Source organism: Palleronia abyssalis (genome assembly GCF_900302445.1).
In the GTDB taxonomy this organism is placed as follows: domain Bacteria; phylum Pseudomonadota; class Alphaproteobacteria; order Rhodobacterales; family Rhodobacteraceae; genus Palleronia; species Palleronia abyssalis.
This window is the reverse complement of sequence record NZ_ONZF01000004.1, coordinates 109498-218142: the sequence shown is the minus strand read 5'-3', so window position 1 is coordinate 218142 and position 108645 is coordinate 109498. Positions and strand designations below refer to the sequence as shown.

The window sequence follows — 108645 nt, the reverse complement described above, 5'->3', positions numbered from 1 at the left end:
CCGGCACCGGTGACAGCCCAGCCCCACATGTCGGCCATGAACATCCCCCAGGCGACATTCGCGCCGAACGGACCACCCATGTGGGTGGCGCGGGGGCCCGTCATGATCTGGCGGTAGGCGTCCCAGTCGGCGGTCTGCGGCGGGCGCAGGACCAGACGCGGGGTCGAGAGCGTGGGCGCCGCGCCGGGGCGGCCGATGCGGGGGAACGGCAAGCTCATCGCGGCGCCTCGGGGGTGGGGTGGACCCAGATCTCGCAAACCGGATTATGCGCGGCGCGGGTGCCGTCCGTTGTGGCGCCAAGGCGCCGGGCCACGGCCTGGCTGGGCCCGTTTGCCGGGTCGATATAGCTGACCAGGCGCGCGGGCGGCAAGGTGTCCCGGCCCCAGTCGCGGGCGGCGCGGGCCGCTTCGGTCACGAAGCCCTGACCGCGGTCGGTGAAGAGGGTCCAGCCGATCTCGCGATCCGCGTGGACGGGCGGGTGATGCAGACCGGTCATGCCGATGACGCGGCCGGTGTCGCGCCGTTCGATCATGAACCAGCCATAGCCCATCAGCGCCCAGTGACCGGACAGCGCGGCGAAGACGCGCCATGTTTCCTTGCCCGTGAAAGGGCCACCAACAGAGGCCGAGTCGTCGCTGGCGTAGAACGCCGCGTGCGCGTCGCGATCCGCCATCCGGGGCGGGCGCAGCGTCAGGCGGTCGGTCGTCAGGACCGGGCCGTCGATGGGGGCGCGCAGGGCGGTCATGCGGCCTCCGGCGCGGGGTGGCGCATGATCGTCAGAACCTCGTCCTCGAACGGGAAGGACCCGTCGGGGGTGCAGCCCATGCGGTTTGCCAGCGCCATGGAGCGGGCATTGTCGGGCGCAACGGCGCTGATGACGGTGCGCCAGCCGAGACGGTCGTAGGCATAGGCGCGGGCGGCCTGCGCGGCGGCGAAGGCGATGCCGCGCCCTTCGGCATGAGCATAGACTGTCCAGCCGATCTCGGGCTCGGGCCAGTCATCGGGGTGATGCAGGCCGACGAGGCCCAGCGGTGCGTCCGTCGTGCGGTCGGCCACGATCCAGCGGCCATAGCCGCGCAGGACCCATTGGCCCGCCGCGCTGCACAGATGCAGCCAGGCCGAGGCGCGGTCCTGCCACGGGCCGCCGACGGCGCGCGAGCGGTCCGACGCGCGGAACGCGGCATGCGCATCGAGGTCGGTGGCCTGCGGCGCGCGCAGGACAAGATCGCCGGTCTCGATCCGGGGTATGACGGTCGTGTCGTTCACTTCTTCTTGCCGAAGCCCGAAAGACCGGGGGGCAGGCCGCCGCCACCGCCGAAGGGATTGCCGCCGCCGAAGCCGCCGCCGGGCATGCCCGGCATGCCGCCCTTCTGCATCTGGGCCTGTGCAGCGGCCATGTCGGCCTCGGACGGGCCGCCCTTGCCGAACATCCCGGCCATGGCCTTCTTCAGCATCCCGCCCTTGCCCATCTTCTTCATCATGTCCGCCATCTGGCGGTGCATCTTCAGCAGCTTGTTCAGATCGGACACTTCCATCCCGGCACCCTTGGCGATGCGCTTCTTGCGGCTGGCCTGAAGCAAGGCGGGATTGGCGCGTTCCTTCTTGGTCATGGACTGGATCAGGGCGATCTGGCGGGTCAGGACGCTATCGTCCATGCCGGATTGTTCGACCTGCTTGGCCATCTTGCCCATGCCGGGCATCATGCCCATCATCCCTTCCATGCCGCCCATCTTGATCATCTGCTCAAGCTGCATGCGCAGGTCGTTCATGTTGAACTGACCCTTCTGGAAGCGCTTCATCATACGCTCGGCCTGCTCGGCCTCGATGGTCTGCTGGGCTTTCTCGACCAGGGCCACGATGTCGCCCATCCCGAGGATGCGGCCGGCGATGCGCTCGGGCTCGAAGGTTTCCAGCGCGTCCATTTTCTCGCCCAGACCGACGAACTTGATCGGCTTGCCGGTGACAGCGCGCATCGACAGGGCCGCACCGCCGCGGCCGTCGCCGTCCATCCGGGTCAGCACGACGCCGGTGACGCCGATCTTGTCGTCGAACTCGGTCGCGACGTTGACCGCGTCCTGGCCCGTCAGGCCGTCGACGACCAGCAGCGTCTCGCGCGGGTTGGCGATGTCGCGCACCTCGGCCGCCTGGGCGATCAGCTCTTCGTCGATGTGAAGGCGGCCGGCGGTGTCGAGCATGTAGACGTCGTAGCCACCCAAGCTGGCCTGCGTCTTGGCGCGGCGGGCGATCTGGACGGGCGTTTCGCCCTTGACGATGGGCAGGGTGTCGACGCCGATCTGGACACCCAGGATCTGCAATTGCTCCATCGCGGCGGGGCGGTTGGTGTCGAGGGATGCCATCAGGACGCGCTTGCGGTCGCGGTTCTTCAAGCGCAGGGCCAGCTTGGCCGTGGTCGTCGTCTTGCCCGAGCCCTGGAGGCCCACCATCAGGATCGGGGCGGGGGCGTCGTTGATGCGAAGCTGGCCGGGTTCGGCGTCGTCGCCGCCCAAGACGTGGACCAGTTCGTCATGGACGATCTTAACGACCTGCTGGCCGGGGGTGACCGACTTGGTGACGGACTGGCCGGTGGCCTTGTCCTGCACCGCCTTGACGAAATCGCGCGCCACGGGAAGGGAGACGTCGGCTTCCAGAAGGGCGACGCGGACCTCGCGCAGGGCGGTCTTGACGTCCTCGTCCGAGAGGGCGCCTTGCTTGGTCAGGCGGTCGAAGACGCCGGAAAGGCGGTCTGACAGGTTCTCGAACATGGGCGTCCCCTTGTTACATACGGCAAGCGCCCCCGCGGGCGAAACTCGCTGGCGGGGGGCGATCCCGACGGCATGCCGGGACCGAGAGCGCGGGACTCTCGGAATCGAGGGCGGAGGTAAGGCCTGCGGGCGGCGCTGTCAAGCGCGGCGGGTGCGGGCGCGGACGTCCATAAGCAGCAGGATCAGGGTCAGCACCCCCAGGATCGCAATGTGCAAAACCGGTGGGCCGACCAGCAGGGTCTTGGCGGTGAAGCCGACGACCATAGTAGCGATCAGGACAGCCGCTGCGGGCAGGGCAAATGGCGTCCAGAGGGCCAGCGCCCCCAGCGTTTCAACGGTGCCGGTCACATAGCGCGGCCATTGCCCGAAGCCGAGCGCGTCGTAAAGCGCGACGGCCGCGGGCAGGCCCAGCAGCTTTTCCAGCCCGAAATAGAGGAACGCGAGCGTGAGCGCACCCCTCAGGATCGGGCGGAGACGATCAGTCATCCTTGTGCGCAGCGGCGACCACGGTGTCGAAATTGTCCTCGCGGTGCTTTTCGATATCCGCGGACAGGCTGTCGAGGCGTTCGGACACGCGCGTCAGCTCGTCGGCGACTTCCTCGTCGCTCCAGTAGTTGGTCACGGCATCGCGGGCCTCGCGCAGCTTGTGGGGTGCGAAGATGGCCGTCAGCGCTGCGGGGATCAGCAGTGCCGCCGCGATGCCGCCGCCGATCATCGCCATAGGCGAAGGGGTGGATGGCATCGAGGGCATGGACGGCATGTGCGAGGTCCATGACGACTGATGGCGGGGCAGCTGCGCCTCAAGGCGATGGGTCAGCTCTTCCAGGCGATGCGCGATGCGACGGGTGCGGGTGTCCACGTCGGCGGTGGTGTCGTCGAACAGGCTGTGGACGCGGTCGCCGATCTCGTGGCCGATCCGGCGGGTCCGTTCAGGATAGGCCGCGGCCGCAGCAGCGGCGAGCGCGGCGGGGATCAACGTGGCGGCGGCGGCGATGGCGGTGTTGCGGGTGGCGGGTGTCATGTCTCGCTCCAGTTATGTGTGCGACCAATACGCGGGAATGGGGGAGGGTTCCGTTCCCATCGCGGCACGATTGCGCTACCGGGTCGATGGCGGGGCTGCGCGGAAGGAAGAGACGATGGCGATCAACACGTGGGACGAGGTGCGAACGGCGTTTCAGGTCGCGCGGATCGGGACGGTCAGCGGTGCGGCCGAGGTTCTGGGCGTGCACCATGCGACGGTCATCCGTCACATCGACGCGCTGGAGGGGCAACTGGGCGTCAAGCTGTTCCAGCGCCATGCGCGCGGCTATACCCCGACCGAGGCCGGACGCGACCTGTTGCAGGTGGCGCAGGCGACCGACGACCAGTTCGCGCAACTGGCCGGACGGCTGAAGGGACAGGGCGAGGGGGTGACGGGCGAACTGGTGGTCACCTCGCTGGAGCAGTTGTCGCCCCTTCTGACCCCGGTGCTGGTCGCGTTCCGAGCCGAGCATCCTGACCTGAAGGTCCATGTCTTGCCGGGCGAACGGGTGTTCCGCCTGGAATACGGCGAGGCCCACGTGGCGATCCGCGCCGGCGCGGCGCCGCAGGATCCCGACAACGTGGTCCAGCCGTTCGGCAAGCTGGAATTCGCGATGTGCGCCTCGAAAGGGTATATTGACCGGATGGGGATGCCCGAGGGCGAGGCGGATCTGGCCCGCCATGTCTTCGTCGGCCCCGAGGACCCGGCGTCACGCGCGCCGTTCTATCGCTGGTTGGCGGGGGCGGTGCCGGCCGACCGGATCGTGTTCCGCACCACGGCCGGGAGGGCGGCACTGGACGCGGTGACGTTCGGCGCGGGGATCGGCTTTGCCACCCGCGCGGCGGTGGAGGCGAGCCCGGACCTGGTCGAGGTCTTCCCCCCGCGCGATGACTGGTCCGTGCCCTTGTGGATCGTGACCCACGTGGACCTGCACCGCAGTGCGAAGGTGCAGACGTTCCTGACCTTCCTCAAGGCACATGCGAAGGACTGGTCGGGGATCAGCGTCTGAGATTTCCGAGGCGTTTGTCGCCCCGTGGCGCGTTTCGGGGTCGTCGCGCCGGACCTGGGCCGGCGGGATCTGGGTATTTTGCCAAGGGTGAAGGAAAGGCGCCGCGCGCCGCGTCAGGCGGGGTCGCTGGGCGGGCTTTCGGACTTTGCGTCGCCCTCGGGCGTGGGGGAGAGGTCCTCGGACGCGAGGAAACGCTCGAACGCGTCGAGCTCGATAGGGTCGAACTGGCCGAAGCCCTGCATCCAGACCGACGCGGCCCGGAGTGCGCCCGGATCGAGCTTGCACCAGACCAGCCGCCCGCGGCGTTCCTGGGTGATGAGGCCTGCGCGGGTCAGGATCGCGAGGTGTTTCGACACCGCTGCCAGCGAGATCGGCAATGGCTCGGCCACGTCGGTCACGGCCATGTCGTCCTCGAGCAGCATGGCGAGGATGCGGCGGCGCGTGGGATCGGCCAGCGCCTGGAACACGAGGTCGAGCGGGTCGGGCATGGCCGCCTTGATCGCCCGCGCGGATCGACTTGGCAAGGGCGCGCCGGGCGTCGTTCAACCGGTTCGTTGAATATGGGGGTGGCGGGGCGAGATAGGCAAGCCATTGATTTTGCTTGCCTCAGGGCGTCTTGACGCGTCAGGCCCCCCGCCATAGTGTCCGCCGCGACTGTCGAGGGGATGTTCCGCCCATGGTGGACGAGGACACGCGGGCCCGCATGGCGGCGCTGGAAAAGCGCCTGGCCGAGCGTAAGCGCCGTGATGCGCCACCCCCGAAGACAACGGGACAGGGCTATTCGGGGGCGGAGGTCGCCTATCGGATGGTCATCGAGCTTGTGACCGGGTTGGTCATGGGCCTGGGCATCGGGTACGGGTTGGATAGCCTTTTCGGCACAATGCCGATCTTCCTGGTGCTGTTCGTGTTCGTGGGCCTCGCGGCCGGCATCAACGTGATGATGCGCACCGCGAAAGATGTGAAGCTGGGCGAGACGCCGCCCGATGAGACGAGGGACGACGATGGCGCAGAGCGAAGCCGCGACGATAGTTGAGACCGGCGCCGAGGCCGCGGCCCATGGTGGCGGATCGGGGTTCAACATCCATCCGATGGACCAGTTCGTCGTGCAGCCCCTGTTTTCAGACGGGGCAGTCAGTATTTTCACCGTCACCAATGCGACGCTTTGGATGGCGATCGTGGTGCTTGCCACAGCGCTGATGCTGATCGTCGGCACCCGCGGGCGCAACGTGATCCCCAGCCGCGCGCAGTCGCTGGCCGAGCTGTCCTATGGCTTCATCTACAAGATGGTCGAGGACGTGACCGGCCGGGACGCGGTCAAGTACTTCCCCTATATCATGACGCTGTTCATGTTCATCGTGCTGGCGAATTTCCTGGCGCTGATCCCGGGCAGCTTCTCACCCACCTCGCATATCGCCGTTACGGCCGTGCTGGCGCTGCTAGTGTTCTTCGGCGTCACGATCCTGGGCTTCGTGCTGAATGGGGCGTCGTTCCTGCGGCTGTTCTGGGTGTCCTCTGCGCCGCTGGCGCTGCGCCCGATCCTCGCGGTGATCGAGCTTGTGTCCTACTTCGTGCGGCCGGTCAGTCACTCCATCCGTCTTGCCGGCAACATCATGGCGGGCCACGCTGTGCTGAAAGTGTTCGCGGGCTTTGCCGGTGCGCTGGGCGTCTTCGCGGTCGTGCCGGTCCTCGCGATCACGGCGATCTATGCGCTGGAGGTTCTGGTGGCGTTTATCCAGGCCTACGTGTTCACCATCCTTACCTGCGTGTACCTCAAGGACGCGCTTCATCCCCATCACTGATCCCGGGGCGGTGGGTTGTACCCACCCTACGGGACCTTGAAACGTTTGCTTCCAATCCAAGGAGAGAGTTCAATGGAAGGCGATATTTCGACCCTCGGTCAGTTCATCGGTGCGGGCCTTGCGGGCCTGGGTTCCGGCATCGCGGCGCTCGGCGTCGGCAACGTTGCGGCGAACTTCCTGAACGGCGCGCTGCGCAACCCGTCGGCTGCCGCGTCGCAGACCGCCACTCTGTTTATCGGCATCGCCTTTGCAGAAGCCTTGGGGATCTTTTCGTTCCTCGTGGCACTTCTGCTGATGTTCGCCGTCTAAGACGGGCCTGACCTCTCCGACGCCGGGGGCTTTCGGGCCCTCGGTCGACCTTTATCCGGGAGACGCCGATGGCAACCGATCCGAGAGAGTCCGTGCTGGGCGAAGGCGACGCTGTCGCCAGCGGGATGCCGCAGCTCGACCCGTCCTCTTACCCCAACCAGATCTTCTGGCTGTTTATCGCGCTGATCGCGATCTACTTCATTCTGTCCCGCGTGGCGCTGCCGCGCATCGGGGCCGTCCTGGCCGAACGTCAGGGCACCATTACCAACGACATCGCCGCCGCCGAAGAGCTGAAGCTGAAGGCGTCCGAGGCCGAGAAGACCTATGAGAAGGCGCTGGCCGACGCACGGTCCGAAGCGAATCGTATCGCCGAGGAAAACCGTGCCGAGATGCAGGCGGAACTGGACGAGGCGCTGAAGCGCGCCGATTCCGAGATCGCCGCGCAGCAGGCCGAAAGTGAACGTCGCATCGCCGAGATCCGCGACAGCGCCGCCGAGAACGTCGAAGCCATCGCGCGCGAGACCGCACTGGCGCTGGTGGATGCTCTGGGCGGTCAGCCCGACAGCAGCCGCGTCGACGCGGCCGTCAACGACAAGATGGGAGGGACCGCGTGATGCGCATCCTCGCGACTTTGCTTGCCCTGGTGCCGGTTCCGGCACTTGCGGCCACGGGGCCCTTCTTCTCGCTGCAGAACACCAATTTCGTGGTGACGCTGGGCTTCATCGTCTTCATCGGGATCCTGCTCTATTACCGGGTGCCGTCGACGCTGATCTCGATGCTCGACAAGCGGGCGGAAGGGATCAAGGCCGACCTCGCCGAAGCGCGCGGTCTGCGCGAAGAGGCGCAGACTCTGCTGGCCTCGTACGAGCGCAAGCAGAAGGAAGTGCAGCAGCAGGCCGACCGCATCGTCGCCTCGGCCCGGGAAGAGGCGCAGGCCCAGTCCGAGCAGGCGAAGGCGGATCTGCAGCGATCGGTCGACCGGCGGCTGGCCGCGGCCAAGGACCAGATCGCCCAGGCCGAGGAAGACGCCAAGCGCAACGTCCGCAACCGCGCGGTCGAAGTGGCCGTGGCGGCCGCGCGCGACGTCCTGAAGGAACAGATGGACGGCGAACGGGCCAACAAGCTGATTGATGATTCGATCAAGACGGTCGGTGCCAAGCTGCACTGATCTCGTTTACAGACGAATGATAAGGCCCGGGGCGCAAGCTGCGGGCCTTTTTCTTGTGCGTTGGGCATCCGGCTTTGGCGGACGGCGACTCGCGGGATCCCGATCCCGCGCATTGCTGAAAGGTCGTGGTGAGACGAGGATCGCATTGGCCGCGATCACGGCCCGGACATCGGCCGCGTGGGGTCGACACCGCGCCGAACCTTGGAGCTGGACAGGCGGGCGACGGTTGGGCCGCCCGAAACAAAAAGGCCCCGCCGCGGGATGCGACGAGGCCTTTTCGTAGAATAAGGGCCGGATCAGTTCGTCGGGCGGATGACGACCGACACGCGGCGGTTCTGCTGGCGGCCGGCGGCCGTGTCGTTCGTCGCGATGGGCTGGCTTTCGCCGTAGCCCACAGCGCGGAGACGCGCGGGGGAGACGCCGTTCTGGACAAGGATCGAGCTGACGGCTTGGGCGCGGCGCTGCGACAGATTCTGGTTGTAGGCGTCCGATCCGGTCGAATCGGTGTGGCCCTGAATTTCGACGACGGAGGCGTCGTACTTGTTCAGGCTGTTGGCCAGAAGCTGCAGGTCGCCGCGCAGGCCGGGCTGAACCGCGGCGCTGTCCGTGGCGAACAGGATGTCCTGCGGCAGGCGCACGATCAGCTCGTTGCCGGTGTTCTGGATCACGATGCCGGTGCCCAGCTGCTGGCGCAGCTCGCGCTCTTGCGCATCGAGGAAGGCACCGCCGACGGCACCTGCGCCGCCGCCCACGACGGCGCCGATGGCCGCGTTGCGCAGGCGGTCGTTGCCGTCATCGGCATCCAGCGCCGCGCCGGCCAGCGCACCGCCGACCGAGCCGATCAGCGCGCCCTGGCGGGTCCGGTTCGGGTCGTTGGGGCCCTGCGAGGTGACGCAGGCCGTCAGACCCAGAACAGCGGTCGAGGCCAGGATAAGGGGGGTCTTGAAGGAAATCATGAGTGTCCTCTGGAATTTGGCGAGACGCACATCTCGGCGCAGATACATAGGCGGATCCGCGCCAGTGAACAGCAGAAAAGTCACAGGAAGCGTTTTTTCGCCGGTCAGAATCCCGTGCGCGCCGCCTCGTCTGCCAGAAGGGCGCGCTTGACCGGTAGCCCCCAGTGATAGCCCCCCAACTCGCCCGACTGGCGCAGCGCGCGGTGGCAAGGGATCAGCCATGAGATCGGGTTGCGCCCCACGGCGGTGCCCACGGCGCGGTGGGCCTTGGGGTGACCTATGGCGCGCGCGATCTCGGAATAGGTGGTGACGTGGCCGTCGGGGATTCGCAGCAGCGCCTCCCATACCTTGATCTGGAAGGGCCCGCCCATGAGGTGCAGGCGCGGCTCGCCCCCCTGATCCAGCGCCGCGAAATGGGGCGCCAGCGCGGACGCGTCGTGGACATATTCGGCCATGGGCCACCGCGTGCGAAGGTCCTCGAAGGCGGTGGAATCGCCGATTTCCCCGCAAAAGCCCAGCCCGGCCAGACCGCGATCCGTCGCCATCGCCAGCATCCGCCCGAACGGCCCGTCCGCATAGGCGTAGCGGATCGTCAGTCCCGCGCCCTTCTTCGCGTAGTCGCCTGGGCTCATCGCTTCCCATCTCAGGAACAGGTCATGCAGGCGCGAGGTGCCGGACAACCCGACCTCGTCCGCCGTGTCCAGAAGCGTGGCGCGTGCCGCCAGCATCCGCTTGGCGTGGCCGAGAGTCAGGTATTGCTGGAACCGCTTGGGCGAGACGCCTGCCCAGCGTGAGAAGATGCGCTGGAAATGCGCGGGGCTAAGGCCGATCTCCTCGGCGATCTGGTCCAGCGTCAGGTCCCGCCCCGCGTCCAGCCGCTCGATGGCCCGGCGCATGAGCTGCCAGTGATAGCGGGTTTCGATGTCATCCAGCGTGTCCATGCCGCGATACTAGGCAAGGGCAGGGGACTGCGCGACCCGGTTCTTGCGGGATCGCCTTGTCACCGGCCCCGGTTTGCGGGCAGAAGACATGCGATGCCGAAGCCCCTACCATACAGCACCCAGCGTGAAATCTTCACGCGGTTCCGCGAGGCCGAGTCTGAGCCGAAGGGCGAGTTGGAGCATGTGAATGCCTATACCCTGGTCGTGGCGGTCGCCCTTTCGGCGCAGGCCACGGATGCGGGCGTGAACAAGGCCACGCGTGCGCTCTTCGCCACCGTCGACACGCCGCAGAAGATGCTGGATCTGGGCGAAGAGGGGCTGGTCGAGCACATCAAGTCCATCGGCCTATATCGCAACAAGGCGAAGAACGTCATGAAGCTCAGCCGGATTCTGGTCGATGAGTATGACGGCGAAGTGCCGTCGTCCCGTTCCGCGCTGGAAGGACTGCCCGGCGTGGGCCGCAAGACGGCGAACGTGGTGCTGAACATGTGGTTCGGCTATCCCGCGCAGGCTGTCGACACACATATCTTCCGCGTCGGAAATCGCACCCAGATCGCGCCCGGCAAGGACGTGGTCGCGGTCGAGCGCGCGATCGAGGACAACGTTCCCGCCGAATTCGCGCTGCACGCCCACCACTGGCTGATCCTGCACGGCCGCTACACCTGCATCGCGCGCAAGCCGAAATGCCCGGCCTGCCTTATCAGAGACCTCTGCCCCTATCCGGAGAAGACCGAATGAGCACCCCCCACGTGATCGGCATCGGCAACGCCATTGTCGACGTCATCGCCCGCGCCGACGACCACTTCCTCGAGCATATGGGCATCGAGAAAAGCATCATGCAACTGGTCGAGCGCGAGCGGGCCGAGCTGCTGTACGCCGCGATGAGCGAACGCACCGAAACGCCGGGCGGATCGGTGGCCAACACCATCGCCGGGATCGGCAAGCTTGGGCTGCAGGCGTCGTTCGTCGGCAAGGTGAAGGGCGACGGCCTGGGCCGAGGCTATGCCGAGGGGATGGAGGCCGATGGCATCGCCTTCCCGAACCCGCCGGTGGCCGATGCGGCCCTTCCCACCTCGCGCTGCATGATCTTCGTCAGCCCGGATGGAGAGCGGTCGATGAACACCTATCTGGGCGCGGGCGCGGATCTGGGCGCCGCCGACGTGCCTGAACAGCCCTTCGCCGAGGGCGGGTTCGTGTTCCTCGAAGGGTATCTGTTCGACAAGGACGAGGGGAAGACCGCCTTCCGCCGCGCCGCCGAACTGATGCACGACGCCGGCGGCAAGGCCGGCATCACCCTGTCCGACCCGTTCTGCACCGAACGCCACCGCGGCGACTTCAAGGCGCTGATCGCAAACGAGATGGACGTGACCATCGGCAACGAGGCCGAGTGGACGACGCTGTACGAGACCGATCTCGACACCGCCCTGACCGAGGCCGCGAAGGTGTGCCGCACGGTGGTCTGCACCCGGTCGGGCAATCCGGTCGTGATCATCACCGACGGCACCCGGATCGAGGTCCCGGTCGAGCGTGTCGTGCCCGTCGACGCCACCGGTGCCGGCGACCAGTTCGCGGCCGGGTTCCTGTATGGCTATGTCACCGGCAAGGACCCCGAGACTTGCGGCAAGATGGGCGTGGCGGCCGCAGCCGAAGTGATCGGCCATATCGGACCCCGCCCCGAGATCGACATGATGGATCGTTTCCGCGAGCTGGGCCTGATCTAAGGCGCCCCGCGCGTTCGCCACGCGCGGATCAGTGCAGGGACGATGCACAGGCCCGACAACAGGGCGAGGGGCGCAAAGCCCCCCGCCTCGAACACCGGGCGGTAGACCAGCGTCACCACGAAGACCGCCCCGTAGGTCGTAGCGGAATACAGCCCCAGGATCGCCCCGCGTCGGTCCGGGGCCAGCCGCGTCAGTCCGCCCACGATCAACGTCAGCCCCAGGTGATTGGCCACGCCCCACAAGAAGCACACGGGCAGCAGAAGCCACAGCGTACCCGCCACCCCGGCAAGCCCCGCATAGATGCAGACCAGCGCCCCGAAGAGGATCGGCGCGATCCGCCCCGTCCCGATCCGGTCGACCACGCGGTCAAGCGGCATGGCAGCCGCAAACCCCACCCCATAGACCAGCGCTCCGGTGCCCGCGACGGTCGTGGACTGGCCCAGGCGTTCGGTCATATGCGCCCCCAGAAAGGCGTAAAGCCCGTAGAACGCTGCCATGAAGCTGGCCACGTTGGCCAGCGCGGGAAGCACGCCGGGACGCTTCAGCAACTGCGCACCGGCGCGCCCCGGCCGCGGACGGTTCGCCAGCCCGCGCGCGGCAACGCACAGCACCGCCGCCAGCCCAGCCATGATCCCATAGACCAGACGCCAGTTCACCGCGTCGGCCAGAACGGCCGAGGCCGCGACCCCGAAGACCAGCGACAGGACCCATCCGGTCAGAACCCGCCCCATGGTCTGCGCTTCCTGCCCCGCGGGCGACAGTTCTGCCGCCAGCCCATAGGTGGCCGGCAAGCAGATCCCCGCCGCCAGTCCGGCCACCGCTTGCGCCAGGCTCAGCCCGGCCACCCCGGGTGCCGCGGCCGACGCGGCCAGCGACAGGGCCAGAAGCCCCAGCGCCAGGTGCAGCGCCCGCGCCAGACCCAGCCGATCGGCCAACGGTGCCAGGAATAACGCCGAGATCGCGGTGCCCGCGCCATAAGTCGCGATCGCGGTTAGAACGTCCGCCGCCGTGGTCGCCGCGCCGAACCCGGCGGCGACCGTTCCGGCCAACGGGCTCAGGACCAGGGAATTGGCGCCGACGATGCCGACGGCAGCGGCAAGAAGCAAAACAGGTGGCATGCCCGCCCTGATACCCGCACGGTGTTCACGTACAAGCTCGCCCATGGCGCGCCGCCCCCCTCAATTCACCCTTGGAAAAATACCCGTATCCCGCCGACCTGAAACCGCGCGAAGGCCTAAAGCGGCGCGATTACCACCCCATCCGCCTCCAGCCGGGCACGCAACACGCGCGCGGCTGCGACGGCCGAAGGCTCGTCCCCGTGCAGGCAGACCGTGTCGATCCGGGTCTCGATCCGGCGCCCTCCGGCGGTGAGGATGGCGCCATCGCGGACCATATCGCTGATGCGCGCGGCGGCGACCTCGGAGTCGGTGATCATCGCGCCGGGCTGGCCACGGGGGATCAGGGTCCCGTCCTCGGCATAACCGCGATCGGCGAAGATCTCGGCGGCATAGCTGGCCCCCAGCGCCTTCGCGGCATCCTCCATCGGGGTTGCGGCCAGCACCATCAGCACGAGGTCGGGGTCGACCTCCAGCGCGGCGGCATAGGCGGCGCGGGCTAGTTCCCCGTCGGCCGAGGCCATGTTCGACAGCGCCCCGTGCAGCTTGAGGTGCCGCACATGGCCGCCCGCCGCGCGCGCCATCGCCTGCGCCGCCCCCAGCTGATACTGCACCAGCCGCCCGACGCTTGCAGGGTCCATCTTCATCTGCCGTCGCCCGAAGCCCTGCAGGTCGGGAAAGCCCGGATGCGCGCCGATCCCTACGCCGCGGTCGACCGCGCGGGCCATGGTGGCGGCCATGGTGTCCCAGTCGCCCGCGTGGAAGCCGCAGGCGATATTGGCCGAGGTCACGACCTCCAGCAGAGCCGCGTCGTCGCCCATGGTCCAAGGCCCGAAGCTTTCGCCCATGTCTGCGTTCAGGTCGATGCGGGTCATGGGGCCTCTCCGGTCGTGACGCCGCTGATCAGCTGATAGGCGGCAAGGTTTCGAATGTCGCGCGGATCGCGGGTCAGGGGCCGGACGTGGCGTTTCAGGTCGGTCAGCCGGGCGTCGTCGGACAGCCAGTCGCGCAGCGCCTCGTCCCTGTCGACAAACCGAAAGCGAAAGGTGGCCCCCGGTGGGGCTTGCATGGCGCGGGGCAGGTCCTGCGGCACGATCGCCCCGATCCGGGGATAGCCGCCGGTCGTCTGGCATTCGGGGCCAAGGATATAGGGCTGCCCCTCACCCGTCATCTGGATGTCGCCCGGCCGTGCGATTTCCGAAATCAGCGACAACTGCCCCTCGGTTGCAAAGGGAGCGCCGTCATGGGTCAGGCGGATCCCCTGCCGGTTGGCGCGGGCGTCGCGGGTGAACGTGGTCCCGTCGAACCGGTCGCGGTCGGCTTGGGAAAACAGGGCGGTATGCGCACTGGGCAGCAGGCGAAGGGGACGGTCGGTGCCGCGGTCGACCGGGTCGATCACGAGGTCGGTCTGCGTGCCCTGATCCTCGCCCAAAGGCAGCGTGTCGCCCTCCTGAAGCGCGCGCCCCAGACCGGCCGCCAAGTGTGCGGATCGCGCCCCCATGGCAAGGGGCGTGTCGATCCCGCCGCCGAAGGTGACATAGCCGTAACCGCCGCCGAGGGGCGACAGGTTCAGCTTCTGGCCGGCGGCGATCCGATGGCTGGCGTTCCAGGCGATGGGCTGGTCGTCGATGGCGGCGCGCATCGCCGATCCGGTCAGCGCGATCCGGGTCGGTCCGTCCACCGACAGCGACAGGGCCACGGGCGGCAGCTCCAGCCCGGCAGCGGGCGGCTGGCCCAGCAGCGCCGCGGCTTCCAGCACCGCCAATCGGTCCGCGGCCCCGCCGCGCGACAGGCCCTGCGCGATGAACCCGGGGCGGCCCATGTCCTGCACGGTGACGCCTGGCCCGGCGCGGAGGATCGTGACTTCGGTCATGCGATCACCTCGACGGTCGCGCCGCCCTCGGGCGGGGTCAGGCCCGCGAACGTGTCCGCATCGACAGCGCGCAGCTGCACCTCGTCCCCGGGGGCCAGCGCGATCGCATCGTCCCCCGCATCGGGGCGGAAGCCTTGGAAGCGGGTCATGGCAACCTGTCGCCAGCCGGTCGGGCTGGAGGTGGCGAAGACGATCATCTGGCGCACGGCGACGACGACGGCGCCCATCTCGACCTTCGGGGTCAGGCCGGTCTGGCGATCGATGTTCCAGTGCTCGGGCAGCTCGCCAAGATAGGCCTGCCCCGGCGCGAATCCCAGCGCCATCGCGCGCAGGGGGTGGGCGCAGAGTTCGGCGATGGCCTCCTCGCGCGAAAGCCCGGCCTGTTCTGCCGCATCGTCCAGCTGGGGGGCGTGGTCGCCCCCGAAACAGGCGGGGATGGTGAAGCGACGGCGTCCCCCCGGCAGGTCGGCGGCGTACCAGTCGTGGGCGTCGATCATCTCGTGCAGCTTCCGGTCCAGCGCGTCCCGGTCGGTGCGGCCCGGATCGAAGGCAACGAACGCCGAGACGAGGGAGCTTGCGGTCTCGGTCACGCCGTCGATCCCTTCGGCCTCGACCGCGGCGCGGAAGGCCAGCGCGGCGCGGTTGGCACGGTCCTGCAGCCGGTCCGCGAAGCTCACAAGCAGACCGTCGAGGCCAAGCGGCACGAGGCGCGGGAAGGGGTCGGGTGCGGTCACGGGCGATCTCGGGCTTGGGGTCTGCCCCGGCACGATAGCGTTCGGCGCGGCGGGTTCGACCGGAAAATTCACCTGCCGGGTATTCGATGCCGAGACGCTTGCAAGGACCTGCGAAACCGGGCACGCAAAGCGGCATGAAACAGCCCCTGATCTTCGATGGTCATAACGACCTGCTGACCCGCCTTCTGTCCCGCGGTGGCGCGGACGGCTTCGCCTCGCCCGGACACGGCGCAATCGATCCCGAGGCCGCAGCGGAAGGCGGCTTCGGCGGCGGCTTCTTCGCGATCTGGGTGCCGTCGAACGTCGATTCCTCGGCCAAGATGGCGGCGATGCAGGGCGAAAGCTATGACATGCCGCTGCCCGAGATGATCGCGCGGGGCGATGCCTCGGACGCGGTCGAGGCCGAGCTCGCGATCCTCGAAGGGCTGGAGCGGCTGGGCCACCTGACCGTGGTGCGCGACATCGACAGCCTGCGCGCCGCCTTCGGATCGGACCGTCTCGCCGCGATCTGCCACATCGAGGGCGCCGAGGCCATCGGCCCCGATCTGGCCGAGCTCGACGACCTTTACGCCCGCGGTCTGCGGTCTCTCGGCCCGGTCTGGAGCCGGGAGACCATCTTCGGCCACGGAGTTCCGTTCCGCTATCCCTCGACCGGCGATATCGGCCCGGGTTTGACCGACGCAGGCAAGCGGCTGGTCGCACGTTGCGACGAGATGGGGATCATGCTGGACCTCAGCCACCTGAACGAGGCCGGGTTCTGGGACGTCGCGCGGCTGTCGTCGCGGCCCCTGGTGGCGACCCATTCCAACGCTTATGCGGTCTCGCCCCATGCGCGCAACCTGACGGACAAGCAGCTGGATGCCATTGCTGAATCGGACGGAATGGTGGGGCTGAACTTCGCCAGCGCCTTCCTGCGACCCGACGGCAAGATGCGCGATGACGTGGGGATGGACGTTCTGATGCGCCATCTGGATCACCTGATCGGACGGCTGGGCGAGGATCGCGTCGGGCTGGGGTCCGATTACGACGGCGCGTTGGTGCCGCAGGGTCTGAAGACCGTGGGCGACCTGCCGAACTTGCGTCGTGCGATGCGCGACCACGGGTTCGGCGATGCGCTGATCGCCAAGCTGTGCCACGAGAACTGGTTCCGCGTGCTTGGGAAAAGCTGGGCCTAGAACACCTTCACAGGCAGGCCCGGCCTTGAAGGTCAGGCCCGGGCCTAAAAGGCCTTGAAGGTCAGGATCGTGTGGCTGCGCTCGATCCCCTCGATGTCGATCAGCTGTTCGTTGATGAAATGGCCGATATCCTGATCGTCGGGGATGTAGAGCTTGACCAGCAGGTCCCAGTCGCCGGAGGTCGAGTAGAGTTCGGAGTGGATTTCGCGCAAGGCCACCCGTTCGGCGACCTTGTAGGCGGTCCCGGGGCGGCAGCGGATCTGGACGAAAACGGGGGTCATTGGGGGGTCCTCAAGCGGTCGTTCAGCCGTTCCAGCATGGTGATGCACTGCGCCATCTGGTCCAGCGATACGTATTCGTCGGCCTTGTGCGCCTGCTCGATCGAGCCCGGGCCGCACACGACCGCCGCGCAGCCAAGCGACTGGAAAAGCCCGGCCTCGGTCCCGAAGGACACAGTGGCCGCGCCGTTCTCGCCGGTCAGGTGGGCGACGATCTCTCGCGCCTCGTTGTCGGTCACAGGTTCCAGCCCCGCGACGTCGCCCACGGTCAAAGTTTCAATTTCCGCGCTTTTGTGGACGGTTCGCATCGCGGGGAGTAGCACATCGTTGCAGTAATCGCGCATCGTGCGGGTGGCGTGGTCCTTGTCGGCGGCGTTGATCGGGCGCAGTTCCCAGTCGACATGGGCAAGGCCCGCGATGACGTTGCGCGCGACGCCGCCTTCGAACCGGCCGACCTGGACGGTGGAATGGGGCGGATCGAAGGGGCTGGAAGCGGGCGCGCGGTCCTTGAGCTCGGCGCGCAGGTCCAGAAGGCGGGTCATGAAGCGCACGGCGTATTCGGTGGCCGACACGCCCTTGTCCGGGTCCGATCCGTGGCCTTCCAGCCCGTGGAAGGTGGTGGTGTATTCGCAGCACCCCTTGTGGCCATCGATGATCTTCATCGAGGTCGGCTCCCCGATGATGGCGACTGCCGGGCGCAGGCCCTCGGTGCGCAGCACCTCGACCAGGGATTGCGCGCCGAGGCAGCCGACCTCCTCGTCATGGGTCAGCGCGAAATGCAGCGGGCGGGAAAGGGCGCCTTGCGCGTACAGGGGGGCGACGGCCAGCGCGCAGGCCAGGAACCCCTTCATGTCGCACGTCCCGCGGGCATAGAGAAGCTCGTCCGCCTCGCGCAGCGTGAAGGGATCCGACGACCAGCCCGCCTCTTCGGCGGGGACGACATCGGTATGGCCCGACAGCATGATCCCGCCATCCCCCTCGGGGCCGAAGGTCGCGAAAAGGTTGGCCTTCGTACCACCGTCCCCCTCGATCACCCGGATCCGCGCGCCAAGTTCGGACAGCCGGTCGGCATACCAGTCGATCAGATCGCGGTTGGGCCGGTCCGAGACGGTGGGAAACGCCACGAGGTTCGACAAGTGCTGTTTTGCGACGTCAATCGTCATGGTTTGACCACCAGTTTGCGCGGATAGTCACAAAGGCATTCGGCGGGGCCGTCCTCGGTGATCAGGATCGTTTCGGTTATTTCCAGTCCCCAGTCCTCCATCCAGAGGGCGGGCATGAAGTGAAAGGTCATGCCGGGGCGCAGGAACGTATGGTCCGTCTCCCGGATGGAGACGGTGTGTTCCCCCCAATCGGGCGGGTAGGACAGGCCCACGGAATAGCCCACCCGACCTTGCCGGTCGATCCCGTGCTTGGCCAGCGTCGATTTCAGCGCGATGGCGATATCCATGGCCCGGTTCCCCGCCCGCGCGGCGTCGAGACCAGCCTCGATCGCCTCGACCAGCGCGGCCTCGGTCCGGCGGACAAGGTCCGACGGCTCCCCCAGGAAGACGGTCCGGCAGAAGGGCGCATGATAGCGGCGGTGACAGCCGGCCAGTTCAAAAAAGGTTGCCTCGCCTTTCTGGAAGGGCCGGCCGTCCCAGGTCAGGTGCGCGGCACTGGCATCGGGCCCTGAGGGCAGCAGGGGCACGATGGCGGGATAGTCCCCCCAGGCGTCGTCGGTGCCAAGGATCGCGTCGCGATAGATTTCGGCGACCAGTTCGTTCTTGGCCATGCCGGGTTCGACCCGTTCCATGATGCCGTGCACCATCTTCGACGAGATCGCGGCCGCCTTGCGCATCACGCCCAGTTCCTCGGGCGACTTGACGATGCGCTGCCAGTTCACCGTGTTGGTCGCATCCACGAACACGGCCTCGGGCATTTCCTCGACCAGCACCTCGTGGGCGCGGGCGGTGTAGTAGTAGTTTTCCTTCTCGACCCCGATCCGGGCGCGCTCCAACCCCTTTTCGCGCAGGATGGGGGCCAGGGTCTGCATCGGGTGGCGTTCGTCGGACTGGATATAGTCGTCCGTATAGTCCCAGATATGCGTGGGCTGCATCCAGACGGTGCGCCGCGCGCCGTAGCCGTCCATGCGCCGGCCCCACCAGATCGGGGCGTCGTCGGGGGTGATCAGGACACCCTGATGGACGTAGAAGGACCAGCCGTCATAGCCTGTCAGCCAGTTCATGTTGGACGGGTTCGTCACGAACAGTGCGTCCAGCCCTTCTGCCTCCATCGCGGTGCGGGTCAGGGTCAGACGGCGGTTGAATTCATGCTGGCTGAAACGGTCTGCCATCGGGCCCTCCTTGGTCGCACCGGTGAGGGGAAGGGCAATTTCCCCGGTGCGTCAAGGGGCGGGGGTTCCTTCACCCCGGGTCGCGGCGTAAGGCAGGCGAAAGGCAGACGACGAAAGGACACCGCGATGGACGAGCAACTCGTGAACGATCAGCTGAGCCAGTGGGACCGCGATCACTTCATGCACCCCTCGACCCACCTTGCGCAGCACGCGCGGGGCGAGGCGCAGGGCCGCGTGATCCGCACCGGCAAGGGCGCCCATATCGAGGATCGCGACGGCCAGCGTTGGCTGGATGGGTTCGCCGGCCTCTATTGCGTGAACGTGGGCTATGGCCGGACCGAGATCGCGGACGCCATCGCCAAGCAGGCGCATGAGCTGGCCTATTACCATGCCTATGTGGGCCACGGGACCGAGGCGTCGATCACGTTGGCCCAGATGGTGATGCAGCGTGCGCCCGATCACATGAGCAAGGTCTATTTCGGCCTGTCGGGGTCGGACGCGAACGAGACGAACCTGAAGCTGATCTGGTACTACAACAACATCCGCGGGCTGCCGCAGAAGAAAAAGATCATTTCGCGCTGGCGCGGCTATCACGGGTCGGGGCTGATGACGGGCTCGCTGACCGGGTTGCCGCTGTTTCACAACAAATTCGACCTGCCGCTGGACCCGATCCTGCACACCACCGCGCCCTACTATTTCCGCCGCGATGACCTGGGCCAGAGCGAGGCGCAGTTCGTCGCCCAATGCGCCGCCGACCTGGAGGAGATGATCGCGCGCGAGGGCGCCGACACCATCGCCGCCTTCTGGGCCGAGCCGCTGCTGGGCACCGGCGGCATCGTCCCCCCGCCGAAAGGCTACTGGGAGGCGATCCAGCCGATCTTGCAAAAGCACGACATCCTGTTGGTCGCCGACGAAGTTGTGACCGGGTTCGGCCGCCTGGGGACCATGTTCGGATCCGCGCACTACGCGCTGAAACCTGATTTCATCACCATCGCGAAAGGCCTGACCAGCGCCTATGCGCCGCTGTCGGGGTCCATCGTCAGCGACAAGGTCTGGAAGGTGCTCGAGCAAGGCACGGACGAGAACGGCCCGATCGGACATGGCTGGACCTACTCGGCCCATCCGATCGGGGCGGCCGCGGGCGTGGCGAACCTGAAACTGATCGACGATCTGACTCTCGTCGAGAACGCCGGGACGATCGGCGCCTACCTGAACGCGCAGATGACGGACGCGCTGGGCGATCACCCGAACGTGGGCGAGGTCCGGGGCGAGGGGATGCTGTGCGCAATCGAGTTCGTCGAGGACAAGGACAGCCGCACGTTCTTCGATCCGGCGCGCAAGATGGGCGCCCAGGTGGTGGCAGAGCTGGCAACCTCGCACGTGATCGGACGGGCCATGCCCGGGGGCGACATCCTGGGCTTCGCGCCGCCCCTCAGCCTGACGAAGGACGAGGCCGACCAGATCGTCGCGGCGACCGTGAAGGCGGTGAAGGCGACGTTCTAACGTCCGAAGCCCCGGATTTTCGACCCGAAAATCTAGCGCTGCGTCATCCGTTTGCGCCCGAGGAACACAACGGCGCAGACGGCCATCAGCAACATCGACACGAAGAAGGGCGCGCCGGGCATGTAGAACGGCGTCGTCTCGGCGGTGGCGAGCCAGAAGACCTGGCTCATCACCAGGGGCGAGACGATCATGGCCAGCGCGCCCGCGCTGGTCAGAAGTCCCTGCAACCCCCCTTGCGCATTGTCGGGGATCGCGCGGCTCATCATCGCTTGAAGGGCGGGGATGACCACACCGCCCAAGGCGGCCAATGGCGTCAGGATCAGCGCCAGCATGCCCGAATCCGCCAATCCCAGCGCCAGGAACGCAAAAGCGTTGAACACGATGCCGTAAAGGACGGTCCCCCGATCGCCCAGCACCCTTAGCACCCAACGGATCAGGCCGCCCTGCACTATGGCCAGCGACACGCCGAACAGGCCGATGGACACGCCGATGGTGGACGGCCCCCAGCCGAACCGCTCCTCGGCGTAGTACGCCCAAATCGCGGGATAGACGAAGAATGCCGTCTGATAGAGGAAGAACAGGAAGGTCAGGCGGCCGACACGCTCTTGCCGGCCCAGGTCCAGAAGCGCGCCCAGCGGGTTCGCGCGCTTCCAGGCGAAGGGGCGTTTCATCTTCGCGGTGACCGTCTCGGGCAGGACGAACAGGCCCAGAAGCATGTTCGCCAGCGCCAGCCCCGCGGCGGCCCAGAACGGTGCGCGGGTGCCGAATTCGGCCAGCGTACCGCCCAGCAGCGGCCCCATGACGAATCCCACCCCGAAGGCGGCGCCGACCAGGCCGAACCGTGCGGCCTTCTGGTCAGAGGTCGAGATGTCGGCGATGAAGGCGGTCGCCACAGACCGGGTCGAGGCGGCGATCCCGCCGATCACCCGCGCGCACAAAAGCAGCCAGACACTGCCAGCAAGGGCCACCACGACATAATCCAGCGCCATGACCGACAGCGTGACCAGAAGCACGGGACGTCGTCCGAACCGGTCCGACAGAGTGCCCAGAAGCGGGCCGCATAGGAACTGCATCGCCGCATAGACGGTCGAGAATACGCCCCCCCACAGCGCCGCCTTGGCCACCGTGCCGCCCTCGATCTCCATGATCAGGCGCGGCATCACGGGGATCACCAGACCGATGCCCATGGCATCGATTACCAGCGTGATCAGGATGAATACTAGGGGAAGGCGCGTGCGCATCAGGTCTCCGGTCGTCGCGCGGGTATGGACGCGGGGTGGCGTGGCGTCAACGCGCGACCTCGCGTTCTGTACGCATACCCCCGGTCCTTATGCCGCACGGGCGATGGATGCCAGCCTTTCGGCCAAAGCCTTCGGCGCGGCGAAGAACGGCGAATGCCCTGTTGGCAGTTCAGAGACATGGCCCGGCGGCAGATCGCGGGCCATGTGGGCTTGGTAGGCCGGCGGGATAACGCGGTCCTCGGTACACAGGATCGCGTGGCGCGGCACCTTCGGGATGCCGGGCAACGCCGTATCGTTGGGGGCCAGCGGCTGCGGCGTCAGGTGCGCCCGGGCGAAATTCAGAGTGCCTTCGGGGCAGTCGTGGTAGAACAGCGGGTCGTGCGACTCGTCTCGGAAGACGAAGGCATGGGGGCCGGTCTTCTCGATGGCGCCGGCCAGGGGTTGTTCGGGCCAGTCGAAGCGCATCTGGGCAAGGCTGCGGCCGGACGCGGGGATATAGGCCGCCACATGGACCAGCGCCGCGATTTTTTCGGGCGCCTCCAAGGCCGCGGCGGTGATCGGGAAGCCGCCCATGGAATGGCCGACCAGGACGACAGGTGTGTCGATCGCGTCCAGGATCGCGCGCGCATAGCCGTCGAGCGTGACGTCGCTTGCCGGGGTCGGATCGGCGCCGTGTCCCGGCAAGTCGATGGCGCGGGCGGGCTGGTCCATGGCCTGGAGCTCGGCCAGGACGTCTCGCCAGCACCACGCGCCGTGGCAGGACCCGTGGATCAGAAGAATCTCAGGCATGGCCAGTCCTTTCCAGAAACGTCGTGATGTACGCGGCGGTGTCCCGGGCTGCATCGAGGGGGGCAAGATGCCCCGCGCGCGGGATCAGCGCAAACTCGGACCCGGGGATCAGTGCGGCCGTTTCGCACACCAAGTCGGGTGGCACCGCCTGCGCCTCCCGCCCGGCCAGCGCCAGCGCGGGCAGGCGCAGGGTCGCGGTCGCCGCCAGAAGGTCGGTTCCGGCCATGGCCGCGCAGACCCCGCGATACCCGTTGGGCGCGCAGTCCAGAAGCCGCTTCGCGATGGGGGCCGGGTCGCCACCGCGCGGCGCCCATTTGGCGGCCAGATCGTCCGCCACCGCCGCCATGCCGCCCCGGGCCACGGCTTGCGCGTGATCCTCCCATCCCACACGGGTGCCGATCTTGGCCGCGGAATTGATCAGGATGATCCCCCGCACCAGATCCAGCCGCTTCACCGCCAGCGCCTGTGCGATCATTCCGCCCAGCGACAGGCCGACGATCACGGCGCCGGTCAGGCCGCGCGCCTCCATCATGCGTTCGACGTCGCCGACCAGCGCGCCCATGGCATAGGGTGGATCGACGACGTCCGAACGGCCATGCCCCCGAAGGTCGGGGGCCGCCACCCGACCGGGCAGCGCCGCCGCGACTTCGGCCCAGATCGACGCATCGACCCCTTCGGCATGCAAAAGGACGACCGGCGCGCCCGCTCCCCGGTCCAGCGGGACGGCAAGCTGCGTCACGCCAGCGCCCGGGCCAGCACCCCAGGATCCACGTTCCCGCCCGAGACGATGACCGTGACGGCGTCGCCCTCGATCTCGGAGGCGTGGAACAGCGCGGCGGCCATTGCGACGGCGCCGCCCGGTTCGGCCACCAGTTTCAGGCGGATCGCGGCGGCGGCCATGGCGCGCAGCGCGTCGTCGTCGCTGACGGCGATCCCGGGGCCGGACAGGCGGTTCAGGATGGGGAAGGTCAGCTCGCCGGGGCTGGGCGTCACGATGGCATCGCAGATCGACCCCGATGCCCGGTCGTTCGCCATCCGCGTGCCTGCCGCCAACGAGCGTTTCACGTCGTCGAAGCCCTCGGGCTCGACCGGGCGGACCCGAAGGCCGGGCCGCCGTGCCTCCAAAGCCAGCGCGATGCCCGATGTCAGCCCGCCGCCGCCACAGCAGACCAGAACATCGCCGGTCACATCGGCAGGCAGTTGATCGGCCAATTCCAGCCCGACGGTCCCTTGGCCTGCGATTACCTGCGGTTCGTCATAGGGTCTCACCAAGGTCAGGCCACGTTCCTTGGCCAGATCCGCGCCGACCGCCTCGCGGCTGACGCCCCCCGCACGGTCGTAAAGCACGACCTCCGCCCCCAGGGCGCGGGTGTTGGCGATCTTCAGATCGGGCGCATCCTCGGGCATCACGATCACGGCCGGAAGGCCAAGCATCGAGGCGGCCAGCGCCACCCCCTGCGCGTGGTTGCCCGACGAATAGGCCAGAACCCCCGGGGTTCCTTCGGGCAGGGCCGACAGGGCGGACAACGCGCCGCGGAACTTGAAGCTGCCTGTGCGCTGCAAGGGTTCGGCCTTCACGAACACGCGGCGGCCCGCGATCTCGTCAAGGAAGGGAGAGGTCAGGATCGGCGTCACCACGGCCTGTCCCGCGATGCGGTCCGCAGCGGCCTGAATCATTTCGATGTTCAAAGGCGTTCTCTCCATCGGGCGATCGCGTCCAGCGATTCCGGTTCATCAAGGAATGGCACGTGGCCGCGGCCCGGTACCTCGGCCACGATCATGTCGGGGCGGCGGGCCTGCATTTCGGCGACCGTCTCAGCGCTCAGCAGATCCGAGTTCGCGCCCCGGATACAAGCCAGCGGCAGCCCCTCCATCGCGTCGAAAAGGGGCCACAGATCGGGCGCCGCCGCGCCCTCGGTCATGGTTTGCGCCAACGCGGGATCGTAGTTGATGCGCAGCCCGTCCGGCGTTTCCTCATAGTGTTTCTCGACCTCCGCACGCCAGCGGTCCTCGGGCACGTTCTGGAACCCCGCAAGAAGGGTGGCGCGGGCCGCAACGGCCTCGGCATGGGTCTTTTGCGGCGGATTGCGACCGATATAGGACCGGATGACGGCCAGCCCGGCCTCGGTGATCGTGGGGCCGATGTCGTTCAGGCACACGCCCGCCAGCCGGTCCTTCGCGGTCGCGGCCAGGAACATCGCGATGATCCCGCCGCGCGAGGTGCCGATCACCGGCACCCGGTCCAGGCCCAGGTGATCCAGAAGCTCGACCGCGTCGCGGGCCTCGACCGGGACGGTATAGGTCGACGGGTCGGCCCAGTCCGATTGCCCCCGGCCGCGGTAGTCCAGCGCGATCATCCGCGCATCCGACAAATGCGGCGCGAGGTAGTCGAAATCGGTGGAGTTCCGCGTCAGCCCCGACAGGCACAGGATCGGCGGGCCGTCGCCGCGATCCTCGTAATGCAGGCGCAGCCCGTCCGAGGTGGTGAAGTCAGGCATTCGCGATCTCCGGTATCTGGGTCAGGTCGTTCAGGATGCGGCGGGGCAGGGCGGGCAGGCGGTCGACGGGCCCACCCGCGCGGTTCACCCAGGCCGTGTCGAACCCGTAGGCCGCGCCCGCCGCAGCGTCCCAGCCGTTGGACGACACGAACAGCACCTCGGCCGGGGCGCATCCGAACCTTGCCCCCACCATGTCGTAGACCGCGCGGGCCGGTTTGAAGACGCCCACATCCTCGACCGACAGCACCGCGTCCAGATACCCCCCGATCCCGGCCGAGGTCACCGCCCCGGTCAGCATGTCGGGCGACCCGTTCGACAGGATCGCTACGGTCTGCCCGGACTCGGCCAACCGCGCCAGCATCGCGGGCACCTCGGCGAAGGCCTCCAGCTCGAAATACAGGGCCAGCAGCCGGTGGCGCAGCTCGCGGTCGTCGTCCAGCCCGTGCCGCTCCAGCGCCCAGTCCAGACCGTCCTGAGTCACGCCCCAGAAATCGCGATGTTCGCCCATCGCGGCGCGCAGCCAGGAATACTCCAGCTGTTTGGTCCGCCAGTCGGTGGCCAGGCGGTCCCACACCGCGGCGAGAGCCGCACGACCCGGCTCGGCCGCAAGCGTCCGGGCAGCGGCAGAGACGTCGAACAGCGTCCCGTAGGCATCGAAGACGCAGGTCGTGATCGGCATGGCTGTCCCCTTTCGCGCGGACCGTCGCATGGCGCGACTTTGCGTACAAGCAGCGTAGAATTGCGGTTTTCGCCCGAAAATCCCGGAAATTACCGTCCCTCGGGTTTAAATGCACGCCGTCGGCCCCACCTTTAGCCCGTATCACCGAGTACCCGCCGAGACTGGCGGCCTCGAAAACACGCCCCATACATGAAAGGATCTCTCATGAGCCAGGCAAAGCCAGGCGATACCGTTCGCATGCATTACACCGGCAGCCTTGCCGACGGCAGCCAGTTCGACAGCTCGCAGGGTCGCGACCCGCTTGAGTTTCAACTGGGCACGGGTCAGATCATCCCCGGCCTCGACAACGCGCTTCAGGGCATGACCGAGGGCGACACGAAGCAAGTCGTGATCGAGCCGGCCGAAGCCTATGGCGACCGCGATCCGGCCCGCATTCAGGCCGTCCCGCGCGAGCAGATCCCCGAGCACATCCCGACCGACCCCGGCACGCAGCTGCAGATGCAGACGCCCGATGGCCAGACGCTGCCCGTTACCGTGACCGAGGCAAATGACTCGGAAGTCACGCTGGATGCCAACCACCCGCTGGCCGGTCAGCAGTTGACGTTCGACGTCCAACTGGTCGAGATCAAGGAAGCCGGCTAAGCCTTCCCTACAGCATCGCATGATGGGGCGCCGTCCACCTGGATCGGCGCCCCTTTCGTTTCGGGCCGCGGAGCATCATGCTTCCCGCGGCCCGATCCTGACCCTTCAAGGAAACATCCCTATGTCCGACGACAGATCCTGGATTGCCACGGTTTGGGACAAAATGAACCCCTCGGAACCCAGCCCGTTCTTCCTGATGAAACTGATGGCCTTCATGATCGGGTGTTTCGTGTTCGCCCTCGTGGTCGGAAACTATACCTGACCCGGGGCGGGGCGACCCGACCCCGCCTATCTATCGATCCGGCCCATCAGGATTCTGACGGCGTAATAGGGCAGGGCCACCGCCTCGCGCGACCATGCCCGTGCGGTGATCCGCCATTTTCGCCGGGGCGCCGCATCGGCATCGAAAAGCGCGACGCGATGCCCATGTGCCCGGAAGGCCAGCCAGCAACGCGGTAGGTGATAGGCGTCCGAGACGACCGTGATCCGCGCCGGGCCCACGAGGGCCGTCACCAGAAGCGCGGTTTCCATCGTGGTTCGGGCTTGGTCTTCCGGCAAGATGTCCGCTTCGGGCACGCCATCCGCGATCAAAAGACGGGTCATGACATCGGCTTCGGATGGGGGATGCACGCCCATGCCACCGGACGGGACCACGCTGTCGATACCGCCCCGCAGGTAAAGCCGTGCCGCCGCCGCGCAGCGCCGCCGCAAGGCAGGCGAGGGCACGCCGCCCGTCCAGACGGCCGCGCCCATCACCACGAGGACATGTTCAGACGTGGATATTGTCGACCTGCGGCATCCCGAGGACGTGATAGCCCCCGTCGACATGCAGCACCTCGCCGCTGGTGCAGGCCCCGCCATCCGACGCCAGATAAACCGCCGTCGCGCCGATCGCGTCCAGCGTGGCATTGGCGCGCAGCGGGGCGTTCTGCTCGGTGTGCTTGAAGGTCTTGCGCGCGCCGCCGATGGCCGCGCCCGCCAGCGTCTTCATCGGGCCGGGGCTGATCGCGTTCACCCGGATGCCGTCGGGGCCCAGATCGTTCGCCAGATAGCGCACCGCAGATTCCAGCGCTGCTTTCGCCACCCCCATGACATTGTAGAACGGCGTGACCTTGTTCGACCCCTGGTAGGTCATCGTCAGAATCGTGCCCCCGTCGGGCATCATCTGGCTGGCGCGCTTGGCCACGTCGATCAGGCTGTAGCAAGAGATCGACAGAGAGTTGCGGAAGTTCGCCCGCGTCGTGTCGATGATGCGGCCCGCAAGCTCGTTCTTGTCGGAATAGGCGATGGCATGGACGACCCCGTCCATCCGGTCCCAGCGTTCGCCCAGGGCCGCGAAGGCGGAGTCCATGCTGTCGTCGTCGGAAACATCCGCCTGGATCAGGAAATCGCTGCCGACGCTTTCGGCCAGTGGCTTCACGCGCTTCAGAAGAGCGTCGTTCTGGTAGGTGAAGGCCAGTTCGGCCCCCGCCGCGGCCATCGCCTTGGCGCAGCCCCAAGCGATGGATCGATCATTGGCGACGCCCATGATCAGGATGCGCTTGCCGTCGAGAAGTCCCATGCCCGTCAGTCCTTCCACTTGGTCAGCAGCATCGACCCGTTCGTTCCGCCGAAGCCGAACGAGTTGGTCATTACCGTATCGAGGCCCGCGTTCTCCCGCAGGTCTGTCGCGATCTCGCCTTCGTGGATCGCCGGATCCAGCGTGTCCACGTTGATCGACGGCGCGATGAAGTCGTTTTGCAGCATCAGTAGGCAATAGACGGCCTCCTGCGCGCCGGTGGCGCCCTGGCTATGGCCCGTCATCGACTTGGTCGAGCTGATGGGGGGCGTCTGCCCCTCGCCGAAGACGCGGCGCACCGCTTCGACCTCGCCCACGTCGCCCACGGGGGTCGAGGTGCCGTGCGCGTTGATGTAGCCCACGCGGGAGGCATCGAAATCGCGCAGGGCACGGCGCATCGCACGCTCGCCGCCCTCACCGCTCGGGGCCACCATGTCGTGCCCGTCGCTGGTCGCGCCGAAGCCGGTCACCTCGGCATAGATCTTGGCGCCGCGAGCCTGTGCATGCTCCAGCGACTCCAGCACCACCATGCCGCCGCCGCCGGCGATGACGAAGCCGTCGCGGTCCTTGTCGAAGGCGCGGCTGGCCTTCTGGGGGGTATCGTTGAACTTCGAGGACATCGCCCCCATCGCGTCGAACAGACAGGACAGGGTCCAGTCCAGCTCCTCGCCGCCGCCGGCGAACATCACGTCTTGCTCGCCCAGCATGATCTGTTGCGCGGCCATGCCGATGCAGTGCAGCGAGGTCGAGCAGGCCGAGGTGATCGAGAAGTTCATCCCCTTGATCCTGAACGCCGTCGACAGGTTCGCGCTGACCGTGGACGACATCGCTTTCGGGACCGCGAAGGGGCCGATGCGCTTGGGGCTGCCTTTCTCCTCGACGATGCGGTGCGCCTCGTGCAGGGCGCTGGTCGACGGCCCGCCGGAGCCTGCGATCAGGCCGGTGGCGGGGTTCGATACGACCGCTTCCGGCAGGCCCGCATCGGCGATGGCCTGGCTCATGGCGATATGGGCGTAGGCCGCGCCCGGCCCCATGAAGCGCAGGGTGCGCTTGTCGACATGGTCGGCCACGTCGATCTTCAACGTCCCGGCGATCCGACTGCGGAACCCGTGCTCGGCCATTTCGGGGCTGGCTTCGATCCCCGAGCGGCCGGCTTTCAGCGACTGCACGACTTCCTCGGCCGAGTTGCCGATGGGCGATACGATTCCAAGGCCTGTGACGACGACGCGGCGCATGGCAATTCCCTTCCTGTCGGGGTCAGCTCTGTGAGAGCGCGACCTTCATGTCCTTGACCTGATAGATCAACTCGCCGTCGGCGTGAACGGTCCCGTCCGCGACGCCCATCGTCAGGCGCCGGGTCTGCACCGCTTTGGTGAAATCGACCTGATAGGTCAGAAGCTTGCGGTCGGGGCGGACCATGCCGGTCAGCTTCACCTCGCCCACGCCAAGCGCATAGCCGCGCCCCTGCCAGCCGCGCCAGCCCAGGTTGAAGCCCGTCAACTGCCAAAGACCGTCGAGGCCCAGGCAACCGGGCATGATCGGGTTGCCCGGAAAGTGGCATTCGAAGAACCAAAGGTCGGGATCGATGTCGAACTCGGCCGTGATGTGGCCCTTCCCATGGGCCCCCCCGTCTGCCGAGACGTCAGTGATCCTGTCCATCATCAGCATCGGCGGCAGGGGAAGCTGCGCGTTGCCGGGGCCGAACAGCTCGCCCTTGGCGCAACGAATCAGATCCTCCTTGTCGAAGGACGTGGGGTAATCGGACATGCGGGCCCTCCTGGCGGCGCGGTCACAGTGTTGTGGGCGTCTAGCAGACCCCCCTGAAACGGTGCAAGGGCGACGCCGGATTGAAACCCGCTTGCTTTCTCTCCTATATTAAGTCGCATGAGCAGGATGGACACGCATATCGACGACACCCGTCTGACCCGCGGCCGCGACTGGCTGGCGGCGGCGAACCTTCGTCCCACGCGCCAGCGCCTGTCGCTGGCCGCCCTTCTTGTCGGCGACGGAGAGGATCGGCACGTCACGGCGGAAACGCTCTACTCCGCGTCGCGCGCCGCAGGCGAAAGGGTTTCGCTGGCCACGGTCTACAACACCCTGAAGGCGTTCTGCGACGCAGGGCTGTTGCAGGAGATCCGGGTCGAGGGGCAGAAAAGCTATTTCGACACCCGCACCGACGACCATCCCCACTTCCTTTGGGAAGACGACGGCGCCCTGATCGACGCCCCGGCGGATCAGCTGAAGATCGAATCCCTGCCCGACGCCCCAGAGGGCGCCGAGATCGCATCGGTCGACGTCATCATCCGCCTGCGCCGGCGCTGATCCTTCAGAACCACTGTCCCGGCTCCATCAGGCCGAGGTCCAGAAGTTGTTGCGACGTCCATTCGAACGGGACCGAGCGATACCACATGAACGTACTGATGTCATAGCGCGACCCGGCATTGGTGGTCAGCGCCTTTGCCGCCCGGAACGAGCAGATCGCCGCCGTCAGGTTGTGATGCCAGGGACAGGAATAGGTGTTGTATTCGGGTTGGCTGAAGGTGTGATCCTCGCGCAGGTCGACGCCCGGGGCGGCCCGGAACAGGCCGATCCGGTCGATCCTGCGTCGATTGGCTGGCACGTGTTCCTCGAACCGCCAGCGCAGCCCGCCGTGGAAATCCAGCTGCCGCTCCATCGGGTAATTGGTAACGGGATCGGGTCGCGAGGTCGCGTAATAGCCGGAGGCGTCCAGATGCGCCGTCTCGCGGCAGACTGCCCCGGTCGAGATGTCTTCGGCATAAAGGTCGACCACATAAGTCAGCATGGCCGCGCGGCGTTCTTCGGTGTGGAAGGCCAGCATCTCGCCCACCTTGCGGGTCTCGCAGAAGGGGAAGAACAGGTATTCGGCGTTGAAGCAGTAATGCATCCAAAGACCCGGCCCCTTGCGCGCCACCGCGTTCACCGCATCGGGCACCCGTCCGCGCGATTGGTTGCGCCAGCCCACGCGGATCACGGCCACGGCGGAATCGGGCGTCAGCGCGACGCGTTCGGGGGCCATGACCACCACAGTCTTGAACCCGGCCCGCACAAGGTGATCCAGGGCGCTCTGCGCCTCGATGTCGTCCTCGACCAGCAGGATCCCCACCGGGCCCGTCATCGGCGGGGTGCGGGTCCGCTCGTAGGTCGCGAGGTCGGGATATGTCTGGGCGAAGCTCACGGGGGCTATCTGGGCCAGCCACCGGCGTCTTTGCAAGCCGCGGCCTCGGTTGCGATGGACGGCCCGTCGCGATAGAGGCTTGCGTCGCACAGTTTCACGAAGGGGTCGTGCCATGACCGCGCCGAAAAAGCTCTTCATCAAGACCTACGGCTGCCAGATGAACGTCTATGACAGCGAGCGGATGGCCGAGGCGCTGGGCGGGTCGGGCTATGTCGAGACCCTGACGCCCGACGACGCCGACATGATCCTGCTCAACACCTGCCACATTCGCGAGAAGGCGGCCGAGAAGGTCTATTCCGAACTGGGCCGATTCAAGGGCCTGAAGGACGCGCGCCCCGATCTGAAGATCGGTGTGGCCGGCTGCGTGGCCCAGGCCGAGGGCGAGGAGATCCTGCGCCGTCAGCCCATGGTCGATCTGGTCGTCGGCCCGCAAAGCTATCACCGCCTCCCCGAGATGGAGGCGAAGGCCGGCAAGGGCGTCAAGGCGCTGGACACCGACTTTCCCGAGGAAGACAAGTTCGAGCGGCTGAAATCCCGCCCCAAGGCCAAGCGCGGTCCGACCGCCTTCCTGACGGTGCAGGAAGGCTGCGACAAGTTCTGCGCCTTCTGCGTGGTTCCCTATACCCGCGGCTCCGAGGTCAGCCGCCCCGCCGACCGCGTGCTTTCGGAAGCGCGCGATCTGGTCGACCGCGGCGTGCGCGAGATCACCCTGCTGGGCCAGAACGTGAATGCCTATCACGGCGCCGGGCAGGGGGGCGAATGGTCGCTGGCCCGGCTGATCCGCGAACTGGCGAAGATCGACGGGCTGGAGCGGATCCGTTTCACCACCAGCCACCCCAATGACATGGATGACGACCTGATCGCCGCCCATGGCGAGGTCGACAAGCTGATGCCCTACCTCCACCTGCCCGTGCAATCGGGCAGCGACCGGGTGCTGAAGGCGATGAACCGCAAGCACACCGCCGAAAGCTATCTGCGCCTGATCGAGCGTATTCGCGCCGCCCGCCCCGACATCCTGATCTCGGGCGATTTCATCGTGGGCTTCCCGGGCGAGACCGAGGAAGACTTCGCCCAGACGATGGCGCTGGTTGAGGCCGTGGAATACGGCCAGTGCTATTCGTTCAAGTACTCGACCCGTCCCGGCACCCCGGCGGCCGAACGAACGCAGGTGGACGAGGCGGCAAAGGACGACCGGTTGCAGCGCCTTCAGGCGCTGTTGCGCACGCAGCAGACCGCCGTGCAGGACCGGATGGTCGGGCAGGAGGTCGGCGTTCTTTTCGAAAAGCCCGGTCGTGCACCCGGGCAGATGGTCGGCAAGTCCGACCACCTGCACTCGGTCTTCGTCGAGGCCCCTGATCTGGCACCAGGCGATCTGCGCCGAATCCGAATTACCGCAAGTGCTGCCAACTCGCTGGCAGGCGCGCTGATCTGACCGGCGGTCAGTACCGCGGCGATGTCGCGATGATCTCGCGCGTTACGGCCTTCAGGCCGTCGGGATTTCCGACCAGCGTCTGGTCGCGGCACACGCGCTCGGCAATAGCCGTCGCCTGGCTGAACGAATAGCCGATGTTGACAAGGCTGTCGACGAACGGCGCTTGCGGATGGTCCCAGATGATCTGGGCCCACGGGCCGCGATAGCAGCTGACCACGACCACCGGACCGGTATGGGCGCCATGCGCCCCCGACACGTCATGGGCGACCGCCGGCGCACCGGCCCCGACCGCCAATGCGGCGGACAACAGTAAACGTTTCATCATTGAATCCCCTCAGATTTTGCTAGCCCGGCGAGTGTACCCCGAACAGACGTCAACACCAGCGCCGTTCGCGGTTCGGACCGGGGATCAAGGCGACAGACTGTTTCGGATGCCTTGCCAATACCCTGATACGTCCCCCACTGGTCCGGCGCGAAGGTCCGGGGGCAGTTCAGACTTCCCTTGAGATGAAAAGCCGTTAATCTTCCGCAACATAAAAATGTGATTTCGGCGCGAGGGCCGACCGGATCCGCAAGATGAAGGAGACAGTGGTGGCGTTCAACTTTATCCGAAATGTCGCAAGGGCGGCCGGTCTGGCGGTTTTCGCGGCGGGCATGGCGCTTGGCGTCCAGGGGGTCGAGGCGCAACAGCGGGCTGTCGGCACGATCTGGATCGATCCCGACGGATGCGAACATTGGGTCCGCGACGACGGCTGGGAGGGGTACGGCTCTAACCGGCTGACGCGCCAAGGCCTGCCCGTCTGCCACAAGGTCGAGACCTGCGGCGTGATGAGCACCGACGTCCTGTTCGCCACCGACAGCGCGAAGATCAGCCGGCAGGGCCAGCAGTACCTGCAATCGTTCTTCGGCCAGACCGACGCGCGCGCCTACACGATCATCGGCCACACCGACAGCCGCGCGTCCGACGAATACAACATCCGCCTCAGCTACAACCGGGCCAACGCGGTCGCACGCTATGCCGCCGGAATGGGGCGGAACATCAACGACGTGCGTGGCTATGGCGAACGCCAGCCGGCCGCGTCGAACCAGACGGCTGCCGGCATGCAGCAGAACCGTCGCGTCGAAATCATCTGCATCCGGTGAGCGTCATGAAAAACATCCCTGTCCTTCTCCTGGCCGGGGCGACGCTTGTCGCCGGCTGCGCCACCAAGACCGACCAGACCGTCGACCGCTTCGTCGACTCGAAGAGCCTGCAGAATCTGACCAAGACCCCCGGCATCTGGGTCGACGGCGACGGGTGCGAGCACTGGGCCATCGACGACGGGATCGAGGGCTATCAGATGAACCGGCTGGACCGCTACGGCAAGCCGGTCTGCGGTCTTCTGCCGCCCTTCACGCTTTACGGTCCCGACGGGGCGGGGTCGCCCGTCGCCGACCCGATCTGACGTTAGGTCACTTCGTCGATCTGCCGCGCGGGGCGATCCCCCGCGCGGCTTTTCGCGTGTGCGTCCCTCGAAGCCCCTTGTCTATCCTGCCGGCAGTCCCCACGATGTTGGACGGACCCGTCCCCTGCAGGAGCTTCGTTTGGCCCTTACTCCCAGCCCCCTGTCCCCGCTGGATCATACCACCCCGGACCTCGCCGAGACGCATCTCGACTTTCCCGACAACCGTCTGCTGATCGACCTGTGCGGCGTCGGCGACGCGCATCTAGTGCAGATCGAAAGCCATATGGGCGTTCAGATCTTCCGTCGCGGCAACCATCTGACCCTGATGGGCGAGCCCGAGGCGCGCGACCGCGCGGCGGACGTGCTGGGCGCGCTGTATGCCCGGCTCGAGGCGGGGCGCGCCGTGACGCCCGCCGATATCGACGCCGAGATCCGCATGGGCCCCGAAACGCCCGAGGTCGAGGCGGATGCGGGCGACCAGATGGAGATGTTCCAGGGGGGCAAGGTCGAGATTCGCACCAAGAAGAAGCTGATCGAGCCTCGGACCGAGGCGCAGAAGGCCTACGTCCGCGCGCTGTTCAAGAACGAGCTGTCCTTCGGCATCGGTCCCGCGGGCACCGGCAAGACCTACCTGGCCGTCGCGGTGGGCGTGAACCTGTTCGTGCAGGGCGACGTGGACAAGATCATCCTGTGCCGCCCCGCCGTCGAGGCGGGCGAACGTCTGGGCTTCCTGCCCGGCACCCAGGAGGAAAAGGTCGATCCCTACATGCAGCCGCTCTACGACGCGCTGAACGACTTCCTGCCCGCCAAGATGCTGCAGAAGCTGAAGGAAGAGAAGAAGATCGAGATCGCGCCCTTGGCCTTCATGCGCGGGCGGACGCTGTCCAACGCCTTCGTGGTGCTGGACGAGGCGCAAAACGCGACGTCGATGCAGATGAAAATGTTCCTGACGCGCCTGGGTGAAGGGTCGCGCATGGTCATCACCGGCGACCGCACGCAGGTCGACTTGCCGCGGGGGCAGGTCTCGGGGCTGGCGGATGCCGAACGGCTGCTGACCGGGATCGACAGGATCGCGTTCAACTACTTTACCGCCAAGGACGTCGTGCGTCACCCGCTGGTCGCCAAGATCATCGAGGCCTACGAGGCCGATGCCTGACACTGCAATGGCGCCCGAGATCGACGTCCTGATCGAGGCCGAAGGGTGGGCCGGCGTGGATCTCGACGGGGTCGCGGCCCGCGCCGTGCGCGCGGCCTTGGACCACCGCGGCATCGAAGAGGCCGAGATCGCGATCCTGGCTTGCGACGATGCCCGGATCGCCAGCCTCAACGCCGATTTCCGCGGCAAGCCCCGGCCTACCAACGTGCTGTCCTGGCCGACGGAGGATCGCGCGCCCGACGTCGAGGGCGGCCACCCCGCGCCCCCCGACGACCCCGAGCTGGGCGACATCGCCATCGCGTGGGAGACCTGCGCGGCCGAGGCACGCGCGGGGGACATACCGCTGGACCACCACCTGACCCACCTTCTGATCCACGCCACTCTGCATCTTCTGGGCTATGACCACGAACGCGACGGCGATGCGGCGCTCATGGAAGGGGTCGAGGTCGAAATCCTTGCGGACTTGGGGATCGAAAACCCATATAGATGAAGTTGGGCACGTGAAGCCCGTCAACTGGAAAGGTGAAATGTCTCACGCAGACAACGTTGCGGGATCGGACCAGGAGCAGGTCGATCCCGAGCAGGACAGTCCGGACCGAGGATTTTTCGGACGGATATTCGAGGCCTTCTCGACCCCCGAAACGGATGACCCCGAGGAGGTCGACACGCGCGTCCAGCGCATGCCCCCCGGTCTGGTCAATCTCTCGCGGATGCGCGTCGAGGATGTGGCGATCCCCTCGGTCGAGATCATCTCGGTCCCCCTCGACATTCCGATAGACGACCTGGTGGAGGTCTTCCGGACCTCGGGGCTGACCCGGCTGCCGGTCTATGACGGAACGTTGGACCATCCCAAGGGCATGATCCATCTCAAGGATTTCACCCTCAAGCACGGGTTCGGCGCGGACGGGGATTTCGATCTCGCCACCCTGATGCGCCCTCTGATCTATGCGCCCCCTTCCATGCCCATCGGCGTCCTGCTGCAAAGGATGCAGAGCGAGCGGACCCACATGGCCCTGGTGATCGACGAATACGGTGGTGTGGACGGCCTTGTCACGATCGAGGACCTGATCGAACAGGTTATCGGCCAGATCGAGGACGAGCACGACGAGGACGAAGCCCAGCTTTTCGCCGAAGAGAAGCCCGGCGTCTGGATCGCCCAGGCCCGCACCCCGCTGGAGGAGTTTGAGGACGCGACCCAGGTCTCGTTCACCGACGAGGATGAGGACGAGGAGATCGATACCCTTGGTGGCGTCGTCGTGGTCCTGACCGGCCGCGTGCCCGCACGGGGGGAAGTCATCTCGCACCCCTCGGGTGCCGAGATCGAGATCGTCGACGCCGACCCCCGCCGTCTGAAACGCCTTCGCGTGCGCCTGCCCGTCAGTGCGTGAGGGCACGCGCCGCCTGATGGCGGCCGGGGCAGGGGGCGTGGCGGCACTGGGACAGGTGCCGTTCTCCATCGTGGCGCTGGGCCTTGCGGGGCTGGGCCTCGCGGGCTGGCTGGCCGCCCGGTCGAACACCTCGCGCCGGGCCGCGTGGATCGGGTTCTGCGCGGGGACGGGATATTTCGGCGTCACGCTGCACTGGATCGTCCAGCCCTTCCTGGTGGATGCCGAAAGGCATGGCTGGATGGCGCCTTTCGGCCTTTTGTTCACCGCGACGGGATTCGCGCTGTTCTGGGCGCTGGCCTTCTGGCTGGCGCGCCGCATCGCCCCCGGGGGAGGATGGCGCTATGCGCTGGCGTTCGGCGGCGCGCTCGCTGGGGTTGAAACGCTCCGCTCGCTCATCCTGACGGGGTTTCCGTGGTCTCTGATCGGCTACATCTGGTCCGAGGGTGCCGCCGTTCAGTCGGTTGCCGTCATCGGACCTTTCGGCCTGACCCTGCTGACCGGGCTGTTCGCCGGGGCGCTGGCCGCCATCGGGCCCCGGTGGCCCGCCATTCCCGCGCTGATCGCCGCCGCGATCCTGCCGCCCGTGCTTCTTTCCTTGGTCCCGCCCGCGCCGCTTCCGGCCTCGGACGCGCCCGTGATCCGGCTAGTCCAGCCCAACGCCCCGCAGGACGAGAAATGGCACCCTGAGCTTGGGGCCATCTACTTTTCGGACGCGCTCGACGCCAGCGCCGCGCCGGGCAATCCCGACCTGATCATCTGGCCCGAAACCTCCGTCCCCTATCTGCTCGAACCCGGCCACCCGGTTCTGGGTCTTCTGGCCGGCGCAGGGCGGGGGGCACCGGTGGTCGTGGGCGCGCAACGGGTCGAGGGGCCGCTATATTACAACAGCCTTCTGGTCATCTCGCCCGAGGCGCGCGTGGTCGACACCTACGACAAGCACCACCTCGTGCCCTTCGGTGAATACATGCCCCTGGGCGATCTGGCCGCCCGGTTCGGCCTGCGCGGCCTGGCGCAGGGGCAGTTCGGCTATTCTGCGGGCCCCGGGCCGCGCCTCGTCGATCTGGGGCCGTTGGGACAGGTCCTGCCGCTGATCTGCTACGAGGCGATCTTCCCCGAAGAGGTCGGCGGCGCGCCGGTTCGCCCCGACTGGCTGCTGCAGATCACCAACGATGCCTGGTTCGGTACGTTCGCGGGGCCCCAGCAGCACCTTGCCATCGCCCGGATGCGCGCGATCGAGCAGGGCCTGCCCCTCGCGCGCGCCGCCAATACCGGCATCACCGCGATGATCGACGCCCGCGGCCGCGTCACGGCCAGCCTGGGGCTGGGGCAGACCGGCGCGCTGGATACGGTTCTGCCGCCCGCGCTGCCGCCTACAACCTACGCGCGCACCGGCGACTGGCCCGCCCTCGTGGCAATCCTGCTCAGTCTTGCCGCTGCGTTAAGATTCCGCCGAAAAACAGCTTGAAGGCGACGCCCCCCCCGGCTACGCGCCTAGGGGATAGGCGCACAACGGCTTCCTGGCGTGCGCTGTTATCAGATAATGGAGCACATCTCATGCCGCGCGAGAATTATATCTTCACCTCGGAATCCGTGTCCGAGGGCCACCCCGACAAGGTCTGCGACCGCATCTCGGATGCCGTTCTCGACGCCTTCATCGGTCAGGAACCCGAAGCTCGGGTCGCCTGCGAAACCTTCGCCACGACCGACCGCGTCGTCATCGGCGGCGAGGTTGGACTGAACGACAAGACCAAGCTGGACGACTACCTGGGCCGCGTCGAACAGATCGCGCGCGATTGCATCAAGGACATCGGCTACGAGCAGGACAAGTTCCACTGGAACACCTGCGAGGTCACGAACCTGCTGCACGCGCAATCGGCCCATATCGCGCAAGGCGTCGATGCCGAGGGCGACAAGGACGAAGGCGCCGGCGACCAGGGCATCATGTTCGGCTACGCGGTCGAGGATACGCCCGAGCTGATGCCCGCGCCGATCCATTACTCCCACCAGGTCCTCAAGCGCCTGGCCGAGGCCCGCAAATCCGGCGCCGAGCCGACATTGGGCCCCGACGCGAAGTCCCAGATCTCGCTGCGCTACGAGAACGGCAAGCCGGTCGAGGTCATGTCGATTGTGCTGTCGACCCAGCACAAGCACGACACGCAGACCTCCGACGACATCCGCGCCATCGTCGAGCCCTATATCCGCGAAGTCCTGCCCGATGGCTGGATCACCGACGCCACCGAATGGTGGGTGAACCCCACCGGCGTCTTCGTGATCGGCGGTCCGGATGGTGATGCGGGCCTGACCGGCCGCAAGATCATCGTCGACACCTATGGCGGCGCGGCCCCCCATGGCGGCGGTGCGTTCTCGGGCAAGGATCCCACCAAGGTGGACCGCTCGGCCGCGTATGCCGCGCGCTACCTCGCCAAGAACGTCGTCGCCGCCGGCATGGCCAAGCGCTGCACGATCCAGCTGAGCTATGCCATCGGCATCTCCAAGCCCCTGTCGATCTATGCCGACACCTACGGCACCGGCGAGGTCCACGAAGAGAAGATCGAGAACGCGATCGCCCAGGTCATGGACCTGACGCCCCGCGGCATCCGCACGCATCTGGGCCTCAACCGCCCCATCTACGAGCGGACCGCCGCCTACGGCCACTTCGGGCGCGCCGCCGAGGATGACGGCGGCTTCTCGTGGGAAAAGACCGACCTCGCCGACGCCCTGCGTCGCGCGGTCTGAACCCGCGTTCCGACCCGACCCGAAGACCCCCGGCGCGAAAGCGACGGGGGTCTTTTCGTTTCCAGGCGGCCTGCCGTCACCCTGCGGTTTCAATGACGTATCCCTCTCACGTCGACGAGGCCCGTCGGGGCAGAACGTTGCAGCGGCTTGGCCGCGATCGCCGGCCGCATGATCAACATGACGCGCAAGATCAGCGAAGCCCCGGTAGAGCCGATCGGGCATCGGATCATGCACGCCATCAGGGAAAAGCAGAAGGGCGCCTGTTATGGCTGGTCCGCCCCGGGCGTGCTGTCGTCAGTCAGGATCATGATCGCCAGCCCCGCCGCAGGCGAGGCGTTGGACGGTAGCGCCAGCGCAAAGACCCCGCCCGAGAGGTGATCGCGCCCCGTCCTGCTGGATCTCGCCGACCGGTTTCGGGTCGCCGACGTTCATGAACGTGGCAAACGCGAACAGCACGATTTCCGCGATAGCTTGGTACCGGTGGAGGGCCGCCATTGAAACCCGAACAGGTGGACGGGGATTGTTCCCTCGGGATCGATCACCACGAACGGCGTATCGAACCCTTCGCGATCTCCGCGATGTCCGGCGCCCGCATTCCCCAACCCCAGTGCGTTATCTGCTGCCGGACGTAGAGGACCCGCCAAGGCAATGGTGCGGCCCGGTGCGCGGGTCTGACACCAATTCCCGACGGGTCAGGCCGGGGGCATCTGGCGCGCGCTGCCGCGCAATACATCCCGCAGGATATTGACGAACTGCTCCGTCCTCTCGGACGTGGCGTCCGCGAACCCCACAATCAGCCCCGGCGGGCCGCCCTCCAACGCATAGGCCGACAGCCGCCCCGGACCGAAGCCCCGCGCTGCCAGGGCCGAAAGGGCAGCATCCTCGTCCTCGGGCCGTTCAAGTTGCACGGCGACCTGGACGCCGCCATCCGGAGGGCGCACCGATACGCCCGGCAGCTCGGACAGGGCCTCGGCCAATGCCCGGCCCCGCGCCTCGTAGACCCGCGCGATGCGCCCCAGCTGCGCGCGGTAGCGGCCGGTGCGCATGGTCTCGGCCAGGGCGGCCTGGGCGTGCAGGTTCGCAACCGTCCCCAAGGTCCGTTGTGCCGCCCTGACGGGATCGACCAGCGCGCCCGGCACGACCATCCAACCCAGCCGCAGCGCCGGGATCAGCACCTTCGAGGCCGATCCCATGAACACCACCGGTCCCTCCGGCGCCTCGGCCGCCAGGGCCGCAATCTCTCTGCCGCGCCAGAGAAATTCGCTGTCGTAGTCGTCCTCCAGGATCGCGGCGCCCGTTCGTTGCGCATGGGCAAGGATCGCCATGCGCCGTGTGCGCGACAGCCGCACGCCCATCGGATACTGGTTCGACGGCGTAAGATAGATGGCCCGCGCCGCCTCGGGCATCGCATCGGACCGCGCGCCATCGCCATCCACCGGCAGCGGGGCCAGCCGCAGTCCCGCCGCCAGGAACGCCGCGCGCGCGCCCAGATACCCCGGATCCTCCATCGCGGCGACATCGCCCGGCTCTGTCAGCAGCTGCGCGGCCAGCGACAGCGAGCCTTGCGTGCCGGTCGTGATCACGATCCACCCGGGATCGACCGACAGGCCCCGGTCCGCGGCCAGCCGTTCGGCCAGGATCCGGCGCAGTTCGGACAGGCCATGCGGATCGGCATAGGCGGACCAGGACCCATGCCGCCGCCGCGCGACCCGCCGCAGGGTGCGGCCCCATTCGTCGGCCGGGAACAGATCCTCGCTCGGCTCTCCCGGAGACATGAGGCTATGGGCGCCCCCCGCCGCTCCGATCCGCGGGTTCACGGCCAGCGCGGTACCCCGACTGGACAGGCGCAGCGCTATCCCCGACGGACACTCGGCCCGGGCTGTGGGTCCTGCCGCCACAACGGGGGCGGCACCGCGCCGGATCTCGACCGCGCCTTCGGCCCGAAGCAGATCGTAGGCCGTGTTCACCGTGCTGCGCGCAACACCGAGCTCGGCGGCGGCCGCCCGGCTCGACGGCAGGCGGGCGCCCCGGTCGAGTCGCCCTGCGCGGATCGCCGCCAGAAGATCGCGATAGATCTGCACGGCCAGCGCATCGTCCCGGTCGGGGGAGGGCGCGCAGAACAGGGGCAGGGAAAGTGGTTTGGTCATATTGCCGATAACTGGAGCTGTGAACGCACCACATGTCCCCATAATCCTGCGGTCAGTCAATCGTGAAGGACCCCCGATGCTTCCCGCCTATGCCCGTGCCAGACAGCCCAAGAACGCCCACACCGATCGCGCGACGATCGACGACATCCTCGATACCGGCCTCGTGGCGCATGTCGGTTTTCTGGATGCCGGTCGCCCCATGGTCATGCCGATGGCCCATGCCCGGATCGGTGATGCGTTGTATCTGCACGGCGCGTCCAAGACCCGGATCGCGAAGCTCGACGGGGTGGCCGTGTGCCTGACGGTCACGCAGCTTCACGGCATCGTCGTGGCGCGGTCGGGCTTTCACCACTCTGTCAACTACCGCTCGGCCATCGTCCACGGCACTGCGCGCGTGGTGGAAGGACAGGAGATCGACGAAGCCCTCATCGCCATAACCGACCATCTGCTGCCGGGCCGCAGCGCCGAGATTCGCCCCATGACCCCGCAGGAGCGCAAGGCAACTGGGGTCGTTGCCATAGACATCGAACACGCCAGCGCGAAGGTGCGCACCGGCCCGCCAAGGGACGACCCGGACGATCACGCCTCGGGACTGTGGGGCGGGGTTCTGCCGGTCGTCACCGGCCTAGGACGCGGCGTCTCCGACGCGCATACCCCCGACGACGCGCCCGAACCGCCCTCTCTCGGGGCGGCACGCGAAAAATTTGTCTGATCCGGTCAGGATCGTTCACTCTTTATTCCGAGATTGCACGCAGGCTGGGGGCCAACAGTTCATATCCACGTTCGGAAAAGGTTTCCCATATGCAATTGACGGTATCCCGAAAAATCGCGGCCCTCGTCGCCTTCGCGGCCTTGCTGTTCGTCGCAAGTTCCGCATTCCAGATCGCAAACTTGCGGCAGGTTCTGCTGCATGACCGCGAGGAGGTCTTGCGCGATCAAACTGGATTGGCCGTCTCGATCGTCGAATCCTTCGTAGAGGCCGCCGAGACGGGCGAGTTGACCGTCAATGAGGCGAAGGCCCGGGCGGCGGACGCGTTGGGCGCGATCAGGTACGGGAACGACGACTATTTCTTCATCACCGACAGCGCGGCGCAGATGATCATGCACCCGAAGACGGAACTGATCGGCGACAACTTCTGGGAAACGCGCGATCCGAACGGTGTTCCGCTATTCCAGCAGTTGATCGCCCGGGCCGGCGAAGGCGGCGGCTACACCCCCTATCTCTGGCCGCGGGCCGGTGCCGAAGAACCGATCGGGAAGATCAGCTACTCCAGCCTCGTTCCTGAATGGGACTGGGTGATCGGGACGGGTGTCTACCTTGAGGACCTCGAGGCTGCGATCGCGACCGCCCTGTGGCAGGAGGGTATGAGCGTGATGATCAAGCTGTCCGTCCTCCTCTCGCTTCTGTTCGTCGGCGCCTGGGTCATCGCCCGCAGCATTTCGCGCCCGCTGAAGACGCTGACCGGGGCCATGGAGCGCTTGGCGGATGGTAACCTCGCAGTGGATCTTCCCGACACGGGGCGCCGGGACGAGATCGCCCTGCTCGCGACCTCGGCCCGTCGCCTGATCGCCAACCTCAAGCAGGCCAGCGAAGCCGCGACGACGATTTCCAAGGGCGATTTGACAGTCGACGTCACGCCGCGATCGAACGAAGACCAGATGGGCATCGCCCTGCGCGACATGGTCCTCAAGCTGCGGGACGTGATTGCCAACGCGACGGTCAGCACCGCCTCGGTGTCCGAGGGCGCCGAGGGTCTGAGCCGGACGGCTGACCAGCTCTCCCAAGGGTCCGATCAGCAGGCCGCGGCGGTCGAACAGGCCTCTGCCTCGATGGAGGAAATGACCGCGAACATCCGCCAGAATGCCGACAACGCCGCCCAGACCGAATCTATCGCCAGCCAGTCCGCCGACGATGCCCGCAAATCAGGAGAGACGGTGGGTAACGCGGTCACCGCGATGAAGACGATCGCCGAGCGGATCAATATCATCCAGGAGATTGCGCGCCAAACCGACCTTCTGGCGCTGAACGCGGCCGTCGAGGCGGCGCGCGCCGGCTCCCACGGGAAGGGCTTCGCCGTCGTCGCGTCCGAGGTGCGCAAACTGGCAGAACGCAGCCGCCAAGCCGCATCGGAAATCGGCGAGCTGTCGTCCGATACGGTCGAACTCTCGGGCCAGGCGGGCCAGATGCTGGAAGCGCTGGTGCCAAATATCCAGCGCACGGCGGATCTGGTTTCGGAAATCTCGGCCTCCACGCGCGAGCAGAATGTGGGAGCCGAACAGATCAACCAGGCGATCCGCGACCTCAACAAGGTGATCCAGCAAAACGCGACCGCGGCAGGCGAAACGGCGGAGACCAGCCAGAAACTGGCCTCGCAGTCCCAGCAACTGACGGGCGTTATCTCGTACTTCCATGTCGATGAGGCAGCCGCGTCGGGGAGCGCACCGCGCAAGGTGGCGCCTGTGGCAAAAGTCTCAGCCATGCCCCGCCCGGCAAAGACGCCCCCGGAGCGCACCGACATGGTCGACGCGTTCAACCTGGATCTCTCCGCCGACGACATCCCGGAGGGGGACTGGAAGCGCTACGCCGGTTGATCGAGCCTGACCGCCGGCCGGGGCCTGTCCAAGGCGGCAAGCCCCGGCCCGATTGACGGCTTCTGTCAGTCCAAAGGGGCCGACTGGCGCCGCCACCGAACCGAGGCTACGTCTTCGGCGGCCAAGTCCCCGCCCTTCGCCCGGCAGCCCCGCGTCGCACTAAACGGGAGGCGGACCCCGGAGCCCCGGTCAGGCAGCATCAGTGCCTAAGGTTGGGCTGTCGCAGGGGACGGTGTCGGGGGACTTTCCCAGCGGATTCAGGCGACGGAGCCAATCAGTATTGCCCCCTCGTGCAGCATCAGCGACCACGCCCCGGCATCATGTAGTACCAAGAGTTTCGCGGCGCGACGGCCTTCCTGTCTTCCGCTTTGGGGCGCGGGACCGGATGAAACGAACGGGTCGATCAATTGGACGGCGCCCGGTGGGGCCGCGGCATCCACACCCCGGCCGCCTTTCCGTCCGTGTGCGCTTCGCAGGGCCGTCTTCCCTTCCCGCGCTTCGAAAACTCCGTCACAAGGACCCACGCACGCTGGAAGGCCCGACCATATGCTGTTTTCGACGATCTGGCCCCTGTTTGCCCTGATATGCTTGGGTTTCGTGCTGGCGCGGGCGGGGTTCCCATCGACCGATTTCTGGCCCGCGGCAGAGCGGGCGAACTATTTCCTGCTGTTCCCGGCGCTTCTGGTCGCGAACCTGGCCGAGGCCCCGGTGCGCGATCCTGCCGTCCTGCGCCTTGGCGGTGCCGCGGCCGTGGCGATCTGCCTGGCCGCAATGTTGATGATGGTCCTGCGCCGCGTGCGCCCGATGTCCCCAGCACGTTTCGGCCCGGCGGTTCAGGGAGTCGTGCGGTTCAACACTTACCTGGGGCTTGCGATCACCGGTAGCCTGGCGGGCAGCGATGGGTTGGGGCGAGGGGCGGTTCTGCTGGCCGTGGCAGTCCCGCTGGTCAACGTGCTGTCTATCCTTGCCCTGACCGATGGCCGCCGCGCGCCGGGTGTGACCGCGATCCTGGGGCCGATCCTGCGTAACCCGCTGATCCTGGCTTGCCTTCTGGGGCTTGGCCTCGCGCTGTCGGGGCTAGGACTGCCCTTCGGCATCGGCCGCTTTCTGGACCTGGTGGCGCAGGCCAGCCTGCCGCTGGGTCTGCTTTGCGTCGGTGCCGCGCTGCGGCCCGGGGCGCTGGGGCGCGAGGTCATCCCCCTGGTCGCCGTTTCAGCCGCACGGCTGCTGGCGATGCCGGTCCTGGCGCTGCTGGTCGGCCGGGCGTTCGGTCTTCAGGGGGTCGAGGCGCTCGTCCTCGTGGTGTTCGCGGCCATTCCCACGGCGGCGACATCCTATGTCCTGACACGGCAAATGGGCGGTGACGCGCCCTACATGGCCGGGATCGTGACGCTGCAGACCCTGCTGTCGGTGGCGACGATTCCGCTGATGCTCGCGCTTTTGGGATTGCCCTGACCCTTGCGCCGCCCTGCGCGGCGGGGCAGGGCGCGGGCGACCGAAACCCGCGCCGGAGCCCTGCCATGACCACCGATACCTCGTCCCTGACCCAGCTTGGCCACAGCACGGAAACACCCGCCTCTCCCGAAGAGGCGGTGCTGGAACGTGTGCCGTCCCCCCACCGCGATGCGGACTATGTCGTGCGCTTCACCTGCCCCGAGTTCACGTCGCTGTGTCCGATGACCGGCCAGCCCGATTTCGCGCACTTGGTCATCGACTACGTGCCGGGCGACTGGCTGGTTGAATCGAAGTCGCTGAAGCTGTTCCTGACCAGCTTTCGCAATCACGGCTCGTTCCACGAGGATTGCACGATGACGGTGGCGGCCCGCATCCGCGATCTGCTGGACCCGAAATGGCTGCGGATCGGTGGCTATTGGTATCCGCGCGGCGGCATCCCCATCGACGTGTTCTGGCAGACCGGTCCGGCGCCCGAGGGGGTGTGGATCCCCGATCAGGGCGTGCCGCCCTATCGCGGCCGGGGCTGAGGGTCGATCGACCGTTGCGCCCCGCCGCCGGCTGTCCTACCTCGCCGCGCATGACGGAAAAGCATCCCCAGGCGCCCTGGCGCAACTTCTATGGCCGCCGCAAGGGCCACTCGCTTCGACCCGCGCAAGAGCGTGACCTGGCCGAGAAGCTTGACGCCTTGTCCCCCGGCGCCGTCGACTGGGAAACCAACCCCGAGCGTCGGCCGCTGGACCTGGACACGCTGTTCGGGGACCGCGACGTCTGGCTGGAGATCGGCTTCGGCGGGGGAGAGCATCTGGTCCACCAGGCCGCGTCGAACCCGGATATCGGCCTGATCGGTGCGGAACCTTACATCAACGGCGTCGCCATGCTGCTGAGCAAGATCCGCGATCGCGCCATCGACAACCTGGCGATTCACCCGGGCGATGCGCGCGACCTGTTCGACGTGCTGCCCCCGGCTTCGATCGCGCGGGCGTTTCTTCTGTATCCCGATCCGTGGCCCAAGGCGCGCCACCATCGCCGCCGTTTCGTCACGCCCGAGCATCTGCAGCCGCTGGCCCGGGTCATGAAACCGGGCGCGATCCTGCGGGTGGCGACCGACATTCCCGACTATGTGCGCCAGACGCTGGAAGAGGTGCCGAAAGCCGGGTTCGACTGGCTGGCCGAGGGTCCCGAGGACTGGCGCCGGCCATGGGGTGACTGGCTGTCGACGCGATATGAACAGAAAGCGTTGCGCGAGGGGCGCACCCCGCATTACCTGACCTTCCGCCGGACCTGATCCGCCCGCTCCGCAGGCGGAAAAGCGTCACGGTGTCGGGCGTTTGGGCAACATTCCGCACATCGTCGTGTGACCCTCATATCGCCAGTATTCCGTTCATCGTTTCCGGCTATGATTCGGTCAGTCCCAAGTTGCCCGGTTGCCCGCCATGAAACGCTACTCCTTCGCCCCGCTTCTTCTGTTCGTCTTCGTTGCGCTGCCGCTTCTGGCCGCGTTCTGAACTTGCGCCCTGCGCGGTCCCATGCGACCCAACCGTTCAGACAGGAACGGTAAGGTGATCCCATGTCCGCGCACGGCGCGCCCCAACCCATCACCGCCCGCAAGGGCGGACCGCTTCGCGGCACGGCCGACGTGCCGGGCGACAAGTCGATTTCGCACAGGGCGCTGATCCTGGGCGCCATGGCCGTCGGAGAGTCGCGGATCACCGGCCTGCTGGAGGGTCAGGACGTTCTGGACACCGGCCGCGCGATGCGGGCCCTGGGGGCCGAGGTCGTCGGCCACGGGGCTGGGTCGTGGTCCGTCCACGGCGTGGGGGTCGGCGGCTTCCGCGAGCCCGACAGCGTCATCGATTGCGGCAATTCCGGCACCGGCGTGCGGCTGATCATGGGGGCCGTGGCCACCCATCCCTTCGCTACCACCTTCACCGGCGATACGTCGCTGTGTTCGCGGCCCATGGGGCGTGTCACAGACCCGCTGGCGCTGTTCGGGGCGCAGGCGGTCGGCCGTTCGAAGGGGCGGCTGCCGCTGACGCTGGTCGGCGCGTCCGATCCGGTCCCGGTCCGCTATGCCACGCCCGTCCCCTCGGCCCAGGTCAAGTCGGCCGTGCTGCTGGCCGGTCTCAACGCCCCGGCCGAAACCGTCGTGATCGAGCGTGAGGCCACCCGCGACCATTCCGAGCGGATGCTCGCAGGCTTCGGAGCCCGCATCGCGACCGAGGACACCCCCGAAGGGCGCGTCATCACCCTGACCGGCCAGCCCGAGCTTCGCCCGCAGGACATCACGGTTCCGCGCGACCCGTCGTCGGCCGCCTTCCCGGTCTGCGCGGCGCTGATCGTCGAAGGCTCGGACGTTCTGGTGCCGAATATCGGCCTCAACCCCACCCGCGCCGGCCTGTTCGAGACACTGCGCGAGATGGGCGCCGACCTGACCTACGAGAACCCGCGCGAAGAAGGGGGCGAGCCGGTGGCAGACCTGCGTGCACGCTTCTCGCCCGATATGAAGGGCGTTCCGGTGCCGCCGGGCCGGGCCGCCTCGATGATCGACGAATATCCGATCCTTGCGGTGGTGGCCGCCTGCGCCGAGGGCGTGACCGACATGCCCGGGGTGGCCGAGCTTCGCGTGAAGGAAAGCGACCGGATCGATGCGATGGCGCAGGGCCTGTGTGCCGCGGGTATCGATGTCGATGAGGGGGCCGACTGGTGGAAGGTCACGGGTCGGGGTCCGAACGGCGTGCCCGGCGGTGCCACGGTTGCGGCGCGGCTGGATCACCGGATCGCCATGTCGTTCCTGTGCCTCGGGATGGCGTCCCAGCAGCCGATCACGGTCGACGACGCGGGGCCGATCGCTACATCCTTCCCAATCTTCCAGCCGCTGATGGAGCGCCTCGGCGCGGACTTCGGCGGGCGCGACAGCTGACAGGGACATGATATGACCGACTTTCTGGAGGCCGACCCGGCCGATCTGTCGACCACGGGGGGCTGCCTGTGTTCCGAGGTTTCCTATCGTGTGACCGGACGGTTGCGGCCGGTGGTGGCGTGCCACTGCACCCAATGCCGCAGGACGTCGGGCCACTTCTCCGCCGCGACCTCGGCCCTGCGCGAGGATATCGAGGTCGAGGGGGAGGTGCGCTGGTACCAGTCTTCGGACGCCGCGCGACGGGGCTTTTGTCCGATCTGCGGCTCGAACCTGTTCTGGGACGGCGGCGGCGCGCGCCTGTCGATCTTCGCCGGTACGCTGGACGGGCCGACGGGGCTGACGACGCAGGGGCATATCTTCTGCGCCAGCAAGGGTGACTATTACGAGATCGCGGACAGCACCAAGCAGGCCGCGGGCGCCGATTCCGACATGACGACGCAGAAAGCCTGATGCCCTTCACGGTTGCCATCGACGGCCCCGCCGCGGCCGGCAAAGGCACGATCTCGCGCGCGCTGGCGCAGCGGTTCGGGTTCTCGTACCTGGATACCGGATTGCTCTACCGCGCCACGGGGCGAAAGATGCTGGACGGCGCTCAGCCGGTTGAAGCCGCACGCGCACTTGTGCCCGAGGATCTGGACGCGCCCGGGCTGCGCAGCGCCGAGGTGGCCGAGGCCGCCAGCCAAGTGGCTGCAATCGCCGAAGTGCGCGATGCACTGGTCGCCTTCCAGCGCCGGTTCGCCCGGCTGGGCGAGGGTGCGGTCCTGGATGGGCGCGATATCGGCACGGTGATCTGCCCCGAGGCCGAGGTGAAGCTGTTCGTCACCGCAGCCCCCGAGACGCGCGCCCGCCGCCGCCACGCCGAATTGCAGGACGGCACCAGTTTCGAGGACGTGCTGGCCGACGTCCACCGCCGCGACGCGCGCGACATGGGCCGCAGCGATGCGCCCCTGCGCCCGGCCGACGACGCGGTCCAGATCGACACGACCGACCTGGACATCGACGCCGCCGTCGCCCGCGCGGCGGAGATACTGAACGACGCACTGGCCCGCGGCTGAGACCCCGCCCGGTCTGACGCCGCCGCATTTGCCCTCAGGAACGCTTCACGGAATCCGCATCCCCGGTCGCGGCGCGATACGGTGCGGCAGCGCGCCAGAATACGGACCGCGTCAACAGCCCGCGGATGCGGTCTGAAACCAGATTTCAATGCGTGGAAACCTGCCAAAGTGGCAGCCCGTAGGGGAATCGAACCCCTCTTTCCAGGTTGAAAACCTGGCGTCCTAACCGATAGACGAACGGGCCAGCCTTGGCGTGGGGCGGTGTCTAAGGAAACTCGGCAGGGGCCGCAAGAGGAATTTCGCGACAAAATCACATGGCTGCGGAAGATTTTTCGCGACGTCTTTTGCCCGGTCGCGAAGGGGCCGCGCCGGGGGCTCGAAGGGTCCTGTTTCGGGGGAAGTCGGTGGCGCCACCGTGGGGCGCGAGGGATATGGGCGGGGCGCTACCCCCGGCCGTCGATCTCACCGGTGAGACCAGTGATCGGGTCACGTCCGATTGCCAGGCCGGACGGCCCCCCAAGTCTCGCTGTTCTTCCAAGTGCGCGCCGGGGGGATATGCCGCGGGGGTGGTGAAGATCGGCTGAACGCGGCGTGCGCCGGGTCACGCGGGGGCCGCGTCCTCGAGCCTGAGCTGCGGGCGCGAGTGGCCCTGCCAATGGTTGATCTCGAGCCGCCCGGCGAGGTGGAAGCGCGCGCCGCCGTGGTTTTCCAGTGCCCGGCCCATCGGCCCGTCGAACGCGCCGAAGGCGATGGCGTCGATGCGCGGGCCCATGCCGTCGGTGAAGGCGACCTTCAGGTGGCTTTCGCCCACCTTGCGCACGCTGGCGATGCGGCAGTCGGCGAAGGCGAAGCGCGGGGCGGGGGCACCGGCGCCGAAGGGGCCCGCACGCTCGATCTCCTCGATGAGGTCGGGAGTGGCGGCGCCAGGCATCAGAAGACCGGTGAGGGTCAGGCCCCGTGCCTCTCCCGCGCCGGCACCCTGCCGGGCCAGAAGTTCGGCGAGGCGCTCCATGGCCGCCTCGATCCGGTCGGCCTCGACCGTCAGGCCCGCGGCCATCTTGTGCCCGCCACCCTTCACCAGCAGCCCCTCGCGCGCGACGCGCTGGATTGCGGCGCCCAGATCGACGCCGGGGATCGAGCGGGCCGATCCCTTGCCGATTCCGCCCTCGGTGCCGATGACGACGGCGGGGCGTCCCGTGGCCTCCTTCAGGCGGGCGGCGACGATACCGACGACGCCGGGGTGCCAGCCTTCGCCCGCGGCCCAGACCAATGGACCGTCGAGCCCGCGCTGTTCGGCCTGGGCCAGCGCGGCGTCGCGCACGCCGGCTTCGACCTCGCGGCGTTCGGCGTTCAACTCTTCCAGCCGTTCGGCCAGCGACGCGGCCTCGTGCGGGTCGGTCGCCGCCAGAAGCCGCGCGCCCAGATCGGCGCGACCCACCCGGCCGCCCGCGTTGATCCGGGGGCCAAGGACATAGCCGAGATGATAGGCCGCGGGCGCCACATCCAGACGCGCGGCATCCGACAGCGCGACAAGGCCGGGACGGTCGCGCCTGCGCATGATGTCGAGGCCCCGGCGCACCAGTGCGCGGTTCACGCCGATCAGGGGGGCCACGTCGGCCACGGTCGCCAGCGCCACCAGGTCCAGCATCCCCATCAGGTCCGGGCCCTTGATGCCCGTCTCGCGCAGGCGGCGGTTCACCTCGACCAGCAGCAGGAACACCACGGACGCGGCGCAAAGATGGCCCAGATCGCCGCTCTCATCCTGGCGGTTGGGGTTCACCACGGCCACCGCGTCGGGCAGCGTCTCGGCCCCCAGGTGGTGGTCCAGAACGATCACGTCGGCGCCCTTGGCCGCCGCGATGGGCCCGTGGGAGAGGGTGCCGCAATCGACGCAGACGATCAGGTCGTGGTCGCGCGCAAGGGCCGCCATCGCCTCGTCATTGGGGCCATAGCCCTCGTCGATGCGGTCGGGGATATAGACGGTCGCGGCGATCCCCAGATCCCGCAGCCAGACCTGCAACAGCGCGGAAGAGGCCGCGCCGTCCACGTCGTAATCGCCGAAGATCGCGACCCTCTGACGTCGCGCTATCGCGTGGGCCAGCCGGTCGGCCGCGGTGCCCATGTCGCGCAGGGACATCGGGTCGGGCAACAGGTCGCGGATCGCGGGGGCGAGGTAGCCTGCCGCCTGCGGCGACGTCACGCCGGCGCGGCACAGCACGCGTGCGACCGGGTCCGACAGGCCCGTCTCTTGGCACATGGCTTCCGCCAGGCGGTCGTCCTCGGCCGTGGGTCCGACCCAGCGGCGCCCGGTCAGCGAGGTCTCGACCCCCAGAAAGGCGCGCGTGATCTCGTCGCGTGGCATCACTCTCTGCCCCCAATATCTAGATCCGGTCGATTATGGCCCCACCATATGGCGGCTGCCCCCGCACGGAAAGGGGGCGGTCAGTCCCCGGCGACGCGCCAGTGCAGCGGCATACCGGGGTCGAACACGGTGACGGGGCCGTCTGCGGTGTCGACATGGTCGGGATAGGCCACGGGGTCGCCCTTTTCCAGCGTGATCGTCCCGTCATTCGGCGGCAGGCGGTAGAAGGCCGGGCCGTTCAGCGAGGCGAAGCCTTCAAGCCGGTCCAGCGCGCCCATCATGTCGAAGACCTCGGCCAAGATCGACATCGCGTTTGGCGCGGTGAAGCAGCCCGCGCAGCCGCAGGGTTGTAGCTTGGCCGCGTCCGTGTGGGGCGCGCTGTCGGTGCCCAGGAAGAACGACGCATCGCCCCCCGTGGCCGCATCGACCAGCGCGCGGCGGTGGCTTTCGCGCTTGGCGACGGGCAAACAGTAGTAATGGGGCCGGATGCCGCCAGACAGGATGTGGTTGCGGTTGATGACGAGGTGATGCGCGGTGATCGTCGCGGCCAGGTCGGGGCCGCCTTCGGTCACATAGGCGATGGCGTCCGAGGTCGTCACATGCTCCATCACCACGCGCAGGCCGGGGATGTCACGGCGGATCGGGTCGAGGATGCGGTCGATGAACACCGCCTCGCGGTCGAAGATGTCGACATCCGGGTCCACGACCTCGCCATGGACCAGCAGGGGCAGGCCGATCTGCGCCATGTTTTCCAGCACGCGGCGGACCTTTGCGAAATCCTTGACGCCAGACCCCGAGTTCGTCGTGGCGCCAGCGGGATACAGCTTGACCGCTGCGATCAGCCCGATCTCGGCCGCGGCGCGCAGGTCGCGGACCTGCGTCTCCTCGGTTAGGTACAGGGTCATCAGCGGGCGGAACTTCGACCCCGAGGGCTTGGCCGCCAGGATCCGGTCGCGATAGTCGGCGGCATCGGCCCCGGTGACCACGGGTGGTACGAGGTTCGGCATGACGATGGCACGGGCAAAATGGCGGGTCGTCTCGGGCAGGACGGCGCGCATCATCGCACCGTCGCGCAGGTGCAGGTGCCAGTCGTCGGGGCGGCGCAGGGTCAGAGTGTTCATCGGAACCTCGGGCGGGGGTGCATCGATCCCCTCTGGGGCACGAAACGGGGTCGGAATGCAAGATTGGCCGTGAAAGGGTCACATTTTAGGGGTATCCATATGCGAACCGAACGCCCCAGACGCGGATGACGCCTTGGATCTTTCCTTCACGCAGATTGTCACGCAGGACGTGCGCCGCGGCAGGCTTCTGGCCGCCGTCAAGCAACCCGACGGCCGTGTTGCCTGTTTTTTCGAGACCGATTTCCCCGAGAATGCCGTCACGAATGTCGATGGGTTCGAGGTCGATCGGTTCAAGACCCTCGTCGGGGGCGGCTGCTACATCACCGGGCAGGTCGAATGGACCGAAGGTCGCGTGCGCCTGCCGGTCGCGGGCGAGGCGCAATACACCCGGCCGCTGGACGCCCGCCTTGACGCATTTGCCGGGCTGAACACCGCGCTGGTGATCCGGTGCGGCGAACGGCCCGACATCGTCTCGGACTGGTTGACCTATCATGTCGAGGAACATGGGCTTCAGGCCGCGCTGATCGTCGACCGTGGCCCCGTGCGCGACCGCGCCTTAGAGGCGCATCTGGCGGAAAACCCGCCGGAGGGGTTGGAGCGGGTCATGATCGTCCGCTTCGATGTCCCCATCGGCCGGGCCGATCAGGGCAATGCAAGCGATCCCTACTATTCCCCCGACGCGCCGGGTCGCGACAACATGGTGCAGCCCGAACCCGATCCCTGGACCTCGCCCCTGGGGCAGCGGGGGATCTTCGATTTCATCCGCCTGACCTGGTTGGCGAAGGCGCTGGGGGTGATGAATCTGGATCTGTCGGACCTGCTGGCGCCCAGCGATCCGCCGGTGTTCGACCTGGCCCAGGCCTCGCCCACCGGGTGGGTGCAGCTGGTCGGACGGCGGGCGTTTCCATGGTCCGTGGACGATGCGGACACCATCGGCTTCGGGGATCATGCCTGCGTGCGCTTCGACGCCGATTTTTCGAACCCGCGCTGGTGCGTGGCGCCCGAACGGATGCCCGAGGATTCGATGTGGCGCCTCGTGCGCATCACCGGCGGCCCGGAGGGGGAGCAGCCCGGCGCGGTCTATTACCGCTGCGTCGGCGTGCGCCACCCCACGGACCGGATCAATCGGATCGTGCCCAAGTCAACCCTGATCGAGGACCGCCCCCTGGTCGATCTGGTCGCAAGGGCCTTCGGTGCCGATCCCAAGCGCCCGCCCGTGCCCGAGGACGGCCCCGACCTGCGGACAGGCCGGCGCACCGTGGTCGTCACCTGCATGAAGAACGAGGGGCCGTTCATCCTGGAATGGATCGCCTATCACCGGATGATGGGCGTCGATAAGTTCATCGTCTTCACCAACGACTGCACCGACGGCACCACGGAAATGCTCGACATCCTGGCCGAGAAGGGCATCGTCGAGCATTACGACAACCCGTTCCGCACCGGCCGCTATGCCGAGCTGGAGATGAAGCCGCAATACGCGGCCTTCTTCGCGGCGGCCGAGCTGGACACCGTGAAAGACGCCGACTGGCTGATCACGATGGACTGTGACGAGTTCATCAACGTCCATGTGGGCGAGGGGCGGCTGGAGGATCTCTTCGACGCGGTGCCCGACGCCAACCTGATTTCGATGACGTGGCGGCTGATGGGCAATTCGGACGTCGACCGGTACGAGGACCGGTTCATCATCGATCAGTTCGACCTGTGCGCCCCGGAATTCATCCGCAACCCGCACCACGCCTGGGGCTTCAAGACGCTGTTCATGAACGCGGGCTTCTTCAAGAAGCTGGGCGTTCACCGCCCGAACGGGATGCATCCGCAATTCGTGGGCGACATCAACTGGGTGAACGGGTCGGGCAAGCAGATGCCGCGCGATCAGTATCGCACCGCCTGGCGGTCGACCTCGCGGACATACGGTTACGATCTGGTGTCGCTGAACCACTATGCCTGCCGCTCGGCCGAGAGTTTCCTGGTCAAGCGCGACCGCGGCCGGGTGAACCACGTCGATCGGGATCAGGGGATGAACTACTGGTTCCGCATGAACCACAATGCGGAACGGGACGACTCGATCCGGCGCATGGTTCCGGCCCTTCAGGTCGAGGTTGACGCCTTGATGGCCGATCAGCGCCTGGCCGCCCAGCATCACGCCTGCGTCGCCGCACACCGTGCCAAGATCGACGCCCTGCGCGTGACGGAAAACTATGCCCGCTTCCATGAGGAGATCACGGGAGAGCGGATGCGTGCGCTCAGCCGCAAACTGAAGCATTTCGGGCGGTCGGTCTTCGCAATGGGGCCCGATGTGTTGCCGGAAAACGTGTTGTTGATGTGCGAAGACCCCGAGTTCTACTTCACCCTCGGTCAGAACAAGATCGAGACCTGAAAGGTCCCTGCGCCATGTCCCTGCCGGAAATCGCTACGCTCTGGATCGGCCCCGAAGTCAGCTGGCTGGAGCAGCTCTGCCTGAAAAGCTTCGTCGATGCGGGCCACCGGATGACGGTGTTCACCTACGACCACGTTGGCGGCCTGCCCGAAGGGGTGCATGTCGCCCCGGCCTCGGAGATCATGCCCGCCGACACGATCCTGCGCCATGCCCGCACCGGCAGCCCGGCCTATCACGCCGACATCTTCCGCCTGCGCCTGATGCACCAGACGGACATGATCTGGGCCGACAGCGATGCCTATTGCGTCCGCCCGTGGGAGATCGCGCCCGACGCGCCGTTCTATGGCTGGATCTCGGACAATGTCGAACAGGTGAACAACGGCGTGCTGCGCCTGCCCAAGGGGTCGGTCACGTTGCGCCAGATGACCGAATTCGCCGACGACCCCTTTCCCATCCCGCCCTGGCTGCCCGAAAAACGGCAGGCCGAGCTTCGCGCGGCGAAGGCGACGGGGCAGGGGGTGCATGTGTCGGAACTGCCCTGGGGTGTGCTGGGGCCCGATCTTCTGACCCACATGTTGATCGACACGGGCGAGATCGAACACGCCCAGCCCGGCCCTGTGATCTATCCGGTGCCCTTCAAGACCGCCGGCATGGTTCTGAACGCCAATCGCCGCGACCAGACCGAGGCGCTGATCACCGACCAGACGCTGTCGATCCATTTCTGGGGCCGGCGCTTCCGCAACATGGCCGCCAAGCGCGGCGGCGTTCCCGACAAGGGCTCCTACGCGCGGATGCTGCTGGACCGGCACGGCATCGACCTCGACAAGACCGCGCACCTGATGAAGTACCGCCCGCCGTCGAAATCCAAGCGCCGGGCCGAACTGCCAGAGACCGTCGATTTTTCGATGCTGACCACGGCGGATGTGGCCAATCTGGTGCTGCAACGGTCCGAGGTCGTGCGGTCCGGCCCTGCGATCCGCGCCTGGCTGGAGGGGGACGATGCCCCGCTCCGCGAGCTGGCCGAGACGCAGCGCGACCTGATCCTGACCCGCGCGATCGAGCGTCTGCGCGAACAGACGGAACTGTTCCTGGATGCCACCGACGAACGCCCGCCCGCGCACATCGCCGATATCGGCTGCGGCTACGGCTTCGCCTCGCTGGTTCTGTACCAGCGATATAAATGCGACCTCGTGCTGATCGACATCGAATCCACGCCCGACCGGCACTTCTCGTTCGCCGAGACGGGGGCGGCCTATACGGACCTGTCGAAGGTGCGCGCCTTCCTCGAAGCCAACGGCGTGCCGCCCGGCAAGATCATCACGATCAATCCCGCCAAGGGCGGCGATCTGGCTGAGGCAGGGCAGGTGGATCTGGCGATCTCGCTCATTTCGTGTGGGTATCATTACCCGGCCGAGACATATGGCGGTTTCTTCCGCGACCAGGTGGCGCCGGACGGGCGCATCGTCTTGGACATCCGCAAGGGGTCGGGCGGGATCCCGTACCTCAAGCAGCTCGGACAGGTCGAGGTTCTGGACAAGGCCGACAAGCACGCCGCCGTCCTGGTCCGGAAGGAACCCGTGAGCGCATGACCCTTTCTGCCCCCGAAATTCGCCAAATCCTGGACGCGCTGGATCGCGACGACGTCGACCGCGTGGCCGACGTGAACGGCACCACGCCGGAACTGGCCGCGGCGCTACAAAAGCGCTACGGCGCGAAGGTCGATGTTTTCGCGATGGATGCTGAAGGGGCGCGTCAGCCAGTCGACGACGCCGCGCTTCAGGCCTATCTGGCCGGGATCGCCCGGCACGGCGGCGACCCCGAACGTGTGAAGCCCGCCGATCCGGGCAAGAAGATTCGCCCCTACGACGTGATCGCCACGCTGGGCGGGTTCGGGTCGACCCACAAGATCAAGCATTTCCGCAAGGTGCTGGCTAACGGGTTGCACCCGCAAAGCCGTGTGGTGCTGGACATCAAGCTGGGCTCGGGAAGCTATCCGTTCCTCAAGGAATTCGGCACCTGCAACACCCTGGTCGAGCCTGCAAAGGGCCGCCCGGGCCGGGCGATCCTGTCGGCCACGCCGGTGACGGGCAATGCCGGCGCGTGGTCCGAGATCGCGCAGGACCTGGCCGGCCCCGCCGGGTTCTTCGAGGATCTGGGCGAACATTCGATGCTGTTCCAGGAGCGGTCGGACACCCTGGTCGTGACCTTCGACAACCTCGATATCGCGATGGAGAAACGCGACGAACGACGCCCATGGGGATATTCGTTCATCAAGGCGCAAGGCTGGTCGATGCTGGGCGTTATGGCCAACGGCTGGACCTGGTTCCGCGATCCCCGTGTGGACGAGGCGTTCATGGGCCTGCGCGATGGCGGGTTCTTCGACCGGTTCGGCCGGGTGGTGTTCTACGGCGCCAGCATGGGTGGCTATGCGGCCGCCGCGTTCTCGGCTGCGGCGCCGGGATCCACGGTGTTCGTGACCTCGCCGCAATCGACGCTCGACAAAACGATCGTGCCTTGGGAGATGCGGTACAAGACCGCGTGGGACCGCGATTTTTCCGGGCCGTTCGGCGATGCCGCGATCACCTCGCAGGCGGCTGGGCGGGTACATATCCTTTATGATCCATATGTCGCGCCGGACGCGGCCCATGCGGCGCGGTTCACGGGGGCAAACGTGGCGCATTGGCAATGTCCGCTTCTTGGGCATCGTCTGGGTTCGTCCCTGCAACAGATGGGCGCGTTGAAGGAAATCACCATCGCCGCGATAGAAGGGACGCTGGATCGGCCGAGCTTCTATCAGCTTCTGCGCAAGCGGCGCGACCTGCCGCGATACCAGCGCGAACTGGTCCATCACGCGGTCGAGCGGGGGCATCCGGATCTGGCGCTCAAGGTGTGCAACCACATCTTGGCGCGGCGCTCCGACAAGGCGCTGCGGGGGATCGCGAGCCAGTTGCAGGCCGCGTCCTGATCGGCAGACCTGCGCCCGGCGTCGGTTGAACGGTTCCGGCGGGCTCGTTGCCCGGAGAAATCCCGGAGCGTTGCAGGCTTTGTAAACTGGGGAAAAGGTGTCCGCGTTGTGCCGACTCGATCCAGGTCGGGGGCGCTGCCCCCGGACGCTGCGCGTCCTCCCCCGGGGTATTTTCACAAGGATGAAGTGGAGGCGGGAAAGCTGGTCGCGATTTGGATGCCGCCTTGGCGGAGGCCTGGACTACGCTTCGGACAGCCAGTCGGGCAGGGTACCTTCGGCCTCGAGCCGGGCGCGGGCTTCGCGCAGGCGGCGGCGGAAAGCGGGTGCCTTGCCCTGGGAAAGGACTTTCTGGCACAAACGTGCGGTCAGGCGGTCGCCGCCGCGTTCGACCGTCCGGTCGAGCAGCGCCCGCAGATACGGGTTGTGGCGATAGCGTGCCCTGAGCAGGCCGTATGCACCAACACGGTCCAGTGCGCCGAGGCCAAACCCCTGGACCAGAGGATGCAGGGCGCCGATGCCTTCCAGGCTTCGCTCCAGCGGGACGCCCCGGATCCAGCCCAGGCCCGGAACGGCCAGCCGCGTGACGTTGTCGCCGTAAAACAGGCTGGCATGGACGTGTTCGAAGAGGGAGGTCTTGTCAAACAGGATGAAGGCTTCTTCGGCGGCCACGATCATCTCGGGCGCGAAGGCGTATCGGGGGGCGCCCTGTACCTCCAACGTATCGCGCACCCGCGAATCCCATCCCGCGCGCGCCAGATCCGCGCTTGCGAAGGGTGACACCGCGATCACGCGCGCGCCAGGGGCCGCCACGGAATACGCGGCGGCGGCGTATCCGCCCGTGCCCGCCCCGAAGAAGATCACCCGGTCGTACTCGTCGAACAGCACGTCGTCCGACAGCTCGTCAAAGAAGGAAAACACCGCATCGCCCCGGAACCACGTCCGGCGCCTGGCTGCGATATGCAGCACGGACCACGATTTCTCTTCTGCGAAGTCGAAGGCGACAGGCAGACCGGTGGCGCGGGCCAGCGTCTCGTCCGTTTCTTCGAACGAGACGATCAGCGCGCCGCCCCGTGGCAGGAACGTCGCGGTATGATCCGCATCGAGTTGTCGGTGATAACCGCGCTTTCCCGCCAGATCCTCGAGCGCGAAGTCCAGATCCTCGACCGTCTCGGGGCGGTCGACATCGTCCTCAGCCATGGGATTCATCCTTCGCCTCCGGTATTCTGCGGTCCAAGGGAAAGCTTAACCAAGATTGGTGGCGACAATATGGAGCATGTGCGACCCCGCCAAGGCATGGTGCATCGCTTGCGGACAGGCCCCACGATACCGTAGAACCGGCAGGCAAGGGGACCCATATCGTGACCGACGCCATCCAACCGGACCTTTCGCGACGTGTCTATAGCGACCCGGACACCGAGGTCGTGCTGCATGTGGGTTTCATCTGCACGGACGACGAGAAGCTTCTGTGGTCGCTGCGCCGCGACAAGCCCCTTCTGGAAGAGAAGGCGATCGCCGTCCCGCGACAGAAGTTCTTCACCGGTGTCCTACGCGAGTTCGCGACCCGTCGCCTTAAGGGCGAACCGGCCGGACTGGCCGACCAGGAAGAGCTTTTCGAACGGCTGATCGGCACCACGCTGGTCGATCGACTGGTCCTGTCCTACGACAGTTTCATGTCAGCGCCCGGACGCGTGTGCCGGGACGGCGGCATCTATGTCAACGCGGCCGACAAGGCGCGTGAGCTGCGCAACCTGTTCCCCGATTGCGACGTCGAGTTCATGTGCGCCGTCCGCAACCCCGCGACCTTCCTTCCCGCGCTTTATCGTCGGGTGGGCCCTGTGGAGGATTTCGAGACCTTCCTGGGACGCGTGGATCTGCGCACTCTGCGCTGGTCGGACGTGATCCAGCGGATGCGCGAGGGGGTGCCCGACGCCCCCATCACCGTCTGGGCGAACGAAGACACGCCGTTCGTCTGGAACGAGGTTCTGCGCCGGGCCGCGGGCCTCGATCCCGGTCACGCCATGACCGGCCGGTTCGAGGTCGCACGCGAGATAATGACCGACGCGGGGCGGTCGGCCTTCGATGCGTATGTGGCCCGCCGGCCCGATATGGAGGAGGACCACGCCATGAAGGTGATCGAGCTGTTCCTGTCGAAATTCGCGGCCCCCGACGAGGTCGAGGAATCGCTGGACCTGCCCGGCATCCCGCCCGAGGGGATCGAGGTTCTGACGACCCTATACGAGGAGGACCTCGACCGGATCGCGGCAATCCCCGGCGTCGAGCTGATCGTCCCTTGACCCAGCGCGTGCTGGGCGTCTCGTGCCTGCGCGACGAGGGGGCGAACCTGTTGCACTGGCTGGCCCATCACCGGGCCGCCGGGATCACCGACTGGCTGCTGTTCACCAACGACTGCGCCGACGGGACCGACACGCTTCTGGACCTTCTGCAAGGCGCTGGTATCGTCACCCATCTGCGCAGCGCAGTCCCCGAAGGCAAGACGCCGCAATGGTCGGCCCTGCGTCAGGCCGGGTCGCATCCCGCGATGGGGGCGGCGGACTGGGTCGCCGTGATCGATTGCGACGAGTACCTGAATCTGCGCGCCCCGCTCGACACAGTGCAGGACCTGATCGCCGCGTGCGATGCGGACGCCATCGTTTTGCCGTGGCGCCTGTTCGGCCATGCGGGTCATGCCATGCGGCCCCCGGTACCCCCGACGCAGGCCTTCACCCGCGCCATTCCCGAAGACGCGCTCTACCCGGCGCTGGCGCGGTTTTTCAAGACGCTCTTCCGGCGCAAGGCCTTTCGCGCGCCTGGGGTTCACCGGCCGAAACCGCTGAAGGACCGGGTGGCGGCCTGGGTCGACGGTTCGGGCACGCCCCTGCCCGGGGATTTTGCGCAAGGCGGCCGGATCATGCTGTGGGGCGCGCCGCTTGCAACCGACCGGGTCCAGCTCAACCACTACTCCGTCCGCTCGGCCGAGGAGTTCGTCGCAAAAGCCGCCCGCGGCTTGCCCAACCACACCGACAAGCCCGTCGATCTGACCTACTGGGTGGAGCGTAACTTCAACACCGTCCCTGATGACAGCATCGCGCGCATGGCGCCTGCCACGGCGGCCGAGCTCGACCGCCTGCGCGCTTTGCCCGGCGTCGCCCGGGCCGAGGCCGCCAGCCTCGACTGGCACCGCGCCACCTTCCGACGCGCTCTGCAGGACCCGGCCACCGTCAAGCTTTACGGGCGGCTGCTTCTGGCCACGACCAGCACGCCGCCGGACCCCGAGACCGCGCGGACGCTGATCCGCCTGTTCCAGCAGGGCGGCGGGGCCTAGACCATCGGCGCATTGACGCCGCCGGCCTCGGATGCACGTATCCCCGCACCAAGGGAGGGCTTCGAATGACCGATCTGCCGGCATCCATCGACGCGGTGCAGGACCTGCTGGCCTCGCAGGACTATGTCTGCGGCCGTCCGCTGGCGACTGTTGCCTTCCTTGCGCTGAAGCTGGGGCGACCGCTGTTCCTCGAAGGCGAGGCCGGGACCGGCAAGACCGAGATCGCGAAAGCCCTGGCCGCCGCGCTGGGCCGTCGCCTGATCCGGCTGCAATGCTACGAGGGGCTGGACGCCGCCTCGGCCGTCTACGAATGGAACTTCGCCGAACAGATGATCGCCATCCGCGCCGCCGAAGCGACGGGCGGGGCCGACCGTGACGCGCTGAAGACCGAGCTTTTCACCGAGGACTACCTGATCTCGCGCCCCCTGCTGGACGCCATGCGCCCCCAGCCCGGCGGCGCCCCGGTCCTTCTGATCGACGAGATCGACCGCACCGACGCCCCGTTCGAGGCGTTCCTGCTCGAAGCGCTGTCCGACTTCGCTGTAACGATCCCCGAACTCGGCACCATCCGCGCGCCCGAGCCACCCATCGTCATCCTGACCTCGAACCGCACGCGCGAGGTGCACGATGCCCTCAAACGCCGCTGCCTGTATCATTGGGTCGACTACCCCGCCTTCGAGCGCGAGATCGCGATCCTGAAGGCCCGCGCGCCCGAAGCCTCGGACCGCCTCAGCCGCGAGGTCGTCGCCTTCGTCCAGCGCCTGCGCACCGAGGATCTGTTCAAGAAGCCGGGCGTCGCGGAAACCATCGACTGGGCCAAGTGCCTTCTGGCGCTCGACATGATGGAACTTTCCCCGCAGGTCATCGCCGACACGCTGGGCGCGATCCTGAAGTACCAGGACGACATTCAGCGCCTCGAAGGCTCCGAAGCCAAGCGCCTCCTCGACGAGGTCCGGCGCGACCTCTCCCCCGCATGATACGGCCCGCCTCTTCATCCTTGGTAAAATACCCCGGGGGTGCGGGGGCAGCGCCCCCGCCTTGTCCGGCCGCCCCCCATGGCTGACTACGCCGACCTCACCCTTCCCGACGACCCCAAGCTCGCGCACAACATCACGTGGTTCGCCCGCGCGCTGCGCAAGGCGGGCCTGCCCATCGGCCCGGGCCGCACCGTCGACGCCATCCGCGCGGTCGAGGCGGCAGGCTTCACCGACAGGCGCGACTTCTACTGGACGCTTCACGCCTGCTTCGTGACGCGGCGCGACCAGCGCGAGACCTTCGACCAGATCTTCCGTCTCTACTGGCGCGACCCGCGCTACATGGAACAAATGATGTCGTTCCTCACGCCCATGGTGCGCGGCACGCAGGAGGACCGGCAGGCCAAGGCGGCCGAGAAACGCGCGGCCGAGGCGCTTCTGGATGGCGCGACCGAACCCGACCTCCCTCAGCCGGACGAGGATCAGCCCGGCGAGGACCTGATCGAGATCGACGCCAGCCGCACCATGTCCGACGAGGAACGCCTGAAGACCCTCGATTTCGAGCAGATGTCGACGGCCGAGATGGCGCGCGCCAAACGGATGATCGCGCGCCTGTCCCTGCCGGTCCAGCCGCTGCAATCGCGCCGCACCATCGCCTCGCAACTCGGCCGCCGTCCCGATTGGCGCCGGACGATGCAGGGCGCGATGCGCACCGGCGGAGAGGTCACGCGGTTCCAGACCCGGACCAACCGGATCCGGTGGCCGTCGCTGGTGGCGCTGTGCGACATCTCGGGGTCGATGTCGTCCTATTCCCGCGCGGTGCTGCATTTCCTTCATGCCGTGTCGAACCACAAGGGCGCAGGCTGGGCGGATGTGCATGCCTTCACCTTCGGCACCCGTCTGACCAACATCACCCGCCACCTGCGCCACCGCGACGTGGATGCGGCACTGGCCGCCGCTGGGGCCGAGGCGCAGGATTGGGAAGGCGGCACCCGGATCGGCGACAGCATCGCGCAGTTCAACCGCGACTGGTCGCGCCGGGTCATGGGGCAGGGGGCGATCGTGCTTCTGATCACCGACGGGCTGGACCGGGGCGATCCGGACCAGCTCGACCGGGCCATGGCCCGCCTGTCGCTGACCGCGCGGCGGGTGATCTGGCTGAACCCGCTTCTGCGCTTCGACGCCTTCGCCCCGAAGGCAAAGGGCATCGCCACGATGATGCGGCATGTCGACAGCTTCCGCGCGGGGCACGACATCGCCTCGCTCGAAGGGCTGGCCCGGGCGATCTCCCGGCCCGACGATGTCGGAGAGAAGGCGCGGATGCTGGCGGCGATGCGCGACTGACCGCCGGGTGGCGGAAGCGTGATGGAACGTCGCCGTCCGGTCGCGGTTCTATACTCCAGCCATACCCAGTGGAAGACAGGGAAACATGAAAAGCACTTTTCGCACCACGACCGCGCTCATCGCCAGTCTGAACCTCGCGGTGCCGTTTCAGGCGTTCGCCCAGACCGGAACGTCTGACTCGTTGAATGACGCAGTCCAGAGCGCCGCCGAAGCCTGCGCTGTCGACGCGCAATCCGAAGACTGCACCAACGCGCTGGATCAAGCTCTTGGTCTAGGTGCGTCCGAGGCGCAGGTTCAGGACCGGATTCAAAATCCCCTCGGGAACGACGGCGGCGAGGTCGACTCGGACATGGTCGAGACCGAGGCCGAGATGAACGCCGACGCGACCGCTGACGCGACGGTCGAGCCCGAGGCCCCAGCCGCGCCCGAAGCTCCGACGGAAGCTCCGGCAGCCGGGCAAGAGACAACGCCAGAGGCAGCCGCCCCCGAGGCAACGCCCGCCCCGGAAGCCGCGCCAGAGGAAACGCCCGCCCCGGAAGCTGCGCCCGAGACAACGGCCGACGTCGCACCCGAACCCGAGGCCGCGCCCGAAACGCAAGCCCCGGCCCCTGAGGCGACGACCGAGGAGTCCGGCGAGACCGCCGAGGAGGCCGTCGAGCCGCAGGTGGACCAGACGGTCGACGCACCCGCGGACACTGCGGCCCCCGAGGTGACGGAAACCGCGCCCGGGACCGCCACGCCCGAAACCGCCGGGGACGTCGCCACGCCGACCGTGGAGACCACGGAACAGCCGGTCGAGACCCCTGACGCCGAAGCCCCCGCTGCTGATGCCGAAGGCGACATGCCGTCGACCGAGTCGCTTGAAGAAAGCCTGCGCGGTGCTGAAGGCGAGACCGAGGTCGAGGTTGGAACCGAGGCCGACGCCGAAGTTGAAACCGGCGCTGAAGGCGCAGCCGAAGCCGAGGTCGAGACGGACGCGGACGCCGGCACCGAAGCCAGCGCCGAGGCCGAGCCGGTCACCGAAATCGAGACGGACACCACTGCCGAGACCGACACCGTCCCGGCCGAGGACCTCGACGCCCCCACCGCCAGCGAGCAAGCGGCGCTGGAGGGCGAGGCCGCCACCGCCTCTGCCGCAAGCGACGATGCCGAAGCCGTCGAGACCGAGACGACCACGGTCACCGAGACCGAGGCGCGTTCCAGTTCGGAGGATTTCGACACCGCCATCGACCGCAGTCCGCGTGACGAGGCGTCGGACGACGACGATGACGACGGGCTCAGCAACCTTGAAAAGGCGCTTCTGGTGGGCGCCGGTGCGCTTGCCGTCGGTGCGCTGTTGAACAACAACCGCCGCGTCGTCGCGTCCTCCGACGACCGTGTGGTGGTGTCGGGTCAGGATGGCGGCTACGAGCTGATCAAGGACGACAACGCCCTTCTGCGTCAGCCTGGTGCCGAGGTGCAGACCCAGACCTTCAACGACGGCTCGACCCGCACGACCGTCACCTATGACGACGGCAGCCAGGTCGTGACCATTCGCGACGCGCAGCTTCGCGTCGTCCGTCGTGTGCGCATCACGCCGGATGGGGAACGGATCGTCCTGATCGACGACCTGAACGAGAACATCCAGCCGGTGAACGTCCAGCAGCTGCAACAGACTGCGCAGCAGTCGCAGACCGTGGATATCGCCGATCAGGAGGCACTTCGCCGCGCCCTGTCCACCCAGGGCAGCATCGACCGCGCCTATAGCTTGTCCCAGGTGCGCAACATCCAGGAGGTGCGCGCACAGGTGCCCGCCGTCGATCTGGAAGCGATCACCTTCGACACCGGCTCGGCCGCGATCCGGCCCGAGCAGGCGGACGAATTGCGGGGCCTGGGCCAGTACATCCGCGAAACGATCGTCCAGAACCCGAACGCCATCTTCCTGGTCGAGGGTCATACCGACGCGGTTGGCGACGCGGCTTACAACCTTGCGCTGTCGGACCGGCGCGCGGAATCGGTCGCGCTGGCCTTGACCGAGTACTTCAACGTGCCCGCGTCGAACCTGGTGGTGCAAGGCTATGGCGAGCGGTTCCTGAAGGTGTCGACCAACGACGCCGAGCGGGCCAACCGCCGCGCCACGGTGCGCAACATCACGCCGCTTCTGCAGATCGCTGCGGCGAACTGATCAAGCGCCGATAACTTGCTTGAGCGCCCCCGTGAAAAGACCACGGGGGCGTCTTCGTCTGAACCGGCCGGAATGAACGGAACGGTTCTTTCCGTCGCGACCGCATCTGAATTGACGCGCGGGTCCAGCCGGCTGGCATACATTTGGCCAGGCAAAACATGGACGCGCCGATGGACACGATTGCCTGGCAGCGTATGGAAGGCGCCCTGATTTTCGCGGGCGCGCTGATCTTGGTCGTATTCGTCGGGGGCGGGACGGCATGGTGGATCGCCGTCATTCTGTTCTTCGCACCCAATATCAGTTTCGCGGCCTATGCGTTTGGCCCCAGATTGGGCGCCGTCGCCTATAATTCCACCCACATTTACGGCTTTCGCGCCGTCCTCTTCGCCCTCGGCGTCGCGACGGACAAGGCGACCATATCTGTATTGGGCGTTCTCTGACCGGGGCATTCGGGGTTCGACCGTATGCTTGATTGCGGTCCGAAAACCCCCGAGGGCTTCAAATCCACCCATATCGGACCCATCGGCCGATCGTAGAAGGGCGCATGGTGTCGGTCCGGGTCGCTGGTCGCCACATCTGGACCCGTTGCCCGTCTGCGCCCAACGTCCAGCTTGCACCTGCGTGCCGATACGCCATGTAAGGCGGCGGAGGATCCGATGCTCGACACCCATTTCGACGACATTCCCGCCATCGCGAAAGCCTGGCACGATTCCGGCAAGGGCGCCGTCCTGGCGACCGTGATCGAGACCTGGGGCTCGGCCCCGCGGCCCGTGGGCAGCCAGCTTGCCATTTCCGGGGACGGACAGATCGCGGGATCGGTCTCGGGCGGGTGCGTCGAGGGGGCCGTGGTGGTCGAAGCGCTGGAGTCCGTCGAGGAAGGCGGATCGCGCCTGCTGGAGTTCGGCGTGTCCGACGACGAGGCCTTCGCCGTGGGCCTGGCTTGCGGCGGGCGCATCCGCGTCATGGTCGAGCCTGTGCGCGAGGGCGACATGCCCCCCGCCTTGCTGTCCGACCTCGTGAAGGCCCGCACCGCGCGGCAGCAGGTGGCCTATGTGGTGGACACCGAAAACTGGACGCGCCGGATTGCCGTGCCCCCCGCCCATCACGACCGCTTCCGCCTGGACCGTTCCGGGTTTGCCGAGGACGGCGCCACCTTCATCGCGATCCACAATCCGCCCTTGCGCATGGTGGTCGTCGGTGGCGTGCATATCGCCCAACCGCTGATGCAGATGGCGCGGCTGACAGGCTATGACGCCGTTCTGGTCGATCCGCGCGAAAGTTTCGCCAGCCCCGAGCGTTTCCCAGGCGAGCGTCTGTTGCACGACTGGCCGGACGAGGCAATGGCCGCGTTCGGGGTGGACGCGCGCACGGCGGTGGTGACGCTGACCCATGACCCCAAGCTCGACGATCCGGCGATCGAGGCGGCGCTGGCCTCGGACGTGTTCTACCTCGGCTGCCTCGGCTCGACCCGGACCCATGCCAAGCGGGTGGATCGCCTGAAGGGCAGGGGCTTCACCGACGATCAGATCGCCCGCATCCACGCGCCCGTGGGCCTTGACGTAGGGTCGCGCAGCCCGGCCGAGATCGCTGTGGCCGTCATGGCCCAGATCACCCAGCGGCTCAGGCAGGGCTGATGGAGTTCGGAGAGGTTCCGCTGGACCGGGCCGAGGGTGCGATCCTGGCCCATTCGCACAAGGTCGAGGGCGGGCGCGTCCGCAAGGGCCGCGTGCTGTCGCCCGAGGATATCGCGACCCTGCGCGCCGCGGGCATCGACCATGTGGTGGTCGCCGATCCCGGCCCCGACGACCTGATCGAGGATGCCGCCGCCACCCGCATCGCGGATGCGCTGGTGCCCGATCCCGCCGCCGTTGGCCTGCGCGCGACCGAGGCGGCGACGGGCCGCGTGAACTTCTATGCCACCGGGCCGGGGGTCCTGTCATTGCAGGTCGCGGCGCTGCACCGGCTGAACCGGATCGACCCGATGATCACCGTGGCGACCCTGCCGCCCTTCGCGCGGGTGGCGGCGGGTACAATGGTCGCGACGGTCAAGATCATCTCCTACGCGGTGGACCGGGGCGCGCTGGATGCGGCGGCGGCCATCGGGGCGGCGATCGCGGTGGCGCCAGTCAAGCTGAAGACCGCGACGCTGCTGATCACCACGATGGGCGATGCCGGCCCGGGGAAGGGAGAGGCGGCGGTCGCCACCCGTCTGGACCGGCTGGGTATGGTGCTGGACCGGACCGAGGCGATCCCCCACGACGCCCCCGCCATCGCCGATGCCCTGTCCGGCGTGGACAGCGACCTTGCGCTTCTTCTGACCGCCTCGGCCACGTCGGACCCGCGCGACGTGGGGCCGATGGGGCTGGTGAAGGCGGGGGGCGCTCTGACCCGGTTCGGGATGCCGGTCGATCCGGGCAACCTGCTGTTCTACGGCACCTTGGGCGTGCGCCCCGTGATCGGCCTGCCGGGCTGTGCGCGGTCCCCGGCGCTGAACGGCGCGGACTGGGTGCTCGAACGGATCTGCTGCGGCATTGCCCCCACGGACGAGGAGATCGCGGCGATGGGCGTCGGCGGGCTGCTGAAGGAAAGCCCCGCGCGGCCACATCCGCGCGCCGGCTAGGATGACGCGCCCGCATCCCCGCGCGGGCTAGTGTCGCGCGGTCGCCACCCCGCGCGATTCAGAGTCTGGCGGCGATCGCCTGTCCCGCCGCCCAGCCCGACGACCACGCCCATTGGAAGTTGTAACCGCCCAGCCACCCGGTGACGTCCACCGCCTCGCCGATGGCATAGAGGCCGGGCACGTGGCGGCTTTCCATCGTTTTCGACGACAAGCCGTCCGTATCAATTCCGCCCAGTGTGACCTCGGCCGTCCGATACCCTTCCGTTCCGGCGGGCGTCATCGTCCAGTCGCGGCACCCCTCCACGATCCGGTTCAACACCGCGTCGCCGCAATCGGCCAGCCGGGGCGGGGCATCTTCGGGCAGGATGGCTGCGGCCAGCCGCTGGGGCAGGTGTTGCGCCAGATGGGTCAGGGGGGCCTTGCGCCCCTCGGCCTTCCGGGCGGCCTTGAGCGCGTTCAGAAGCTGCCCGCCCGGATCGAGGTCCAGCGTGACGCTGTCCCCCTCGGCCCAGTACGAGCTGATTTGCAGGATCGCGGGTCCCGATAGTCCGCGATGGGTGAACAGAAGCGCCTCGTCGAACGCGGTCCCCCCGCAGGTCACGCGGGCGGGCGTGGCGACCCCGGCAAGCGCCTTCAGCCGATCCAGCGGCGTGCCTGTGAAGGTGAAGGGAACCAGCCCCGGCCGCGTGGGCACCAGCGCATGGCCGAACTGCTGCGCGATTCGATAGGCCAGCCCGGTCGCGCCCATCTTCGGGATCGATAGCCCCCCGGTGGCCAGCACCAGCGACTTCGCCTTCACCTCGACCCGCTGGCCGGCCCGCGTCAGCATCACGCGGAACCGGGTGCCGTCATGGGTGACCTCACCGACCTCCGTCCCAAGCCACAGCTCTGCGCCCGCCATCTCGGCGCGCAGCATGTCGACGATCTGGGTGGCCTTGCCATCGCAGAACAGCTGGCCCAGCGTTTTCTCGTGCCAGGCGATGCCATGCGCCTGCACCAGCCCCAGGAAATCCCACTGGGTGTAGCGGTGAAGGGCGGATTTCGCGAAATGGGGGTTGGCGGACAGAAACCGCTCGGGCTCGACCCCCATGTTGGTGAAGTTGCACCGTCCCCCGCCCGAGATCCGGATCTTCTCGCCCGGGCTTTTTGCATGGTCCACGACCAGCACGCCGGGACCCGCATGGGCCGCGCACATCAGGCCGGCCGCGCCGGCGCCAAGGATCAGGGTCTGGACCTCCATGCCCGCCCCTGTGACCCGACAGGCGGGAAGGCGCAAGCGCGTGCGAAAATTCTGGTCAAGTCGAAGGTGATTCGTTAGGCTTAACGCCAGACCCGGGACAAACCGGGCGGTTCGAGGCAAAGGCAGTATCCCCATGACCGAGATGGTCTATGGCACGGCGCCCGTTTCCGTGGGCGAACCGATCCTTCCCAAGTGGTGGCGGACCATCGACAAGTGGTCGTTGGGCTGCGTCCTTCTTCTGTTCTGTATCGGCATCCTGCTGGGCCTCGCCGCTTCGCCGCCTCTGGCGTCGCGCAACGGGTTCGAGCCGTTCCACTACGTCATCCGGCAGGGCGTGTTCGGCGGCGCCGCGCTAGTCGCTATGTTCCTGACGACGATGATGTCGCCCAAGCTGGTGCGGCGCCTGGCGGTGATCGGCTTTCTGGTCGCCTTCGTCGCGGTCATCGGCCTGCCCTTCGCGGGAACCGATTTCGGCAAGGGGGCCGTGCGGTGGTATTCGCTGGGCTTCGCCAGCATCCAGCCGTCCGAGTTCCTAAAACCCGGCTTCATTGTGGTTGCGGCCTGGATGATCTCGGCCAGTCATGACCTTAACGGGCCGCCGGGCAAGACGATGAGCTTCGCGCTGTGCCTCGTGATCGTGGGCTTTCTGGCATTGCAGCCCGATTTCGGCCAGTCCTGCCTGGTGCTGTTTTCGTGGGGGGTGATGTATTTCGTCGCCGGGGCGCCGCTTTTGCTGCTGATCATCCTGGGCGGCGCGGTGCTGGGCGCGGGAACGCTGGCCTATTCCAGTTCCGAACACTTCGCGCGCCGCATCGACGGCTTCTTGTCGCCCGACCTCGACCCGCGGACCCAGCTTGGATACGCGACCAACGCGATTCAGGAAGGTGGATTCCTGGGCGTCGGCGTGGGCGAGGGGCAGGTGAAGTGGTCGCTTCCCGACGCGCATACCGACTTCATCATCGCCGTCGCGGCCGAGGAATACGGCCTGGTCCTGGTCGTGCTGATCATCGCGCTCTACGCCACCATCGTCGCGCGGTCGCTGATCCGCCTGATGCGAGAGCGTGATCCGTTCCTGCGCCTGGCGGGCACGGGGCTGGCCTGCACCTTCGGCGTGCAGGCAATGATCAACATGGGCGTGGCGGTGCGGCTTCTGCCCGCCAAGGGCATGACCCTGCCCTTCGTCAGCTATGGCGGGTCGTCCCTGATCGCGATGGGGATTTCGGTCGGAATGCTTCTGGCCTTTACCCGGTCACGGCCGCAGGGCGAGATCTCGGATATCCTGCTACGGCGCCGCTGATCGGCGGGAATGCGCGGAAAGTGAAAGGATCGGTGGAAATTGAAGGTTCTGACCCCTCATAAGGCCGCATTTGTGCAAGTCTCGGGAGGGATGTCTTGACCGCACCGCTGTGCCTGATCGCGGCCGGGGGGACCGGGGGCCATATGTTCCCCGCGCAAGCCTTGGCCGAAACCCTGCTGGAACGCGGCTGGCGGGTGAAGCTGTCGACCGACGCGCGCGGCGCGCGCTATGCCGGCGGTTTCCCCGATGAGGTCTCGGTCGAGCAGATCGCCAGCGCCACCTTCGCGCGCGGCGGGATGCTGGCCAAGGCGGGCGTTCCGTTCCGCATCGCAGGCGGTGTCGCGCAATCGCTGGCCGCCATGCGCCGCGACCGGCCCGACGCAGTGGCGGGGTTCGGCGGCTATCCCTCGATCCCCGCGCTGGCGGCCGCAACGATGCTGAAGCTGCCGCGACTGATCCACGAACAGAATGGCGTGCTGGGCCGCGTGAACCAGATCTTCGCCACGCGCGTGAATGCCGTCGCCTGCGGCACATGGCCGACCGAGCTGCCCGACGGGGTCGAGGGCGTCGATATCGGCAACCCCGTACGCCAGTCCGTCAAGGCCCGGGCCGGGGCAGGCTATATCTCGCCCGGCGATTATCCGATGTCGATCCTGGTGATGGGCGGCAGCCAGGGCGCGCGGATCATGTCCGACATCGTGCCCGACGCCATCGCGCTGCTGCCCGAGGCGCTGCGCCGCCATGTGCGGATGCACCACCAGGCCCGCCCAGAGGATGCCGAGCGGGTCGAGGCCGCCTATGACGCCGCGGGGATCCCCGCGATGGTCGAGCCCTTCATCGACGTGCCCCGCGCCATGCCCGAGGCGCAACTTGTCATCACCCGCGCGGGCGCCTCGACCTTGGCCGACCTGACTGTGATCGGACGCCCGTCCATCCTTGTCCCCCTCGCCAGCGCCAAGCGCGACGAGCAGACCGCCAACGCGCGCCCCCTGGCCGAGGCCGAGGCGGCCGTCATGCTGCCCGAGGGCAAGCTGACGCCCGAGGTCATGGCCGACCATATCGAAGCGATCCTGTCGAACCCCGACGCGGCCGAGCACATGTCCCGCGCTGCCCTGATGCGGGGGCGCCCCGATGCCGCGGGCGACCTTGCGGACCTCGTCGAAGCCCTGGCCGGCTTCGACCGCCGAGATGCCCCCCATGGGCTGGACAATCACACCTCAAGCGGAGAGATGCGGTGAAAGACGAACAGATCGAAAGGCATTTTGCCATGAACGCCGCACGCGCGACGAAGCTGCCGACGGATATGGGCCCGATCCACTTCGTGGGGATCGGCGGGATCGGCATGTCGGGCATCGCCGAGGTGCTGCTGGAGCACGGATACCGGGTACAGGGGTCCGACCTGAAGGGGTCCAAGATCACCGACCGGCTAGAGGAGCTGGGCGCGAAGGTCTTCGTCGGCCAGGCGGCCGAGAATCTGGACGGGGCCGAGGTCGTCGTGATCTCGTCCGCGATCAAGCCGGGCAATGCCGAGTTCGACGCGGCGCGGGCGCAAGGTCTGCCGGTCGTCCGGCGGGCCGAGATGCTGGCCGAGCTGATGCGCCTGAAATCCAACATCGCCGTCGCCGGCACCCACGGAAAGACCACGACAACCACGATGGTCGCGGCCCTCCTGGATGCTGGCGGGGTCGATCCTACGGTGGTCAACGGCGGGATCATCCACGCCTACGGATCGAACGCGCGGATGGGGCAGGGCGAGTGGATGGTGGTCGAGGCCGACGAGTCCGACGGCTCGTTCAACCGCCTGCCCGCGACGATCGCCATCGTGACGAATATCGACCCCGAGCACATGGAGCATTGGGGCGATTTCGAACGCCTCAAGCGCGGCTTCGACAAGTTCGTGGGCAACATCCCGTTCTACGGCCTTGCCGTGTGCTGCACCGACCACCCCGAGGTTCAAGCCTTGGTCGGCCGGATCAGTGACCGCCGCGTGGTGACCTTCGGCTTCAACGCGCAGGCCGACATCCGCGCCACGAACCTGCGCTACGAGCGCGGGATCGCCCATTTCGACGTGGTGCTGCAGGCCGAGGATGAGGTGATCGAGGGCTGCACCCTGCCGATGCCGGGCGACCACAATGTCTCGAACGCGTTGGCGGCCGTGGCCGTGGCGCGGCATCTGGGGTTGAAGCTGTCGGAAATCCGCGACGCGCTGGCCGCGTTCGGCGGCGTGAACCGCCGCTTCACCCGCGTGGGCGAGGTGAACGGCGTCACCATCATCGACGATTACGGCCACCACCCGGTCGAGATTCAGGCCGTCCTGAAGGCCGCGCGACAGGCGACCGAGGGGCGCGTGATCGCCGTCCACCAGCCCCACCGCTTCAGCCGCCTGTCCAGCCTGTTCGACGAGTTCTGCGCCTGCTTCAACGACGCGGACGTGGTCGCCATCGCCGATGTCTATTCCGCGGGCGAGGATCCGATCCCCGGTGCGGGCCGCGACGACCTCGTCTCGGGGCTGATCCGGCATGGCCATCGCCACGCCCGCGCGCTGCTGTCCGAGGAGGATCTGGAGCGTCTGGTGCGCGAGCAGGCCGCGCCGGGCGACATGGTCGTCTGCCTTGGCGCCGGGACGATCAGCGGCTGGGCCAACAACCTGCCCGCCCGTCTGGACCCCAAGCCCGCATGAGCCCTGCGCTCGTGGCCGCCTGCCTCTGGATCGTCGCGGGATGCGTGGCAGGAATGCTGCCCGCCCGCGACAACCATTGGCGGGCGGCGCGGGTGCTGGGCTTGACCGGCGTGCCGATCCTGATCTGGCTTGTCGCTACGTCGGGGCTTCTGGCCGGGGCGGTGTTTGCTCTGGCCGCGGCATCAATCCTGCGCTGGCCGTTGATCATGGGCGCGCGCGCGGTGCGCGCCCGCGTCGGAGGCCGCGCCCGCTAGGTCGCATCCAGCCTTTCCGGATGCACCGAATTGCGGCACATGCGACCGGGAAGGAGAGTTCACCATGGATACAATCGCGCTTACCGTCACCTGCCCCTCGACCCGCGGCATCGTCGCCGCGATCTCGGGGTTTCTGGCCGATCAGGGCTGCAACATCGTCGACTCGGCCCAGTTCGACGACCTGCGCACCGGCCGCTTCTTCATGCGGTTGAGCTTCCGGCCCGAAACCGGCGCGGGTGTCGACGGCCTGACGGACACCTTCGCCGATGTCGCGAAACGCTTCGACATGGACTTCGCCTTCCACGACGAAAGCCGCAAGATGCGCGTCGTCGTGATGGTCAGCCGCTTCGGGCACTGCCTGAACGACCTGTTGTATCGCTGGCGCATCGGCGCGCTGCCCATCGACATCGTGGCCGTGATCTCGAACCACCACGAGTACCAGAAGCTGGTGGTGAACCACGACATCCCGTTCCACCACGTGAAGGTGACGAAGGACAACAAGGCCGAGGCCGAGGCCAAGCAGATGGAGATCATCGACGACGCCGGCGCCGACCTGATCGTGCTGGCGCGCTACATGCAGGTCCTGTCGGACCGGATGTGCCGCGAGTATTCGGGGCGGATCATCAACATCCACCACTCGTTCCTTCCATCCTTCAAGGGCGCGAACCCCTACAAGCAGGCCTATGAGCGGGGCGTGAAGCTGATCGGGGCGACGTCGCATTACGTCACCAGCGATCTGGACGAGGGGCCGATCATCGAGCAGGACACCGTGCGCGTGACCCACGCACAGTCTAACGAGGATTACGTGAGCCTGGGTCGGGACGTCGAGGCGCAGGTTCTGGCGCGCGCGATCCACGCCCATGCCAATCACCGCGTGTTCCTCAATGAAAGCAAAACGGTGGTCTTTCCGGCCACGCCCGGCTCCTATACGTCCGAGCGCATGGGATGAGACCGGGGCGAGGGGCGCTGCCCCTCGCGCTCCCCGGGGTATTTGTCCAAGGATGAAGGGGAATGCGGGATGGATCTGCCTGACGTGCGCGGCAAGCTGACCGAGGGGTTCGACCTGTCGGGGGTGACGTGGCTGCGGGTGGGCGGTCCGGCCGAGGTGTTGTTTCAGCCGGCGGACGAGGATGATCTGGCCGCGTTCCTGACGGCTTTGCCGGACGGCGTGCCGGTCTTTCCGCTGGGGCTGGGGTCGAACCTGATCGTGCGCGACGGTGGAATCGACGGCGTGGTGATCCGGCTGGGGCGCGGGTTCAACGGCATCCGGATCGAGGGCGGGCGCGTGATCGCCGGGGCCGCGGTGCCTGATGCGATGGTGGCGAAGAAGGCGGCGGCCGCGGGGCGGGACCTGACCTTTCTGCGCACCATCCCCGGTGCTGTCGGCGGTGCGGTACGTATGAACGCGGGGTGCTATGGCAGCTATGTCGCCGATCACCTGGTCGAGGTGCGCGCCGTGACGCGGGCGGGCGCGGCGGTGACGATCCCCGCCGCCGACCTGAACCTGGCCTATCGCCATTCCGATCTGCCCGAGGGCTGCGTACTGGTCGAGGCCGTGTTCGAGGCCGAGGCGGGTGATCCTGATGCATTGGCCGCGCGCATGGAAGAGCAGGTCGCCAAGCGCGACGCGACCCAGCCCACCGACAAGCTGAGCGCCGGATCCACCTTCCGCAACCCGGTTGGCCACAGCTCGACCGGGCGGGCCGACGACACGCACGAATTGAAGGCATGGAAAGTCATTGACGATGCCGGGTTGCGCGGGCACCGGCTGGGCGGTGCAGAGATGTCGCAGAAGCATCCGAACTTTCTGCTGAATGCCAAAAATGCCACGGCTGAGGATTTGGAGACACTCGGCGAATTGGTGCGCGAAAAGGTCTTCCAAACGAGCGGTATTCAGCTAGAGTGGGAGATACGGCGCGTCGGCAAGACGGGTCGTGGGTGACGGTGAAAACATCGCGCCGAGGCAGGCAGAAGACCCAACCATAAGGGTCTCGCGGAAAAATTGAGTGCGGGTATGTCGAGCAGGGCAGACCCCAAGGTGGTAGTGTTGTTGGGCGGACCCTCGGCTGAACGAGAGGTGTCCCTGTCCTCCGGGCGTGAATGCGCCGCTGCGCTGAGGGGCGAAGGATTCGAGGTCGTCGAACTGGACGCGGGGCCGGACCTGGCCGTGCGGCTGGCGGACGAGGGGCCTTGCGTCGTTTTCAACGGATTGCACGGGCGCTGGGGCGAGGACGGATGCGTCCAGGGCCTGCTGGAATGGCTGCGCGTCCCCTACACACATTCGGGCGTCCTGTCCTCGGCCACGGCCATGGACAAGGAGCGGACCAAGGCTGTCTACCGTGCCGCGGGTCTGCCCATCGTGCCGTCGCGGCTGGCGCGGGCCGAGGATGTGCGCAAATCCCACGTCATGGACCCGCCCTATGTGGTGAAGCCCTTCAACGAAGGGTCGTCGGTCGGGGTCTACCTGGTCCACGACGCCGCGAACGGCCCACCTCAGGTGTCGGATGACATGCCAGAGGTCGTGATGGTCGAACGCTTTGCCCCGGGGCGCGAGCTGACCACGACGGTGATGGGCGACCGCGCGCTGGGCGTGACCGATATCTTGTCAGACGGCTGGTACGATTACGACGCAAAGTACAAGGATGGCGGGTCGCGTCACGTGATCCCCGCCGACATCCCCGACGAGGTGGCCGAGGCCTGCCGCGATTATGCCCTGCGCGCGCACATGGCGCTGGGCTGCCGCGGGATCAGCCGTACCGATTTCCGCTGGGACGAAAGCCGGGGCCTCGACGGCCTCGTGCTGCTCGAGACGAACACCCAGCCGGGGATGACCCCGACCTCGCTCGCCCCCGAACAGGCCGCCTATGCGGGGATGTCCTTCGGGGCGTTCTGCCGCTGGATCGTGGAGGATGCCTCATGCGACCGCTGACCCGACGCCGGACGACGCACCGCGCCGACCCCGCCCCCTCGCGCCTGGCCTACCGGATGCACCGGCTGGCGCTGACGCCGGCGGTGCGCAAGGGCTTCACCTTCGGGGTGCCGATCCTGGCGCTGGCGGTGATGGCCGGGCTGACCTTCGCCGACCCCGAACGCCGGGGCGCCGTCACGGCCTGGGTCGACGACATCAAGGCCCAGATCCAGTCGCGCGAGGAATTCATGGTTCGCCTGATGGCGGTCGACGGCGCGTCCGAGACCGTCTCTCAGGCGATCCGCGACACGCTGAAGGTGGGGTTCCCGGTGTCGTCCTTCGATCTGGACCTGCCGGCGATGCAGGACACCGTCACCTCGCTTCCCGCGGTGAAAGAGGCCTCGTTGCGCATCCGTCCGGGCGGGATCCTCGACATTCGCGTGGTCGAGCGTGAGCCCGCCTTCGTCTGGCGCAATTCCGACGGTTTGCGCCTGATCGACGCCGCAGGCCATGCCGTCGAGACGGCCGAGGCCCGCACCGACCGCGCCGACCTGCCGCTTCTGTCGGGCATCGGCGCAGATGCCGCCGCCCCCGAGGCGGTGGAATTGATCAAGGCCGCCGCGCCGATCCTGCCGCGCCTGCGGGGGCTCGTGCGGATCGGCGAGCGTCGCTGGGACGTGGTGCTGTCGGACGGGCAGAAGATCCGCCTGCCCGAGACGCGCGCCGTCTCGGCGCTGGAACAGGTGCTGGCCGTGGACGAAGCGCAGGACCTGTTCGCCCGCGATGTTGTGCTGGTGGACATGCGTACCCCCCGACGGCCGACGGTCCGGATCGCGCCGCAGGCGGCGACCGATCTGCGGCAGGTGAAGATGACAGAACTGGGAGACGACTGAATGTTCGATCTGTATCAGTCCCAACGCGCCATGCGTGCGATGCGGCAGACCGCGATGCAGAGGGGCGTTGTCGCCATCCTTGACGTCGGCACTTCGAAGATCGCGTGCCTGATCCTACGCTTCGACCCGACCCCCATGCCGACCGAGGGCGTGGGCCCCATGGCCGGCCATTCGGCCTTCCGCATCATCGGCGCGGCCACCACCCGGTCCCGCGGCGTCCGCTTCGGCGAGATCGACGCCATGCACGAGACCGAGCGTGCGATCCGCACCGCCGTGCAGGGCGCGCAGAAGATGGCGCAGGTGCGCGTCGATCATGTTATCGCCGCCGTCTCGGGCGGGGGGCCGCGCAGCTACGGGCTGGCCGGGCAGATCGCGCTGTCGGGCCAACAGGTCGCTGACCGCGACGTGGCCGAGGTTCTGTCGGCCTGCGAGATGCCGAATATCGGCGAGGGGCGCGAGGTGCTGCACGCCCAGCCGGTGAACTTCGCGCTGGACCACCGCTCGGGGATGAACGACCCGCGGGGGCAGGTGGGCGACATCCTGGCCTGCGACATGCACATGCTGACCGTCGACAGCCACGTGATCGCGAACCTCATCCACTGCATCAAGCGCTGCGACCTGGAACTGGCCGGGCTGGCCTCGGGGGCATATGTGTCGGGCATCGCCAGCCTTCTGGAGGACGAGCAGGAGCTGGGTGCGGCCTGCATCGACATGGGCGGCGGGGCGACGGGCCTGTCGATCTTCTGGCGCAAGCATCTGATCTATGCCGACGCCGTCGCGATGGGCGGGGCGCAGGTGACGTCCGATATCTCGAAGGGGTTGCAGGTCTCGCTGGCCACGGCCGAGCGGATGAAGACCCTTCATGGCGGAGTCGTCGCGACTTCGATGGACGACCGCGACATGATCGAGCTGGGCGGCGAAAGCGGCGACTGGGATCACGACCGCCGGACGGTCAGCCGCGCCGAGCTGATCGGCATCATGCGCCCCCGGGTGGAGGAGATCCTGGAAGAGATCCGCGCCCGTCTGGACGCCGCCGTGTTCGAGGCGCTGCCCAGCCAGCAGATCGTGCTGACCGGCGGCGGCAGCCAGATCCCCGGCCTGGATACTCTGGCGCCGCGCATCCTGGGTCAGCAGGTGCGCATCGGCCGCCCCGTCCGCGTCGCGGGCCTGCCCGAGAAGGCCACCGGCGCGGCCTTTGCCAGCGCGGTGGGCCTGTGCCTGTTCGCGGCGAACCCGCAGGACGAATGGTGGGATTTCGACATCCAGCCCGAGCGTCACGGCGCCAGATCGCTGCGCCGCGCCATGCGCTGGTTCAAGGAGAACTGGTGATTCGGTGTGGCATTCGCGAATCACTGGGCGGAATGTGGCAGAAATGCGCTTTTTCGGGTGACGTGCTTGAAAAGCCCCGATAGAATCGCAAACGAAGCATAAAACTCGCAGCAAATAGCGGGCCCACACAAGCAGGCGGAACCCAAGCAGATGGCACTGAATCTCACCATGAACACCCATGACGAGCTGAAGCCGCGAATCACCGTTTTCGGTGTTGGCGGTGCGGGCGGCAATGCCGTCAACAACATGATCGAAAAGCAGCTCGACGGGGTCGAGTTCGTGGTCGCGAACACCGACGCCCAGGCGCTGTCGCAATCCGCCGCACCCAACCGGGTGCAGATGGGCGTGAAAGTAACCGAAGGCCTGGGCGCGGGTGCCAAGGCCGGCGTGGGCGCCGCCGCCGCCGAAGAGTCGATCGAGGAGATCGTCGATCACCTCGCCGGCGCGCACATGTGCTTCATCACCGCCGGCATGGGCGGCGGCACCGGTACCGGGGCCACCCCGATCATCGCGCAGGCCGCGCGTGAGCTGGGCGTGCTGACCGTCGGCGTCGTCACCAAGCCCTTCCAGTTCGAAGGCCCGCGCCGCATGCGCCAGGCCGAGGAAGGCATCGAGACGCTGCAGAAGATGGTCGACACGCTGATCATCATTCCCAACCAGAACCTGTTCCGGCTGGCGAACGAGAAGACGACTTGCACCGACGCGTTCTCGATGGCCGATGACGTGCTGTATCAAGGTGTGAAGGGCGTGACCGACCTGATGGTCCGTCCGGGCCTCATCAACCTCGACTTCGCGGACGTTCGCGCCGTGATGGACGAGATGGGCAAGGCCATGATGGGCACCGGTGAGGCCGAGGGCGAGGATCGCGCGCTTCAGGCCGCCGAGAAGGCCATCGCCAACCCGCTTCTGGACGAAGTGTCGCTGAACGGCGCCAAGGGCGTGCTGATCAACGTCACCGGCGGCGAGGATCTGACGCTGTACGAACTGGACGAAGCCGCCAACGTCATCCGCGAGAAGGTGGACCCCGACGCCAACATCATCGTCGGCTCGACCCTCGACCCGGAAATGCAGGGCCGGATGCGCGTTTCGGTCGTGGCCACCGGCATCGATGCCCGCGCCGAAGAGGTCGACATCCCCAAGCCGCGCCGCCGCCTGTCCGAGCCGCTGGCGACCCAGCGCGTCGAGGAGCCCGCCCCCGAGGCCGAGCCCCTGAGCCTGTTCGACCCGCAGCCCGAACCCCAGCAGCAGCCGCAGCAGCGCCCGGCGGCAACCGCCCGCCCCGCGCCCGTCCCGCAGCAGCCGACAGCCCGTCACGACGAGGTTCTGGACGACGAGGAAGAGGATTTCTTCGGCGATTGGGAGCGTCAGCGCCGCGAGCGGACCACGCCCCCCGCCGCTCAGACCCGGCAGCCCGAACCGCAGCCACGCCAGCCGGTCGAGGGCATGGATCGCCTCGAAGCGTCGGTCAATCGCCAGCCGCAGCGTCCCGCGACCCCGCGCCCCGTGCAGGCCGCCCCGACGCCCCGTGCGCCCGAGCCGCGCCAGCAGCCCCAGGCCGAACGCGCGCCCCGGTTCGGGATCAATTCCCTGATCCAGCGCGTCAGCGGACAGGAGACCGAGGACAAGCAGGCCACCGATCGCGGGGCCGCAGCTGCGGCGCGTCGTCGGGTGCCCCCGATGCCCCGCTACGAGGACGAGGCCGATCAGGCTTCCGAGGACCGGATCGAGATTCCGGCCTTCCTGCGCCGCCAGGCGAACTAAGCCTCACCTCACGACTCGCTTCGAAAGGGCCGGCCTTGCGCCGGCCCTTTGTCGTTGAGAAGCAACAGTTTGCGCGGGGCTGCCCCGCCCGGTCGCAGGGGTCTGCCGACCGGCGGTCGGCGCTGTTACAATCCGTAGCAATGCTTGATTTGTATCGCTGGGACAGCGCGCTTAGGTCAGTCCTGCCGAGATATTAAGAAGCCGTTAAGAAGGCAGAGCCATGCAAAAGACGATCAGCCGCCCCGTGAGGTTCGAAGGTGTCGGACTTCATTCCGGTCGCCCGGCCGTCCTGCGCCTTCTGCCTGCGCCGGCCGGCCATGGCCTGTGGTTCAAACGCACCGATCTTGCCCCTGCCGCCGCGCTGGTCCCCGCCCTGTGGGATGCCGTCGAACAGGTCGAGCTGTGCACACGCATCGTCAACGCCGCGGGCACGACCGTATCGACCATCGAACACGTGATGGCCGCCATAGCGGGTTGCGGCATCCAGAACCTGATGATCGAGATTGACGGCCCCGAGGTTCCGATCCTCGACGGGTCTGCCGCTCCCTTCGTGGACGAGATCCTGTCTGTCGGCCTGCGTTCGCAATCTGCCCCGATCCGCGCGCTGAAGATCATCGACACCGTCGAAGTGCGCAACGGCCCCGCACATGCCCGCCTCGACCCCGCCGACGGGCTGGAAATCGACTTCAGTATCGACTTTTCGGACGCCGCGATCGGCCGTCAGGAAAAGCGCCTGAGCCTTGCGAACGGGACCTTCGTGCACGAGCTTTGCGACAGCCGGACCTTCTGCCGGGCCTCGGATGTCGAGGCGATGCACGCCCGCGGCCTTGCGCTTGGCGGCACGTTCGACAACGCCGTCGTCGTCGATGGCGCCCGGGTCCTGTCGCCCGGCGGCCTGCGCCACCGCGACGAGGCCGTGCGCCACAAGATGCTCGACGCGCTCGGCGATCTTGCGCTGGCGGGCGCCCCTATCCTGGGCCGCTATACCGGCATCCGCGCGGGCCACGCGCTGACCAACGCGCTTTTGCGCACGCTTTTCGCCCGCCGCGACGCATTTACAATCGTCGAAGCGGACGAAACCATGCTGGCGCGCTTGCCCGGCGCCGGCCTGCGCCCCGAGGATGCGCCCGCGCTGGTCGCCTGACCCGCGCCCGCAATGCCAGTTTTCCCCTCCGAAACTTCTGTGCTAGACGGGGGCGACCGGCGGAGTTCAGGGGGTCGATACCGATCATGGCGATGATGACGATGCGGATTGCGGCACTGGCCTGCATGGGATTTGCGCTCGCCGGATGTGGCGGCGGCGATGGCGGGATCTTCGCCTCGCGCGATGTGCCGTTGGAAAACCTCGACGCCGAGACGATCTACAAGCGCGCCGAGCTTGAGCTGGAAACCGACGACCCCGAGGATGCGGCCGAGTATTTCGGCGAGGTCGAGCGTCTGTATCCCTATTCCGAATGGGGCCGCCGCGCGCTGGTCATGCAGGCGCTGGCCTATCACCGCGACGGCAATTTCGAGTCCGCCCGCGGGGCCGCGCAGCGGTATCTGCAATTCTATCCCAACGGCGAAGATGCGGCCTATGCGCAGTATCTTCTGGCGCTCAGCTATTACGACCAGATCGACGACGTGGGCCGTGATCAGGGCCTGACTTTCCAGGCGCTCCAGGCCCTGCGTGGCGTGATCGAACGCTATCCCGATAGCGAATATGCCCAATCGGCGGTCCTGAAGTTCGACCTCGCCTTCGATCACCTCGCCGGCAAGGAGATGGAGATCGGGCGCTATTACCTCAAGCGCCAGCACTACCCGGCCGCGATCAACCGCTTCCGCGTCGTGGTCGAAGATTTCCAGACCACCACCCACACGCCCGAGGCGCTGCTGCGGCTGGTCGAAAGCTATCTGTCGCTGGGCCTCACGTCCGAGGCGCAGACCGCCGGCGCGATCCTGGGCTACAACTACCAGTCGACGCCCTGGTACGAAGACGCCTATGCCCTGCTTGCAGGCCGTGGCCTTCAGCCCGAGGCGCAAGGCGACAGCTGGCTCAACTCCGTCTATCGCCAGGTCGTGCGCGGAGAGTGGCTCTGAGCCGATCTTTCCTGTCCGCGCAGGCCATGCGATACGCGACCCCGGGAACGGGGTAGGGAACGGCTGATGCTGCGCGGATTGACCATCCGGGACATGCTGCTGATCGACCGGCTGGAGCTTGAGTTCCAGCCCGGCCTCAACGTGCTGACCGGAGAGACGGGCGCAGGCAAATCGATCCTTCTGGATTCGCTGGGCTTCGTGCTGGGCTGGCGTGGCCGGGCCGAGCTGGTGCGGCAGGGCGCCGAACGTGGCGAGGTCACGGCCAGCTTCGACCTGAACCCCGCGCACCCGGCCCGCGCGATCCTTGATGAGGCCGGGATCGAGATCGAGGACGAGCTGATCCTGCGCCGCGTGAACACCCCCGACGGGCGCAAGACCTCGTGGATCAACGACCGTCGGGCCAGTGGCGAGATCCTGCGGCGCGTGTCGGAAACGCTGGTCGAGCTGCACGGGCAACACGACGACCGCGGTCTGCTGGATCCGCGCGGTCACCGCGTGCTTCTGGACGAGTTCGCCGACAACGCCGCCGCGCTGGCCGCCACCCGCACCGCCTGGACCGCCCGAGCCCGGGCGGAGAAACGCCTGAAGGAGGCCGAGGTCGCCCTGGCCGCCGCGCGCGATGAGGAGGAGTTCCTGCGCCATGCGGTCGACGAGCTGGACAAGCTTGACCCGCAACCGGGCGAGGACGAGGCGCTGGACACCCAGCGCCGGCGGATGCAGGCCGCCGAACGCGTGCGCGAGGACATCCTGCGCGCGCATCAGGCCCTTGGCCCCGACGGCGCCGAGGCGCTGCTGGGCGATGCCGCGCGCTGGCTGGATGGCGCGGGCGAAGGGACCGAGGGCGCCCTCGATGAGCCGATCGAGGCACTGGCCCGCGCCATGAACGAGCTTGCCGAGGCAGAACAGGGCGTCGCCCGTGCGCTGGATGCGCTGGATTTCGACAGTTTCGAGCTGGAGCGGATCGAGGAGCGCCTGTTCGCCATCCGTGGCCTTGCGCGCAAGTACGACGTCCTCCCCGACGCCCTGGGCGAACATGCGGCCGGACTGCGCGACCGGCTGGAGGCGCTGGACGCGGGCGAAGGCAACCTTGCCGACCTGCGCAGCGCCCTGAAAGAGGTCGATGCGGCCTATACCAAGGCAGCCGATGCCCTGTCCGACCGCCGTCGCGACGCGGCCGCCGTGCTGGACACCGCGATGGCGGCCGAACTCGCCCCCCTCAAGATGGAGCGTGCCGTCTTCACCACGGAAGTGTCCGACGCCGCACCCGGACCCGACGGCCGCGACTCGGTCGAGTTCACGGTGGCCACCAACCCCGGCGCCCCCGCCGGTCCGTTGGGGCGCATCGCGTCGGGCGGCGAGCTTTCGCGTTTCCTTCTGGCGCTGAAGGTCTGTCTGACCGGCGACGCGCCCGGAATGACCCTGATCTTCGACGAGATCGACCGCGGTGTCGGCGGGGCGACGGCCGACGCGGTGGGGCGGCGCCTGTCGGCCATGGCGATGCGGGCGCAGGTGCTGGTCGTAACCCACTCGCCGCAGGTCGCGGCCTTGGGCAACCACCATTGGCGGGTCGAAAAGCGCGTGACCGGCGATGTCACGACCTCCTCCGTAGTGCCTTTGGATGACATCGCGCGCGTGGACGAGCTGGCGCGCATGCTGTCCGGCGACCGCGTCACTGACGAAGCCCGCGCCGCCGCCAGAACCCTACTGGGTTGATCCTTCTCCGGCAGATGCCCGGCTGTGATATCCGGGCTTATGACTGCCATCCGAAAAACGCCCGGGATTATCAGAAAACCGGCTAGGCCCCGTCCTGGGACGGGCGATAATCAGCCGGGGCCAACCCGCCGTCTTGGGCGATCATCGTCTCGGCCCCGGGATGGACGTCCGTGTTCTGGGCGGCCACGCAATGCCACCCCCTCGGCGTCCGGTCCATCACGAAGGTCATCACGGTTCGCCGCACCCCGGCGGCCCCGGTCTGGCCCGTCAGGGTCAGGCGGGCGTGGACCACGGCGGTCTCTCCCAGCATCCGTAACGCGACCCGACCGATCTTCAGGTCGCTGTCGGGGAAGATCACCCGCAGGCCGTACTCATGCGCTTCCTCGATCGCGGCGCGGTCGCGCCACCATATCCCCGCGACGTTCACGAAATCGGCGTCCTGCGCGAACAGCGCGGCCAGCGCCGCCGCGTCCCGCGCCATCCAGGCGTCGCGGAAGGCATGGGGCATGTCCTCGGGACGGTCGAGCATGATGGACCTTTCGGATCGAAGCGCGCCGCAGTCTGTGCCGGGATCCGCGCCGAAGAAAGGCCAAACCGCACCGGGCTGATGCCAGCAGGGAAGGGAGAGGTTTCCTCCGCCGATCCGGCGCAATAGAAGAAGGAAAAAGGATAACGCGATCATGGCCGCCCCGAAGGCCACAGAAGACTGGACGTTCCTCGACACCGCGATGGCCCGGACCCGCCGGGGCTGGTCCGTGCTGCGCGACCGCGGGCCGGGGCAAATCCAGTTCTGGTTCATCGCGCTGGCCATCGGCGCGGCATCGGGGTTCGCCGCGCTTCTGTTCCGGCGCGGGATCGAAAGCCTTCAATCGCTGCTGTACCGGGTCGAGGACATCACCCGCCTGGCCTCGGCCACGCGAGAGCTGCCGTGGTACCTGTTCATCCTGTGGCCCACACTGGGCGGCTTGATCGTGGGCCTGATCCTGTTTCGTCTATCGCCAGGCGGTCGCGTTCGATCCGTGGCCGAGGTGATCGAGGGCGCCGCCCTGCGCGATGGCCGGGTCGAGATCAAGGCCGGCCTGGGCTCGGCCGCCGCGTCGCTGATCACGCTGGGGGCAGGCGGCTCGTCGGGGCGGGAAGGGCCGGTTGTCCACTTGGCGGCGGTGATCGCGACATGGGTCAACGACCTGATCCGGGCGCGCGGCGTGACGGCGCGGGATCTTCTGGGGTGCGCGGTGGCGGCGGCGGTCTCGGCCTCGTTCAATGCGCCCATCGCGGGCGCGCTCTTCGCGCTCGAGGTGGTGCTGCGCCACTTCGCCGTCCACGCCTTCGCGCCCATCGTCATCGCCAGCGCCATCGGCACCGTCATCAACCGCGTCGAGTTCGGCGGCGTGACCGAGTTCGAACTGGACCAGCAATCGGCGCTGGAATTCTATGTCGAACTCCCCGCCTTCCTGCTTCTGGGGCTGGTCTGCGGGGCGGTCGCGGTGATCCTGATGCGCGCGATTTTCTGGACCGATGACACGGCCGAACGGCTGCGCGCGCGCATCGGTATGCCGCCCTGGGCGCGGCCTGCGGTGGCCGGTGCGGTGCTGGGCACCATCGCGATTTTCTTCCCGCATATCATCGGCGTCGGCTACGAGACGACAGCGCTGGCCCTGACGGGCGAGATGTTGATGCGCGAGGCGTTGGTGCTGGCCGTGGTCAAGGTCGCGGCCGTGGCGATCACCATGGGCGGTCGGATGGGGGGCGGGGTGTTTTCCCCGTCGCTCATGGTGGGCAGCTTGGTGGGGCTGGTCTTTGGAACCATTGCAACGCAGGTCTTTCCCGACGTTTCGGGGGCCAACAGCCTTTACGCGCTGGCCGGGATGGGGGCGGTCGCCGCGGCTGTTCTGGGCGCGCCGATCTCGACCACGTTGATCGTGTTCGAGCTGACAGGCGACTGGCAGACCGGGCTTGCGGTGATGGTCGCGGTCTCGACCTCGACGGCACTGGCGTCGCGGTTGGTGGATCGAAGCTTCTTCCTGACGCAGCTTGAACGGCGGGATGTCCACTTGTCGAAGGGGCCTCAGGCGTACCTTCTGTGCATGTTCCGCGTGTCCAACGTGATGCGACCGCCCGACCATTTGCACGCCATACCCACCGACGACGTGTGGGAGGCGTTGGAGGCCGGCGTCTATATCGAACCCAATGCCACGCTGGAAAAAGCCATGCCCATGTTCGAGGAGACAGCCCGCATGTGGCTGCCCGTCGTGCGCATGGGAGAGACGGGGGAAGCGCCGCGCATCATGGGCACGTTGCACCATGTAGACGCCCTGTCGCGCTATAATCGGGCTCTGGCCGCCACCGCGGCCGAAGAGCACTCGTGAGGGGGCGGTGTCAGACCTGCTCGACCGTGACTTCGGGGTCCATGAACGCCAGGTGTCCCTTGATCCGGGCCACGTCGTCCTTCGGATCCTCGTAGCTCCAGGCCGCGTCGCGAATGGTCAGGGACTTGGTCTGGATCGAGAAATAGCTGGCCTGTCCCTTGTGCGGGCAGGTTGTCGACTTGTCGGAGGTGTCGAGGAACGCCATCGCGATATCGCCGCGCGGGAAATAGATGACGAACGGATAGCCGTCCTCTTCCAGTTTCAGGGCGTTCGACGACTCGCCCAGAACGGCGCCCCCGGCGCGGACGACCCATGTGCCTTCGGCGTCCGAGATGGTGATGTTTCCGGCCATGCTGCCCCCCAATGTTGTACGCGGTCCCGCGCGCAGGACCATCGATAGGGGCAGCGGCCGCGAATGTCACGCGCCCGTTAGGGGGCGCCCGTCAGAGCGGAGCCGTGACGTCGCCCAGCCAATGGACCACGTCCGCGGGCAGGCGGCCCGTCATCCGCGTGGCAATCCCGGCGTGATAGGTGTCGATCCAGGCGCGTTCCCCGGGGGACAGGGCCGCGACGTCGATCAGGCGTCGGTCCAGCGGCACCCAGGTCAGCGTCTTGAAGGCCAGCATCTCGCGGTCGTCCTGGTCGGGCAGGGGGTGCGCCGGCTCGATGGCGACGAGGTTCTCGATCCGGACGCCGAACGCCCCCTCGCGGTAATATCCCGGCTCGTTCGACAGGATCATTCCAACTTCGAGGGGAATGTCGGATTGGCGCGAAATGCGCTGCGGCCCCTCGTGTACCGACAGCGCGACGCCCACGCCGTGGCCCGTGCCGTGGTCGAAATCCTGCCCATGCCGCCAAAGCGGCGCGCGCGCCAGCGGATCCAGGTCGCGCCCGGCCAGCCCCTTGGGCCATCGCGCGCGGCTGAGGGCGATCATGCCCTTGAGGACCCTTGTATAGGTGTCGATCTGTTCGTCCGTCGGGGTGCCGATGGCCATGGTGCGGGTGATGTCAGTGGTGCCGTCGTCGTATTGGCCGCCGGAATCGACCAGCAACAACTCGCCGTCCGCCAGCGCGCGGTTGGTGTCATGGGTGACGCGATAATGGACGATGGCGCCGTGCGGGCCGGACCCCGCGATGGTCTCGAACGAGATGTCCAGAAGCCTGTCGGTGGCCCTCCGGAACCCCTCCAACCCCTCGACCACGTCGATCTCGGTAATGGTCTCGCCCTGCAACACGCGCGCCTCGGCGTCCGACAGCCAGTGCAGGAAGCGGCACATGGCGGCGGCGTCGCGCAGATGCGCCTCGCTTGTGTGGGCGATCTCCGCCTCGGTTTTGCAGGCCTTGGGCAGAAGGCATGGATCGGGGGCATAGACGAACTTGACCTGCGCCTCTTCCAGCGCATGGCTGAAGATATAGGGTGCTGTGTCCCGGTCGATCCGTACGGGACCGGACAGTTGGGACAGGGCCTGGACCACCGACTCGGGCGGGAAGACGGGGTAGGACACCTCGACATCCCGCAGCTTCGCCTCATCAATGAACAGGCGAACGTCCCCGGTGCCGGCTTCGACAAGGGCGAAGGCATGGGGGACCGGGTTGCGGGGGATATCGCTGCCGCGGATGTTCAGAAGCCACGCGATGCTGTCGGGCAGGGACAGCGCGGCGAAGGCGTGGCCGTCGGCCTTCAGTGTCTCGCAGATCTCGGCGATCTTCTCGGGCGCGGTCTTGCCGGCGATGTCGTCGGGGAACAAGCGCACAAGACCTTGCGGCGGGGCGGGTTGATCGGGCCAGATCGTGTCCAGGGGATTGGGCTCGACTGGCATCACGGCGATGCCGGACCCCAGCGCGTCGTTCAACGCCTCGACCGCGGCGCGGGTGTGAAGCCAGGGGTCGAATCCCACGCGGGCCCCCTGGGACAGGCGTTCGGCCAGCCAGTCGCCCGCCTTCGCCTGCGGAAAGCGAACCACGGAAAAGCAGTCGGCGACCTGGTCGCGGGCCTGCACGGTGTAGCGGCCGTCGACGAAAAGCCCGGCCTCTTTCTGGGTGACGACGCAGAACCCGGCCGATCCGGTGAACCCAGTCAGCCATTGCAGGCGGGCGTCGCGGGGGGCGACGTATTCGCCTTGGTGGGCGTCGGCGCGGGGGACGAGGAACGCGTCGATCCCGGCTTTCTCCATCGCGGCGCGCAGGGCGGCCAGACGTTCGGGGCCGAGGTCGCGCTGGCCCGCCGTCTCGAAGCTTTGGAACATGGGGTGTCTTTCCGATTGGGCGGACCGCAGATGTCCGGTCCGAAAATCTGGGTGTCAGGCGACGCGGCGGCGGCCCATCCAGCGGTCACGCTTGCGTTTGTCGACCTCGAACAGGGCGGCCAGCTGGTCGGTTATCGCGCCGGCAAGCTGCTCGGCATCGGTGATGGTGACCGCGCGGTCGTAGTATCGGGTCACGTCATGGCCGATCCCGATGGCGCAAAGCTCGACCCCTTTGCGGCGTTCGACCATGGCGATCACGTCGCGCAGGTGCTTTTCGAGGTAGTTCGCGGGGTTCACCGACAACGTGGAATCGTCCACCGGCGCGCCGTCCGAGATCACCATCAGGATCTTGCGCTGCTCGGGCCGGCCCACTGTGCGCTTGTAGGCCCATTCCAGAGCCTCGCCGTCGATATTCTCCTTCAGCAGGCCTTCTTTCATCATCAGGCCCAGGTTGGTGCGCGCCCGGCGCCAGGGGGCGTCGGCGGATTTGTAGACGATGTGACGCAGGTCGTTCAGCCGCCCGGGAAGCTGCGGGCGGCCGTCGGCCAGCCATTTCTCGCGCGCCTGACCGCCCTTCCAGGCGCGGGTGGTGAAGCCCAGGATCTCGGTCTTGACGTCGCACCGTTCCAGCGTCTGGGACAGCACATCCGCGCAGATCGCCGCGATCGAGATCGGGCGCCCGCGCATGGAGCCTGAGTTGTCGAGAAGTATCGTGACCACCGTATCGCGAAATTCGGTGTCCTTTTCGACCTTGTAGGACAGGGGCGTGGTGGGGCTGGCGACCACGCGGGCCAGACGCCCGGCGTCGAGGATGCCTTCCTCGCGGTCGAACTCCCAAGACCGGTTCTGCTTGGCCTGCAACCGTCGTTGCAGCTTGTTGGCCAGCCGCGACACAGCGCCTTTCAGAGGTTCCAGCTGCTTGTCGAGATAGGCGCGCAGGCGTTCCAACTCGGCCGGTTCGGCCAAATCCTCGGCGCGGATGATCTCGTCATGGGCCTGGCTGTAGACGCGATAGTTGATGTCGGCGTCCGACACGGGCGGCGGGGGCGGCGGGTCCATCGCCTCGTCCCCCTCGGGCATGTCCGTCTCCTCGCCCTCCGAGGCGTCGGCCATGTCGTCGGCCGAGACCTGGGCCTGCTGTTCGTCCTGCTGGGTCTCCTGGCTCTGGTCGGGGGCGGCGTCTTGGTCGTCGCCCTCGTCGTCCTGATCGCCGCCGCTTTCGTCGGGCTGATCCTGATCCTCGGGTTCGGCCTCGGCGTCGTCGCCCTGGTCGTCGTCATCGCCGCCGTCGGGGTCGTCGCCCAGCTGGTCGCCGAAGCCCAGGTCGTCGATCACCTGCCGCGCCATGCGGCTGAAGCGGGTCTGGTCCGACAGCGCTTCCTGCAACTCCTCCAGCGTGGTGCCGGCCTGCTGTTCGAAATGTTCGCGCCACAGGCGGGCGACGTTGTCCGCGCCCTCGGGCAGGTCGCGCCCGGTCGCCATCTGCCGCACCAAGTAGCCCGCGGCGACCGACAGCGGTGCCTCTTCCTTGGCCACCAGCGATTTGTAGCCCTTGCGCGCCGCCTCGGCCTCGATCTTGGTGTCGATGTTCTTGGCGGTGCCGGGCATGGCGCGTGCGCCCATCGCCTCGCACCGGGCATGTTCCATCGCCTCGAAGATCTCGCGCGCCATGTCGCCCTGGGGGGCATAGCGGTTGTGCGTCGGGGCGTCGTGGAAGCGGCGGCGCAGGGCGAAGCTGTCGGCGGTACCGCGCGCCAGCATCACCTCGTCGCGGGTCATGCGACGGCTGATCTGCGGCAGCCGCAGCCCGTCGTTCGATATGCCGGAGGGGTCGACCGTATAGGTCACGCCCATCTCGGAATCGTTGGCGATCGTGCGCGTCGCCTCGGCCAGGGCCTTCTTGAACGGATCGGCGGGGTTGTCTTCGGGCTTCTTCATGGGGTGCAATCTAGTCGCCTTGCGGGCAGGCACAATCGCAACCCTGCACTTGTTGAAAGAACCTGAAACAATTTGCCCCGATCCCTGTTGGAGATGTGACGTGGCCGCGTCTTTTTTCGACTTTGGGAGAGAGAAGATGCACGTTCTTAACAAGTTTCGAGGCACGACCGCACTGGTCGCGCTTCTGTCTTTTTCCGCGCCGCACGCCATGGCGCAGGATCAGTCCGACACCAGCGGTGCGGACATGTCGCAGCAATCGGGCAGCGATCTGACCGATGCCGTGAACGACGCCGAGGCGCCGCAGACCGACGGCACGAACCAGACCCAAGGGGCCGGCACCACCGGATCGTCCCAGGGCAACACGCCCGGCGACATAGAACCGCCCGAGGGCGATATCCCCTTGGCGACCACCGGACAGGATGGCGCAAGCGATCTGACCGATGCTGTGGACGATTCCGCGGCACCCGAGACTGACGGCACCAATCAGACTACGGGAGCCGGCACGACAGGGTCCGCCCAAGGCAACACGCCCCGCGATACCGAGGCCCCGGACGGCGAGGTCGGCATGTCGGCGAACGAGGACGGATCGACCAGCGCCTCGGACACCTCCGGCACGGGCAATTCCAGCGTCAGCACCGGGCAATCCGGCGGCACCGACATGTCCAGCCAGTCGGCGGATGAGGCGATGTCGGATATGGACATGCAATCTTCACAGGCAGGGCAGATGCCCGGTATGACGGGCGAGAATGCGGGGCAGACCGTGATGCTGGATATCGAAGGCTTCGCCCAGCAGATCTATGAGCGGGGATACCGGCAAGGCTACCTGAGCGGTGTCTCGGACGCCCGCCAGCAGGTCATGCAACGGATGCATCAGATGCGCCAGTCGCAGTCCGGAGGCAGCAGCGCGCCCGATCAGTCCGTGGGGAATCAGGGCTCTAGCGCCACGGGTAACCAAGGCCCGAGCGGGTCGGCGCAACGCTCCGGCGGGTCGGTCATCGTCCTGCCGCCCGGCGTCAGCCCCGAGGCGTTCATCGACCAGATCATGCGCGGCAGCCAGCAGTAAGGCCCGGCGCACGTGATTTCAGGCCCGGTGCCGTCCCTCGGCGCCGGGCTTTTTCGTGTCTGCGGTGATGTGCCGGAAGAAGGGGCGGGCCCGCCTTGGGTCACGAGGGATGGGACGGGGCGTCACCCCCGGCCGTCGTCTCACCGGTGAGAGCATGTCAGGGCGGTCCGATTGCCAAGCCGGACGGCCCCTCCCGTTCTCGTATGGTCTTCCAATTGCGCGCAGGGCGGGATGTGCCACGAGCGGGGTAAAGGGAGGCTGAAGGTGGCGTGCGCTACCGCATCCCCGCATCGCGCAAAGCGGTCTCGCACGGGGTCGGCAGGGCAAACATGTCCCAGTCGTCCAATGGCACCGCGCCCGTGGCATCGGTGCCATCGGCCGTGTGATCCGCGCCTGCTTCGCCGGTCCATGCGGTGGTCCACCCGCCGCCCAGAAGATTGACGTCGCACGTCGCCGAGGCGGTCGAAAGACGGTCCCAGGCGGTATAGGTCAGCCCGGCGACCCGCAGCGCGCCGTCGCGGAAGGCCAGGGTCAGGCGTTGCTCCCACGGGGTGCGGCCGATGCCGATTTGCTGGCTGTCGAGCGCCAGAGATCCGTTCGGAAGGGCCGAAAGCGAGGGGCTTTGGCCGCCCATCCCGCCGGAGAAGACCACCCCGCGCGCCACGAGCAGCGCGGTGCGCTGCGTTCTGTCCAGCACCACCAGATCGGCGGCGCTTTCGCCCTCGTCATGCAGTAGCAGGATGGTTTCCAGGCCGGGCGTGTCCGGGAAGATGTCGGCCTGCACGACGTCCAGCACGCGGGGCAGGACATCGCGTTCCGCCGCCGTCAGGTCTTGTGCCGCCGCGGGGCCGGCCAGTGCCAGCATCGCGACGAGGGGCAGAACGCGGCTGGCGGGACCCATCAGCCCAAGCTGACCGAGGCCGCGCTTTCGGGCAGTTCCTCGTCGAAGCAGCGCTGGTAGAATTCGGCCACGGTCTCGCGCTCCAGCTCGTCGCACTTGTTCAGGAACGACAGGCGGAAGGCATAGCCGATATTGCCGAAGATCTCGGCGTTCTGCGCCCAGGCGATCACAGTCCGGGGGCTCATGACCGTGGAAAGCTCGCCGTTCATGAAGGCCGTGCGGGTCAGCTGTGCGACGGTGACCATCTGGCCGATCGTCTTCTCGTCGAACCCCTCCAGCTTCGACGCGACGATGGCCTTCTCGGCCTCGTGCGGCAGATAGTTCAGCGTCGCGACCAGCGACCAGCGGTCCATCTGGCCCTGGTTGATCTGCTGGGTGCCGTGGTACAGGCCAGTCGTGTCGCCCAGGCCCACCGTGTTCGACGTGGCGAAGAGGCGGAAGAACGGATGGGGGTGGATGACCTCGTTCTGGTCCAGCAGCGTCAGCTTGCCGTCAACTTCCAGCACGCGCTGAATCACGAACATCACGTCCGCGCGGCCCGCGTCGTATTCGTCGAAGACGATGGCGGTGGGGTTGCGTAGCGCCCAGGGCAGGATGCCTTCCTGGAATTCGGTGACCTGCACGCCGTTCTTCAGCTTGATCGCGTCCTTGCCGATCAGGTCGATGCGGCTGATGTGACTGTCGAGGTTCACACGCACGCAGGGCCAGTTCAGCCGGGCGGCGACCTGTTCGATATGCGTCGATTTGCCCGTGCCGTGATAGCCTTGGATCATCACGCGGCGGTTGTGTTCGTATCCCGCGAGGATCGCCAAGGTGGTGTCGGTGTCGAACTGATAGGTGGGATCCAGTGCCGGCACACGTTCGGATGGTTCGGCGAAGCCGTGCACCACCATGTCGGTGTCCAATCCGAAGGTGTCGCGCACCGAGATCTCGCGGGTCGGCGTCGCGCTGATGTCGAGGCTTCCGTCGGCCATGTCTGTCATTCCTTGTCTTCCCCGCGACCTGCCGGGGCTTTCCGCGTCCATGCGCATCGCGCGTCGAAGTGCAACATATGCGCCAGTCCCGCAAGTCCAACCCGTATTATCGCTGGCCCCCGGGATCGGGATCGGTAGGATCCGCCGCGAACGACCGTGAGGGGGCCGGCCTTGGCGACGACGCGCGCAGATATCGAGGGCATGATCGCCCGCATCGCCGGTGAGGATCGCGCCGCCTTTCTGGACCTCTACGATGCCACCAGCGCGAAACTGTTCGGCGTGTGTCTGCGTGTGTTGAAAGACCGGGGCGAGAGCGAGGACGTCCTTCAGGATGTCTTCATCAAGGTCTGGAAGAACGCCGGCCGCTACAATGTGAACGGCCTCAGCCCGATGACGTGGCTGATCACCATCGCCCGGAACGCGGCGATCGACCGGCTGCGGGCGCGCAAGACCCCGGCCGAGGGGGGCGAGGCGCTGGACCGGCTGCAGGATGCGGCCCCCGGCCCCGAGGCACAGGCGGTCGCGGCGTCGGAGGCGCGCGAGGTCGTGCGCTGCCTGGGGACACTGGACGACGATCGCGCGGCGGCGGTGCGGGGTGCGTATCTGGACGGCGAGACGTATCAGACCCTCGCCGCCCGGTTCGACGTGCCGCTGAACACGATGCGGACCTGGCTGAGGCGCAGCCTGCAGAAGCTGCGCGAATGCCTGGACGGCTGAAGGGGAACGACGATGGCGGAAAATGACGAGGAGGACGCCGGCCTGGCCGCCGAATATGTCCTGCACCTTCTGCCCGAAGACGAACGGCGCGCGGCCGAGGATCGTCTGGCCGTCGACGGGGGCTTTCGGGCGCTTGTGGCTGACTGGACCGAGCATCTGGCGCAGCTGGCCGACGACGTGGCCCCCGTCGCCCCGCCCGCCGGACTCCGCGCGCGGCTGGCAGAGGCCGTCAGCGCCCAGGCGCGGCCGTCCCGTGGCGCGACGCAGGGCCGCGGGATCATGCGCTGGTTCGGCGGGGCGGTGGGTATGGCGTTCGGGGCGCTGGCAGCCGTGGTCATCCTGATCGCCGTCCTGCCGCCGGTTCAGCCGCCCTATTCCGGGCCCTTCTACGCGGCCGAGCTGGCGGGAGAGCAATCGGACCTTCTTGTGCAGGCCCGGTTCGACCCGCGTGACGACACCTTGCTGGTGGAACGGCAAAGCGGCGCGGCCGCCGCGGGCCGGGTGTTGCAACTATGGCTGATCGCGGGCGACGCGGATCCGGTGTCGCTGGGCGTCCTGCCCGAGGACACCACCGCCCGGATCGCGGTGCCCGCCCCCCTGGGCCAGCAGATCGCGGGCGGGATCCTGGCGATCTCGGACGAGCCGCCGGGCGGGTCGCCCACGGGGCTGCCGACGGGCGACGTTCTGGCCGCGGGCGAGGTGGGCGAGGTTTGACGCCCACTTCACGATGTTGCCAGTCCCGGGCGATTTCGCGGGCGGGCGTGTTATATTCCGCATGTCTGACACTAGTGGGGTCCGTATGAACCGTCGCACCTTCCTGACTGCCAGTTCCGCAGCGCTGGTCCTTCCGACTATGCCTTGGGCGCACGAGGGGTCACATCCTTTCACCCGAACCGAGGCGGAATGGCGCCAGCTGCTGACCGATGCCGAGTATGACGTGATGCGCGACATGGGGACCGAGAAGGCCCATTCCTCGCAGCTCAATCCGCTGTACGAGGCGGGCACCTATCACTGCAAGGGCTGCGATCAGGCGCTGTACCCCTCGGACACCAAGTTCAAGTCCGGCACAGGGTGGCCGTCGTTCTGGGCGCCTCTGGACAATGCGGTGGGCACCAAGCCCGACCGCGGCTTCTTCACCACCCGGACCGAGGTGCATTGCACTAATTGCGGATCTCACTTGGGCCACGTTTTCGAGGACGGCCCAAAGCCCACGGGACTGCGCCATTGCCTGAACGGCATCGCGCTGGTCTTCCGCCCCGAAGGCAGCGGCCAGCCGGTCGTCGGCTAAGGGCGATCCTCGATCTTGACCGCGCGGCGTATGGAAACATGCGCCGCGTTTTGCATTGGCCGTCGTGTAACCAGTAGCATGGAGAGACCGATGCAACGTTTCGAAGGAAAGACCGTCGCGATCACCGGCGCAGCCTCGGGGATCGGCGCGGCCGCCGCCAAGCGGTTCGCCAACGAAGGGGCCAACGTTGTCCTGGCGGATGCCGAGGGCGCGGATCTGCAAAGCCAGGTCGACCAACTGCCCGAGGGCAAGGCGGTCCACGTCACCGGCGATCTGGCCCACGATGCGGCCAGCCGTGCGATGGTCGAGGCCGCGATGCAGAATTTCGGCGGGATCGACATCCTGATCGCCAATGCCGGCATCGCCGTGACCGGCACGATGGGCAGCCTGCCGGTCGACGATTTCGACGGCCAGCTCAAGAACAATATCGGCGCGACCTACCTGGCGATGAAATCCGCGTGGGCGCCGCTGACGAAGGCCAAGGGCTGCGTCATCGCGACCTCGTCCGTCTCGGGCGAGCGGGCGGACTGGAACGCGTTCGCCTACAACACGTCGAAGGCGGCGATCTCGAACCTCGTGCGGGCCTGTGCGCTGGACTACCGGACCCACGGGCTGCGCGTGAACGCGGTGGCGCCCGGCTTCACCCATACCGGGCTGACCGCCCCGATGGAGGATCAGGAGGCGTTCAAGGACGCGATGTATGATCGCATCCCGATGGGCCGCGGCGGCGAGCCGGAGGAGATCGCGTCGGTCATGGCCTTCCTGGCTTCGGACGATGCCAGCTTCGTCAACGGCGCGGTGATCCCGGTGGACGGCGGCTTGATGGCGTCGAACGGCCAGCCGCCCTTGCCGGGTTGATCGACAGCGGGGCGCCTACGGGCCGGAACTCTGACCCGGCCTGCCCATTGATCCGAAAACGGAGGGCGCCCCATGATGACCGAATTCGAGATCGAAACGGACGGCCCCGGCCTGACGGAGTTCACCGATCAGGTCGCGGGTTGGCTGCCGCGCGCGGATGGCGTTCTGACGCTGTTCGTGCGGCACACCTCCTGCTCGCTGCTGATCCAGGAAAACGCAGATCCGGACGTCCGGCGCGATCTCATGGCATGGATCGACCGGCTGGTCCCGCGGGCCGACACGCCCGACATGGAGTATCTGCGCCACCGGTCCGAGGGGTCCGACGACATGCCCGCCCATATCAAGGCCGCGCATCTGCCGGTGTCGCTGTCGATCCCGGTGGAAGGCGGCCGGATGGCGCTGGGCACGTGGCAGGGCATATATCTATGGGAGCATCGCGACCGCCCGCACACCCGGTCCATCGCCGCGCATTTCTCGGGCGGCTAGGCGGAACGCCCCGATCGGTCGATCCGTTAAGGCCATGAGGATATGAACGAAATGACCGAAATATACTCCCGTCGGCGGGCCACGATGCGCCAGACGCGCGAGACGATCATGGCCCGGGCCGCGTTGCAGGAACCGTTGGAGCCGCTGAGCCACCGCGAATGGTGGCGCGGCGCTGCACTGTATCAGGTGTATGTGCGCAGTTTCTGCGATTCGAACGGTGACGGCATCGGCGATCTGAAGGGCGTGTGCGACAAGCTCGACCATATCGCGGACCTGGGCGTGGACGGGCTGTGGCTCAGCCCGATCTATCCCTCGCCGCAGAAGGATTTCGGATACGACATCACCGATTTCCGGTCCATCGACCCGATCCACGGCGACATTGCCGACCTGGACCGGCTGGTCGGCGCGGCGCATGGCAAGGGCCTGAAGATCCTGATGGACCTGATCCCGTGCCACACCTCGGACGAACACCCGTGGTTCATCGCCAGCCGGGGCGATCCGAAGGGCGAGTTCGGCGACTGGTACATCTGGGCCGACGCCGCCCCCGATGGCGGTCCGCCCAACAACTGGCTCAGCTCGTTCGGCGGCCCCGCCTGGACGTGGGAGCCGCGGCGCGCGCAATACTACTATCACCCGTTCCTGCCCTGCCAGCCCGCGCTGAACCTGCAACGCCCCGAGGTTCTGGACGCGATCATCGACGCGATGACCTTCTGGCTGGATCACGGCGTCGACGGGTTCCGGCTGGACGCCATCCAGTGCCTGGCCTGCGATCCTGACCTGCGGTCGAACCCGCCCGAGGACAGCCGCGGGCCGGTCGCGCCCCTGGGCGGGGGCGGGCAGAACCCGTTCCGCCGCCAGGCGCATATCTACGACCGCGACGTGCCGGCGGCCTTTCCCATCGTGGAAAAGCTGCGCCGCGCCGTGGACGGTTATTCCCCCCAGCGCGCCCTGATCGGCGAGCTGGCCGATACCGACAGCGCCCGCACGTCCGAGAAGTACACGATCCACAACGAAGGCTTGCACGCGGTCTATGATTTCAGCCTGATCAACGGCCCGCGCGAGGTGCGCCCCCTGACCGAGATCCTGACCTATCGCAGCGCGTTTCTGCGCACGGGCTGGATGATGAACGTGTTCTCGAACCACGACGCACGGCGGGCGGTCAGCGACCTGATGGATTTCGCCACCACCCGCGAGGAACAGGTCGCGGCGCAGAAGCTGTTGTTCTTCCTGCAATTCTGCCTGAAAGGTGGCGGCATCCTCTATCAGGGAGAGGAACTTGCGCTGCCCCATCCCGAGCTTCGGTTCGAGGATCTGCGCGATCCCTGGGGCATCAATTTCTGGCCCGATTTCGAGGGACGCGACGGCGCGCGCACCCCCATGCCCTGGACCGACGACGATCCCCATTGCGGCTTTACCGAAGGCGAGCCGTGGATGCGCGTCCCGCCCGAACACGCCGCGCTGAACGTCGCGGACCAGAGGGCCGACCCCGACAGCCCGATCCAGTTCCTGCCGCAGTTCCTTGAATGGCGGAAGGGCCAGCCCCTGATCCGCTGGGGGGGCGAGGTGGTCCATCCGCCCGATCTGGCCCCGCTGATCCTGTGGGACCGCTATGGCGGGGGCGACACCTATCTGTGCGTCGCCAATTTCTCGAACCGGACGCAGACGCTGCCGTCGGACCGGCTGAAAGACGGCGAGCCGATCGAAGGCCCGGGCCTGACCACCAAGATCGCCGCGGGCGGGCTGGAGCTGCCGCCCTACGGCTTCGGGATCGTGCGCGCGGCCGGTGCAGAGGTCAGTTCTGAGGCATGAGGTAGATTTCGCGAACCGCCGCGCGGGGGTCGGCCTCGATCGCGTGCAGCACGGCATCCGCCACGTCGTCCGGGTGCAATTTGTCGGGCTTGGCCTCGTCGAAGAAGGGCGTGTCGACCATGCCGGGCGCGATGACGCAGCACCTGCCGCCCCATTCGCGCATCTCTTCGGCCATATTGCCCGCGTATCCATGCACGAACCACTTCGTCGCGCCATAGATCGACCCGTCGATATGCTTGCGCCCCGCGGCCGAACCGGTCAGCACCAGCGTGCCCTTGCGCTTCTTCAGCTCAGGCAGCGTTGCCCGCGCCGTCCACAGCACCCCCAGCACGTTCAGCTCGACCATGCTGCGGATGTCGTCCGCGTCGCCCTCGACCGTGCCGGACTTCGACATGCCCCGGCCCGCATTGGCGAAGGCGGCATCCAGCCCGCCGAATTCGGTCGCGGCCTGCGCGACGGCGTGCTCAAGCTCTCCCAGATTTGTCGCGTCGCCCGTCAGGGCCAGCGCTTGGGTGCCGATCTCGGCCGCCAGCGCCTCCAGCTTCTCGGCCGAGCGTGCGAACAGCGCCACGTTCCATCCCGCCGCGGCAGCCTTGCGCGCCGTCGCCGCGCCGATCCCGGAACTTGCGCCTGTGATGAAGATCGTCTTTGCCATTCTGGCCTCCGTCGGTTGATGCAGGCAAGGGAACGTGCCCGCCTTGCATCGGTTCACCCCTTCATCTGGGGTCGCCCGGTTTCGCACTGTCCATCGCTGGGGCCGGCGGCTATGGTCGGTGGCACCGGCCCAAGGCGATCAAGGGGAAACGCGATGCGCTGTCCGTTCTGCGGCAATGTGGAAACACAGGTGAAGGATTCCCGCCCGGCCGAGGATCACGTCGCGATCCGGCGCCGACGCCTCTGCGCGGCCTGCGGGGGGCGGTTCACCACGTATGAACGGGTGCAGCTGCGCGATCTGGTCGTCGTCAAGACCAACGGCCGGCGCGAGGATTTCGATCGCGACAAGCTGGAACGCTCGGTCCGTATCTCGATGCAGAAGCGCCCGGTCGAGCCTGAGCGCGTGGATCAGATGGTCAGCGGCATCGTGCGGCGGCTGGAAAGCATGGGCGACACCGACATCCCCTCCAAGGTCATCGGCGAGATTGTGATGGAATCCCTCGCCCGGATCGACACGGTGGCTTACGTGCGCTTCGCCAGTGTCTACAAGAACTTCCAGGCCGCCGACGACTTCGACAAGTTCGTCAGCGAGCTGCGCCCCCTGGCAAAATCGACGGAGTGAGCGACGCCGCCCACATGGCGCACGCCCTGTCGCTGGGGCGGCGCGGGCTGGGCCGTGTCTGGCCGAACCCCGCGGTGGGCTGCGTGCTGGTCCGGGACGGCCGCATCGTCGGGCGTGGCTGGACCCAGCCGGGCGGCCGCCCCCACGCCGAAACGGTTGCGCTGGCGCAGGCGGGCGATCTGGCGAACGGCGCCACGGCCTATGTCACGCTGGAACCTTGCGCCCATCATGGGCAGACGCCGCCCTGCGCCGAGGCGTTGGTCGCCGCCGGTGTGGCCCGCGTCGTCACCGCGATCGAGGATCCCGACCCCCGTGTCGCAGGGCGCGGCCATGCCATCCTGCGCGAGGCCGGGATCGACGTTGCGACAGGGGTTCTGGCCGAAGACGCCCTGCGCGATCAGGCGGGGTTCCTGTCGCGGGTGCTGCGCGCGCGGCCGATGCTGACGCTGAAGCTGGCCACATCGCTGGACGGGCGGATCGCCACGGCCAGCGGCGAAAGCCGGTGGATCACGGGGCCGGACGCGCGGCGCGCTGTCCACGCAATGCGCATGTCGCACGACGCGGTTCTTGTCGGCGCGGGCACGGCGCGCGCCGATGATCCGCGCCTGACGGTCCGCGACATGGGCGCGGTCCGCCAGCCCGTGCGCGTCATCGCGGCGCGTAAGCTGGACCTGCCCGAGTACGGAGCGCTGGCTGCATCGGTGACCGACGGGCCGCTGTGGCTGCTGCACGGGTCGGAAGCGGCCCCCGCCCGGATCGAGGCGTGGCGCGCGCGGGGGGCTGAGTGCATTTCGGTCCCGGTCGCCTCGGGGTTCCTGGATGCCGGGCGGACTTTGCACACCTTGGGCGAGCGCGGCATCACCCGGGTCTTCTGCGAAGGGGGGGGCAGCTACGCGGCCTCGCTTCTGGGGGCGGGGTTGGTGGACCGGCTGGTCACGATCTCGGCCGGGGTCGCGTTGGGCGCGGAGGGACAGCCGGCGCTGGGCGCGCTGGGCGTGGACGTCCTGGCCGAGGCGCCGCGCTTCCGGCTGGTGCGCACGCGGCGGCTGGGGGGCGACGTGCTGGCCGAATGGGATCTAGCGGCGCCATAGATGCGCCCGGCTGGCCAGCTCGCCCTGCGCTTTGGACAGCAGCCGGTTCGCGGGTCCGGGGCGGGGCAGGGTGCCCGCCGCCAGACGCTCGGCGATCACTTCCGCAGGACAGGGAAGGCCGGTGACAGGATCGGTATAGCGCGGATAGTCGATCAGCGCGGCGTGGATCAGTCCGTGCAGGCCGGGGCGGGCGCGGCGGCGGTCGGGCACGGGACCCAGATCGGTCGTCAGGCCCCAACCCGCGTAGAACGGCGCTCCCAGTGTCGTGACAGGGATGCCGCGGATCAACGCCTCGAACCCCAGCGCCGACGTCATCGTCCAGACCGCATCGACCAACGGTAACACCGCGGCAGGATCGACGCCCGACAGGATCACGTCCGCCGCCGCCCCCGGAATGGCCCCGGGGCGCAGACCGGCCTCGACATCCGGGTGGGGCTTGTAGATCAGCACCGCCTCGGGATGGGCTGCGCGCGCCGCGTCAAGCAGCGCCGCATTGGTCCGTACCGCCCCCGCGCCCAGCCGGATCGAGGCGTCGTCCTCGACCTGTCCGGGGACGAGGATCCGGTGCCCCTTCGGCAGATCGGGCACCGTCCCCGCACCCACATTGTATTTCGTCAGCCCCGCCGCGATCAGCTGCCCCGCCAACCGTTCGGCCCGGCGCAGATCGGGCGCCGGCAGGTCGGCGGCAGCGGCGATCAGATGCTCCAGCCGCGAGGGACGCGAAGGGTCGTAGTAGATGCCCAGATCGTCGCAGACCAGCGACAACGGCGGGACCAGCGCGGCCCCCAGCCCGCGCGAGCGCAGGAACCCGTCCTCGACCCGCAGCACCCTGGGCGCGGCATGCGCGGGCGTTTCCTTGCCTGCCCAGACCAGCAGGCTGCGCCCCGTCTGTGCGGCCTTGGCGCTGGCCGCCGCGGGGTCGTCGCGGAAGATCAGGGGGCGTTCGCGCCCGAATGTCCGTTGCAGTGGCCCGCGCTTCCAGAGCCGCATGCCCGACGCGACATGCCCCGCCCGGTCCTGTCGCCAAGCGCGCGCCTGCGCCTCCAGCAGGTCGACGACATCCTCAACCTCGCACAGGCGGTCGCGGAACGGGTCGTACCAGACCGGCATGTCGATCAGCGCGGCCGCCACCAGTTGCGCGCGCGTCAGCCGCCGTTCGCGGCGCGGCACCGGATTTTCGTCCTGCGTCAGGCCCCAGCCGCCATAGAACGGCTGGCCGAAGATGCGGGGGCGGTGCCCGGCGAGGATCGCCTCGAATCCCAGCCCCGAGCTGACGGCATAGACGGCAACAGCACCTTCCAGCAGCGCCCAGGGCGAGACGGGGGCGTCCAGCAGCGCGGTCCGAGCGTCCAGATCGGCGGTGGTGTAATGACCGGGGCGCAGACCTTGGGCCGTCTCCGGGTGGGTCTTGATGACGATCCGTGCACCCGGATTCTCGATCCTCGCGAAGGCCAGCATCTCGGCGAAGGTCTGCTCGGACGCGCCCGCGTGCCGGATCGAGGCATCGCCGCGTGTCTGGTCGATCACCAGCACGTAGCCGGGATCGGGGAGGGGCAGGGCGGGATCGACGGCGGCGTATTTCGTCAGATGCGCGCGCTGCATCCGTGTCACCAGATGCCGCGCCCGGTCAAGCTTGGCGGTGTCGTCCAGCGGCGCGGTGGCCAGGTGATGCTCCAGATCGGATGGCGTGGCGCTGTCGAAATGCACGCCGCGCGTGTCGATCAGCAAACCCAGCGTCGGAGCGCCCGTGCGCCCCGGATGGAGCGACCTCAGAAACGCATCCTCGATCCGAACCAGCGGCGCCCCGTTGCGGGCGGCCATCCATTCACCGCGGCGTGCGTAGGGGGACCTGCCCCAGACGCCGACGTGATCGCCCGGCCGCACTGGGCCGGTGCGGACCGACCACTCCGCAAGCGTCAGGATCCGGCGCAGGCGGGGGTTGAGGAAGCCCCCGGCATAGACCCGCAGGACGCGGGGCATGGGATCAGTTGCTCGAAGCGGTCGAGGCCAGCGTCGAGGCCGCGCCGGTCGCACCCGTCAGAGCGCCCAGGATCTTCTGGAACTGGACGTAAGGTGCCTCGGTCACGTAGACCGTGTCGCCGTCGCGGATGGCGAAATCGCGCGCCTCGAACATGCCCGTAGGCTCGGTCAGGTCCAGCACGTAGACCATGCGCTGCGGCCCCACCATGTCGTTGCGGTTCAACACGGCCTCGGCGATCTCCTCGGGCTCGTTGCGGAAGACGAAAACGCCGGTGGGGTCTGCGATGGCGGTCGAAAGGCCGCCCACCAGAGCGATCGCCTCGATGGCCGAGATCACCTGCCGTTCGAAATCCACAAGCTGCTGACTGCCGGTCGCGCCGAGCGCCGAGAAGGAACGGCTGTCCTGTTCGACCAGGATGCGGTCGCCGTCGCGCAGCGCAATGTCATAGCGGGGGTGGGTGAAGATGTCCTCGAACCAGACCTTTTCCCGCATGTTGCCGCGCACGACCGTGACCTGCGCGACCTCCTGCGGGATGGCGAGGCCCCCGGCCTGCGCCAGCATGGCCGACAGCGTGCGGGTCGGACGTTCGATCGGGTAGACGCCCGAGCCGCCGACCCCGCCGACGACCGATACCGTGGCCCCGTCGCCCGCCAGCCGGCGGACGAGGACCTGCGGATCGGGGGTCTGGCTGCCCAGACCTTCCGTGATGATGCGCCGGATCGCCTCGGGCGAGTTGCCCGCGGCGCGGATGCGGCCCGCGTAGGGGACGAAGATGAAGCCGTCGCCATCCACCTGAACCTCGTTCAGAACCGTGGCGGGCGCGCCTTCGGGGACCAGCAGTCCGTCCTCGACGTTCTCATAGATCGTCAGGCCCAGCGTGTCGCCCGGGCGGATCGTGTCCGAGCCCAGGACGCCTGCGTCCAGGAAGGCGGGCGTGAACCCCAGCGCGGGATAGATCGCCGTGGCGGTTGTGACGCGCCGGTTGACCGACACGATGAAGGCGTCGCCCTCACGCTGGACGGAGCCGGCGAAGATCTCGCGCTTGTTGGGGCCCACGCGGGGAAGTCCGCAGGAGCTCAAGACGGCGAAAGCGGCCAGCAGGGCGACGGATTTCGCCCACCCTGAATGTTTGAAAATCACTGCCCGGTCTCCTCGACCTTGTTTTTTGTCTGCCTCGGGTATTTTTTTCTTTCAAAATACCCAAGACGGCCAAAAAATCCAGCGGCGATAGACCGGTGTCGCTAATTCACCACATGGAGGTAGCGCCGGGGGGCCGGGCAGCCCAGCCGCAACGCCTCGTAGGGGTCGGTCCGCGCCAGCATCATGTCGGTGACCTGCCGCAGAAGCTGGCGTCGCCCGGGGGCGGAATAATAGCTTCCGGCGATCTGGCTGGTTTCCAGAAGATAACGGCGATAGTCGCGATAGGCGCGGGCATCAGGGCGGACCGGCAGGCGGAAGAAGTCGGTCAGCGGCTGGGTCGAGACGAATTCGGGCTTGGCGTACACCGCCTCGCCGAACACCTTCAGCGGCAGGCCGCGCCACAGCACCTGCTGCGCGGCGGTCGAGTTCACCGTGACCGCGGATCGGGCCTGGTCCAGAAGCCCCGCCAGCTTGCCGCCGCGGATATAGTGGACCCGGTCGGCCACACCGTGGGCACGTGCCAGGGCGCGGATCGTACGGCGCTGGTCGACGCGGCCGTCTTCCAGGGGGTGGGCCTTGAAGATCAGGTGGTGATGGGCGGGCGCGCCGGTGGCGAAGCCTTCGATCACGGTCTTCAGGAACGCCTCTCCGGTGTCGAAGGGCGAGTGCATCTGGAAATTGCTGTCATGCTCCAGCTGCAAAAGCGCCAGGTGATAGGGAAAGCCCCCGCGCTTGACGCGCCACGTGGCGATGCGGCGGTCGGCCCAGTAGGCGGGCGCCAGGAACAGCCGCTTGAGATAGAGGTGAAACTCCTCCCGTACCGTCAGCGCGCGGTGGGGGCGAAAGTTGCGATAGGCGCGGTTCATCAGCAGTACGAATGTGTGGTAAAGCGCGCCGTAGAAGACGTGGTGGCGCATGTCGCCCCAATGGGCCGGGGTTGGCGGAAGCTCCGTCTCGGCCCCGGCGAGGGCGGTCTTCATGCCCTCGACGCTCATCTCCATCAGGGCGGAATTTCCGTTCGATCCCCCACGCTCGTAAGTGACCCAGTAAGGGCGCAGGTATCCTTCCTCGAACACATGCACCTCGATCCCGCGGCTGCGAGCGATGCGCACGGCATCGGCATGGATGGGGCGCGTGTCGCCGTAGAGGACCAGATCGGTGACGCCCTTGTCGCCCAGCAGCGCGGCAAAGCGGTCCGGCCAGACCTTTGGTGCGTCAGTGAAGGGGATGTATGTGGACCGTTGCGGCCAGAATGCGGCGTCGCCCTGGTTGAACCCCACCCGCCAGCAGGTCGCGCCGGCGCGCGTCAGCATCTGCCCCAACTGCCCGAAGAAAGGCCCGTGGGGGCCTTGCAGGAACAGGAAGCAGCGCGTGGCGGGGTCGTGCATGACGGACGGGCCTTTATCGATCACACCCGTCTATGCCACCGCATTCGGGCAATTTCATGACCCATGCTTGCCCCCGCGCCCGCGGCGGGCCAAGTGGGGAGGGATCAAGGGGAGACACGCGATGTTCACGGGATTGGTTTCGGATGTGGGCGAGGTTCTGGAGGTCGAGATGCGCGGCGATATGCGCGCCCGGATCGGCTGTTCGTATGACGTGGACGGGATCGCGCGGGGGGCCTCGATCGCGTGCGACGGCATCTGCCTGACCGCCATCGCCACCGGCACGGACCCGCGGAACTGGTTCGACGTGGAAATCAGCGCCGAGACCCTGTCGCGTACCAATGTCGGCGCCGAGGGCTGGCCCGTGGGCAAGCGGCTGAACCTGGAGCGGTCGCTGCGCGTGGGCGACGAGTTGGGCGGGCACATCGTCTCGGGGCACGTGGACGGGGTGGCCCGGATCGTGGCGGTCCGCGACGAGGGGGATTCCACCCGGTACACGTTCGAGGCACCCGAGAGCCTGGCGAAGTTCATTGCCGAGAAAGGGTCGGTTGCGCTGAACGGCACGTCCCTGACGGTGAACGAGGTCGACGGCGCGCGCTTCGGCGTGAACCTGATCCCCCACACCAAGGAAGTGACCACCTGGGGCACCGCCGCCGAGGGGGACGCGGTCAACCTGGAGGTCGACACGATGGCCCGCTACGTCGCGCGGCTGCGCGAGGCGGGGTAGGGGCGGCGATTTCTTCTGCCGCCCTGCGTGGCCTTAGGCTATCGTCGTGGCAGGCTGCCCCGGAGGCTGTGATGCCCTTCGTCTCGATCACTCGCCTGCGCCTGCGCTCGGCGTGGTTCCTGCCGGGCTTTGCATTTTACACCGCCCGGTCGCGGACCCAGTCGATGCAGGCCGGCGGGTATCTGGCCGGCACGGTGCTGGCAGACGCCCGACGGGCGTTCTGGACGATGACCCTGTGGCTGTCCGAGGCGGACATTCGCCGATTCATGACCACCGCCGCCCATGGCCGGGCGCTGCCGCGCCTGATGCGCTGGTGCGACGAGGCAAGCGTTGTGAACTGGACGCAAGACGAGGAGATCCTGCCCGACTGGACCGAGGCCGATCGCCGCATGAGGGCCAAGGGGCGGCCATCGAAGGTCCTCCACCCCAGCCCGGATCACGCGGGCCTGACTTTCGCGCCGGCGCGCCGCCGTCCCTAGGCGCCGTCCTGTCCCGGAAGCGACCGCAGATACAGGATGATCGCGTCCAGATCGTCGCCGGTCATCTGCGCCAGGAAAGGATAGGGCATCGGCGGCAGCATCGGGCTGCCGTCGGGGCGGATGCCTTGCGTGATCATCGCCTTCAGCTCGTCCTCGGTATAGTCCGCCAGCCCGTCGGGGCCATTGGTGATGTTTGGCGCGATGCTGGTGCCCCAGGGGCCGTGGAACTCGAACCCGCCGGTGCCCAGTCCCGCGCCCAGATCGGGGCCGGTGGGGGTCATCGGGCTGTGGCATTCCATGCAATGGGCCAGCGCGGTTAGGTATTCGCCGTATTCCACCGTCACGCCCGGATCGGGGGCGCTGACCTCCTGCACCGGCGGGCCGTAGCTGGGCGGCAGAGGGATGCGATATTCGCTTTCACCCGCGTCGTTTTCCACCGCCGGGACCGTGCGCAGGAACGCTACGATCGAGGCCAGATCGTCATCCGAGATCTCGCGATAGACCGAGAACGGCATCGGCGGACCGATGATCGACCCGTCGGGCCGCACGCCCTCGCGGATGGACCGCGCCAGCTCGGCGTCGCTCCAGTCGGCGATGCGACTGGCGGGCGTGATGTTGGCGGCAACGGCGGTGAAGGCGCCGCTGTCCTCGACCACGCGGCCCGAGAACTGCGCGTCCATCTCGAACCCGTTCGGCCCCAGTGGCGTATGGCAGTTGCCGCAGCCCATCACCGTCTCGACAAGGTACTGACCGCGCGCGACATCGGCCGTGGCCAATCCAGCCGACAGGCATGCCGCCGTACCGGCAACGGCCGCGGCCGCCAAAGATATGCGTTTCATCAATGTCCTCCCCCCCTGATCCCGAAAATGCGGGAACATATATTCCA

At 67.5% G+C, this 108645-nt stretch carries 110 protein-coding genes, 1 tRNA gene and 1 riboswitch (1 of these 112 only partly in view); of the genes, 66 read left to right on the top strand and 45 right to left on the bottom strand.

Annotated features, from left to right (window positions below):
- From PAA8504_RS11290 to PAA8504_RS11265, 6 genes are all read right to left on the bottom strand, one after another.
- On the bottom strand, positions 1 to 218 hold the start of the coding sequence (locus PAA8504_RS11290) for a GNAT family N-acetyltransferase (RefSeq protein ID WP_108894288.1). It extends 322 nt beyond the left edge of the window; the window shows 218 of its 540 coding nt (coding positions 1-218); it begins with the start codon at positions 216 to 218; the stop codon falls past the left edge of the window.
- Complete coding sequence (locus PAA8504_RS11285; RefSeq protein WP_108894287.1) at positions 215 to 745, bottom strand: GNAT family N-acetyltransferase; 531 nt, start codon at positions 743 to 745, stop codon at positions 215 to 217. Before PAA8504_RS11285 ends, PAA8504_RS11290 begins: the two co-directional genes overlap by 4 nt.
- On the bottom strand, positions 742 to 1266 hold the full coding sequence (locus PAA8504_RS11280) for a GNAT family N-acetyltransferase (protein WP_108894286.1): 525 nt from the start codon (positions 1264 to 1266) through the stop codon (positions 742 to 744). The genes PAA8504_RS11285 and PAA8504_RS11280 overlap by 4 nt, the downstream gene beginning before the upstream one ends.
- Positions 1263 to 2762 (bottom strand): signal recognition particle protein, encoded by a 1500-nt coding sequence (gene ffh / locus PAA8504_RS11275; RefSeq protein WP_108894285.1) that lies wholly within the window; start codon positions 2760 to 2762, stop codon positions 1263 to 1265. The genes PAA8504_RS11280 and ffh overlap by 4 nt, the downstream gene beginning before the upstream one ends.
- A gap of 138 nt (positions 2763 to 2900) precedes the next feature.
- Positions 2901 to 3248: a DoxX family protein gene (locus PAA8504_RS11270; RefSeq protein WP_108894284.1), complete on the bottom strand. Its 348-nt coding sequence runs from the start codon at positions 3246 to 3248 to the stop codon at positions 2901 to 2903.
- Positions 3241 to 3783: a hypothetical protein gene (locus PAA8504_RS11265; protein ID WP_108894283.1), complete on the bottom strand. Its 543-nt coding sequence runs from the start codon at positions 3781 to 3783 to the stop codon at positions 3241 to 3243. The genes PAA8504_RS11270 and PAA8504_RS11265 overlap by 8 nt, the downstream gene beginning before the upstream one ends.
- 121 nt (positions 3784 to 3904) lie before the next feature.
- On the opposite strand from PAA8504_RS11265, the gene PAA8504_RS11260 reads away from it, so the two are divergent.
- Complete coding sequence (locus tag PAA8504_RS11260) at positions 3905 to 4792, top strand: LysR family transcriptional regulator (protein WP_108894413.1); 888 nt, start codon at positions 3905 to 3907, stop codon at positions 4790 to 4792.
- A gap of 113 nt (positions 4793 to 4905) precedes the next feature.
- On the opposite strand, the gene PAA8504_RS11255 is transcribed toward PAA8504_RS11260, so the two are convergent.
- Positions 4906 to 5280, bottom strand: a complete 375-nt coding sequence (locus tag PAA8504_RS11255; protein WP_108894282.1) for an ArsR/SmtB family transcription factor — start codon at positions 5278 to 5280, stop codon at positions 4906 to 4908.
- A gap of 188 nt (positions 5281 to 5468) precedes the next feature.
- On the opposite strand from PAA8504_RS11255, the gene PAA8504_RS11250 reads away from it, so the two are divergent.
- From PAA8504_RS11250 to PAA8504_RS11230, 5 genes are all read left to right on the top strand, one after another.
- Complete coding sequence (locus tag PAA8504_RS11250; protein ID WP_108894281.1) at positions 5469 to 5825, top strand: AtpZ/AtpI family protein; 357 nt, start codon at positions 5469 to 5471, stop codon at positions 5823 to 5825.
- Positions 5794 to 6591: a F0F1 ATP synthase subunit A gene (locus PAA8504_RS11245; protein ID WP_108894280.1), complete on the top strand. Its 798-nt coding sequence runs from the start codon at positions 5794 to 5796 to the stop codon at positions 6589 to 6591. Before PAA8504_RS11250 ends, PAA8504_RS11245 begins: the two co-directional genes overlap by 32 nt.
- Positions 6592 to 6663: 72 nt before the next feature.
- The gene (locus PAA8504_RS11240; RefSeq protein ID WP_085853053.1) at positions 6664 to 6900 is read left to right on the top strand and encodes a F0F1 ATP synthase subunit C; all 237 of its coding nucleotides are present in this window, start codon (positions 6664 to 6666) and stop codon (positions 6898 to 6900) included.
- A gap of 68 nt (positions 6901 to 6968) precedes the next feature.
- A complete protein-coding gene (locus PAA8504_RS11235; RefSeq protein ID WP_108894279.1) occupies positions 6969 to 7514 on the top strand; it encodes a F0F1 ATP synthase subunit B' in 546 nt (181 codons plus the stop codon).
- A complete protein-coding gene (locus tag PAA8504_RS11230) occupies positions 7514 to 8068 on the top strand; it encodes a F0F1 ATP synthase subunit B (protein WP_108894278.1) in 555 nt (184 codons plus the stop codon). Before PAA8504_RS11235 ends, PAA8504_RS11230 begins: the two co-directional genes overlap by 1 nt.
- A 296-nt stretch (positions 8069 to 8364) precedes the next feature.
- Here PAA8504_RS11230 and PAA8504_RS11225 read toward each other — a convergent pair whose 3' ends face one another.
- Together PAA8504_RS11225 and PAA8504_RS11220 are read right to left on the bottom strand one after the other, a co-directional pair.
- Positions 8365 to 9024 carry a YiaD family glycine zipper/OmpA-like lipoprotein gene (locus PAA8504_RS11225; protein ID WP_108894277.1) on the bottom strand — a complete coding sequence of 220 codons (660 nt, stop codon included), beginning with the start codon at positions 9022 to 9024 and terminating at the stop codon, positions 8365 to 8367.
- Positions 9025 to 9128: 104 nt separating this feature from the next.
- Positions 9129 to 9965 (bottom strand): methylated-DNA--[protein]-cysteine S-methyltransferase, encoded by an 837-nt coding sequence (locus PAA8504_RS11220; RefSeq protein ID WP_108894276.1) that lies wholly within the window; start codon positions 9963 to 9965, stop codon positions 9129 to 9131.
- A gap of 93 nt (positions 9966 to 10058) precedes the next feature.
- On the opposite strand from PAA8504_RS11220, the gene nth reads away from it, so the two are divergent.
- Both nth and PAA8504_RS11210 read left to right on the top strand, forming a co-directional pair.
- Positions 10059 to 10703 carry an endonuclease III gene (nth, locus tag PAA8504_RS11215; RefSeq protein ID WP_108894275.1) on the top strand — a complete coding sequence of 215 codons (645 nt, stop codon included), beginning with the start codon at positions 10059 to 10061 and terminating at the stop codon, positions 10701 to 10703.
- The gene (locus PAA8504_RS11210) at positions 10700 to 11686 is read left to right on the top strand and encodes an adenosine kinase (protein WP_108894274.1); all 987 of its coding nucleotides are present in this window, start codon (positions 10700 to 10702) and stop codon (positions 11684 to 11686) included. Before nth ends, PAA8504_RS11210 begins: the two co-directional genes overlap by 4 nt.
- On the opposite strand, the gene PAA8504_RS11205 is transcribed toward PAA8504_RS11210, so the two are convergent.
- The 4 genes from PAA8504_RS11205 to PAA8504_RS11190 form a co-directional block, all read right to left on the bottom strand.
- Positions 11683 to 12804 carry an MFS transporter gene (locus tag PAA8504_RS11205; protein ID WP_181375770.1) on the bottom strand — a complete coding sequence of 374 codons (1122 nt, stop codon included), beginning with the start codon at positions 12802 to 12804 and terminating at the stop codon, positions 11683 to 11685. The genes PAA8504_RS11210 and PAA8504_RS11205 overlap by 4 nt on opposite strands.
- Positions 12805 to 12920: 116 nt before the next feature.
- Positions 12921 to 13676, bottom strand: a complete 756-nt coding sequence (locus PAA8504_RS11200) for a LamB/YcsF family protein (protein WP_108894272.1) — start codon at positions 13674 to 13676, stop codon at positions 12921 to 12923.
- Positions 13673 to 14674 carry a 5-oxoprolinase subunit C family protein gene (locus tag PAA8504_RS11195; protein ID WP_108894271.1) on the bottom strand — a complete coding sequence of 334 codons (1002 nt, stop codon included), beginning with the start codon at positions 14672 to 14674 and terminating at the stop codon, positions 13673 to 13675. The genes PAA8504_RS11200 and PAA8504_RS11195 overlap by 4 nt, the downstream gene beginning before the upstream one ends.
- Positions 14671 to 15408 carry a 5-oxoprolinase subunit B family protein gene (locus tag PAA8504_RS11190; RefSeq protein ID WP_108894270.1) on the bottom strand — a complete coding sequence of 246 codons (738 nt, stop codon included), beginning with the start codon at positions 15406 to 15408 and terminating at the stop codon, positions 14671 to 14673. The genes PAA8504_RS11195 and PAA8504_RS11190 overlap by 4 nt, the downstream gene beginning before the upstream one ends.
- Before the next feature lie 134 nt (positions 15409 to 15542).
- Between PAA8504_RS11190 and PAA8504_RS11185 the strand changes: the two genes are divergently transcribed.
- The gene (locus PAA8504_RS11185; protein ID WP_108894269.1) at positions 15543 to 16583 is read left to right on the top strand and encodes a dipeptidase; all 1041 of its coding nucleotides are present in this window, start codon (positions 15543 to 15545) and stop codon (positions 16581 to 16583) included.
- Between the two features lie 44 nt (positions 16584 to 16627).
- On the opposite strand, the gene PAA8504_RS11180 is transcribed toward PAA8504_RS11185, so the two are convergent.
- From PAA8504_RS11180 to PAA8504_RS11170, 3 genes are read right to left on the bottom strand one after another with little or no spacing between them, the layout of a single operon-like run.
- A complete protein-coding gene (locus PAA8504_RS11180; RefSeq protein ID WP_108894268.1) occupies positions 16628 to 16864 on the bottom strand; it encodes an Lrp/AsnC ligand binding domain-containing protein in 237 nt (78 codons plus the stop codon).
- Complete coding sequence (gene argE / locus PAA8504_RS11175) at positions 16861 to 18024, bottom strand: acetylornithine deacetylase (RefSeq protein ID WP_108894267.1); 1164 nt, start codon at positions 18022 to 18024, stop codon at positions 16861 to 16863. Before argE ends, PAA8504_RS11180 begins: the two co-directional genes overlap by 4 nt.
- Positions 18021 to 19196 carry a M24 family metallopeptidase gene (locus tag PAA8504_RS11170; RefSeq protein ID WP_108894266.1) on the bottom strand — a complete coding sequence of 392 codons (1176 nt, stop codon included), beginning with the start codon at positions 19194 to 19196 and terminating at the stop codon, positions 18021 to 18023. The genes argE and PAA8504_RS11170 overlap by 4 nt, the downstream gene beginning before the upstream one ends.
- Positions 19197 to 19322: 126 nt before the next feature.
- Here PAA8504_RS11170 and PAA8504_RS11165 point away from each other — a divergent pair, with 126 nt between their 5' ends.
- Positions 19323 to 20699, top strand: coding sequence for an aspartate aminotransferase family protein (locus tag PAA8504_RS11165; RefSeq protein WP_108894265.1), 1377 nt, complete (start codon positions 19323 to 19325; stop codon positions 20697 to 20699).
- Positions 20700 to 20731: 32 nt separating this feature from the next.
- Here the strand turns inward: PAA8504_RS11165 and PAA8504_RS11160 are convergent, their stop codons facing one another.
- The 6 genes from PAA8504_RS11160 to PAA8504_RS11135 form a co-directional block, all read right to left on the bottom strand.
- On the bottom strand, positions 20732 to 21940 hold the full coding sequence (locus tag PAA8504_RS11160; RefSeq protein WP_108894264.1) for a TCR/Tet family MFS transporter: 1209 nt from the start codon (positions 21938 to 21940) through the stop codon (positions 20732 to 20734).
- Positions 21941 to 22027: 87 nt separating this feature from the next.
- Positions 22028 to 22729 (bottom strand): alpha/beta fold hydrolase, encoded by a 702-nt coding sequence (locus PAA8504_RS11155; RefSeq protein WP_108894263.1) that lies wholly within the window; start codon positions 22727 to 22729, stop codon positions 22028 to 22030.
- On the bottom strand, positions 22722 to 23468 hold the full coding sequence (locus PAA8504_RS11150) for an alpha/beta fold hydrolase (RefSeq protein WP_108894262.1): 747 nt from the start codon (positions 23466 to 23468) through the stop codon (positions 22722 to 22724). Before PAA8504_RS11150 ends, PAA8504_RS11155 begins: the two co-directional genes overlap by 8 nt.
- The gene (locus PAA8504_RS11145) at positions 23465 to 24433 is read right to left on the bottom strand and encodes a threonine ammonia-lyase (RefSeq protein ID WP_108894261.1); all 969 of its coding nucleotides are present in this window, start codon (positions 24431 to 24433) and stop codon (positions 23465 to 23467) included. The genes PAA8504_RS11150 and PAA8504_RS11145 overlap by 4 nt, the downstream gene beginning before the upstream one ends.
- On the bottom strand, positions 24415 to 25227 hold the full coding sequence (locus PAA8504_RS11140; protein WP_108894260.1) for an alpha/beta fold hydrolase: 813 nt from the start codon (positions 25225 to 25227) through the stop codon (positions 24415 to 24417). Before PAA8504_RS11140 ends, PAA8504_RS11145 begins: the two co-directional genes overlap by 19 nt.
- Positions 25220 to 25906, bottom strand: a complete 687-nt coding sequence (locus PAA8504_RS11135) for a haloacid dehalogenase type II (RefSeq protein ID WP_108894259.1) — start codon at positions 25904 to 25906, stop codon at positions 25220 to 25222. Before PAA8504_RS11135 ends, PAA8504_RS11140 begins: the two co-directional genes overlap by 8 nt.
- A 204-nt stretch (positions 25907 to 26110) precedes the next feature.
- Here PAA8504_RS11135 and PAA8504_RS11130 point away from each other — a divergent pair, with 204 nt between their 5' ends.
- The gene (locus tag PAA8504_RS11130; RefSeq protein ID WP_108894258.1) at positions 26111 to 26548 is read left to right on the top strand and encodes an FKBP-type peptidyl-prolyl cis-trans isomerase; all 438 of its coding nucleotides are present in this window, start codon (positions 26111 to 26113) and stop codon (positions 26546 to 26548) included.
- A 121-nt stretch (positions 26549 to 26669) separates the two neighbouring features.
- Positions 26670 to 26810 carry a hypothetical protein gene (locus PAA8504_RS22070; protein WP_181375769.1) on the top strand — a complete coding sequence of 47 codons (141 nt, stop codon included), beginning with the start codon at positions 26670 to 26672 and terminating at the stop codon, positions 26808 to 26810.
- 26 nt (positions 26811 to 26836) lie between these two features.
- Here the strand turns inward: PAA8504_RS22070 and PAA8504_RS11125 are convergent, their stop codons facing one another.
- From PAA8504_RS11125 to fabA, 4 genes are read right to left on the bottom strand one after another with little or no spacing between them, the layout of a single operon-like run.
- Positions 26837 to 27301 carry a YdcF family protein gene (locus tag PAA8504_RS11125; protein WP_281259946.1) on the bottom strand — a complete coding sequence of 155 codons (465 nt, stop codon included), beginning with the start codon at positions 27299 to 27301 and terminating at the stop codon, positions 26837 to 26839.
- Between the two features lie 16 nt (positions 27302 to 27317).
- A complete protein-coding gene (locus tag PAA8504_RS11120) occupies positions 27318 to 28109 on the bottom strand; it encodes an enoyl-ACP reductase FabI (RefSeq protein ID WP_108894256.1) in 792 nt (263 codons plus the stop codon).
- A 5-nt stretch (positions 28110 to 28114) separates the two neighbouring features.
- Positions 28115 to 29341: a beta-ketoacyl-ACP synthase I gene (fabB, locus tag PAA8504_RS11115; RefSeq protein WP_108894255.1), complete on the bottom strand. Its 1227-nt coding sequence runs from the start codon at positions 29339 to 29341 to the stop codon at positions 28115 to 28117.
- 22 nt (positions 29342 to 29363) lie between these two features.
- Positions 29364 to 29873, bottom strand: a complete 510-nt coding sequence (gene fabA, locus PAA8504_RS11110; protein WP_108894254.1) for a bifunctional 3-hydroxydecanoyl-ACP dehydratase/trans-2-decenoyl-ACP isomerase — start codon at positions 29871 to 29873, stop codon at positions 29364 to 29366.
- 126 nt (positions 29874 to 29999) lie between these two features.
- Here fabA and irrA point away from each other — a divergent pair, with 126 nt between their 5' ends.
- Complete coding sequence (irrA, locus tag PAA8504_RS11105) at positions 30000 to 30428, top strand: iron response transcriptional regulator IrrA (protein WP_108894253.1); 429 nt, start codon at positions 30000 to 30002, stop codon at positions 30426 to 30428.
- A 4-nt stretch (positions 30429 to 30432) separates the two neighbouring features.
- On the opposite strand, the gene PAA8504_RS11100 is transcribed toward irrA, so the two are convergent.
- Positions 30433 to 31242: a hypothetical protein gene (locus PAA8504_RS11100; RefSeq protein ID WP_108894412.1), complete on the bottom strand. Its 810-nt coding sequence runs from the start codon at positions 31240 to 31242 to the stop codon at positions 30433 to 30435.
- A gap of 172 nt (positions 31243 to 31414) precedes the next feature.
- On the opposite strand from PAA8504_RS11100, the gene miaB reads away from it, so the two are divergent.
- Positions 31415 to 32734, top strand: coding sequence for a tRNA (N6-isopentenyl adenosine(37)-C2)-methylthiotransferase MiaB (gene miaB / locus PAA8504_RS11095; RefSeq protein WP_108894252.1), 1320 nt, complete (start codon positions 31415 to 31417; stop codon positions 32732 to 32734).
- Positions 32735 to 32741: 7 nt separating this feature from the next.
- Here the strand turns inward: miaB and PAA8504_RS11090 are convergent, their stop codons facing one another.
- Positions 32742 to 33056 carry a hypothetical protein gene (locus PAA8504_RS11090; protein WP_108894251.1) on the bottom strand — a complete coding sequence of 105 codons (315 nt, stop codon included), beginning with the start codon at positions 33054 to 33056 and terminating at the stop codon, positions 32742 to 32744.
- 254 nt (positions 33057 to 33310) lie between these two features.
- On the opposite strand from PAA8504_RS11090, the gene PAA8504_RS11085 reads away from it, so the two are divergent.
- From PAA8504_RS11085 to PAA8504_RS11050, 8 genes are all read left to right on the top strand, one after another.
- Positions 33311 to 33877, top strand: a complete 567-nt coding sequence (locus tag PAA8504_RS11085; protein WP_108894250.1) for an OmpA family protein — start codon at positions 33311 to 33313, stop codon at positions 33875 to 33877.
- A gap of 5 nt (positions 33878 to 33882) precedes the next feature.
- On the top strand, positions 33883 to 34179 hold the full coding sequence (locus PAA8504_RS11080) for a hypothetical protein (RefSeq protein ID WP_108894411.1): 297 nt from the start codon (positions 33883 to 33885) through the stop codon (positions 34177 to 34179).
- 139 nt (positions 34180 to 34318) lie between these two features.
- Positions 34319 to 35335, top strand: a complete 1017-nt coding sequence (locus PAA8504_RS11075) for a PhoH family protein (protein WP_370739686.1) — start codon at positions 34319 to 34321, stop codon at positions 35333 to 35335.
- The gene (gene ybeY, locus PAA8504_RS11070) at positions 35328 to 35825 is read left to right on the top strand and encodes an rRNA maturation RNase YbeY (RefSeq protein WP_245897589.1); all 498 of its coding nucleotides are present in this window, start codon (positions 35328 to 35330) and stop codon (positions 35823 to 35825) included. The genes PAA8504_RS11075 and ybeY overlap by 8 nt, the downstream gene beginning before the upstream one ends.
- Before the next feature lie 37 nt (positions 35826 to 35862).
- Entirely contained in the window at positions 35863 to 36723 is an 861-nt protein-coding gene (locus PAA8504_RS11065; protein WP_108894248.1) for a CBS domain-containing protein, read from the top strand.
- 16 nt (positions 36724 to 36739) lie between these two features.
- Positions 36740 to 38188 (top strand): apolipoprotein N-acyltransferase, encoded by a 1449-nt coding sequence (gene lnt, locus PAA8504_RS11060; protein ID WP_108894409.1) that lies wholly within the window; start codon positions 36740 to 36742, stop codon positions 38186 to 38188.
- Positions 38189 to 38221: 33 nt separating this feature from the next.
- Positions 38222 to 38271, top strand: a riboswitch (SAM-SAH riboswitch).
- A gap of 6 nt (positions 38272 to 38277) precedes the next feature.
- Positions 38278 to 39459, top strand: coding sequence for a methionine adenosyltransferase (gene metK / locus PAA8504_RS11055; RefSeq protein ID WP_108894247.1), 1182 nt, complete (start codon positions 38278 to 38280; stop codon positions 39457 to 39459).
- A 147-nt stretch (positions 39460 to 39606) separates the two neighbouring features.
- Positions 39607 to 39837, top strand: coding sequence for a hypothetical protein (locus tag PAA8504_RS11050; protein ID WP_108894246.1), 231 nt, complete (start codon positions 39607 to 39609; stop codon positions 39835 to 39837).
- Positions 39838 to 40151: 314 nt separating this feature from the next.
- Here the strand turns inward: PAA8504_RS11050 and pdxR are convergent, their stop codons facing one another.
- Positions 40152 to 41606 carry a MocR-like pyridoxine biosynthesis transcription factor PdxR gene (pdxR, locus tag PAA8504_RS11045; RefSeq protein ID WP_181375767.1) on the bottom strand — a complete coding sequence of 485 codons (1455 nt, stop codon included), beginning with the start codon at positions 41604 to 41606 and terminating at the stop codon, positions 40152 to 40154.
- A gap of 76 nt (positions 41607 to 41682) precedes the next feature.
- Between pdxR and PAA8504_RS11040 the strand changes: the two genes are divergently transcribed.
- From PAA8504_RS11040 to PAA8504_RS11005, 8 genes are all read left to right on the top strand, one after another.
- Positions 41683 to 42318 carry a pyridoxamine 5'-phosphate oxidase family protein gene (locus tag PAA8504_RS11040; protein ID WP_108894244.1) on the top strand — a complete coding sequence of 212 codons (636 nt, stop codon included), beginning with the start codon at positions 41683 to 41685 and terminating at the stop codon, positions 42316 to 42318.
- A gap of 89 nt (positions 42319 to 42407) precedes the next feature.
- Positions 42408 to 44198, top strand: coding sequence for a methyl-accepting chemotaxis protein (locus tag PAA8504_RS11035; RefSeq protein ID WP_108894243.1), 1791 nt, complete (start codon positions 42408 to 42410; stop codon positions 44196 to 44198).
- A gap of 546 nt (positions 44199 to 44744) precedes the next feature.
- Positions 44745 to 45653, top strand: coding sequence for an AEC family transporter (locus PAA8504_RS11030; RefSeq protein WP_108894242.1), 909 nt, complete (start codon positions 44745 to 44747; stop codon positions 45651 to 45653).
- A 65-nt stretch (positions 45654 to 45718) separates the two neighbouring features.
- A complete protein-coding gene (gene queF, locus PAA8504_RS11025; RefSeq protein ID WP_108894241.1) occupies positions 45719 to 46180 on the top strand; it encodes a preQ(1) synthase in 462 nt (153 codons plus the stop codon).
- 50 nt (positions 46181 to 46230) lie between these two features.
- The gene (trmB, locus tag PAA8504_RS11020; RefSeq protein ID WP_108894240.1) at positions 46231 to 46938 is read left to right on the top strand and encodes a tRNA (guanine(46)-N(7))-methyltransferase TrmB; all 708 of its coding nucleotides are present in this window, start codon (positions 46231 to 46233) and stop codon (positions 46936 to 46938) included.
- Positions 46939 to 47220: 282 nt separating this feature from the next.
- The gene (gene aroA / locus PAA8504_RS11015) at positions 47221 to 48573 is read left to right on the top strand and encodes a 3-phosphoshikimate 1-carboxyvinyltransferase (protein WP_108894239.1); all 1353 of its coding nucleotides are present in this window, start codon (positions 47221 to 47223) and stop codon (positions 48571 to 48573) included.
- A 12-nt stretch (positions 48574 to 48585) separates the two neighbouring features.
- Positions 48586 to 49023, top strand: coding sequence for a GFA family protein (locus tag PAA8504_RS11010; protein ID WP_108894238.1), 438 nt, complete (start codon positions 48586 to 48588; stop codon positions 49021 to 49023).
- On the top strand, positions 49023 to 49628 hold the full coding sequence (locus PAA8504_RS11005) for a (d)CMP kinase (RefSeq protein WP_108894237.1): 606 nt from the start codon (positions 49023 to 49025) through the stop codon (positions 49626 to 49628). The genes PAA8504_RS11010 and PAA8504_RS11005 overlap by 1 nt, the downstream gene beginning before the upstream one ends.
- Before the next feature lie 169 nt (positions 49629 to 49797).
- On the opposite strand, the gene PAA8504_RS11000 is transcribed toward PAA8504_RS11005, so the two are convergent.
- From PAA8504_RS11000 to pyrC, 3 genes are all read right to left on the bottom strand, one after another.
- Positions 49798 to 49872 (bottom strand) — tRNA-Glu (locus tag PAA8504_RS11000).
- Positions 49873 to 50229: 357 nt separating this feature from the next.
- Positions 50230 to 51990, bottom strand: a complete 1761-nt coding sequence (gene recJ, locus PAA8504_RS10995; RefSeq protein WP_108894236.1) for a single-stranded-DNA-specific exonuclease RecJ — start codon at positions 51988 to 51990, stop codon at positions 50230 to 50232.
- 80 nt (positions 51991 to 52070) lie between these two features.
- Complete coding sequence (pyrC, locus tag PAA8504_RS10990) at positions 52071 to 53111, bottom strand: dihydroorotase (protein WP_108894235.1); 1041 nt, start codon at positions 53109 to 53111, stop codon at positions 52071 to 52073.
- 133 nt (positions 53112 to 53244) lie between these two features.
- Between pyrC and PAA8504_RS10985 the strand changes: the two genes are divergently transcribed.
- The 3 genes from PAA8504_RS10985 to PAA8504_RS10975 are packed head-to-tail and all read left to right on the top strand — an operon-like array spanning position 53245 to position 58453.
- Complete coding sequence (locus PAA8504_RS10985; protein ID WP_108894234.1) at positions 53245 to 55488, top strand: glycosyltransferase family 2 protein; 2244 nt, start codon at positions 53245 to 53247, stop codon at positions 55486 to 55488.
- Positions 55489 to 55502: 14 nt separating this feature from the next.
- Entirely contained in the window at positions 55503 to 57077 is a 1575-nt protein-coding gene (locus tag PAA8504_RS10980; protein WP_108894233.1) for a class I SAM-dependent methyltransferase, read from the top strand.
- Positions 57074 to 58453, top strand: coding sequence for a hypothetical protein (locus PAA8504_RS10975; RefSeq protein WP_108894232.1), 1380 nt, complete (start codon positions 57074 to 57076; stop codon positions 58451 to 58453). The genes PAA8504_RS10980 and PAA8504_RS10975 overlap by 4 nt, the downstream gene beginning before the upstream one ends.
- A 240-nt stretch (positions 58454 to 58693) precedes the next feature.
- Here PAA8504_RS10975 and PAA8504_RS10970 read toward each other — a convergent pair whose 3' ends face one another.
- Positions 58694 to 59650: a phosphoadenosine phosphosulfate reductase gene (locus PAA8504_RS10970; RefSeq protein ID WP_108894231.1), complete on the bottom strand. Its 957-nt coding sequence runs from the start codon at positions 59648 to 59650 to the stop codon at positions 58694 to 58696.
- Positions 59651 to 59811: 161 nt separating this feature from the next.
- Between PAA8504_RS10970 and PAA8504_RS10965 the strand changes: the two genes are divergently transcribed.
- The 8 genes from PAA8504_RS10965 (at position 59812) to PAA8504_RS10930 (ending at position 68877) form a co-directional block, all read left to right on the top strand.
- Positions 59812 to 60747, top strand: a complete 936-nt coding sequence (locus PAA8504_RS10965) for a hypothetical protein (RefSeq protein ID WP_108894230.1) — start codon at positions 59812 to 59814, stop codon at positions 60745 to 60747.
- Entirely contained in the window at positions 60744 to 61775 is a 1032-nt protein-coding gene (locus tag PAA8504_RS10960; protein ID WP_245897588.1) for a glycosyltransferase family 2 protein, read from the top strand. Before PAA8504_RS10965 ends, PAA8504_RS10960 begins: the two co-directional genes overlap by 4 nt.
- A 65-nt stretch (positions 61776 to 61840) precedes the next feature.
- Entirely contained in the window at positions 61841 to 62752 is a 912-nt protein-coding gene (locus PAA8504_RS10955; RefSeq protein ID WP_108894229.1) for an AAA family ATPase, read from the top strand.
- A 78-nt stretch (positions 62753 to 62830) separates the two neighbouring features.
- Entirely contained in the window at positions 62831 to 64093 is a 1263-nt protein-coding gene (locus PAA8504_RS10950) for a vWA domain-containing protein (RefSeq protein ID WP_108894228.1), read from the top strand.
- 85 nt (positions 64094 to 64178) lie between these two features.
- On the top strand, positions 64179 to 66257 hold the full coding sequence (locus PAA8504_RS10945) for an OmpA family protein (protein ID WP_108894227.1): 2079 nt from the start codon (positions 64179 to 64181) through the stop codon (positions 66255 to 66257).
- Positions 66258 to 66427: 170 nt separating this feature from the next.
- Positions 66428 to 66697, top strand: coding sequence for a DUF4260 family protein (locus PAA8504_RS10940; protein ID WP_181375766.1), 270 nt, complete (start codon positions 66428 to 66430; stop codon positions 66695 to 66697).
- A 216-nt stretch (positions 66698 to 66913) separates the two neighbouring features.
- Entirely contained in the window at positions 66914 to 67891 is a 978-nt protein-coding gene (locus tag PAA8504_RS10935) for an XdhC family protein (protein WP_108894225.1), read from the top strand.
- A complete protein-coding gene (locus PAA8504_RS10930) occupies positions 67891 to 68877 on the top strand; it encodes a molybdopterin-binding protein (protein WP_108894224.1) in 987 nt (328 codons plus the stop codon). Before PAA8504_RS10935 ends, PAA8504_RS10930 begins: the two co-directional genes overlap by 1 nt.
- Positions 68878 to 68935: 58 nt before the next feature.
- Here PAA8504_RS10930 and PAA8504_RS10925 read toward each other — a convergent pair whose 3' ends face one another.
- Positions 68936 to 70117: a BaiN/RdsA family NAD(P)/FAD-dependent oxidoreductase gene (locus tag PAA8504_RS10925; protein WP_108894223.1), complete on the bottom strand. Its 1182-nt coding sequence runs from the start codon at positions 70115 to 70117 to the stop codon at positions 68936 to 68938.
- 133 nt (positions 70118 to 70250) lie between these two features.
- Between PAA8504_RS10925 and ftsW the strand changes: the two genes are divergently transcribed.
- From ftsW to recN, 13 genes are all read left to right on the top strand, one after another.
- Positions 70251 to 71414, top strand: a complete 1164-nt coding sequence (ftsW, locus tag PAA8504_RS10920; protein ID WP_108894222.1) for a putative lipid II flippase FtsW — start codon at positions 70251 to 70253, stop codon at positions 71412 to 71414.
- 95 nt (positions 71415 to 71509) lie between these two features.
- A complete protein-coding gene (locus PAA8504_RS10915; protein ID WP_108894221.1) occupies positions 71510 to 72652 on the top strand; it encodes a UDP-N-acetylglucosamine--N-acetylmuramyl-(pentapeptide) pyrophosphoryl-undecaprenol N-acetylglucosamine transferase in 1143 nt (380 codons plus the stop codon).
- Positions 72653 to 72681: 29 nt separating this feature from the next.
- Entirely contained in the window at positions 72682 to 74094 is a 1413-nt protein-coding gene (gene murC / locus PAA8504_RS10910; RefSeq protein ID WP_108894407.1) for a UDP-N-acetylmuramate--L-alanine ligase, read from the top strand.
- Positions 74091 to 74348, top strand: a complete 258-nt coding sequence (locus PAA8504_RS10905) for a DUF2484 family protein (RefSeq protein ID WP_108894220.1) — start codon at positions 74091 to 74093, stop codon at positions 74346 to 74348. Before murC ends, PAA8504_RS10905 begins: the two co-directional genes overlap by 4 nt.
- A gap of 64 nt (positions 74349 to 74412) precedes the next feature.
- The gene (gene purU / locus PAA8504_RS10900) at positions 74413 to 75297 is read left to right on the top strand and encodes a formyltetrahydrofolate deformylase (protein ID WP_108894219.1); all 885 of its coding nucleotides are present in this window, start codon (positions 74413 to 74415) and stop codon (positions 75295 to 75297) included.
- Positions 75298 to 75366: 69 nt separating this feature from the next.
- Positions 75367 to 76290, top strand: a complete 924-nt coding sequence (gene murB, locus PAA8504_RS10895; RefSeq protein ID WP_108894218.1) for a UDP-N-acetylmuramate dehydrogenase — start codon at positions 75367 to 75369, stop codon at positions 76288 to 76290.
- A 72-nt stretch (positions 76291 to 76362) separates the two neighbouring features.
- A complete protein-coding gene (locus PAA8504_RS10890) occupies positions 76363 to 77277 on the top strand; it encodes a D-alanine--D-alanine ligase (protein ID WP_108894217.1) in 915 nt (304 codons plus the stop codon).
- Complete coding sequence (locus PAA8504_RS10885) at positions 77265 to 78149, top strand: cell division protein FtsQ/DivIB (RefSeq protein ID WP_108894216.1); 885 nt, start codon at positions 77265 to 77267, stop codon at positions 78147 to 78149. The genes PAA8504_RS10890 and PAA8504_RS10885 overlap by 13 nt, the downstream gene beginning before the upstream one ends.
- On the top strand, positions 78150 to 79478 hold the full coding sequence (gene ftsA, locus PAA8504_RS10880) for a cell division protein FtsA (protein WP_108894215.1): 1329 nt from the start codon (positions 78150 to 78152) through the stop codon (positions 79476 to 79478). It begins immediately after the preceding gene.
- A gap of 150 nt (positions 79479 to 79628) precedes the next feature.
- Positions 79629 to 81239 carry a cell division protein FtsZ gene (ftsZ, locus tag PAA8504_RS10875; RefSeq protein WP_108894214.1) on the top strand — a complete coding sequence of 537 codons (1611 nt, stop codon included), beginning with the start codon at positions 79629 to 79631 and terminating at the stop codon, positions 81237 to 81239.
- Positions 81240 to 81459: 220 nt separating this feature from the next.
- On the top strand, positions 81460 to 82383 hold the full coding sequence (gene lpxC / locus PAA8504_RS10870; protein WP_108894213.1) for a UDP-3-O-acyl-N-acetylglucosamine deacetylase: 924 nt from the start codon (positions 81460 to 81462) through the stop codon (positions 82381 to 82383).
- Between the two features lie 92 nt (positions 82384 to 82475).
- Positions 82476 to 83318: an outer membrane protein assembly factor BamD gene (locus PAA8504_RS10865; RefSeq protein ID WP_245897606.1), complete on the top strand. Its 843-nt coding sequence runs from the start codon at positions 82476 to 82478 to the stop codon at positions 83316 to 83318.
- 66 nt (positions 83319 to 83384) lie between these two features.
- Complete coding sequence (gene recN, locus PAA8504_RS10860) at positions 83385 to 85031, top strand: DNA repair protein RecN (protein ID WP_108894211.1); 1647 nt, start codon at positions 83385 to 83387, stop codon at positions 85029 to 85031.
- An 82-nt stretch (positions 85032 to 85113) separates the two neighbouring features.
- Here the strand turns inward: recN and PAA8504_RS10855 are convergent, their stop codons facing one another.
- Positions 85114 to 85560, bottom strand: a complete 447-nt coding sequence (locus PAA8504_RS10855) for an SgcJ/EcaC family oxidoreductase (protein WP_108894406.1) — start codon at positions 85558 to 85560, stop codon at positions 85114 to 85116.
- A 151-nt stretch (positions 85561 to 85711) separates the two neighbouring features.
- Here PAA8504_RS10855 and PAA8504_RS10850 point away from each other — a divergent pair, with 151 nt between their 5' ends.
- Positions 85712 to 87400, top strand: coding sequence for a chloride channel protein (locus PAA8504_RS10850; protein ID WP_108894210.1), 1689 nt, complete (start codon positions 85712 to 85714; stop codon positions 87398 to 87400).
- Between the two features lie 10 nt (positions 87401 to 87410).
- Here PAA8504_RS10850 and PAA8504_RS10845 read toward each other — a convergent pair whose 3' ends face one another.
- From PAA8504_RS10845 to cobT, 3 genes are all read right to left on the bottom strand, one after another.
- Positions 87411 to 87752: a DUF427 domain-containing protein gene (locus PAA8504_RS10845; RefSeq protein WP_108894209.1), complete on the bottom strand. Its 342-nt coding sequence runs from the start codon at positions 87750 to 87752 to the stop codon at positions 87411 to 87413.
- Between the two features lie 91 nt (positions 87753 to 87843).
- Positions 87844 to 89646 carry an aminopeptidase P family protein gene (locus tag PAA8504_RS10840; RefSeq protein ID WP_108894208.1) on the bottom strand — a complete coding sequence of 601 codons (1803 nt, stop codon included), beginning with the start codon at positions 89644 to 89646 and terminating at the stop codon, positions 87844 to 87846.
- A gap of 54 nt (positions 89647 to 89700) precedes the next feature.
- Positions 89701 to 91584: a cobaltochelatase subunit CobT gene (cobT, locus tag PAA8504_RS10835; RefSeq protein ID WP_108894207.1), complete on the bottom strand. Its 1884-nt coding sequence runs from the start codon at positions 91582 to 91584 to the stop codon at positions 89701 to 89703.
- 136 nt (positions 91585 to 91720) lie between these two features.
- Here cobT and PAA8504_RS10830 point away from each other — a divergent pair, with 136 nt between their 5' ends.
- Complete coding sequence (locus PAA8504_RS10830; RefSeq protein ID WP_108894206.1) at positions 91721 to 92647, top strand: hypothetical protein; 927 nt, start codon at positions 91721 to 91723, stop codon at positions 92645 to 92647.
- Between the two features lie 274 nt (positions 92648 to 92921).
- Here the strand turns inward: PAA8504_RS10830 and PAA8504_RS10825 are convergent, their stop codons facing one another.
- Together PAA8504_RS10825 and cobS are read right to left on the bottom strand one after the other, a co-directional pair.
- A complete protein-coding gene (locus PAA8504_RS10825; RefSeq protein WP_108894205.1) occupies positions 92922 to 93548 on the bottom strand; it encodes a hypothetical protein in 627 nt (208 codons plus the stop codon).
- A complete protein-coding gene (gene cobS / locus PAA8504_RS10820; protein ID WP_108894204.1) occupies positions 93548 to 94522 on the bottom strand; it encodes a cobaltochelatase subunit CobS in 975 nt (324 codons plus the stop codon). Before cobS ends, PAA8504_RS10825 begins: the two co-directional genes overlap by 1 nt.
- Before the next feature lie 201 nt (positions 94523 to 94723).
- Here cobS and PAA8504_RS10815 point away from each other — a divergent pair, with 201 nt between their 5' ends.
- From PAA8504_RS10815 to PAA8504_RS10790, 6 genes are all read left to right on the top strand, one after another.
- Complete coding sequence (locus tag PAA8504_RS10815) at positions 94724 to 95239, top strand: sigma-70 family RNA polymerase sigma factor (protein ID WP_108894405.1); 516 nt, start codon at positions 94724 to 94726, stop codon at positions 95237 to 95239.
- A 12-nt stretch (positions 95240 to 95251) separates the two neighbouring features.
- Positions 95252 to 95953: an anti-sigma factor gene (locus PAA8504_RS10810; protein ID WP_108894203.1), complete on the top strand. Its 702-nt coding sequence runs from the start codon at positions 95252 to 95254 to the stop codon at positions 95951 to 95953.
- An 85-nt stretch (positions 95954 to 96038) separates the two neighbouring features.
- Positions 96039 to 96527, top strand: coding sequence for a peptide-methionine (R)-S-oxide reductase MsrB (gene msrB / locus PAA8504_RS10805; RefSeq protein WP_108894202.1), 489 nt, complete (start codon positions 96039 to 96041; stop codon positions 96525 to 96527).
- A 90-nt stretch (positions 96528 to 96617) separates the two neighbouring features.
- Positions 96618 to 97385: a meso-2,3-butanediol dehydrogenase gene (gene budC, locus PAA8504_RS10800; protein ID WP_108894201.1), complete on the top strand. Its 768-nt coding sequence runs from the start codon at positions 96618 to 96620 to the stop codon at positions 97383 to 97385.
- 72 nt (positions 97386 to 97457) lie between these two features.
- Complete coding sequence (locus PAA8504_RS10795) at positions 97458 to 97871, top strand: secondary thiamine-phosphate synthase enzyme YjbQ (RefSeq protein WP_108894200.1); 414 nt, start codon at positions 97458 to 97460, stop codon at positions 97869 to 97871.
- A 51-nt stretch (positions 97872 to 97922) separates the two neighbouring features.
- Positions 97923 to 99680 (top strand): alpha-amylase family glycosyl hydrolase, encoded by a 1758-nt coding sequence (locus PAA8504_RS10790; protein ID WP_181375765.1) that lies wholly within the window; start codon positions 97923 to 97925, stop codon positions 99678 to 99680.
- Here PAA8504_RS10790 and PAA8504_RS10785 read toward each other — a convergent pair.
- Entirely contained in the window at positions 99664 to 100335 is a 672-nt protein-coding gene (locus tag PAA8504_RS10785) for an SDR family oxidoreductase (protein ID WP_108894198.1), read from the bottom strand. The two genes, PAA8504_RS10790 and PAA8504_RS10785, sit on opposite strands and share 17 nt — an antisense overlap.
- Before the next feature lie 153 nt (positions 100336 to 100488).
- On the opposite strand from PAA8504_RS10785, the gene nrdR reads away from it, so the two are divergent.
- Together nrdR and ribD are read left to right on the top strand one after the other, a co-directional pair.
- On the top strand, positions 100489 to 100956 hold the full coding sequence (nrdR, locus tag PAA8504_RS10780; RefSeq protein WP_108894197.1) for a transcriptional regulator NrdR: 468 nt from the start codon (positions 100489 to 100491) through the stop codon (positions 100954 to 100956).
- A gap of 14 nt (positions 100957 to 100970) precedes the next feature.
- Complete coding sequence (ribD, locus tag PAA8504_RS10775; protein ID WP_108894196.1) at positions 100971 to 102047, top strand: bifunctional diaminohydroxyphosphoribosylaminopyrimidine deaminase/5-amino-6-(5-phosphoribosylamino)uracil reductase RibD; 1077 nt, start codon at positions 100971 to 100973, stop codon at positions 102045 to 102047.
- Here the strand turns inward: ribD and PAA8504_RS10770 are convergent.
- The 3 genes from PAA8504_RS10770 to PAA8504_RS10760 form a co-directional block, all read right to left on the bottom strand.
- Positions 102033 to 104027, bottom strand: a complete 1995-nt coding sequence (locus PAA8504_RS10770; protein WP_108894195.1) for a capsule polysaccharide biogenesis protein — start codon at positions 104025 to 104027, stop codon at positions 102033 to 102035. The two genes, ribD and PAA8504_RS10770, sit on opposite strands and share 15 nt — an antisense overlap.
- 4 nt (positions 104028 to 104031) lie before the next feature.
- Complete coding sequence (locus PAA8504_RS10765; RefSeq protein WP_108894194.1) at positions 104032 to 105168, bottom strand: polysaccharide biosynthesis/export family protein; 1137 nt, start codon at positions 105166 to 105168, stop codon at positions 104032 to 104034.
- 101 nt (positions 105169 to 105269) lie between these two features.
- Positions 105270 to 106556, bottom strand: a complete 1287-nt coding sequence (locus tag PAA8504_RS10760) for a capsule polysaccharide biogenesis protein (protein WP_108894193.1) — start codon at positions 106554 to 106556, stop codon at positions 105270 to 105272.
- Between the two features lie 121 nt (positions 106557 to 106677).
- Between PAA8504_RS10760 and PAA8504_RS10755 the strand changes: the two genes are divergently transcribed.
- Positions 106678 to 107280 carry a riboflavin synthase gene (locus PAA8504_RS10755; protein WP_108894192.1) on the top strand — a complete coding sequence of 201 codons (603 nt, stop codon included), beginning with the start codon at positions 106678 to 106680 and terminating at the stop codon, positions 107278 to 107280.
- Positions 107281 to 107351: 71 nt separating this feature from the next.
- Positions 107352 to 107759, top strand: a complete 408-nt coding sequence (locus PAA8504_RS10750; RefSeq protein ID WP_108894191.1) for a DUF3291 domain-containing protein — start codon at positions 107352 to 107354, stop codon at positions 107757 to 107759.
- Here PAA8504_RS10750 and PAA8504_RS10745 read toward each other — a convergent pair.
- Positions 107756 to 108598: a c-type cytochrome gene (locus tag PAA8504_RS10745; protein WP_108894190.1), complete on the bottom strand. Its 843-nt coding sequence runs from the start codon at positions 108596 to 108598 to the stop codon at positions 107756 to 107758. The two genes, PAA8504_RS10750 and PAA8504_RS10745, sit on opposite strands and share 4 nt — an antisense overlap.
- Positions 108599 to 108645 lie beyond the last annotated feature (47 nt).

What these genes read in the sequence shown, in the direction of transcription:
- PAA8504_RS11100 (WP_108894412.1), bottom strand. Translation starts at nt 31,242, where the DNA reads ATGACGGGCCCGGTGGGGATCCTGCTGGTCGAGGACGACATCGAGGCG.
- PAA8504_RS10980 (WP_108894233.1), top strand. Translation starts at nt 55,503, where the DNA reads ATGTCCCTGCCGGAAATCGCTACGCTCTGGATCGGCCCCGAAGTCAGC.
- PAA8504_RS10955 (WP_108894229.1), top strand. Translation starts at nt 61,841, where the DNA reads ATGACCGATCTGCCGGCATCCATCGACGCGGTGCAGGACCTGCTGGCC.
- cobT (WP_108894207.1), bottom strand. Translation starts at nt 91,584, where the DNA reads ATGAAGAAGCCCGAAGACAACCCCGCCGATCCGTTCAAGAAGGCCCTG.
- PAA8504_RS10760 (WP_108894193.1), bottom strand. Translation starts at nt 106,556, where the DNA reads ATGCACGACCCCGCCACGCGCTGCTTCCTGTTCCTGCAAGGCCCCCAC.
- PAA8504_RS10795 (WP_108894200.1), top strand. Translation starts at nt 97,458, where the DNA reads ATGATGACCGAATTCGAGATCGAAACGGACGGCCCCGGCCTGACGGAG.
- PAA8504_RS11245 (WP_108894280.1), top strand. Translation starts at nt 5,794, where the DNA reads ATGGCGCAGAGCGAAGCCGCGACGATAGTTGAGACCGGCGCCGAGGCC.
- trmB (WP_108894240.1), top strand. Translation starts at nt 46,231, where the DNA reads ATGACGGAAAAGCATCCCCAGGCGCCCTGGCGCAACTTCTATGGCCGC.
- PAA8504_RS10945 (WP_108894227.1), top strand. Translation starts at nt 64,179, where the DNA reads ATGAAAAGCACTTTTCGCACCACGACCGCGCTCATCGCCAGTCTGAAC.
- PAA8504_RS10970 (WP_108894231.1), bottom strand. Translation starts at nt 59,650, where the DNA reads ATGGCTGAGGACGATGTCGACCGCCCCGAGACGGTCGAGGATCTGGAC.
- PAA8504_RS11270 (WP_108894284.1), bottom strand. Translation starts at nt 3,248, where the DNA reads ATGACTGATCGTCTCCGCCCGATCCTGAGGGGTGCGCTCACGCTCGCG.
- msrB (WP_108894202.1), top strand. Translation starts at nt 96,039, where the DNA reads ATGAACCGTCGCACCTTCCTGACTGCCAGTTCCGCAGCGCTGGTCCTT.
- PAA8504_RS11250 (WP_108894281.1), top strand. Translation starts at nt 5,469, where the DNA reads ATGGTGGACGAGGACACGCGGGCCCGCATGGCGGCGCTGGAAAAGCGC.
- PAA8504_RS11130 (WP_108894258.1), top strand. Translation starts at nt 26,111, where the DNA reads ATGAGCCAGGCAAAGCCAGGCGATACCGTTCGCATGCATTACACCGGC.
- PAA8504_RS11285 (WP_108894287.1), bottom strand. Translation starts at nt 745, where the DNA reads ATGACCGCCCTGCGCGCCCCCATCGACGGCCCGGTCCTGACGACCGAC.
- PAA8504_RS11180 (WP_108894268.1), bottom strand. Translation starts at nt 16,864, where the DNA reads ATGACCCCCGTTTTCGTCCAGATCCGCTGCCGCCCCGGGACCGCCTAC.
- recJ (WP_108894236.1), bottom strand. Translation starts at nt 51,990, where the DNA reads ATGCCACGCGACGAGATCACGCGCGCCTTTCTGGGGGTCGAGACCTCG.
- pyrC (WP_108894235.1), bottom strand. Translation starts at nt 53,111, where the DNA reads ATGAACACTCTGACCCTGCGCCGCCCCGACGACTGGCACCTGCACCTG.
- PAA8504_RS10950 (WP_108894228.1), top strand. Translation starts at nt 62,831, where the DNA reads ATGGCTGACTACGCCGACCTCACCCTTCCCGACGACCCCAAGCTCGCG.
- PAA8504_RS11065 (WP_108894248.1), top strand. Translation starts at nt 35,863, where the DNA reads ATGTCTCACGCAGACAACGTTGCGGGATCGGACCAGGAGCAGGTCGAT.
- PAA8504_RS11145 (WP_108894261.1), bottom strand. Translation starts at nt 24,433, where the DNA reads ATGGAGAGAACGCCTTTGAACATCGAAATGATTCAGGCCGCTGCGGAC.
- PAA8504_RS11230 (WP_108894278.1), top strand. Translation starts at nt 7,514, where the DNA reads ATGCGCATCCTCGCGACTTTGCTTGCCCTGGTGCCGGTTCCGGCACTT.
- PAA8504_RS11005 (WP_108894237.1), top strand. Translation starts at nt 49,023, where the DNA reads ATGCCCTTCACGGTTGCCATCGACGGCCCCGCCGCGGCCGGCAAAGGC.
- ribD (WP_108894196.1), top strand. Translation starts at nt 100,971, where the DNA reads ATGGCGCACGCCCTGTCGCTGGGGCGGCGCGGGCTGGGCCGTGTCTGG.
- PAA8504_RS10755 (WP_108894192.1), top strand. Translation starts at nt 106,678, where the DNA reads ATGTTCACGGGATTGGTTTCGGATGTGGGCGAGGTTCTGGAGGTCGAG.
- recN (WP_108894211.1), top strand. Translation starts at nt 83,385, where the DNA reads ATGCTGCGCGGATTGACCATCCGGGACATGCTGCTGATCGACCGGCTG.
- PAA8504_RS10845 (WP_108894209.1), bottom strand. Translation starts at nt 87,752, where the DNA reads ATGGCCGGAAACATCACCATCTCGGACGCCGAAGGCACATGGGTCGTC.
- PAA8504_RS11155 (WP_108894263.1), bottom strand. Translation starts at nt 22,729, where the DNA reads ATGCCTGAGATTCTTCTGATCCACGGGTCCTGCCACGGCGCGTGGTGC.
- PAA8504_RS10905 (WP_108894220.1), top strand. Translation starts at nt 74,091, where the DNA reads ATGAGCCCTGCGCTCGTGGCCGCCTGCCTCTGGATCGTCGCGGGATGC.
- PAA8504_RS11165 (WP_108894265.1), top strand. Translation starts at nt 19,323, where the DNA reads ATGGACGAGCAACTCGTGAACGATCAGCTGAGCCAGTGGGACCGCGAT.
- metK (WP_108894247.1), top strand. Translation starts at nt 38,278, where the DNA reads ATGCCGCGCGAGAATTATATCTTCACCTCGGAATCCGTGTCCGAGGGC.
- ftsA (WP_108894215.1), top strand. Translation starts at nt 78,150, where the DNA reads ATGTTCGATCTGTATCAGTCCCAACGCGCCATGCGTGCGATGCGGCAG.
- PAA8504_RS10885 (WP_108894216.1), top strand. Translation starts at nt 77,265, where the DNA reads ATGCGACCGCTGACCCGACGCCGGACGACGCACCGCGCCGACCCCGCC.
- PAA8504_RS11135 (WP_108894259.1), bottom strand. Translation starts at nt 25,906, where the DNA reads ATGCCGATCACGACCTGCGTCTTCGATGCCTACGGGACGCTGTTCGAC.
- PAA8504_RS10750 (WP_108894191.1), top strand. Translation starts at nt 107,352, where the DNA reads ATGCCCTTCGTCTCGATCACTCGCCTGCGCCTGCGCTCGGCGTGGTTC.
- PAA8504_RS11225 (WP_108894277.1), bottom strand. Translation starts at nt 9,024, where the DNA reads ATGATTTCCTTCAAGACCCCCCTTATCCTGGCCTCGACCGCTGTTCTG.
- PAA8504_RS10855 (WP_108894406.1), bottom strand. Translation starts at nt 85,560, where the DNA reads ATGCTCGACCGTCCCGAGGACATGCCCCATGCCTTCCGCGACGCCTGG.
- PAA8504_RS11220 (WP_108894276.1), bottom strand. Translation starts at nt 9,965, where the DNA reads ATGGACACGCTGGATGACATCGAAACCCGCTATCACTGGCAGCTCATG.
- PAA8504_RS10810 (WP_108894203.1), top strand. Translation starts at nt 95,252, where the DNA reads ATGGCGGAAAATGACGAGGAGGACGCCGGCCTGGCCGCCGAATATGTC.
- PAA8504_RS11010 (WP_108894238.1), top strand. Translation starts at nt 48,586, where the DNA reads ATGACCGACTTTCTGGAGGCCGACCCGGCCGATCTGTCGACCACGGGG.
- pdxR (WP_181375767.1), bottom strand. Translation starts at nt 41,606, where the DNA reads ATGACCAAACCACTTTCCCTGCCCCTGTTCTGCGCGCCCTCCCCCGAC.
- purU (WP_108894219.1), top strand. Translation starts at nt 74,413, where the DNA reads ATGGATACAATCGCGCTTACCGTCACCTGCCCCTCGACCCGCGGCATC.
- PAA8504_RS11140 (WP_108894260.1), bottom strand. Translation starts at nt 25,227, where the DNA reads ATGCCTGACTTCACCACCTCGGACGGGCTGCGCCTGCATTACGAGGAT.
- PAA8504_RS11125 (WP_281259946.1), bottom strand. Translation starts at nt 27,301, where the DNA reads ATGGGCGCGGCCGTCTGGACGGGCGGCGTGCCCTCGCCTGCCTTGCGG.
- PAA8504_RS10935 (WP_108894225.1), top strand. Translation starts at nt 66,914, where the DNA reads ATGCTCGACACCCATTTCGACGACATTCCCGCCATCGCGAAAGCCTGG.
- PAA8504_RS10825 (WP_108894205.1), bottom strand. Translation starts at nt 93,548, where the DNA reads ATGGGTCCCGCCAGCCGCGTTCTGCCCCTCGTCGCGATGCTGGCACTG.
- PAA8504_RS10770 (WP_108894195.1), bottom strand. Translation starts at nt 104,027, where the DNA reads ATGCCCCGCGTCCTGCGGGTCTATGCCGGGGGCTTCCTCAACCCCCGC.
- PAA8504_RS10890 (WP_108894217.1), top strand. Translation starts at nt 76,363, where the DNA reads ATGTCGAGCAGGGCAGACCCCAAGGTGGTAGTGTTGTTGGGCGGACCC.
- PAA8504_RS11210 (WP_108894274.1), top strand. Translation starts at nt 10,700, where the DNA reads ATGAGCACCCCCCACGTGATCGGCATCGGCAACGCCATTGTCGACGTC.
- PAA8504_RS10840 (WP_108894208.1), bottom strand. Translation starts at nt 89,646, where the DNA reads ATGTTCCAAAGCTTCGAGACGGCGGGCCAGCGCGACCTCGGCCCCGAA.
- PAA8504_RS11040 (WP_108894244.1), top strand. Translation starts at nt 41,683, where the DNA reads ATGCTTCCCGCCTATGCCCGTGCCAGACAGCCCAAGAACGCCCACACC.
- PAA8504_RS10930 (WP_108894224.1), top strand. Translation starts at nt 67,891, where the DNA reads ATGGAGTTCGGAGAGGTTCCGCTGGACCGGGCCGAGGGTGCGATCCTG.
- irrA (WP_108894253.1), top strand. Translation starts at nt 30,000, where the DNA reads ATGGACACGCATATCGACGACACCCGTCTGACCCGCGGCCGCGACTGG.
- PAA8504_RS11120 (WP_108894256.1), bottom strand. Translation starts at nt 28,109, where the DNA reads ATGGGACTTCTCGACGGCAAGCGCATCCTGATCATGGGCGTCGCCAAT.
- PAA8504_RS10815 (WP_108894405.1), top strand. Translation starts at nt 94,724, where the DNA reads ATGATCGCCCGCATCGCCGGTGAGGATCGCGCCGCCTTTCTGGACCTC.
- lnt (WP_108894409.1), top strand. Translation starts at nt 36,740, where the DNA reads ATGGCGGCCGGGGCAGGGGGCGTGGCGGCACTGGGACAGGTGCCGTTC.
- PAA8504_RS11200 (WP_108894272.1), bottom strand. Translation starts at nt 13,676, where the DNA reads ATGACCCGCATCGACCTGAACGCAGACATGGGCGAAAGCTTCGGGCCT.
- PAA8504_RS11085 (WP_108894250.1), top strand. Translation starts at nt 33,311, where the DNA reads ATGAAGGAGACAGTGGTGGCGTTCAACTTTATCCGAAATGTCGCAAGG.
- lpxC (WP_108894213.1), top strand. Translation starts at nt 81,460, where the DNA reads ATGCAAAAGACGATCAGCCGCCCCGTGAGGTTCGAAGGTGTCGGACTT.
- PAA8504_RS11080 (WP_108894411.1), top strand. Translation starts at nt 33,883, where the DNA reads ATGAAAAACATCCCTGTCCTTCTCCTGGCCGGGGCGACGCTTGTCGCC.
- PAA8504_RS10830 (WP_108894206.1), top strand. Translation starts at nt 91,721, where the DNA reads ATGCACGTTCTTAACAAGTTTCGAGGCACGACCGCACTGGTCGCGCTT.
- PAA8504_RS11235 (WP_108894279.1), top strand. Translation starts at nt 6,969, where the DNA reads ATGGCAACCGATCCGAGAGAGTCCGTGCTGGGCGAAGGCGACGCTGTC.
- fabA (WP_108894254.1), bottom strand. Translation starts at nt 29,873, where the DNA reads ATGTCCGATTACCCCACGTCCTTCGACAAGGAGGATCTGATTCGTTGC.
- PAA8504_RS11030 (WP_108894242.1), top strand. Translation starts at nt 44,745, where the DNA reads ATGCTGTTTTCGACGATCTGGCCCCTGTTTGCCCTGATATGCTTGGGT.
- PAA8504_RS11170 (WP_108894266.1), bottom strand. Translation starts at nt 19,196, where the DNA reads ATGGCAGACCGTTTCAGCCAGCATGAATTCAACCGCCGTCTGACCCTG.
- ftsW (WP_108894222.1), top strand. Translation starts at nt 70,251, where the DNA reads ATGACCGAGATGGTCTATGGCACGGCGCCCGTTTCCGTGGGCGAACCG.
- ybeY (WP_245897589.1), top strand. Translation starts at nt 35,328, where the DNA reads ATGCCTGACACTGCAATGGCGCCCGAGATCGACGTCCTGATCGAGGCC.
- PAA8504_RS10940 (WP_181375766.1), top strand. Translation starts at nt 66,428, where the DNA reads ATGGACACGATTGCCTGGCAGCGTATGGAAGGCGCCCTGATTTTCGCG.
- PAA8504_RS11265 (WP_108894283.1), bottom strand. Translation starts at nt 3,783, where the DNA reads ATGACACCCGCCACCCGCAACACCGCCATCGCCGCCGCCGCCACGTTG.
- budC (WP_108894201.1), top strand. Translation starts at nt 96,618, where the DNA reads ATGCAACGTTTCGAAGGAAAGACCGTCGCGATCACCGGCGCAGCCTCG.
- PAA8504_RS11195 (WP_108894271.1), bottom strand. Translation starts at nt 14,674, where the DNA reads ATGACCGAAGTCACGATCCTCCGCGCCGGGCCAGGCGTCACCGTGCAG.
- PAA8504_RS10790 (WP_181375765.1), top strand. Translation starts at nt 97,923, where the DNA reads ATGACCGAAATATACTCCCGTCGGCGGGCCACGATGCGCCAGACGCGC.
- aroA (WP_108894239.1), top strand. Translation starts at nt 47,221, where the DNA reads ATGTCCGCGCACGGCGCGCCCCAACCCATCACCGCCCGCAAGGGCGGA.
- PAA8504_RS10925 (WP_108894223.1), bottom strand. Translation starts at nt 70,117, where the DNA reads ATGGAGGTCCAGACCCTGATCCTTGGCGCCGGCGCGGCCGGCCTGATG.
- PAA8504_RS11160 (WP_108894264.1), bottom strand. Translation starts at nt 21,940, where the DNA reads ATGCGCACGCGCCTTCCCCTAGTATTCATCCTGATCACGCTGGTAATC.
- nth (WP_108894275.1), top strand. Translation starts at nt 10,059, where the DNA reads ATGCCGAAGCCCCTACCATACAGCACCCAGCGTGAAATCTTCACGCGG.
- PAA8504_RS11240 (WP_085853053.1), top strand. Translation starts at nt 6,664, where the DNA reads ATGGAAGGCGATATTTCGACCCTCGGTCAGTTCATCGGTGCGGGCCTT.
- PAA8504_RS11035 (WP_108894243.1), top strand. Translation starts at nt 42,408, where the DNA reads ATGCAATTGACGGTATCCCGAAAAATCGCGGCCCTCGTCGCCTTCGCG.
- PAA8504_RS11090 (WP_108894251.1), bottom strand. Translation starts at nt 33,056, where the DNA reads ATGAAACGTTTACTGTTGTCCGCCGCATTGGCGGTCGGGGCCGGTGCG.
- murB (WP_108894218.1), top strand. Translation starts at nt 75,367, where the DNA reads ATGGATCTGCCTGACGTGCGCGGCAAGCTGACCGAGGGGTTCGACCTG.
- cobS (WP_108894204.1), bottom strand. Translation starts at nt 94,522, where the DNA reads ATGGCCGACGGAAGCCTCGACATCAGCGCGACGCCGACCCGCGAGATC.
- PAA8504_RS10785 (WP_108894198.1), bottom strand. Translation starts at nt 100,335, where the DNA reads ATGGCAAAGACGATCTTCATCACAGGCGCAAGTTCCGGGATCGGCGCG.
- ffh (WP_108894285.1), bottom strand. Translation starts at nt 2,762, where the DNA reads ATGTTCGAGAACCTGTCAGACCGCCTTTCCGGCGTCTTCGACCGCCTG.
- miaB (WP_108894252.1), top strand. Translation starts at nt 31,415, where the DNA reads ATGACCGCGCCGAAAAAGCTCTTCATCAAGACCTACGGCTGCCAGATG.
- nrdR (WP_108894197.1), top strand. Translation starts at nt 100,489, where the DNA reads ATGCGCTGTCCGTTCTGCGGCAATGTGGAAACACAGGTGAAGGATTCC.
- PAA8504_RS10745 (WP_108894190.1), bottom strand. Translation starts at nt 108,598, where the DNA reads ATGAAACGCATATCTTTGGCGGCCGCGGCCGTTGCCGGTACGGCGGCA.
- PAA8504_RS22070 (WP_181375769.1), top strand. Translation starts at nt 26,670, where the DNA reads ATGTCCGACGACAGATCCTGGATTGCCACGGTTTGGGACAAAATGAAC.
- ftsZ (WP_108894214.1), top strand. Translation starts at nt 79,629, where the DNA reads ATGGCACTGAATCTCACCATGAACACCCATGACGAGCTGAAGCCGCGA.
- argE (WP_108894267.1), bottom strand. Translation starts at nt 18,024, where the DNA reads ATGACGATTGACGTCGCAAAACAGCACTTGTCGAACCTCGTGGCGTTT.
- PAA8504_RS11205 (WP_181375770.1), bottom strand. Translation starts at nt 12,804, where the DNA reads ATGCCACCTGTTTTGCTTCTTGCCGCTGCCGTCGGCATCGTCGGCGCC.
- PAA8504_RS10975 (WP_108894232.1), top strand. Translation starts at nt 57,074, where the DNA reads ATGACCCTTTCTGCCCCCGAAATTCGCCAAATCCTGGACGCGCTGGAT.
- murC (WP_108894407.1), top strand. Translation starts at nt 72,682, where the DNA reads ATGAACGCCGCACGCGCGACGAAGCTGCCGACGGATATGGGCCCGATC.
- PAA8504_RS11255 (WP_108894282.1), bottom strand. Translation starts at nt 5,280, where the DNA reads ATGCCCGACCCGCTCGACCTCGTGTTCCAGGCGCTGGCCGATCCCACG.
- PAA8504_RS10850 (WP_108894210.1), top strand. Translation starts at nt 85,712, where the DNA reads ATGGCCGCCCCGAAGGCCACAGAAGACTGGACGTTCCTCGACACCGCG.
- PAA8504_RS11185 (WP_108894269.1), top strand. Translation starts at nt 15,543, where the DNA reads ATGAAACAGCCCCTGATCTTCGATGGTCATAACGACCTGCTGACCCGC.
- PAA8504_RS10865 (WP_245897606.1), top strand. Translation starts at nt 82,476, where the DNA reads ATGATGACGATGCGGATTGCGGCACTGGCCTGCATGGGATTTGCGCTC.
- fabB (WP_108894255.1), bottom strand. Translation starts at nt 29,341, where the DNA reads ATGCGCCGCGTCGTCGTCACAGGCCTTGGAATCGTATCGCCCATCGGC.
- queF (WP_108894241.1), top strand. Translation starts at nt 45,719, where the DNA reads ATGACCACCGATACCTCGTCCCTGACCCAGCTTGGCCACAGCACGGAA.